The 115,343-nt window shown below is 64.2% G+C and carries 88 protein-coding genes, 2 tRNA genes, 1 other RNA gene, 4 pseudogenes and 1 riboswitch (2 of these 96 only partly in view); of the genes and pseudogenes, 29 read left to right on the forward strand and 66 right to left on the reverse strand.

Annotated features, from left to right (window positions below; genetic code table 11):
* The 14 genes and pseudogenes from rnc to LKE50_07470 form a co-directional block, all read right to left on the reverse strand.
* On the reverse strand, positions 1-648 hold the 5' portion of the coding sequence (gene rnc, locus LKE50_07405) for a ribonuclease III (protein MCH3968421.1). The gene continues 120 nt to the left of window position 1, outside the view; 648 of the gene's 768 nt are visible here — the first part of the coding sequence; the start codon lies at positions 646-648; the stop codon falls past the left edge of the window.
* A gap of 78 nt (positions 649-726) precedes the next feature.
* A complete protein-coding gene (gene plsX, locus LKE50_07410; GenBank protein ID MCH3968422.1) occupies positions 727-1,707 on the reverse strand; it encodes a phosphate acyltransferase PlsX in 981 nt (326 codons plus the stop codon).
* A 75-nt stretch (positions 1,708-1,782) separates the two neighbouring features.
* Positions 1,783-1,962: a 50S ribosomal protein L32 gene (rpmF, locus tag LKE50_07415; GenBank protein ID MCH3968423.1), complete on the reverse strand. Its 180-nt coding sequence runs from the start codon at positions 1,960-1,962 to the stop codon at positions 1,783-1,785.
* A gap of 162 nt (positions 1,963-2,124) precedes the next feature.
* On the reverse strand, positions 2,125-2,697 hold the full coding sequence (locus LKE50_07420; GenBank protein MCH3968424.1) for a DUF177 domain-containing protein: 573 nt from the start codon (positions 2,695-2,697) through the stop codon (positions 2,125-2,127).
* A 5-nt stretch (positions 2,698-2,702) separates the two neighbouring features.
* Positions 2,703-3,200, reverse strand: a complete 498-nt coding sequence (locus tag LKE50_07425; protein MCH3968425.1) for an ATPase — start codon at positions 3,198-3,200, stop codon at positions 2,703-2,705.
* A gap of 177 nt (positions 3,201-3,377) precedes the next feature.
* Positions 3,378-3,890: a pantetheine-phosphate adenylyltransferase gene (gene coaD / locus LKE50_07430; GenBank protein MCH3968426.1), complete on the reverse strand. Its 513-nt coding sequence runs from the start codon at positions 3,888-3,890 to the stop codon at positions 3,378-3,380.
* Positions 3,887-4,465 (reverse strand): 16S rRNA (guanine(966)-N(2))-methyltransferase RsmD, encoded by a 579-nt coding sequence (gene rsmD, locus LKE50_07435; GenBank protein MCH3968427.1) that lies wholly within the window; start codon positions 4,463-4,465, stop codon positions 3,887-3,889. Before rsmD ends, coaD begins: the two co-directional genes overlap by 4 nt.
* Positions 4,462-6,627: an ATP-dependent DNA helicase RecG gene (gene recG, locus LKE50_07440; protein MCH3968428.1), complete on the reverse strand. Its 2,166-nt coding sequence runs from the start codon at positions 6,625-6,627 to the stop codon at positions 4,462-4,464. The genes rsmD and recG overlap by 4 nt, the downstream gene beginning before the upstream one ends.
* 8 nt (positions 6,628-6,635) lie before the next feature.
* A pseudogene (locus LKE50_07445) lies at positions 6,636-8,374 on the reverse strand (DAK2 domain-containing protein).
* Between the two features lie 51 nt (positions 8,375-8,425).
* Positions 8,426-8,770, reverse strand: a complete 345-nt coding sequence (locus LKE50_07450; GenBank protein ID MCH3968429.1) for an Asp23/Gls24 family envelope stress response protein — start codon at positions 8,768-8,770, stop codon at positions 8,426-8,428.
* Positions 8,771-8,914: 144 nt separating this feature from the next.
* A complete protein-coding gene (locus LKE50_07455; GenBank protein ID MCH3968430.1) occupies positions 8,915-12,043 on the reverse strand; it encodes a hypothetical protein in 3,129 nt (1,042 codons plus the stop codon).
* Between the two features lie 99 nt (positions 12,044-12,142).
* A complete protein-coding gene (locus LKE50_07460) occupies positions 12,143-13,981 on the reverse strand; it encodes an ABC transporter ATP-binding protein/permease (protein MCH3968431.1) in 1,839 nt (612 codons plus the stop codon).
* Complete coding sequence (locus LKE50_07465) at positions 13,981-16,272, reverse strand: ABC transporter ATP-binding protein/permease (protein MCH3968432.1); 2,292 nt, start codon at positions 16,270-16,272, stop codon at positions 13,981-13,983. The genes LKE50_07460 and LKE50_07465 overlap by 1 nt, the downstream gene beginning before the upstream one ends.
* Positions 16,269-16,859, reverse strand: coding sequence for a MarR family transcriptional regulator (locus LKE50_07470; protein ID MCH3968433.1), 591 nt, complete (start codon positions 16,857-16,859; stop codon positions 16,269-16,271). The genes LKE50_07465 and LKE50_07470 overlap by 4 nt, the downstream gene beginning before the upstream one ends.
* A 219-nt stretch (positions 16,860-17,078) precedes the next feature.
* On the opposite strand from LKE50_07470, the gene rpmB reads away from it, so the two are divergent.
* Positions 17,079-17,267, forward strand: a complete 189-nt coding sequence (gene rpmB, locus LKE50_07475) for a 50S ribosomal protein L28 (protein ID MCH3968434.1) — start codon at positions 17,079-17,081, stop codon at positions 17,265-17,267.
* A gap of 87 nt (positions 17,268-17,354) precedes the next feature.
* Here rpmB and LKE50_07480 read toward each other — a convergent pair whose 3' ends face one another.
* Both LKE50_07480 and LKE50_07485 read right to left on the reverse strand, forming a co-directional pair.
* Positions 17,355-18,026: a thiamine diphosphokinase gene (locus LKE50_07480; protein MCH3968435.1), complete on the reverse strand. Its 672-nt coding sequence runs from the start codon at positions 18,024-18,026 to the stop codon at positions 17,355-17,357.
* Positions 18,026-18,700: an HAD family phosphatase gene (locus tag LKE50_07485; GenBank protein MCH3968436.1), complete on the reverse strand. Its 675-nt coding sequence runs from the start codon at positions 18,698-18,700 to the stop codon at positions 18,026-18,028. Before LKE50_07485 ends, LKE50_07480 begins: the two co-directional genes overlap by 1 nt.
* Before the next feature lie 178 nt (positions 18,701-18,878).
* Between LKE50_07485 and LKE50_07490 the strand changes: the two genes are divergently transcribed.
* The 3 genes from LKE50_07490 to LKE50_07500 all read left to right on the forward strand — a co-directional run bounded on the left by LKE50_07490 (position 18,879) and on the right by LKE50_07500 (position 21,094).
* Positions 18,879-19,121 (forward strand): zinc ribbon domain-containing protein, encoded by a 243-nt coding sequence (locus LKE50_07490; GenBank protein MCH3968437.1) that lies wholly within the window; start codon positions 18,879-18,881, stop codon positions 19,119-19,121.
* A gap of 155 nt (positions 19,122-19,276) precedes the next feature.
* Positions 19,277-19,819, forward strand: coding sequence for a 4-vinyl reductase (locus tag LKE50_07495; protein ID MCH3968438.1), 543 nt, complete (start codon positions 19,277-19,279; stop codon positions 19,817-19,819).
* Between the two features lie 15 nt (positions 19,820-19,834).
* Positions 19,835-21,094, forward strand: coding sequence for a diguanylate cyclase (locus tag LKE50_07500; GenBank protein ID MCH3968439.1), 1,260 nt, complete (start codon positions 19,835-19,837; stop codon positions 21,092-21,094).
* A 19-nt stretch (positions 21,095-21,113) separates the two neighbouring features.
* On the opposite strand, the gene LKE50_07505 is transcribed toward LKE50_07500, so the two are convergent.
* The 6 genes and pseudogenes from LKE50_07505 to LKE50_07530 form a co-directional block, all read right to left on the reverse strand.
* Entirely contained in the window at positions 21,114-22,331 is a 1,218-nt protein-coding gene (locus LKE50_07505; protein MCH3968440.1) for an RsmB/NOP family class I SAM-dependent RNA methyltransferase, read from the reverse strand.
* Between the two features lie 43 nt (positions 22,332-22,374).
* Positions 22,375-22,563 carry a hypothetical protein gene (locus LKE50_07510; protein MCH3968441.1) on the reverse strand — a complete coding sequence of 63 codons (189 nt, stop codon included), beginning with the start codon at positions 22,561-22,563 and terminating at the stop codon, positions 22,375-22,377.
* Positions 22,563-23,484, reverse strand: a pseudogene (locus LKE50_07515) (methionyl-tRNA formyltransferase). Before LKE50_07515 ends, LKE50_07510 begins: the two are co-directional and overlap by 1 nt.
* A 10-nt stretch (positions 23,485-23,494) precedes the next feature.
* On the reverse strand, positions 23,495-24,043 hold the full coding sequence (def, locus tag LKE50_07520) for a peptide deformylase (protein MCH3968442.1): 549 nt from the start codon (positions 24,041-24,043) through the stop codon (positions 23,495-23,497).
* A 193-nt stretch (positions 24,044-24,236) separates the two neighbouring features.
* Positions 24,237-26,540 carry a primosomal protein N' gene (gene priA, locus LKE50_07525; GenBank protein ID MCH3968443.1) on the reverse strand — a complete coding sequence of 768 codons (2,304 nt, stop codon included), beginning with the start codon at positions 26,538-26,540 and terminating at the stop codon, positions 24,237-24,239.
* Positions 26,541-26,627: 87 nt separating this feature from the next.
* Complete coding sequence (locus LKE50_07530) at positions 26,628-30,758, reverse strand: hypothetical protein (protein MCH3968444.1); 4,131 nt, start codon at positions 30,756-30,758, stop codon at positions 26,628-26,630.
* 124 nt (positions 30,759-30,882) lie between these two features.
* Between LKE50_07530 and LKE50_07535 the strand changes: the two genes are divergently transcribed.
* The gene (locus tag LKE50_07535) at positions 30,883-31,812 is read left to right on the forward strand and encodes an alpha/beta hydrolase (protein MCH3968445.1); all 930 of its coding nucleotides are present in this window, start codon (positions 30,883-30,885) and stop codon (positions 31,810-31,812) included.
* 95 nt (positions 31,813-31,907) lie between these two features.
* On the opposite strand, the gene metK is transcribed toward LKE50_07535, so the two are convergent.
* From metK to LKE50_07555, 4 genes are all read right to left on the reverse strand, one after another.
* Positions 31,908-33,167, reverse strand: coding sequence for a methionine adenosyltransferase (gene metK, locus LKE50_07540; GenBank protein ID MCH3968446.1), 1,260 nt, complete (start codon positions 33,165-33,167; stop codon positions 31,908-31,910).
* A gap of 102 nt (positions 33,168-33,269) precedes the next feature.
* Positions 33,270-33,402, reverse strand: a riboswitch (SAM riboswitch).
* Positions 33,403-33,499: 97 nt separating this feature from the next.
* Complete coding sequence (locus tag LKE50_07545) at positions 33,500-35,644, reverse strand: hypothetical protein (GenBank protein ID MCH3968447.1); 2,145 nt, start codon at positions 35,642-35,644, stop codon at positions 33,500-33,502.
* 56 nt (positions 35,645-35,700) lie between these two features.
* On the reverse strand, positions 35,701-36,471 hold the full coding sequence (locus tag LKE50_07550; protein ID MCH3968448.1) for a TetR/AcrR family transcriptional regulator: 771 nt from the start codon (positions 36,469-36,471) through the stop codon (positions 35,701-35,703).
* Positions 36,472-36,669: 198 nt separating this feature from the next.
* Positions 36,670-37,167, reverse strand: a complete 498-nt coding sequence (locus tag LKE50_07555; protein ID MCH3968449.1) for a TetR/AcrR family transcriptional regulator — start codon at positions 37,165-37,167, stop codon at positions 36,670-36,672.
* Positions 37,168-37,343: 176 nt separating this feature from the next.
* On the opposite strand from LKE50_07555, the gene LKE50_07560 reads away from it, so the two are divergent.
* The 6 genes from LKE50_07560 (at position 37,344) to LKE50_07585 (ending at position 48,938) form a co-directional block, all read left to right on the forward strand.
* Complete coding sequence (locus tag LKE50_07560; protein MCH3968450.1) at positions 37,344-39,515, forward strand: MMPL family transporter; 2,172 nt, start codon at positions 37,344-37,346, stop codon at positions 39,513-39,515.
* 2 nt (positions 39,516-39,517) lie between these two features.
* Entirely contained in the window at positions 39,518-42,337 is a 2,820-nt protein-coding gene (locus LKE50_07565; GenBank protein MCH3968451.1) for a hypothetical protein, read from the forward strand.
* A gap of 440 nt (positions 42,338-42,777) precedes the next feature.
* Entirely contained in the window at positions 42,778-43,830 is a 1,053-nt protein-coding gene (locus tag LKE50_07570; protein MCH3968452.1) for a hypothetical protein, read from the forward strand.
* Between the two features lie 411 nt (positions 43,831-44,241).
* Positions 44,242-45,729, forward strand: coding sequence for a glutamate--tRNA ligase (gene gltX / locus LKE50_07575; protein ID MCH3968453.1), 1,488 nt, complete (start codon positions 44,242-44,244; stop codon positions 45,727-45,729).
* Between the two features lie 20 nt (positions 45,730-45,749).
* Positions 45,750-47,324, forward strand: a complete 1,575-nt coding sequence (gene sdaAA / locus LKE50_07580; GenBank protein MCH3968454.1) for an L-serine ammonia-lyase, iron-sulfur-dependent, subunit alpha — start codon at positions 45,750-45,752, stop codon at positions 47,322-47,324.
* A 318-nt stretch (positions 47,325-47,642) separates the two neighbouring features.
* Positions 47,643-48,938 carry an O-acetylhomoserine aminocarboxypropyltransferase/cysteine synthase gene (locus LKE50_07585; protein ID MCH3968455.1) on the forward strand — a complete coding sequence of 432 codons (1,296 nt, stop codon included), beginning with the start codon at positions 47,643-47,645 and terminating at the stop codon, positions 48,936-48,938.
* A 40-nt stretch (positions 48,939-48,978) separates the two neighbouring features.
* Here the strand turns inward: LKE50_07585 and LKE50_07590 are convergent, their stop codons facing one another.
* Entirely contained in the window at positions 48,979-50,274 is a 1,296-nt protein-coding gene (locus tag LKE50_07590) for a flippase-like domain-containing protein (GenBank protein ID MCH3968456.1), read from the reverse strand.
* Positions 50,275-50,431: 157 nt separating this feature from the next.
* On the opposite strand from LKE50_07590, the gene LKE50_07595 reads away from it, so the two are divergent.
* A complete protein-coding gene (locus LKE50_07595; GenBank protein ID MCH3968457.1) occupies positions 50,432-51,796 on the forward strand; it encodes a glutamate-cysteine ligase family protein in 1,365 nt (454 codons plus the stop codon).
* Here the strand turns inward: LKE50_07595 and LKE50_07600 are convergent.
* A complete protein-coding gene (locus LKE50_07600; protein ID MCH3968458.1) occupies positions 51,793-52,500 on the reverse strand; it encodes a cytidylate kinase-like family protein in 708 nt (235 codons plus the stop codon). The genes LKE50_07595 and LKE50_07600 overlap by 4 nt on opposite strands.
* A 240-nt stretch (positions 52,501-52,740) precedes the next feature.
* Between LKE50_07600 and LKE50_07605 the strand changes: the two genes are divergently transcribed.
* The 3 genes from LKE50_07605 to LKE50_07615 all read left to right on the forward strand — a co-directional run bounded on the left by LKE50_07605 (position 52,741) and on the right by LKE50_07615 (position 54,196).
* A tRNA-Gln gene (locus tag LKE50_07605) sits at positions 52,741-52,814 on the forward strand.
* A 16-nt stretch (positions 52,815-52,830) separates the two neighbouring features.
* A tRNA-Glu gene (locus tag LKE50_07610) sits at positions 52,831-52,907 on the forward strand.
* 173 nt (positions 52,908-53,080) lie between these two features.
* Positions 53,081-54,196 carry an Ldh family oxidoreductase gene (locus LKE50_07615; protein ID MCH3968459.1) on the forward strand — a complete coding sequence of 372 codons (1,116 nt, stop codon included), beginning with the start codon at positions 53,081-53,083 and terminating at the stop codon, positions 54,194-54,196.
* Between the two features lie 113 nt (positions 54,197-54,309).
* Here LKE50_07615 and LKE50_07620 read toward each other — a convergent pair whose 3' ends face one another.
* Positions 54,310-55,989 (reverse strand): acetolactate synthase large subunit, encoded by a 1,680-nt coding sequence (locus LKE50_07620; GenBank protein MCH3968460.1) that lies wholly within the window; start codon positions 55,987-55,989, stop codon positions 54,310-54,312.
* A 268-nt stretch (positions 55,990-56,257) separates the two neighbouring features.
* Here LKE50_07620 and LKE50_07625 point away from each other — a divergent pair, with 268 nt between their 5' ends.
* The 6 genes from LKE50_07625 (at position 56,258) to pyrE (ending at position 60,878) form a co-directional block, all read left to right on the forward strand.
* Complete coding sequence (locus tag LKE50_07625; protein MCH3968461.1) at positions 56,258-56,980, forward strand: amino acid ABC transporter ATP-binding protein; 723 nt, start codon at positions 56,258-56,260, stop codon at positions 56,978-56,980.
* Positions 56,981-57,051: 71 nt separating this feature from the next.
* A complete protein-coding gene (locus tag LKE50_07630; GenBank protein MCH3968462.1) occupies positions 57,052-57,921 on the forward strand; it encodes a transporter substrate-binding domain-containing protein in 870 nt (289 codons plus the stop codon).
* Positions 57,922-58,002: 81 nt separating this feature from the next.
* On the forward strand, positions 58,003-58,743 hold the full coding sequence (locus tag LKE50_07635) for an amino acid ABC transporter permease (GenBank protein MCH3968463.1): 741 nt from the start codon (positions 58,003-58,005) through the stop codon (positions 58,741-58,743).
* Positions 58,744-58,748: 5 nt separating this feature from the next.
* The gene (locus LKE50_07640) at positions 58,749-59,396 is read left to right on the forward strand and encodes an amino acid ABC transporter permease (protein ID MCH3968464.1); all 648 of its coding nucleotides are present in this window, start codon (positions 58,749-58,751) and stop codon (positions 59,394-59,396) included.
* Positions 59,397-59,428: 32 nt separating this feature from the next.
* The gene (locus LKE50_07645) at positions 59,429-60,100 is read left to right on the forward strand and encodes a cytidylate kinase-like family protein (protein ID MCH3968465.1); all 672 of its coding nucleotides are present in this window, start codon (positions 59,429-59,431) and stop codon (positions 60,098-60,100) included.
* Between the two features lie 100 nt (positions 60,101-60,200).
* Positions 60,201-60,878 (forward strand): orotate phosphoribosyltransferase, encoded by a 678-nt coding sequence (gene pyrE / locus LKE50_07650; protein MCH3968466.1) that lies wholly within the window; start codon positions 60,201-60,203, stop codon positions 60,876-60,878.
* A 102-nt stretch (positions 60,879-60,980) separates the two neighbouring features.
* On the opposite strand, the gene LKE50_07655 is transcribed toward pyrE, so the two are convergent.
* The 3 genes from LKE50_07655 to LKE50_07665 form a co-directional block, all read right to left on the reverse strand.
* On the reverse strand, positions 60,981-67,124 hold the full coding sequence (locus LKE50_07655) for a hypothetical protein (GenBank protein MCH3968467.1): 6,144 nt from the start codon (positions 67,122-67,124) through the stop codon (positions 60,981-60,983).
* 305 nt (positions 67,125-67,429) lie between these two features.
* On the reverse strand, positions 67,430-67,897 hold the full coding sequence (locus LKE50_07660; protein MCH3968468.1) for a hypothetical protein: 468 nt from the start codon (positions 67,895-67,897) through the stop codon (positions 67,430-67,432).
* A gap of 7 nt (positions 67,898-67,904) precedes the next feature.
* A complete protein-coding gene (locus LKE50_07665) occupies positions 67,905-68,843 on the reverse strand; it encodes a CCA tRNA nucleotidyltransferase (GenBank protein MCH3968469.1) in 939 nt (312 codons plus the stop codon).
* Between the two features lie 139 nt (positions 68,844-68,982).
* Here LKE50_07665 and LKE50_07670 point away from each other — a divergent pair, with 139 nt between their 5' ends.
* Both LKE50_07670 and LKE50_07675 read left to right on the forward strand, forming a co-directional pair.
* Positions 68,983-70,341 carry a C1 family peptidase gene (locus LKE50_07670; protein MCH3968470.1) on the forward strand — a complete coding sequence of 453 codons (1,359 nt, stop codon included), beginning with the start codon at positions 68,983-68,985 and terminating at the stop codon, positions 70,339-70,341.
* A 10-nt stretch (positions 70,342-70,351) separates the two neighbouring features.
* The gene (locus tag LKE50_07675; protein ID MCH3968471.1) at positions 70,352-71,809 is read left to right on the forward strand and encodes a peptidase C1; all 1,458 of its coding nucleotides are present in this window, start codon (positions 70,352-70,354) and stop codon (positions 71,807-71,809) included.
* Between the two features lie 3 nt (positions 71,810-71,812).
* Here the strand turns inward: LKE50_07675 and LKE50_07680 are convergent, their stop codons facing one another.
* Positions 71,813-73,945 carry a hypothetical protein gene (locus LKE50_07680; protein ID MCH3968472.1) on the reverse strand — a complete coding sequence of 711 codons (2,133 nt, stop codon included), beginning with the start codon at positions 73,943-73,945 and terminating at the stop codon, positions 71,813-71,815.
* A gap of 106 nt (positions 73,946-74,051) precedes the next feature.
* Between LKE50_07680 and LKE50_07685 the strand changes: the two genes are divergently transcribed.
* A complete protein-coding gene (locus tag LKE50_07685; protein ID MCH3968473.1) occupies positions 74,052-74,681 on the forward strand; it encodes an HAD family phosphatase in 630 nt (209 codons plus the stop codon).
* Between the two features lie 36 nt (positions 74,682-74,717).
* On the opposite strand, the gene LKE50_07690 is transcribed toward LKE50_07685, so the two are convergent.
* The 3 genes from LKE50_07690 to LKE50_07700 all read right to left on the reverse strand — a co-directional run bounded on the left by LKE50_07690 (position 74,718) and on the right by LKE50_07700 (position 77,458).
* Positions 74,718-75,335, reverse strand: a complete 618-nt coding sequence (locus tag LKE50_07690) for a YigZ family protein (protein ID MCH3968474.1) — start codon at positions 75,333-75,335, stop codon at positions 74,718-74,720.
* A 19-nt stretch (positions 75,336-75,354) separates the two neighbouring features.
* Positions 75,355-75,873 (reverse strand): PTS glucose transporter subunit IIA, encoded by a 519-nt coding sequence (locus tag LKE50_07695; protein MCH3968475.1) that lies wholly within the window; start codon positions 75,871-75,873, stop codon positions 75,355-75,357.
* Between the two features lie 127 nt (positions 75,874-76,000).
* The gene (locus LKE50_07700; GenBank protein ID MCH3968476.1) at positions 76,001-77,458 is read right to left on the reverse strand and encodes a family 1 glycosylhydrolase; all 1,458 of its coding nucleotides are present in this window, start codon (positions 77,456-77,458) and stop codon (positions 76,001-76,003) included.
* Positions 77,459-77,574: 116 nt separating this feature from the next.
* Between LKE50_07700 and LKE50_07705 the strand changes: the two genes are divergently transcribed.
* The gene (locus LKE50_07705) at positions 77,575-77,988 is read left to right on the forward strand and encodes a hypothetical protein (protein MCH3968477.1); all 414 of its coding nucleotides are present in this window, start codon (positions 77,575-77,577) and stop codon (positions 77,986-77,988) included.
* Positions 77,989-78,093: 105 nt separating this feature from the next.
* Here LKE50_07705 and LKE50_07710 read toward each other — a convergent pair whose 3' ends face one another.
* The 19 genes and pseudogenes from LKE50_07710 to LKE50_07800 form a co-directional block, all read right to left on the reverse strand.
* Positions 78,094-78,612 (reverse strand): PTS glucose transporter subunit IIA, encoded by a 519-nt coding sequence (locus tag LKE50_07710; protein ID MCH3968478.1) that lies wholly within the window; start codon positions 78,610-78,612, stop codon positions 78,094-78,096.
* A 90-nt stretch (positions 78,613-78,702) separates the two neighbouring features.
* Entirely contained in the window at positions 78,703-79,242 is a 540-nt protein-coding gene (locus LKE50_07715; GenBank protein MCH3968479.1) for a DUF1097 family protein, read from the reverse strand.
* 73 nt (positions 79,243-79,315) lie between these two features.
* Entirely contained in the window at positions 79,316-80,767 is a 1,452-nt protein-coding gene (locus LKE50_07720) for an FAD-binding protein (GenBank protein ID MCH3968480.1), read from the reverse strand.
* A gap of 75 nt (positions 80,768-80,842) precedes the next feature.
* Positions 80,843-81,820, reverse strand: coding sequence for a 4Fe-4S binding protein (locus LKE50_07725; protein MCH3968481.1), 978 nt, complete (start codon positions 81,818-81,820; stop codon positions 80,843-80,845).
* Positions 81,821-82,030: 210 nt separating this feature from the next.
* Positions 82,031-83,236: pseudogene (locus LKE50_07730) on the reverse strand (FAD-dependent oxidoreductase).
* A 102-nt stretch (positions 83,237-83,338) separates the two neighbouring features.
* Positions 83,339-84,169, reverse strand: a pseudogene (locus tag LKE50_07735) (2Fe-2S iron-sulfur cluster-binding protein).
* Positions 84,170-84,201: 32 nt separating this feature from the next.
* Positions 84,202-86,235, reverse strand: coding sequence for an FAD-dependent oxidoreductase (locus tag LKE50_07740; protein MCH3968482.1), 2,034 nt, complete (start codon positions 86,233-86,235; stop codon positions 84,202-84,204).
* Positions 86,232-86,981 (reverse strand): TetR/AcrR family transcriptional regulator, encoded by a 750-nt coding sequence (locus tag LKE50_07745; GenBank protein ID MCH3968483.1) that lies wholly within the window; start codon positions 86,979-86,981, stop codon positions 86,232-86,234. The genes LKE50_07740 and LKE50_07745 overlap by 4 nt, the downstream gene beginning before the upstream one ends.
* A gap of 99 nt (positions 86,982-87,080) precedes the next feature.
* Positions 87,081-87,734, reverse strand: a complete 654-nt coding sequence (locus LKE50_07750) for a histidine phosphatase family protein (GenBank protein MCH3968484.1) — start codon at positions 87,732-87,734, stop codon at positions 87,081-87,083.
* Between the two features lie 143 nt (positions 87,735-87,877).
* Complete coding sequence (locus LKE50_07755; GenBank protein ID MCH3968485.1) at positions 87,878-88,855, reverse strand: sugar phosphate isomerase/epimerase; 978 nt, start codon at positions 88,853-88,855, stop codon at positions 87,878-87,880.
* Positions 88,848-89,297 (reverse strand): DUF6379 domain-containing protein, encoded by a 450-nt coding sequence (locus tag LKE50_07760; GenBank protein MCH3968486.1) that lies wholly within the window; start codon positions 89,295-89,297, stop codon positions 88,848-88,850. The genes LKE50_07755 and LKE50_07760 overlap by 8 nt, the downstream gene beginning before the upstream one ends.
* Positions 89,298-89,360: 63 nt before the next feature.
* On the reverse strand, positions 89,361-90,464 hold the full coding sequence (locus tag LKE50_07765; protein ID MCH3968487.1) for a Gfo/Idh/MocA family oxidoreductase: 1,104 nt from the start codon (positions 90,462-90,464) through the stop codon (positions 89,361-89,363).
* Between the two features lie 77 nt (positions 90,465-90,541).
* On the reverse strand, positions 90,542-91,585 hold the full coding sequence (locus LKE50_07770; protein ID MCH3968488.1) for a Gfo/Idh/MocA family oxidoreductase: 1,044 nt from the start codon (positions 91,583-91,585) through the stop codon (positions 90,542-90,544).
* A gap of 38 nt (positions 91,586-91,623) precedes the next feature.
* Positions 91,624-92,538, reverse strand: a complete 915-nt coding sequence (locus LKE50_07775) for a sugar phosphate isomerase/epimerase (GenBank protein ID MCH3968489.1) — start codon at positions 92,536-92,538, stop codon at positions 91,624-91,626.
* A 228-nt stretch (positions 92,539-92,766) separates the two neighbouring features.
* Complete coding sequence (locus LKE50_07780) at positions 92,767-95,199, reverse strand: helix-turn-helix domain-containing protein (protein MCH3968490.1); 2,433 nt, start codon at positions 95,197-95,199, stop codon at positions 92,767-92,769.
* 202 nt (positions 95,200-95,401) lie between these two features.
* A complete protein-coding gene (locus LKE50_07785; protein MCH3968491.1) occupies positions 95,402-97,135 on the reverse strand; it encodes a carboxylesterase family protein in 1,734 nt (577 codons plus the stop codon).
* 120 nt (positions 97,136-97,255) lie between these two features.
* Positions 97,256-98,668: a PTS transporter subunit EIIC gene (locus LKE50_07790; protein ID MCH3968492.1), complete on the reverse strand. Its 1,413-nt coding sequence runs from the start codon at positions 98,666-98,668 to the stop codon at positions 97,256-97,258.
* Between the two features lie 384 nt (positions 98,669-99,052).
* Positions 99,053-99,685: a TetR/AcrR family transcriptional regulator gene (locus LKE50_07795; protein MCH3968493.1), complete on the reverse strand. Its 633-nt coding sequence runs from the start codon at positions 99,683-99,685 to the stop codon at positions 99,053-99,055.
* Positions 99,686-99,764: 79 nt separating this feature from the next.
* Positions 99,765-100,337: a TetR/AcrR family transcriptional regulator gene (locus LKE50_07800; GenBank protein MCH3968494.1), complete on the reverse strand. Its 573-nt coding sequence runs from the start codon at positions 100,335-100,337 to the stop codon at positions 99,765-99,767.
* Between the two features lie 119 nt (positions 100,338-100,456).
* On the opposite strand from LKE50_07800, the gene LKE50_07805 reads away from it, so the two are divergent.
* Positions 100,457-101,287: a hypothetical protein gene (locus tag LKE50_07805; protein ID MCH3968495.1), complete on the forward strand. Its 831-nt coding sequence runs from the start codon at positions 100,457-100,459 to the stop codon at positions 101,285-101,287.
* A 109-nt stretch (positions 101,288-101,396) separates the two neighbouring features.
* On the opposite strand, the gene LKE50_07810 is transcribed toward LKE50_07805, so the two are convergent.
* Complete coding sequence (locus LKE50_07810; GenBank protein MCH3968496.1) at positions 101,397-102,755, reverse strand: hypothetical protein; 1,359 nt, start codon at positions 102,753-102,755, stop codon at positions 101,397-101,399.
* 137 nt (positions 102,756-102,892) lie between these two features.
* On the opposite strand from LKE50_07810, the gene rnpB reads away from it, so the two are divergent.
* Positions 102,893-103,247, forward strand: an RNA gene (gene rnpB, locus LKE50_07815) — RNase P RNA component class A.
* A gap of 37 nt (positions 103,248-103,284) precedes the next feature.
* On the opposite strand, the gene LKE50_07820 is transcribed toward rnpB, so the two are convergent.
* Positions 103,285-105,180, reverse strand: coding sequence for a DUF6020 family protein (locus LKE50_07820; GenBank protein ID MCH3968497.1), 1,896 nt, complete (start codon positions 105,178-105,180; stop codon positions 103,285-103,287).
* A gap of 195 nt (positions 105,181-105,375) precedes the next feature.
* Here LKE50_07820 and LKE50_07825 point away from each other — a divergent pair, with 195 nt between their 5' ends.
* Both LKE50_07825 and LKE50_07830 read left to right on the forward strand, forming a co-directional pair.
* On the forward strand, positions 105,376-106,707 hold the full coding sequence (locus LKE50_07825) for a putative DNA modification/repair radical SAM protein (GenBank protein MCH3968498.1): 1,332 nt from the start codon (positions 105,376-105,378) through the stop codon (positions 106,705-106,707).
* A gap of 52 nt (positions 106,708-106,759) precedes the next feature.
* Positions 106,760-107,746 carry a TIGR03915 family putative DNA repair protein gene (locus LKE50_07830; GenBank protein ID MCH3968499.1) on the forward strand — a complete coding sequence of 329 codons (987 nt, stop codon included), beginning with the start codon at positions 106,760-106,762 and terminating at the stop codon, positions 107,744-107,746.
* A gap of 96 nt (positions 107,747-107,842) precedes the next feature.
* Here LKE50_07830 and LKE50_07835 read toward each other — a convergent pair whose 3' ends face one another.
* The 9 genes from LKE50_07835 to LKE50_07875 form a co-directional block, all read right to left on the reverse strand.
* Positions 107,843-108,547 carry a DivIVA domain-containing protein gene (locus LKE50_07835; GenBank protein ID MCH3968500.1) on the reverse strand — a complete coding sequence of 235 codons (705 nt, stop codon included), beginning with the start codon at positions 108,545-108,547 and terminating at the stop codon, positions 107,843-107,845.
* Positions 108,548-108,608: 61 nt separating this feature from the next.
* A complete protein-coding gene (locus tag LKE50_07840) occupies positions 108,609-108,872 on the reverse strand; it encodes a YggT family protein (GenBank protein ID MCH3968501.1) in 264 nt (87 codons plus the stop codon).
* Between the two features lie 73 nt (positions 108,873-108,945).
* Positions 108,946-109,752, reverse strand: coding sequence for a pyrroline-5-carboxylate reductase (proC, locus tag LKE50_07845; GenBank protein MCH3968502.1), 807 nt, complete (start codon positions 109,750-109,752; stop codon positions 108,946-108,948).
* Between the two features lie 4 nt (positions 109,753-109,756).
* Positions 109,757-110,398 carry a cell division protein SepF gene (locus tag LKE50_07850; protein ID MCH3968503.1) on the reverse strand — a complete coding sequence of 214 codons (642 nt, stop codon included), beginning with the start codon at positions 110,396-110,398 and terminating at the stop codon, positions 109,757-109,759.
* A 41-nt stretch (positions 110,399-110,439) separates the two neighbouring features.
* Entirely contained in the window at positions 110,440-111,180 is a 741-nt protein-coding gene (locus LKE50_07855; GenBank protein ID MCH3968504.1) for a YggS family pyridoxal phosphate-dependent enzyme, read from the reverse strand.
* Positions 111,164-112,117 (reverse strand): phosphate uptake regulator PhoU, encoded by a 954-nt coding sequence (locus LKE50_07860; protein ID MCH3968505.1) that lies wholly within the window; start codon positions 112,115-112,117, stop codon positions 111,164-111,166. The genes LKE50_07855 and LKE50_07860 overlap by 17 nt, the downstream gene beginning before the upstream one ends.
* 24 nt (positions 112,118-112,141) lie before the next feature.
* A complete protein-coding gene (gene pstB, locus LKE50_07865; GenBank protein MCH3968506.1) occupies positions 112,142-112,945 on the reverse strand; it encodes a phosphate ABC transporter ATP-binding protein PstB in 804 nt (267 codons plus the stop codon).
* A 4-nt stretch (positions 112,946-112,949) separates the two neighbouring features.
* Positions 112,950-114,920, reverse strand: coding sequence for a phosphate ABC transporter permease subunit PstC (gene pstC / locus LKE50_07870; protein ID MCH3968507.1), 1,971 nt, complete (start codon positions 114,918-114,920; stop codon positions 112,950-112,952).
* Positions 114,917-115,343 carry the 3' portion of a phosphate ABC transporter substrate-binding protein gene (locus tag LKE50_07875; GenBank protein MCH3968508.1) on the reverse strand. It continues 467 nt past the right edge of the window, so only the last 427 of its 894 coding nucleotides appear in the window; the start codon falls outside the window, past its right edge; the stop codon is at positions 114,917-114,919. Before LKE50_07875 ends, pstC begins: the two co-directional genes overlap by 4 nt.

Below are 115,343 nucleotides of genomic sequence, written 5' to 3' on the forward strand. Positions count from 1 at the left end.
CTTGGATGAGCCGACCCCACGCCCCATGCGGCAGCCGTCGAGAAGGACCACCGAGGTGAAGGTCGGCGCATGCGCCGGCCCCTCCTCGCCCACGAGCTTGTAGACGGGGGCGCAACGCAGGTCCCGCTGCGTGATCTCCTGCAGGCGGGACTTCGCGTTCAACGCATGCGAGGCGACGTCAGCCGAGATGTGCGGCCCCAAGGTGCGTGTCACGAAGGCGTCGGTGACCTCATAGCCGCCATCGAGGTAGAGCGCCCCGACCACGGACTCGTAGACGTTCTCGAGGGCGGAGTGCAGTCCGCGCGCGCCGGTCCCCAACTCGGACTCACCGAAGACGATGCACTCCCCTATGCCAAGCTCGCCGGCGACCTCAGAGAGCATCCCGCCCGAGACCAGGCTGATCTTGAGACGCGTGAGCTTGCCCTCGTCCATGTCGGGGAAGCGCTCGAACAGGCGCGTGGCGACGATGGCTCCCAGGATGGAGTCACCGAGGAACTCGAGGCGCTCATAGCACGCCGAGATGTGCTCTCCCTCAGCTGCGGACGGGTGCGTGAGCGCGGAGGTGATGAGACGACGGCTGGCGAAGTTGTGATCACAGATGCGCTCGACACGAGCGATCTTCTCGTCTGTGGTCGTTGGTGCTGACAAGTTGGCTCCCTTGGGCGACGCATGACGCCGCATGACGTTATCTGTTGCGATACGTACTGATTGTACCTGCCACGCGCCCTAGGCGCAGGCCTCGGTGAGCTTTCCCACGAGGTCGCCGCGGACGGCGGTCGCAGCGGCCAACGTGCCGTTCCTGATGGCCTCCACGCTCGTGGCGCCGTGGCCCACGAGGACGGGGGCCTTGAGACCGAGGAGGTTGGCCCCGCCGTAGACGTCGCCTGACAGCGACGCCGCGACGCCCTTGATGGCGGGCTTCACGAGCATGCCGCCCAGGCCCACCTTGACGCTGGCATGCGCCGCCACCTTGAGCTCATGAGATATGTACTTCGCGCAGCCCTCGATGGCCTTGATGGCGCAGTTGACCGTGAAGCCGTCACCCACGATGACGTCGAAGGAGCCCAGGAGCAGATCACTCCCCTCTGCGTTGCCCACGAAGGAGGGAAGCTTGGCCGCGAGCGCCTCGTGGTAGCCAAGCGTCGCGGCATTACCCTTCGTTTCTTCGCTCCCGTTGGAGAGCAGGCCGACCTTGGGCGCGTCGCATCCGAGCGCGAGGGTCGCATAGGCAGCGCCCATGCGCGCGAACTGCACGATCTGCTCGGGAGTGCAGTCGGCGTTGGCCCCGATGTCGGTGACGACCGTCTCGTGGCCGTCCAGGCCTGGGAGCGCCGTCGCCAGGGCAGGCCTCCCGATTCCCTTGATACGTCCGATGCCAAGGGTGCCAGCGGCAAGGATGGCGCCCGTCGAGCCAGCCGAGAAGAACGCCTCGGCCGCACCCTCACGGACGGCCTTGCAGCCGCGGACGATGGACGAGTCGCGCTTGGAGCGCACGGCCTGGGTCGGGTGCTCGCCCATGCCGATGACCTCCGTGCAGGTGAGGGCCTGCGCGCGGTCGTTCCTCTCGCAGAACGGGGTGACGACCTCGTCGGTGCCAGCCACCAGCACCGTGAGGTCATCATCGGCGGCGAGGGCGGAGGCGATGCCCTGGCATACGACACCGGGCTCCTCGTCGCCGCCCATGGCATCAACGCAGATGGTGGTCATGATCCTCTCCCGTCATAGAAAGGAGGCCGACCCCCGGATGAGGGCCGGCCTCCCGACCGATCAAGCACATGAGGGCTACTCGGTAACGATGACCTCGCGGTCCTTGTAGTAGCCACAGTTCGGGCACACGTGGTGCGGCAGCTTGACGGCACCACACTGCGGGCACGTGGAACGTGCGGGAGCGTCGAGCTTGCTGTTGGCGGAACGGCGGGTATGCGTGGCGCCGCGGCCCTTCTTCTGTTTAGGTACTGCCATGTTGATTCTCCTAGCGCTCTTCACGGACGCCCCGGTGGGGCGGACTAACCGATTCACACGAGATGGAATGGTACCACAAGACCTGGTGGACGCACAGGGGGAAGTGCCACATCCGTCATTGATTCACGAGCAGGACACGAGTGGATGCATCAGACCGAGGGCCTACTCGCCCGCAGGTGGGACGTCATCGGTGACATCGAAGTCCTTGAGGACGGCAAAGGGACTTGCCGGGTCAGGCTCTGCCGCCGCCTTGGCAGCGCACCCACAATCCCCCTCGTTGAGGTTGGCCCCACAGGTGGGACACAGGCCCTTGCAGTCGGGGGTGCAGAGGACGACGAAGGGGGTCTCCATGAGAAGCGCGCTCGTGAGCGCGTCCGTGAGGTCGATCGTATCGTCATCGAGGACGAGCGAGAAGTCCACATCGTCCTCGTCGTCGCCCTGGTCCTCCTCGGCAGGGGCCTCGTACAGGTAGTACTCGTCGACCTCGCCGGCCACGTCGAAGCACGCAGCCTCGAGGCAGCGGTCGCAGGTGCCCTCCACGTGGGCCGTGAGCAGGCCCGTGACCAGGATCCCCTCACCGGCGTTGGTGAGCATGAGGTCATAGTCGACGCCGGAGGGGAGGGAGAAGTCATGCTCCCCCAGCGAGTAGCCCTCCTGGGCGATGTGTCCCTTGCACGGGACGGTGTCGCCAGCGTTGGCAAGGCGATCGTCTATGTGGACGATGATGGGATCCATGTGTCCTACCAGGCCGCCGCGCTCGTGTCGGCAGAGGAGGAGGAGTTCTCTACCAGGGTCTGACGGCAGCGTGAGACGGAGCCCGTGATGGACTTGAGGTTCTCCTCGAGCTGCCCCAGCACGTTCTCGGCGTACTCCTCGGCATTGTAGCGGGTGTCGCGCTCGTACTGCTGGGCCTGGTCACGGATGTCGTCGGCCTGCTGCTGGGCAAGGCGCACGACCTCCTGGTCGGAGGCGAGGATCATGGCCTGCTGCTGGGCGTCGGCGATGATGGAGTCAGCCTGCTGCTGCGCATGGGCGAGAAGCTCCTCCTGCTCCTTCATGACTCGACGCGCGTCCTGGAACTCCTGCGGGAAGACGCGGCGAATCTCGTCGAGGTACTCATAGACGTCCTGGGCATCGACGATCTTCTTCTGGCCACCACCCGTGAGCGGCGACTTGGCATCGGTGATCATCTGCTCGAGGTCGTCGACGATGGCCTCTATCTCCTCACCTGGCTGCATGTAAGGCTCCTTTCATGGTGCGGACATAGACATGACGACCCGCAGTCACCGCGTACGGGCACACCCCGTACGCACAATTTCTCGAAATATCCTACCAGATTCTCGGTGTAGCTGCGCGGATGGTCCCTTGCTGACAAGGAACGGCCACGCGGGCCCCGCAAACAGGCGCCGCCCATCTCAGGACGCGAAGTGCGCCGTGAGGTGACGCGCCACGCAGGGTGGCACCAGCAGGCTCACGTCGGACCCGAACCCGGCGAGCTCGCGGACGATCGACGACGAGACATAGCCGTACTCCGGTGCGCTCATGACGAAGATGCTCTCGATGTCCGGCGCCATGCGGCTGTTGAGATCCGCCTGCTGGAGCTCGTACTCGAAGTCGGTGGTGGCTCGAAGGCCCTTGACCACCGCAGACGCCTCCACCTCGCGGCAGAAGTCGACGAGGAGCCCCGTGAAGGGAATCACGTCCACGCCATCGACCACGCCCTCTGCAGCAAGGGCCTGACGCGCCATCTCGACACGCTCCTCGAGCGGGAACGCAGGCCCGCTCCCATGCTTGGCAAGCGAGGCTGCCACCCCCACGGTGACCTTGGGACAGAAGCGGCGGGCCCTGCGGACCACGTCGATGTGGCCATAGGTGATGGGGTCGAACGTCCCCGGGACCACCACGTGCTCGATGTCGCAGCCTGTCATGCTCGCTCCCCGATCCTCAAGAGGTCCACTGCCGTCTGACCATAGCGCTTCTGCTTGAGCAGCCGCCCGACATCCGAATCGAGCGATGGCGCCGATGATGCCCGCTCGTAGCCCACGACCGCCCCAGGCGCCAGGGAGCCGCTCCCGTGGAGGCTCCTCACCAGATCGCTCACCACCCCCGCGTCCGTAGCATAGGGGGGGTCGAGAAGCACGACGTCGAAGGGGGCGCCGGGCAGCCTGCCCTGTGCCAGCCTCATCACGTCGCCCGCCACGACCGAGACCTGGCTGGACGCTGCCCCCATGGACGCGACGTTTCGACGAACGCGCGCCTGGGCACCGCGGTCCTGGTCGCAGAAGGTGGCATGGGCGGCCCCCCTGCTCAGGAGCTCGAGGCCGAGGGCGCCCGAGCCGGCGAAGGCATCGAGGACCGAGGCGCCGGCCAGGTCCAGGTCCATGGCCGAGAGCACCATGGAGGCGAGGGCCTCGCGAACACGGTCCGTGGTCGGGCGCGTCACACCGCGCCCGTCAGGAGCCTCGAGGGGACGCCCCCTCCAGATGCCGCCGACAATCCTCATGCGCCTCTGACCTCCTCGAAGTAGGCTCCGAACCTGTCACGTGCCTCGAGCGCCATGCAGCGATGCCCGGCATCCTTGAGCTCAGGGTCATGACCCAGGACCTCAGCGGCATCGGAATGCGCCGCCTCCACGAGGTCGACGTCGGCCGCAAGGTCCACGAGCATGAGCGTCACCCCACCCGACTGGCGATATCCCAGCACCTCTCCCTCGCGCCTCAGCTTGAGGTCGAGCTCGGCGAGCTCGAGGCCGTCCGAGGTGGCCTCGAGGGCCGAGAGGCGCGAGCGCGCCGGCGACCCCTTGCGGGCGGCGCTCGCAAGGAAGACCCGACCCGAGACGTCGCCGCGACCCACACGGCCCCTGAGCTGGTGGAGCGTCGCCAGGCCGAAGCGGTCGGCGTCCCATATGAGCATGACCGTGGCGTTCGGCACGTCAACGCCCACCTCTATCACCGTGGTGCACACGAGGACGTCGATCGTGCCGGCATGGAAGCGTCCCATGACGTCGTCCTTCTCGGCGGCGGACATGCGCCCGTGGAGGAGCTCGACGGTGAGGTCGGGGAACACACGGGTGAGCTTCTCGGCGGTCGCCACCGCCGAGCGGGGATGCCCTCCCGTGACCACGTCCGCCTCGGGCACGTCGTCGAGGTCGTCGCCTGTGTCCGTGTCATCGACCAGCGGACAGACCACGTAGGCCTGATGCCCTGCCTCGGCAGCGGCACGGATGGCCGAGTAGGCGAGGTCAACGTTCTCGGGGGTGACCACGGAGGTCGAGATGCCAGCACCGGCGCGTGGTCTGTGCCTGATCCTCGAGCAGTCAAGGTCCCCATAGACCGAGAGGGCCAGCGTCCGCGGGATGGGCGTCGCCGTCATCGTGAGCATGTCAGCACCAGCGCCCTTCTCGCGCAGGGCCGCTCGCTGGTCGACGCCGAAGCGATGCTGCTCGTCCACGACCACGAGCGTGAGATGCTTGAACGCGACGTCACCAGAGAGGAGCGCCGTGGTGCCGAAGGTGACGCTCACCTCCCCGGAGGCGATCCCGGCCGTCGAGGCCGCGCGCTCGTCCGCAGGCGTGGCCCCGGTGATGAGCGCCCAACGGATGCCGGCAGCATCGAGGAGCGGCCCGACCTTCTGGGCATACTGGCGCGCCAGCACCGAGGTCGGTGCCATCACGGCCGCCTGCGTCGCGGTGTCCGCGACGGCGGCGCAGGCGATGGCGGCGACGGCGGTCTTGCCGGTGCCGACGTCGCCCAGGAGGATGCGGTTCATCACGCGGCGAGCCGCCATGTCGGCAAGGACCTCATCGGTGGCCTGCTGCTGCTCCTCCGTGAGCGACCATGGGAGCGACGAGACGAGCGCCCGCAGGCAGGGGCCATCCGTGACGTGGGCCGTGGGGACCACACCCGCAAGGTCGAGGTCACGGCGGGAGAGGAGTGTCAGCTGGAGCGAGAGGAGCTCGTCGTAGGCGAGGCGCCTGCGGGCCTGCTCCGCCTCGTCGAGGCTTGCCGGGAAGTGGATCTGCCTCAGGGCGCGAGCGCGCGTCATGAGCGAGTGGCGGCACACGAGCGCAGACGGGAGCCAGTCACAGACGTCGCCCTCGTCCGCCAGCGCTGCCGACACGATCCTCCGCATCCAGGCGCAGGTGATTCCCTCCCCCACCGCATGCACGGGAAGGACCCTCTGGTAGGAGCTCGCATCGTCCGCAGAGCCGAGCACCTCATAGAACGGGGCCTTCATCTGCTTGAAGCCATACCCGAAGGTGACCTTGCCCGAGAGGGCCACCATGTCACCGACATGGACCTGGTCAGCGATCCAGGGCTGCTTGAAGAACGTCGCCTGCAGTACCCCCGTCTCGTCGATCACGTAGAGCTCGACGATCTGCATGCGGGGACGTGGGCGTTTGACGGTGACCTTGTCCACGCGGGCCACCACGGTCGCGTCCTGTCCCACGGCGGCCAGCTCGACGGGACTCGTGCTCGTGAAGTCGAGGTAGCGCCTCGGGACATGCAGGAGCAGGTCACGCACGGTGCGGATGCCCAGGCGGGCAAGTGCCGCCTCGCGGGCGGCCGACACATAGCGCAGCCGCCCCACGCCGTCGGCAAGCGATGCCGTTCGCCCGGGGCGGTCTGCGGCCGCACCTATCGTGGGAAGATGGCCTTGTGCCACGACTCCCCCTACTCGATGGAGAAGACCACGGGATAGAGGGGCTGCTCGCCACGATGCGAGTCGATCTCGAGGTCAGGCTCGGCCTCCTGGATGGCGTCACAGAGGGCCTTGAAGGCACCGTCATCGAGGTCCGACCCGGCGAGGATCGTGAGGGTATCGCCCTCCTCCTGCTCCTGCATGCCATGGATGACGTCAAGCGTCACCTGCTGCACGTCACTGCCTACCACGGTGATCTTGCCGCCTTCGATGCCCATGACGTCGCCGTCGTGGATGGGGGTACCATCCGCCGCCGCCGAGTCACGGACGGCCGTGGTCACCTCTCCGTCGCGGATCTCACCGATGGCATCGCACATCTCGGCGACGTTCTCGTCGAGGGAGGCATCGGCGTCCACCACGAACATGGCCGCGAAGGCCTGCGGCACCGTCTTGGTGGGGACGACCGCGACCTCGCGCCCGTCACAGGCGTTCGCGGCCGCCTCGGCCGCCATGCGGATGTTGCCGTTGTCGGGCAGGACGATGACGCGCTCGGCGTTGACCTTCTCGATGGCGGCAAGGATGTCGGCCGTGGAGGGGTTCATGGTCTGTCCGCCGGACACGACGTAGTCGACCCCCAGGGAGCGGAGGATGTCGGCCTCGCCGGCACCTGCAGCGACAGCCACGAAACCCAGAGGCTTGGGCGGCTCGGACGAGACCTGCGGGGCAGCAGGCTCAGCCGTATCGGAGGCGTTGGGATCATCGGCCTTGGCAGCCTGGTCGGCCGCGATGCCAGCCGTGCGGTCCGCCGCCTCGAGGTCCATGTTATGGATGAAGACCTCGAAGATCTGGCCGAGCTCGAGCATGTGGTGCAGTACCTCGTCGGGCTCGTTTGAGTGGACGTGGATCTTGTAGTCGGGGTTGGTGCCCACCAGCAGCTCGCAGTCGCCCATGGACGAGAGGAACGAGAGGGCAGCCTCCTCGTCGAAGTCGGCGGAGTCGGCGTGGAAGAGGAACTCGGTGCAATAGCGATACTCGGAGCCCGCCCAGTCCTCGTTGAGCTCGATGGCGACCTTGCTCTCGGCACCGGCCTTGGCAGCTTCGTTCGAGGTCACGGCAGGCTCGTCTATGGTGGTCTTGAACTCGGTCATCTCTCCCTCGTGTCCCAGGTACGCGTTCACGAAGGCCTCGAGGAACGTCGCGATGCCGTAGGCGCCGGAGTCCACGACGCCGTTCTCCTTCAGGACGGGAAGCAGGTCAGGGCGTGCGGGCGACGGACTCGTAGGCCTCCACGACGAGCGCCTCGAGGCACTCGGGAACCTCCATGTGCTCGGCCTCACAGGCATCGGCACAGGTGGAGACGTCGCGGAGCACCTGTGAGGATGGTCCCCTCGACGGGCTTGCGGACCGCCTTGAACGCGACCTTGACGCCGCGGCGCAACGCATGGGCGACATCCGCGGTGGTGGCATGCTCCCCCTTGGCGTCGACCAGCCCCTCGGCCACGCCACGCAGTATCTGGCTCGTGATGACACCGGAGTTGCCGCGGGCACCCATGAGCGAGCCGTGGGTGATGGCGGCGGCGACGTCTGACATGGAGGCGCCGGTGGGGAGCGCCTCGACCTCCTTCACCACGGTGCCCAGGGTGAGCGACATGTTGGTGCCGGTGTCGCCGTCAGGGACCGGGAAGACGTTCAGCTTGTTGATGTCTGAGGCCTTGTCCGCGACGGCCTTGGCGGCCACGGGGAAGCAGGTGCGAATGGTGTTGGAAATCATGGATGGAATCTCCGATTTCAGGTGATGGCCGAAGGTGGGGTACCGCGCTGCCTAGCGGGTCCTGAGTCCCTCGATATGGACGATGACGTCGCAATCGCCGAGCTCGGCGATCTCCTTGAGCGTGAAGCGGACGGCGCTCTTGAGGTTGTCGCAGACGGACGCCATGTTGACGCCCTGCTCCACCACGACGTGGAGGTCCACCGTGAGGTGACCGTCGTCGTTCACGACCTTGATGCCCTTACGGAGGCTGGCAAGCGTGAGCAGGCGCGTGATGCCGTCCTGCGCGTCGGTGACGGCCATACCGACGACGCCATAGCACTCGAGAGCCGCATAGCCGGCGAGGTCGGCGATGCACTCGTTAGACACCTTGAGGGTTCCGGGAATGGCCTTTGACATCTGGTCTCCTCTCGCCGGGCGAGCACACCCGGCGCCATAGATGAGCTAATAGCCTATGAAGTATAACGCAGCCCCGAGACGATGGCATGGGGACCACGCAAAGCGCGGCGGGTCGCGGCCGGGGCCGGTACCACAGACAACGGGCTATGCGCGCCTGGAGAGCCTTCGCGCCAGCAGGAGGGCGGCCGCCCCACCCACGGCGATGCCGCCAAGGAGCAGCCATGGGGAGGTCGCACCGACATTCACACCGGTGACCGGGACGGATGCCCTCGTGTTGGTGACAGCCACCGTGGTCATGCCGGCAGGCGCCGTACTCGTGACCGACAGCTTGTTCTCGATGTCCGACACCGGCGTACCGGTACCTTTGCCGCCTACCACAGCCGTCGACGTGTAAGTGGTCCCCGAACCATCGTACGAGGCCGCAGGGTCATAGCACGTGACGGAATACTGGGCCCCGGCAGCCATTCCATCAATGATCACGTACTGGCCACCCGAAAGCTTAAACTGCGAAGCGCCCCTCTCGTCGAACGAGAGCATCGCACCCGTCGGGATCCCACCGGCATCATAGATGGTACCTGTGTAGGTGCCCGTAGGAAGGGACACCTCATACTCGAATGCCTTCGTGAGGTCCGCATAGTCGCCGACCGTCGTGTTGGAGATGGTGAGCCCACCGTCAGAGCGATTGTTCGGGAGCGTAATCGTGCCGTCAGCGGCGACGTTGAAGTCAGGCGTGGCTATGGCACCGTTCTTGATGGTGGTGAACGTGAACTTGCCAGGATCGGCCGCCGTCGAGTCGACCTTGACCTGCCATTGACCTGTCGGGCAGGCATAGTAGGTGGGAGCCGCTGTCTCCACGATGCGGAAGTAGCCGTCGGGCAGGTCCTCGGTCTTGACGACGCCGTCGGTGACGCTCGTGTAGCTATTCACAAGCTGCCAGCCGGTGGGTACCGTTCCCGAGAAGTCCACGTACGTGGATGTGTCAGGCGTTCCCGAGCCGATGTACTGATAGACGGAGAAGGTCGCACCCGAGAGCCCGTCCGTGGCATCATCGGCTGAGACCTTCGTGAACGAGAAGGCCGTGGGTGGCTCGAAGTAGAGGTAGGTGCTATGGCTCACGCTCGCCACGGTGGCATTGGCCCCGATCGTGAGCGAGGGGACGCGGTCGTCGGAGAACTGGCCCACGGCAGCCGTGGCCAGGGCCTCCGTCGAGGCCTTCGCGAAGTCGTGGAAGGCGACGTGCTCGGCAGCGGAGGACACCGTCACGCCGATGCTCGAGCTTGAGAGCATGTCGCCGATGCCCACGACGCCCGCAGCCGTGGCGATGAAGACGTTGTTGGGATTACCCGAGGCGTTGGTGTTGCCGGTGATGGAGACCGTCCCGTTGACCGTGAACTCGCCAGAGGCGACGTCGACCGCACCGGTCCCCGACGTGTTCACGCAACCCGAGACCGTCACGTTCTTGAGCGCAAGGCCGACCGTGGAGGTCACACAGGGCGCGGAGGAGCTCACCCCGCCGCCCGAGACGACGAGGTTGTCCACAGTGGTGCCGGCAGCATCCGTCTTGAGCAGCGCGGTAGTGGTGAGCGAGCTCGCACGCGCGACCGCGGCGGTCGTGGTCTCCCCCGTCGCCGGCACGAAGACATGGGCCCCCGTCGCCGTGGGCGTGCCCGTAGGTGCCGTCTTGATGGTGACGCCACTTGCCGAGGACGCGAGCGTGGCCGTGGAGTCGACGACATGGCTCTTATAGACCTCGATGGTATCCCCGGCCTCGGCCGCCGCACAGGCTTGGGCGAGGGTCGCATAGAACCCTTGGAGGGCGCCGCTGCGGATGATCTGGCAGGTGCCGTCACCCCACACGACGGCCGTACCGGTACCAGGGAGACCGACCAGACCTGTGGTGAGGTCGTTGGTGAGATGGTAGAGGCCAGACACGGTCGTGGCCGTGGCGGTCGAGGTCGCGAACTGCTCACCAGAGTCCTTCATAGCATCAGTACCGACATAGATGCCGACCTCGCCACCGGCGAGGTCCCCGGTCACCTTGACCTTCGACGTGTTGGCAGCATAGATGTTCATGGTGGTGGAGGAGGAGGTGTTCGAGTTCCCCGTCACCGTGGGCGAGCCAGAGAGCTGGACCGTGGCACCATAGGGATAGATCGCACCGCCTGCGTAGGCTGTCTCATAGTTCTTGTTACCCGTGATGCTCGCAGACCCGCTGATGATGATGGTGCAAGAAGAGGTATAGGCACCATGTATGAAGGAACCGTTCGCAGTCGTATAGTTGCCCGTTGCGCTGAAGGTACCCGTGAGGGTGGTGGTTATGTTAGATGTGCCCGAAGCAGGATCTTGCATGATGGCGCCACCGGACTGGAGATAGCTCGCCGTGTTCCCGTTATCATTCAGGGCGCCGCCTGTCGCAGTGAAGGATGATCCCGTCTTCTGGAACAAGAAGCCACCGTGACCAGTGGAGAGACAGTTCTGCCCCAACGAGCCATCGACCATGGTCATGGTCGACCGCGAATCCAGATAGACGGCCCCGCCCTGTGCAGTTGCATACGAGTTCTGCAACGTACAGCCTGAGCCCATGACAAATGTGGAGGCAGACGTGACGGAGACAAGACCGCCATTCGCACTCGAGGACCTCGCACTCCCCGAGAGCGTGCCAGCCCTGTCCCCGTCGACCGTCACGTTGGTCATGGTGAGGTTCGTGCCCGACGTGGTCGCGATGAGGCTGTTGCCGGAATAGTTTCGATAGAAGGTGCACACGGATCCCACGCTCGAGGCCGTGGTCAGGGTGACGGTCTTGGCGGGAACGGTGACCTGCGAGTCAACGGCATAGCTTGCGACCAGCATCTCGACGGTGTCGCCGTCCTGGACCGCGGCCATGGCCGCCGCAAGCGTGTCGTACGACGCATAGACGGCACCCGACCGCATGATCTGGCAGACGGCGGTCGCCATGGGCTGGATCTCCTCGTCGTCCTCGACGGACAACACCGACGCCTCGGCATCACCCGCCGTGGATGCCGTTGCCGCCGCAGTACTGGCAGCAGCGGTCGTCGATGACGTGGCATCCGTGGCAGCGCTCGTCGTTGGGGCGACCCCACCCGTGGAGGCTGACGACACCCCCGTGACCGATGCCGCCGCGTTCGTGAATGCCGAGGTGGCGGCCGACGTCTCCGCAGCGATGGCATCGACCGCACCAGGGACCAGCGACAGCGAAAGCAGACCGGCGAGGCCGACGACCATGAGGCACGCTATGAGGCGCAGTCGACGCATGATACCCCCTTCAGGAAGAGGGTATCATTTCACGCTCGTCGACGCGCCGACCAGCGGTTCTTCTCCGCTGAACGGTATTCGAAGACGCTCGGCCGCCCCCTAGTCGCAGTCCTCGAACTGCGAGTTGTAGAGCCCGGCATAGAACCCACCCGCCGCGAGCAGCTCCTCATGCGTGCCCGTCTCGACGACGTCGCCGTCGCGCAGCACCAGGATCTGGTCGGCGTCGCGGATGGTCGAGAGCCGGTGCGCGATCACGAAGCTCGTGCGTCCCTCCATGAGCCGGTCCATGGCGTGCTGGATGACCTCCTCGGTGCGGGTGTCCACGTTCGACGTGGCCTCGTCGAGGATGAGGATGGGCCGGTCCGCCAGGATGGCCCGGGCGATGGTCACGAGCTGGCGCTGGCCCTGGCTGAGGTTGGTGCCCTCCTCGTTGATCTGGAAGTCGTAGCCGCCCGCGAGCGTATGGATGAAGTGGTCGCAGTGGGCAGCCTTGGCAGCCGCCTCGACCTCCGCGTCCGTCGCCTCGAGCCTGCCATACCTGATGTTCTCACGGATGGTGCCACGGAAGAGCCAGGTGTCCTGCAGCACCATGGCGAAGTCGTCACGCAGGTCAGCACGATCCCAGTCGCGCACGTCATGGCCCTCGACCTCAAGGGTGCCGTCCGAGACGTCATAGAAGCGGAGCATGAGCTTCATGAGGGTGGTCTTGCCGGCGCCCGTGGGCCCCACGATGGCCACGGTGCGGCCCGGCTCCACATCGCACGTGAAGTCGTGGATGATGGTCTTGTCGGGAAGGTAGCCGAAGCGCACGTGGTCGAAGCTCACGGCACCATGCCGCCCGTCCATGGCCACCTCGACCGGGCTCTCCGGCTCTGACTCCTCGGGGGCGTCGAGGAACTGGAACACACGCTCGGCGGCCGCCGCCATCATCTGCAGCATGTTCGAGACGTTCGCGAGCTGCTGGATGGGCATCGTGAAGTTGCGAACGTACTGGATGAACGACTGGATGTCGCCGGGCTGGATCGAGCCCGCGATGGCGAGCTGCGCGCCTACGACCACGACGCCCACGTAGCCCATGTTGCCTACGAGCGTCATCAGCGGCTGCATGAGGCCCGAGAGGAACTGGCTCTTCCATGCGGAGTCGAAGAGCCTCCCGTTGGCGTCATCGAACTCCTCGACCGCCTTGTCGCCACGGTCGAACACCTGGATCACGTCCTGGCCGGCGAAGTCCTCCTCGATGCGTCCGTTTACCTCGCCCAGCACGGCCTGCTGCTCGCGGAAGAAGCGCTGCGAGAAGTGCACGACGCAACCCACGATGACGATGGAGACGGGTAGCGTGAGCAGGGTCACCCCCGTGAGAGGCAACGAGATCGAGAGCATCATGACGCACACGCCTATGACCTGCGTCACCGAGGTGATGAGCTGCGTCACGCTCTGGTTGAGCGACATCCCCAGCGTATCGACATCATTCGTGATGCGCGAGAGGACGTCGCCCTTGGAATGGTCCTCGAAGTAGCTCATGGGGACCACGCTGATCTTCTCGGCGATCTGCTTGCGCATGCGATAGCACACACGCTGGGTCACCCCCACCATGAGCCAGCCCTGCACGAACTGGCAGGCCGCGCTCGTGAGGTAGAGGCCGAGCAGGAACACGAGAATCTCGGCTATGCCGGCGAAGTCGACCTCGCCGGTGCCCTGGACGCGGGCGACGAGGCCCTCATAGAGCTTGGTCGTGGCCTGTCCCAGGACCTTGGGCCCCACGACGTTGAAGACCACGGACGCCACCGCGAAGGCTATCGCGAAGGCGAGCGCGACCTTGTGGCGGCCGATGTAGTGAAGGAGCTTGCCGATGGTTCCCTTGAAGTCCTTGGGACGCTCCGTGTACATGCGGATGCCGCCGCCCGAGACGGGCTTCCTGGCCTGCGTCTTGGTCGCCATCATGCCTCACCTCCTTCCAGACCGAGCTCGCATGCAGAGAGCTGGCTCGTCGCGATCTCGAGGTAGGTGGGACAGGTGCGCAGGAGATCCCTGTGGGTGCCACGGCCGACGACCACGCCCTCGTCGAGGACGAGGATCTCGTCGGCATGCATGATCGACGAGATGCGTTGCGCCACGACCACGACGGCGACGTCCGACGCCTCGGTGGCGAGGGCCTCGCGCAGATGGGCGTCGGTGGCATAGTCGAGGGCAGAGAACGAGTCGTCGAAGACGAGCACCTCAGGATGGACCGCGAGCGCGCGGGCGATGCAGAGCCTCTGACGCTGCCCACCCGAGACGTTGGCGCCGCGCTGTGAGATGTCCGCCTCGAGCCCACCGTCCATCTGCGAGACGAACTCGCTGGCCTGAGCCGTGTCGGCGGCAGCCCGCGCGTCCCTCTCGGTGATGTCGTCACGTCCGTAGCGGATGTTGGACCCCACCGTACCTGCGAAGAGCAGGCCCTGCTGGGGCACATAGCCGATGCGGCCGCGGAGGTCGGCGAGCGTCATCTTGCGCACATCGATGCCGTCCATGGTGACCGAACCCGCCGTGACATCGTAGAGACGAGGGATGAGCTGCACGAGCGTGGACTTTCCCGAGCCAGTCGATCCGATGATCGCCGTGGTCCTCCCGGGGGCCGTACGCAGCGAGACGTGCTCGATGACATCCGCATCGGCGTCAGGATAACGGAAGGAGACGTCATCGAAGACCACCTCGCCACGCGGCGCATCGGCACCTGGCGTAGAGGGCTGCACGGGGTCGGTGATCGAGAGCGGCTCGTCGAGCACCTCGCACACGCGGTCGGCCGCGACCGAGGCCCTCGGCAGCATGACGGCGACCATGGCCAGGATCATGAAGCTCATCACGATCTGCATCGTGTACGAGATGAAGGCCATCATGTCGCCCACCTGCATGACGCCGTCGTTCACGCCATGCGCACCGAACCAGACGATGAGGACCGTGATGCCGTTCATCACGAGCATCATGATCGGCATCGCGAGCGACATGGCGCGGTTGGTGAAGAGCTGCGTGTCCATGAGGTCGGTCGAGGCCGCGTCGAACTTGTCGAGCTCGGCCGACTGGCGGCCGAAGGAACGGATGGGCATGAGGCCGTCGAGCATCTCGCGGGCATTGAGGTTCACGCGGTCCACCAGACGCTGCATCATCTTGAACTTGGGCATCGTGAAGCCGAAGAGCAGGCCCATGGCGGCACACACCACGATCAGGGCGACCCCGATGGTCCACTCGAGGCCCGTATGGGTGGCGAGCACGCGGACCAAGGCGACGATGCCGGTGATCGGTGCGAGGATGACCATGCGCATGATCATGACCACGACGGTCTGGATCTGCTGGGCGTCGTTGGTGCAACGCGTGATGAGCGAGGCCTGGGAGTACTTCCCGACCTCGGCCGGCGAGAAGCGCATCACCTTGGCAAAGGTGGCATGGCGCACCTCACGGCCGATGGCCGCGCCCGTGCGGGCCGCCACGAGGCCCACGAGCACCGCTGCCACGAGGCTCGCGAGGCAATAGCCGAACATGACGGCAGCCGTCGACGAGAGGTAGCTCGTCTGCAGGGCGTCGAGGTCGATGCCCTGGGCCGTGTACTCCTGCTGCACGTACTGGACCGCACGCTGGCCCACGATCGACCCGCTCATGGAGCCCATGGAGTCGGCGAGCGAGGACGCGGCACTCGTGAGCTGGTCATTGGTGACAAGGCCGGCCTCAGCTGCCAGGCGGACATAGTCCATGTCCACCTTTCCGTCGTTGCTGTCGAGGATCTGCTGGAGCTGCGCGAGCGTGGCAGCCCCCTCCGGGGTCGCGGCAAGCGCGGCCACATTCGACTGGGCTTCCGACGAGGACGAGTCCCCGCCGAGCATCGACTGGTCGACGCCTTGCTCGAGCGAGAGAACGATCGTCTCGGGGAGGCCCATGGCGTCAGCGAGCGCGCTGTCCTTCTCGGCTTCGGCGGGGCTGCCCACGTATGCGCGGACGCCGTTGGCATCAGGCGCCCCGTAGGCGGCCTCGACGGTGCCGGCATCGTCCGCAGACATGAAGAGCTCGAGGTCGGAGAGGCTCTGGGCGCGGATGGTGTCAGGCACCGCCGAGGCGATGCCACCCTGTTGGATACCCACGTCGACGATGCCGCTCATGTAGCTGGGAAGCGCCAGGTCACAGTTCGCCTGGACTATCAGCAGGACCGTGGTCACGAGGACGGCCAGGACATGGCCCTTGAAGAAGCGGAGGAACCTCATGCGATCACGTCCTCTCCAGGCGTGCCGCAAAGGTCCGAGGGACGCCCCTGTTCGAGATGAGCATGCATGATCTGCGCCGAACGGGTCAGGAGGCGCACGAGGTCTGCGGAGTCCTTCTCGCCAAGCTCGGCCAGGAAGCCCGACATGCACGTGAGCATCCTTGCGTTCACCTCTTCGACGGCGGCACGTCCGGCCGCGGTGATGGCCACCTCGACCTGCCTGCGATCCTGGGAGGAATGCTCTCGCGTCACGAGCCCACGGCCCTCGAGGGTGGTCACCACACTCGTCACCCGCGCGCCGGTCACCTGCATGAGCCGTGCGATGTCCGTGGGCGTGAGGGGGTCAGGCGCCTCGGCAAGGAACCTGAGCGCCGCCATCGCACCGCGGCCTCCGTTCTGGAGGTCGGAGATGGTCATCCCCTTGAGAGGGGCCATGGCGCGGAGCAGGTCGACCGCCCGAACCGCATAGGGTCGGAGCGCCTCGTCCATGTCCGCCGCATAACCGTCGACCACCTCCGCTGACGAACGTCCCTCGAGGTGGAACGGGTCATATGCGCCCTCTGACGCAGCATCTCGGTCCTCGCTCATCCAAGCTCCATTCTTAACCCGGTTTAGTTTTAACGGGGTAAGACTAGAACGATGAGACCACCGATGCAACCCCACTTGGGGCATACTGGTTCACGGATCACACAACATCCTGCGGTCCAGGGGTTGCGTCTTCCGGAACCTGTGTTACAGTAAACCAGCTATGTGACTATGCGTCGCGCGCGTACGAGCGCTCCCGCGCAGCTTATGGAGGTATGTGTCATGTCGAAGGTTTGTGAGATCTGCGGAAAGCATGCCGTCGCCGGCCGTTCGGTCAGCCACTCGCACCGCACCGTCACCCGTAAGTTCCAGCCCAACATCCAGCGCATCAGCGTGGTCAAGGATGGTCATCGCCAGAAGATGAACGTCTGCACCACCTGCCTCAAGTCTGGCAAGGTCGCCCGCTCCTAAGGCGAGACTCATACGGGTCAAGGGGCCGTCCTCCGGGGCGGTCCCTTTTTGTATGTCGAGCGTTCAGTACCGAGATCCCAAGGTACCTTACGAGACCAGGAACGCGGCCAAGATGCCCTCATGGCAGGTGACCTGTGCCGCTTCGGAGCGGACCACGTTCGAGATGCCGAGGTCGTCCATCGCACGCATGCGCCGGTGGTCGAGCTCCCACTCGAACCCGCGCTCGCTCACGCACGCCTCCCCGAACAGAGGCACCACCGAGAAGGTCATGCCGCAAGCGTCCGCCCCGGGCGCCCATGCGGGAGTGCCCTCGGGCGAGAGCACATGGCACTCGAGGCCATCGTCCACGAGGACCGGGGAATCGGCCGCGAACCGGGCGAGCACGCCGAAGACGCCGAGCGCATGGTCGGACCTGCCGCCCGACGCACAGCAGACGGTGGTCGCGACATAGCTGCCTCGCTGGTAGGCGAGCTCCTCTGCCAGACGCATCCCGAGCGCGAGGTCAGTGTCATCCTTGTGGGACGGATACAGCCGTTCGCATGGCACGCGCGAGCGCACCCAGGCAAGCCCCTCCTCGCTGATGGAGTCGGCATCCCCGCAGAACGCGGTCGGTACGACCCCAGCCCGCCTCAGGGCGTCAGCGCCCCGGTCCACCGCCACGACGACGTCGCACGAAGCAGCCGTCGAGGCCACCAGCTCGGCGCTCGAAGGTTCGGGCGAGCCTGCCACCACGAGGGTTCGTACCAGCTCGTCGATCATCACGCATCATCCCCTACCCCACGGATGGCCGCTAGCGAGACGTCGGAGTACCCCTCCGAGAAGAGCGTCGAGGCCGCGCGCAGCGAGCCGGCGTCACGACCGTCATGGTCATTATGGATGCAGACCGTGTTGAAGCCCGCCGATCGTGCGACCTCGACCCCGAAGGGGGCATCCTCGAAGACCCAGGTGCTTCCCTTGGGAGTCCCGAGCTCTGACAATGCCGCGAGATAGACGTCGGGACGCTCCTTGCTGGCGCCCACGTCAGAGGTGCAGAAGACCCGCCGGAAGAATCCGTCGAGGCCGTTCGCCCGCAGCGCGACCCAGACGAGTGACTCGGTGGTCGAGGTCGCGACGTCCATGGGGATGCCCGCCTCGGCAAGCGTGGACAGGAAGGCCTGGCACCCATCGAAGGCACGCACGTCATGTGCGTAGTGCTCGCGCACCTGTTCATAGAGCTCGGCGAACAGGGTCTCGCCGCTCCTACCTATTCCCAGTCGCTCGTACAGCACGTCGCACTCGTCCTCGAGGTTGAGCGGCTCGAGCTCGGCCACGAGCTCGTCGGACATGGTCCCCCCATGTCTGGCGACCAGCTCAGGGAAGGCGTCGAACCACATCGGCATGGAGTCGACGAGGGTCCCGTCGCAGTCGAAGATCGCGCCGGTGATGTCTGCCATGAACGTCCTCCCATGAGTGGTCCCGGCAGGCACGAGAGCGCCCACCATTCTTTCACCATGGTATATGAATCGACGGGAGGCCCCCGCCCGCACATCCGGTCCGGTTTTTGGGTACAGTATGACCATGGCCGTGAGGCCATTCTTCTTGTTACGCACCGCATGCTGGAGGTTTTTCTCAATGGCTCGTTATGACTATCGCTGCCCCGACTGCAATGCCACCTTCGAGGTGGAGCACCCCATGTCGGCCCATCCCACGGTCACGTGCCCGAGCTGCGGAGCGAAGGCCGAGCGGGTCTTTGCTCCCTCGGGCATCTCGCTCACCGGATCCGGCTTCTACAACACCGACCAGAGGGGCAAGGGCTCGTCAGCCCACTCATGTGCCAGCTGCGGCTCCTCGTCGTGTGCGACCTGCGGGAAGTAGCAGCCGCCCCGCCACTTGTCTTTTATACCAATACCAGTGCCTCGTCACCGAAGCCCTCGTACGAACGGCCGGAAAGCGGGCATATACCTCATCAAGGTCGTCTGTTGACGGCACCAAGAGGTGATGTCCGAACCCGTGTTGACGAGGAGGCGGTCGTGAGCGTTTTCGATACCGAGTCACATAACCATTTCCGGTGGGACAAGCTGGGAAACATAGAGGAGGGACGGGGCACCCTCGGCACCGAGATGCCCGTCGTGGCATATCGCATGCTCGAGTATGCGATGAACGACATCCTCCACCAGCATTATGGCGACGAGGGAGCCAACGAGCTTTGGATCGAGGCTGGGGCCCTTGCAGGGTCAGAGTTCGCCAAGAACGAGCTCGATCTCACGCTCGACCTCGCCCCGTTCGTGGCTCAGCTGCAGGCCAAGCTCAAGGACCTCAAGATCGGCTTGCTCCGCATCGAGGAGTTCGATGAGTCCGACGGCGCGTTCGTGCTGACCGTCGGAGAGGATCTTGACTGCTCGGGGTTGCCTCCCACCAACGAGGTCGTCTGCACGTGGGACGAAGGGTTCCTGGCGGGCATACTCAAGGCCTACACCGGCAAGGACTACGTATTCAAGGAGGTCGACTGCTGGGCGAACGGCGACCGGGTCTGTCGATTCAAGGGCGGCATAACGGCCGTACCTTCCGAGTGAACACCAAGAGGCAACATGGATGAGAAGACCGAGTCGCTCCTCATGGAGTACCTCAGGAATGTGATCTATGACCCACAGAAGGCCGAGCTGGACCTCGCCGAGCTGCCCCCATCGCATAGGCGCCTCGGCGAGGCACTCGTCTTCCTTGGCCAATGCGCCAAGGAAGACCGCTCGTTTGCCAAGGAGATCATGGCGGGCAACATCGACGTCAGGCCTCCGAGCATAGAGAACGGGCTTGCCGCCCCCATGAAGGAGATGCAGGGGATGCTCCGACACCTCCGCTGGCAGACACGAGAGATCGCCAAGGGGGACTATGACCAGAAGATCGACTACATGGGCGACATCGGCGAGGCGTTCAACCTCATGAGCGTGCAGCTCAAGGAGCGCCAGGACAGGCTCGTCCATGAGCGCCAGGTCTTGGAGGAGCAGAACCGCGAGCTCGACAACATGCAGCTCATGATCACCAACCTTGCCCTCGACGAGGCTCGCTTCATCGTCATCACCGACGAGTCCATGACCAAGGTCATCTTCCGCACGAACACGGCTCGCCAGTTCCGCGACAAGAACCTTGACCTGAGCGCCATGCTCGACGGACACCTTGCGGATTGCCCCTCCTCGGTGCATGACCATATGGTGACCTGGGACATCGAAGAGCACACAGGCTCGGACGAGGACGCGAGGCACTTCCATTACTCGATCAGGTCGTATCGCCTCCATTGGGAGGACGGCCACGCCATCGCGCATATGATCGTCAACGACACCGACGAGTTCGAGCGGCAGGCGGAGATGGAGCACCTGGCCTTCTCGGATGCCCTAACCAACCTCCATAACAGGCGCTATGCCATGCAGCTCGCAGCCTCCCTGCGAGAGAAGGGTCAGGCCTTCGCGCTCGCCTTCATCGACATCGACTATCTCAAGTACTGCAACGACGAGTTCGGCCATGAGGAAGGTGACCGCTACCTCGTCGCCTTGGCCCTGCTCCTGAAGACGCTTCCCGGCAAGTGCTCCGTCTGTCGCATCGGCGGCGACGAGTTCATGGTCCTCATGGAGGACTGGACGGCATCCGAGCTCACGCACCAACTCGAGAAGCTCCGACTGAGCTTCATGCAGCAGCCGGTACCGACGGGATACCTGTTCAAGCGCTCCTTCAGCTATGGGGTCGTCGGGATACTGCCTGATGATGGCACCCCGCTCAGCGACTCGCTGGAGGAGGCCGACCAGCTCATGTATGCCTACAAGACCTCACACAAGAAGTTCCTCATACGAAGGCAGTGAGGGGAATGGCCGAGGCTGGCTAACACTCGCGCACCAGGCGTGCGCAGAAGTGGCCGTCGAACCCGCCCAGACGGGGATACGTCCTCAGGAAGCCCTCCGGGGAGAGGTTCGACTCGACGAGGCTCCTGACCGAGTGCTCGGACGCCTTGACGGCCGGAGCTTCCGACACGCTCGTGATGGTGAAGCCCTGGCCCTGCTCGCTCAGCAGGAAGGCCTCGATCACACGCTCGTCCTCCTCGCGGAGGATAGAGCAGGTCGCGTATGTGAGGGAGCCGCCAGGCCTGACCCTGGTCGCGGCAGACTCGAGCAGGCGCAGTTGCAAGCCGGTGATCGAGCCCTCGGCAGAGGGCATGAGGAGCCCCTCATCGAGCGACCAGGGGATCTCGGGATGACGTCGCATGGTCCCGGTGCCCGAGCAGGGAGCGTCAAGGAAGACCGCATCGAAGGTACGGTCGAGCTCGGACGGGACGGGCGATGATGCAGGACGGGCGACCTGCCCCACGAGCGACACGTCATAGCAGACCTCGTGGACATGCTCGGACCAGCCATGGGCCACACGCTCGGTCGCGACACGGACCTTGTACGGGACCGAGTCGACGCTCGTGAGCTCGGCCGGCCCCCCGAGCGCGCAGGCATCGTTCTGGAGCAGGATGGTCTTGCTTGCCCTACCCTGCCCGACCTCGAGCAGGGAGGTCCCAGGCATAGGAGCGGCCACGAGCGCCGTAAGCTGGGCACCGAGGTCCGACACGACCACATCAACCCCACCGACCAGGCCCGAGGTCGCAAGGCCTGCAGGGTGCGCGAGCGCGAATGAACCGGGAAGCGGCATGGCCTTGGGTCCAAGCCCGGCTTGCTCGAGAAGGTCAGCCGTCTCTGCGGCGGTATGGAGCGCGGTGTTGGAGGTCACGTAGGTAGGCGCAGGCTCGAGCTCGGCCGATGCGAGGTCACAGGCTCTCTCGAGGCCGCACGACCCAACGATGCGCGAGACCAGCCAGCTTGGAAGCCCGCCCGCTATGGCGAGGTCGCCCTCGGTAGCCTCACGAGTCCGCACCCGTGAGCGAGCGGCATCGACCTCGGGCCTATCGTTCGCGGCAAGCTTGCGGAGGATGGCATTGGCCATGCCTGCGGCGCGTGGCGCCACATGGCGTACGAGCTCGACCCCCTGGCTCACCGAGACGCGAGACGGCGTCGAGAGGTAGAGGACCTCGAAGGCCGAGATGCGGAAGGCGTCCGACACACGAGGCTCCAGGTGGGACGTCCGCCGCACATAGGCGAGGACCCTACGGTCGAGCTCGCCCGAGGCGGCAGGTGGCCCCGAGCACGAGCCTGGTGGCGAGCGCACGGTTGTGGGGACCCAAGGCATTCATCTCGGGACTCGTCCGGAGCAGGTCGCGCACGTGCGCGGACCTCCTCCGCTGATGCCCGAGCGAGGAGAGCGCCACCTTGCGAGAGGGGGATGCCTCAGCCATCAGACGCTCCTCCAACAACTCGGTGCCTCATGAAGGCCTGCCGCCCACGCCGAGACAGGCATCTCCCGCTTGCCGTCGGGTTTCACCGAAAGCACCTCGAGCACGCCGTCGGCACATCCCAGGCCGACACGGCCATGGGAAACCACGACCTCTCCATGAGGGGCCCTGAGGTCTTCGCAGACCGGTCGCGGTCATGGCCCTCATGCCATGGTCACCGATGCAGAGACGCGCAGGTGCGGCATCGCTGCTCGCCGCCACCCGTCGGCAGTTCACGGTCGCGGTCTGTGTGGGGTCGAGCCTGAGCTCGGGCTTCATCACCTTGGGAGCAAGCGTCACCAGGGGCTCGTACTGCTTGGTCCACGTCACCGTGCCATCCTGCATCTGGGCGAGCGCTGACACGAGCTCGGTCGCGCCGAGCTGGGCCAGCTCGGAGGTGAGCTGCGAGGCGTTCTTGTCGTGAGCGTCGATGGAGGCCTGACGGCAGTAGGCGCCCGCGTCGAGCTCGTGGGCGACCGCCATGATTGAGATGCCCTGCCGCTCGTCGCCAGCGAGGATGGCGCGCTGTATGGGAGCTGCCCCCCTCCAGCGCGGAAGCAGGCTCGCATGAACGTTGATGCAGCCCACGGTCGCCATCGCAATGAGGGCGTCGGGAAGGAGGCAGCCGAAGGCAGCCACGCAGATGACATCAGGTGCCGCCTCGGATACGGCATCGAGGGCGGCCGCATCCATACGCGAGGCCTCCAGCACCGGAATGCCCATCTCTTGCGCCGCCGCCTTGACCGCCGAGGGCTCGAGCCTCTTGCCCCTCGAGCGCACGGCATCGGGACGCGTCACCACGAGTGCCACCTCGTGCCCGGCTGCCACGAGTGCTGAGAGCGAGGGGACGGCGAAGCTCGGGGTGCCCATGAAGACGATGCGCATAGTGGGACTCCTACTCGTGGTCGATGTCACCGGGACGTACCCCGGCATCAAGGGCGGCCTGGTAGTCACGCAGCGCCTCGACGCGCTGGGTGGGCGTGAGATGGTCGAGCATGGTCACCCCGTTGACATGGTCTATCTCGTGTTGGAGACAGACGGTGAGCAGGTTGCCCTCGGCCTCGTACTCCATGAGGTCGCCGTCGAGGTTCTGGGCCTGGACCACCACATGCGACGGTCTCGACACGGGGACCGTGATGCCAGGGAACGACAGGCAGCCCTCCCCCGTCACGCGCTCGTCCCCAGAGGTCTCGACCACGACGGGGTTGATGAGCACGTAGGGGTTCCTGCGGCCTTCCTCGCCGGCATAGTCGACGTCGATGACCACGATCCTGCGAAGCTCGCCCACCTGGGGACCAGCCAGGCCACAGCCATCGGCTGCGTACATGTCGCGAAGCATGCGCTTCGCGAGCCGCTTGACGCCGCCATCTATGGTGTCGATGGGCTCGCACTGCTCACGCAGGCGAGGGTCGGGCGAGAGGACGATGTCATCGAGCGGTCCCATGGTTCTCCTTGTAGGTCATAGGCCGCCAGGCGACCAGAATTGATGAAACAGCGAGGGGATGCGGCACGTCCCGAGGGCATGGCCGCATCAGGCCCATGGTACCGCGCATGGACGCCCTTGCGCAGAACGACACGAGGAAACCAGGGGAAGCAGGCCCATGGCACCTCATGTCTGACACGGGGCGCGAGCTGCACTAGAGGAGGTCATAGGGGTCGACGTCGATCGCGAGCGAGACCCCGCGGGGCACGGGGCACCCGTCGACGCACCCCCCGAGGATCGGGCCGAGGTCGGCATCAGGCGGTGCCTTCACGAGGAAGTGCCGCCTGAAGCGATCCTTTGCCCGGGCCTTCACGCATTCGGCAGGGCCCACCACGCGCCATCCACGCTCCGCCTCGGCACGAGCACGTACCACGTCGGCAAGTGAGTCGAGGTAGCCCTCGACGATGTGGGAGTCACGTCCCCAGGCGAGCACGTTGGCAAGGCGAGAGAAGGGAGGGTAGTAGGCCTCCTCACGATCAGCCAGGTCAGCCGAGATGAAGAGGGAGCGGTCGTCCCGGGCCACCGAGGCGATGGCGGGGTGGTCCGGCCAATAGGTCTGGATCACGACCTCGCCGGGACGTTCCCCCCTACCGGCACGTCCCGCCACCTGCTCGAGCAGGTCATAGGTACGCTCCCCGGCACGGAAGTCCGGGAGCTTGAGCGTGGTGTCGGCGTTGATCACCCCGACGAGCGTCACCTCGGGAAAGTCGAGCCCCTTGGCGATCATCTGCGTGCCCACGAGCACCGCGCACTCGGCTGCGTCGAACTTCTCGAGCAGGCGCTGATGGGCGCCCTTCCCCGAGGTGGTGTCGGCATCCATGCGGATGACCTCGACCTCGGGGGGCAGGATCATAGAGAGCTCGTCCTCGACGCGTTGGGTCCCGATGCCCATCTGGGCCAGGTAGCGGCTCCCGCAGTTGGGGCAACGCGTGGTGGGGTCCGGATAGGCCCGTATGGGCCAGGCGCTCCCGCAGGTGTGGCAGACGAGCGAATGGGACCGCTCGTGATACGTGAGGGCGGTGGAGCAGTGGGGACACTCCGGGACGCATCCGCACTCACGGCACATGAGGAAGCTCGAGAAGCCACGACGGTTGAGCATGAGCACGGCCTTCTCGTGCGCCTCGCTCACACGGTCGAGGCCGTCCCGCAGGGGTTTCGAGAAGATCGAGCGGTTGCCGAGGGCGAACTCGCGCTTGAGGTCGACCACGGTGACACGGGGCAGCAGCGCACCTCCTGGACGCTCGGGCATCTCGACCCTCGTCCATGACGAGCCCCGCCAGTCCCCGACCTGGCAGCGTTCGAGGCTCTCGAGCGAGGGGGTGGCGCTACCGAGCACGAGTGCCGCGCCCCGCCTACGCGCGAGCTCTGCCGCGACATCGCGCGCATGGTAACGCGGGGCCGAGTCCTGCTTGTAGGAGGCCTCGTGCTCCTCGTCGACCACGATGAGGCCCACGTCCCGCATGGGCGCGAAGAGGGCCGATCGAGCGCCCACGACCACGCGGGCCTCGCCGGAACGGACGAGGTCCCATTGGTCGAAGCGCTCGCCCACGGAGAGGCGCGAATGCAGGATGGCGACGGCGCCCCCGAACCGGCTTCGGAACCTTCCCACAGTCTGGGCCGTGAGGGATATCTCGGGCACCAGCACGATGGCACCCCGACCAGCCTCCAGGCAGCGCTCGATGGCATCGAGGTAGACCTCCGTCTTCCCCGACCCAGTGACGCCATCCACCAGGACCACGTCGCCCTTGCCTGCAGACGTGGCACCATCGATCGTTGCCAGGGCCTTGACCTGCCCGTCGGTGAGACGCTCCGGGCGAGGCGCGGTCGCGCTCGAGAGGGTGGTCCCCTCGGCCCCACGCACGCGCCGCTTGTGGTCGATGTGGGCATAGCCTCGCTTCTGGAGCGCGCCCACGACCGTGGTCGCACCCGAGATGATGGCCGAGAGCTCGGCCATCCGTACCGGCCCGGCACCGAGGGCGGCGAGCACCTCCCGCTGGCGGCTCGCGTTCCTCCGAGGCTCGAAGGCACGACCCTCATCGGTGAGCGACACCCAACGGTCGTCGACCGGGGTGGCCTTCTCGCAGACGAGCTCCCACGGGTCGTTATCGCTCGAGCGACGCACGCGCATGGACTGCCCTGGCGCGAGGAAGAGCCTGAGCACCACGGGGAGCGGACAGGCATACTCAAGGCTCATCCACTCCGCGAGACCTGCGGAGACCTCATCGAAGCAGGAGGGGGCGAGCACCCGCTCCACGGGGAGCAGCTTCCTGGGATCGACTCCCGGGGACGGCTCGGGAGAGACGCTGACCACATAACCCACTGCCGCACGATGCGAGAAGGTCACGAGCACCGTGGTACCGACGACCGCCGTCTGCGCGAGCGACGTCGGAATCTCGTAGTCGAACGTGCCGGTGAGGGCACGCGTCGGTATGTCTATGACCACCCCGGCATACGCCACGGCGCCCTCCCCTCCTCGCGTTGAGACAATAGCCTCAAGCATAGCGGGTCGGGAGGACGAGAGGGACGAGCGACGACATATGGCCTGCTATCGCAGGTTCCCCTTACGGACGAGTCGGAGCGCGAGGGCGAGGCCAAGCAGGACGATACCAACCCCCAGCAAGGACAGGGACATCCCCGACGTGTGGTCACCCGTCGACGGCGTGCCACCCGCAGGGACGGCCGTGGCCGCTGCCCCTGAGTTCGTTGACGTGGTGGCAGCCGACGTGCTCGGCATGGTATCTGTGGTGGCGGCCGGAGTGTTGGGGGTGTTGGGGGTGTCGGGGGTGTCGGGGGTGTCGGGGGTGTCGGGGGTGTCGGGGGTGTCGGGGGTGTCGGGGGTGTCGGGGGTGTCGGGGGTGTCGGGGGTGTCGGGGGTGTCGGGGGTCGTCGGCGCGACGTAAGTATTCGAGAAGGTCGCCACCCCATCAGCGACGATCGCCCCCGTCGAGTCCGTGAGCGTGCTGCTCACGAGAACGACGGAGCCGCCGGTCTCGCCCACGACGACGGTCCAGGTGTAGGACGCCGTGTCATATGTGTAGCCGGACGAGCTTCCCGCCGTCTCCGAGACCTTGAAGACATAGGTCCCCGGCTTCGTGAACGTGGCGGTCCCGAACGCGTTCTCGAGCGATCCGGCACCGGTCACCTGGGCGGTCGTGGCAAGCCCGGTCACGCCATCGGCAGGATTGCCCTTGTCGGCAGCCAACGCGAAGTCGAAGGTCTCGCTCGTGGTCGGCGAACCGGCAACGACCTTCTTCACGTCAGGCGAGGATGACGTCACCTTGGTCGCTCGGTAGACGTTCTCGAAGGTCGCGGTGTCGTTGGTGATGGCGTTGCCGTAGGAATCCTTCAGCGTGTTGCTCGTGACCGTCATCTGGCCATCTTTGTCTTCCACGACCACGGTCCACGTGTAGACCGTGTAGTCATCGATATAGCCCTCCTTGATGACCGAGCTCTCCCCGATGTAGTAGGTATACGTGCCCGCGCGGGAGAACGTGGCGGTGCCGAACGCCTTGGTAAGCGTCTCGTCGGCATGGATGGTCACCGCGGATTCATTCAGCCCGGTCTCGCCGCCTTTGGGATTGGCTTCATCGGGGAAGAGCGCGACCAGGAAGCTCGATGCCTCTGACGGCGTACCGTCGAGGATCTTCCTCACATCGGGAGAAACCTGCGTCGTGATATCGGGCTCATAGTCATTGGTGAACAGCATGGTGTCGGCTTCTGTGCCATCGGCAGTCGTCACCGTGCCCGTGGGCACCAGCTTGTTGCCAACGCTTGCTACCGTCACCCTCAGCGTATAGACGCTCTGGTCGTAGGAATACCCCGTGGTGCTCCCTAGCTCCTCGCTGATCTTGTAGACATAGATGCCCGGATTGACGTATTCAATCGACCCGAACGAGGCGGTACCGTTGCCAGTGACGGTGATGGTGGTGTCAGCTGGCAGGGGCGCACCAGCCGTGTCGGCCGCGATGGTGAACGTGAAGGTCCCGTCGCTGGGCGTCTCGCCCTCGACCACCTTCGTGACGCCCGGCACCAGGTAGGGGTTGCTCGGCGCGGCATAAGTGTTTTCGAAGACGGCGACGCCGTCGTCTATGGAGGTCTGACCCTGGACGAGCGTGTTGCTCTTCACCGTCAGTTGGCCGCCCACGTCCTCGATGACGACGGTCCAGGTATATGAGTCTCCGTCGTAGGTCCAGCCGTCGCTCATGCCCGCGTACTCGAAGCACGTGAACGTGTAGGTGCCGGCCTTCGTAAACGTAGCGGTACCGAATGCGTTCTCGAGCGAGCCCGCACCGGTGGTCTGCGCGGTCGTAGCGAGCCCGGTGACGCCATCGGTCGGATTGTCGCCCGAGGGGATGAGCGCGTAGGTGAAGGTCTCATCGGAAGTCGGCGAACCGAGGACAGTCTTCTTCACACCGATGCTCGCGGCATCCACCGATTCGGGGGTGTACGTGTTCAGGAACAGTATCTGGTTCACCGGCACCGCCGAGGAGTCGGGCGTGTCCATATCGGTCTTCACCGCGAGTGACGTTGATGTGACCTCGAGGGAGTTGGTCGCGGAGTCAAGCGCCGTGGTCACCGTGTAAACGAAGACGGATGTGTCATAGCCATAGCCCGTCTCGCCGGAATACTCCTCGGAGATGTAGAACGTGTATGTGCCCGCTGCAGTGAAGGTGATGTCACCGAACGGCGTCTTGTTGGTGCCGGTGTCCGTGATGGTCGCAGTGGCCGGAGTGGGCAGTATGGCACCTGCTGGGTTCGACGCGCTTGCAGTCAAGTCGAACGTGAACGTCTTGTCGCTAGGACGCTCGGTTGCGGTGAAGAAGCTCTTCGTGATGGGCGGTACCGCCTGGGTTACGGTCGTGGTATCGACCAGCTTGAAGTTGTATGTGCCGAGGCTGACCGAACGGTCGTAGTAGGCCCACACGTCGAGCGCCGTCTTATCGCCGACCATATTTGTGTACTTCAGCGCCGTGCCAGACGTTGAGACGACGCCGCTGGTGGCGTCCACCTTGTCGGCGACGGTCCAGTTCTTGTCGACCGTCCAAGGAGAAGTAGCATCGCCCGCATTCGAAGCGGAGTCGTTGTAGTAGACCGTTGCCTTCTGGTCGGTGGTGCCTTCACCATTCAAACGGTTGACGATGATGCCGTTCTGGTTGTTCTCCACGTCCAGCAGCGGGAAGTGGATCTCGCCGCCTTTCAGCTTGACGGTCACGTTGGATGTGTCATAGGTACCAGCGGACACCACGTTGCCCTTCGCATCCTTGCCATCCCAGGTGATTGAGTTCGTGGTGCCCTTTACCAGAGCATTGGAGAGCGTGACGGTGTTATCGGTACCGAAGTTCAGCTCTATCTGATAGGAGGTCGCGGAGGTGTCGGAGGACGCATCGAACGAGAACGTGCCCCCGTAGCCCACGTAGCCTTCGTTCTCAGTGGCATCACCACTGCCTGTGAACTCGAAGTTGCTGATAGACCCGACGCCCGACGTGGGGCTTGTGGGGATGCCGAGCGCGGTGAGCGCTTCGGCGTCGGGCTCGTTGTAGAAGATCCAATACGACTGGTCGAGCGAGCTCGTCGAGGTGCCGCTCAGGGCCACATAGTGATTGGCGAGATCCGAGAGCTGATTGTTATCGGACTCGACGGAATGGTAGAGCGATGTCCCAGCTGATGTGTACTGGGTATTGAGGAGTCCGCGGTTATTGCACGTGAAGCGGAGTCCATAGGGGTCCATCCCGTTGAAGTTGACCTCGTACTGATAGCCATCTTTAGTGACCGGGTAGACCTTCGCCTTGAGCATGTCGGTGCCGGTCTTGTTGGTCCCCATGTTAAGGAACAGCGCGTCGGTGAACACGCGGCCGGTCTTGAGGCTGCCGTCGGCAGCATAGACCGAGAGGTCCCAGGCGGCGATGGTGCTGTTCTTCTGGTCCCATGCCTCCGTCACCAGGGCAGGCACCGGATCGGTGGTGCCGTACTCCGTGCTGTAGAAGGCGATGGTGTAGATGCCTGACTGGCCGGCCGTGAAGGTGTTGCCTTCGTACTTCACGTCCGCCGCGACGCCCGCAGGCGAGGTGACGGCGCTCTCGGCAGCACAGGCATAGCCACCCGCCGCATGGTCCGCAGGACCTGCCGCCTCCTGAGCGTGGTCAGAGATATAGCCCGCGGTGGAGGCGGACGCCGAGTCCGGGATGTCGATGAAGGTGACGCTGGCATCTCGCTGGCCGTTCACATAGGGCTCGGCATCAGGGTTGTTCGACGCATCCCAGCCGGGGGCACAGATGCATATGTCTGCATCGTTCAGGAAGTTCAGCTGGTCGTCCGAGAAGGAGGTGCCCATGCTGGTGTTGTCGAACAGGAAGTCCCCACCAATGGTCTTTCTCAGCTGGGCCGTGGACACGCTCGAACCCAGATAGAGCGTCTCGCCCTCTTCCAGGTAGACCTTCATGACGGACTGTCTCTTCACGCCCGCCGTCTCGGCACCGTAGCGCTCGGTATAGGCGCGATAGCCGCCATTCTCCGTGAGGTCGGAGCTACCCTCGGCATATGCCTTGGGCACGAGCAGGAGACCTGCCACAAGGGCCAGCACGAGGGCCAGCACGAACGACGGTAGCCGCACGCCACGACGCTTGCGAACGGGATGATGGGCTTGCATCGGCATGACGTGACCGGGGTATGTACGCATCGCCGTACTCCTCACACTCGGCTCATTTGATTGAAGTATAGGATGTTTTAAGCAACGCCACGCCGACAGGCCTGCAAACGGCAGGACGGCTCGGCCATGGCGTGACGGAACCCAGGAGGCGCCCATGGGCCTGCTCTATGAGATCGCATCCACGCCAGCGGTCTATGCGATGCCTGCCTACTATGACCGGCACGAGCCGCGACGCGACCATGGACCCATACGGGTCGACTTCGGCCCCGACCGCCTGCAGCACAGCCTCATCTGGGAGCCCTCGCAGGTGACCCACGACACCGTGGTCATGTGGTTCCATGGGGGTGGCTATGTCGTGGGCACGGCCGAGAGCATGCAGGATGCCGCCAACGTGTACAACGCGATGGGGTACCGGTTCGTCTCGGTAGGGTTCCGCCTGGTTCCTGCCGACCGCGTCCCCGCACAGGTGGAGGACGCCTTCCTCGGCGTGAGCGCCGCCATGGGCTGGCTCAGCGACCATGGCCGGCCATGCGAGAGGATCGTGGTGGGCGGCAGCTCGGCGGGAGGGTTCAGCGCCGCCATCCTGGCATACAGCAAGGACCTCCAGGCACGCTATGGCCTCGATGCGGAGAAGCTCGCAGGATACGTCTCGTGCGCGGCGGTCCTCGACGCTGACGACTTCTTCGTGAACCCCTTCCCGTCGGGCGCCGTCGGGCTCGCCGCCACGAGGGCCTTCCTCGACATGGATGCGCTCGACCCCACACGGACGCTCTCGACGCACGAGGCCCTGCTCCCCTACTCGCCCGTCGCGCTTCTCGAGACGTGGGACATGGGGGACGGAAGGCACCCCGTACCGTACTATGGCGTCCACGGCACCCACGACACGGCGAGTCCCTATGCCACCGAGGCCACCTTCGCCCACGAGCTCGCACATGTCTCAGGCCGTGGCGCGGCGACGCTCTGCACCGTCGACAGGCCGAGCTGGCAGCACATGGTGACCACGGTCACGATGCACAAGCGACGCGTCGAGACAGACCCCGTGCTGCGGGGACTCTTTGCCTGGCTGCAGGCCATCGGCGACTAGGAACGGGACGAGCGTGAGGGAGCCCCTGGTGACAGATGAGGCGGGTGGCCCGCCTTCGCAGGTCACCCGCCTCGGGTCTCGCACGTCGTCGATCCTTATGCCTGCAGCTCAGCCACCGCAGCCTTGAGCTGGTCCACGCGGTCGACGTTCTCCCACGTGAAGTCAGGGTCGTTGCGGCCGAAGTGCCCATAGGCGGCCGTCTTCTCGTAGATTGGGCGACGCAGGTCGAGGTCGCGGATGATGGCACCGGGACGCAGGTCGAAGACCTTCTCGACCGCCTGCTCGATGAGGGTGTCAGGGACGCTGCCGGTGCCGTGCGTGTCCACCATGGTCGAGAGCGGGTGCGCCACGCCGATGGCATAGGCGAGCTCGACCTCGCAGCGATGCGCCAGACCCGCGGCCACGACGTTCTTGGCGACCCAACGCGCCGCATAGGCTGCCGAGCGGTCGACCTTGGTGCAGTCCTTGCCGCTGAAGCAGCCGCCACCGTGGCGGCCCATGCCACCGTAGGTGTCGACGATGATCTTGCGGCCGGTGAGGCCGGTGTCACCCATCGGGCCACCCACCACGAAGCGACCGGTGGGGTTCACGTAGACGTCGGCGTTGCGCCACTCGATGCCCACCTGGTCGAGGACCGGGGTGATGACACGGTTGACCATGTCCTTCTTGATGGTATCCATCGTGAGGATCGAGGGGTCGTGCTGCGTCGAGATGACGATGGCCGTGACCTCGACGGGGCGGCCGCCCTCATAGCGCACGGTCACCTGGGTCTTGCCGTCGGGACGGAGGTACCCCACGGAGCCGTTCTTGCGAACCTCCGCCAGCTTCTGGGCCAGACGCTGTGCCAGATAGATGGGCATGGGCATGAGGACGTCCGTCTCGTCCGAGGCGTAGCCGAACATCATGCCCTGGTCGCCCGCGCCGATGAGGTCGAGCGGATCGGTGGCGCCGCTCTGGGCGTCGAAGGACTCGTCGACGCCCTGGGCGATGTCGGGGCTCTGCTCATGGATCATGTTGATGACGCCGCAGGTGTCGCAGTCGAAGCCGTACTTGGCACGGTCGTAGCCGATGCGGCGGAGTGTCTCGCGGGCGATCTGGGCGACATCCACGTAGGCCTGGGTGCGGATCTCGCCTGCCACGATCACGGTGCCGGTGGTGACGAACGTCTCGCATGCGCAGCGGACCTCGTCGACCGATGCGGGGCGACCGTTGGGTGCGATGTAGCCGGCCTTCTCGAGCGCGCCCTCCTTGGTGAGAATGGCGTCCAGCACCGCGTCAGAGATCTGGTCGCAGATCTTGTCGGGGTGCCCCTCGGTCACGCTCTCCGAGGTGAAGTAGTAGCTCTCGTCTGCCATGGTTCCTGCGTCCTCCTTCTGCGCTTGCGCGCACTTTGCGGGGACCAAGCGAAAGGTCCCCTCGACTCATGCCAAGGGGACCCATGTGTGCGACACATCTCTCCCCCGTCTTCCAGGCCATATGTGGCCTGCCGAGAATTGGCACCGAGGCCGCGTCACCGCGGCGGGTTGCCGGAGCTTCATAGGGCTCGGTCCCTCAGCTCTGTGCGCCCTCACGAGCGCCTCTTGACGAGCAAGGACCATGGTAGCCATAACAGGTGAGGATGTAAATCGAACCGGAGTCAGTTTTTTCGAAACACGAAGACGGAGCGATGGAGCGCAGCGGCCGCATGTCACATAAGCAGGAACCAGCCCCTCACCGTGGCATAGAAGCCGGGGCTGACCGTGTCGAGCGAGTAGAACATCCCGTTCGCAAAGACGCTCATGGCGTAGAGCAGGACACAGATGGTGACGCAAGCAAGGACGACACCGACATAGATCCTCGTCCGACTGGCATCAGCATCCTGCATGAGCGTCGCGACCACGATGACGCTTGCGATGCCAAGTGCCCATCCGAAGTCAGACTGGTAGCGTTGCGTGATTCCCGACCCCTCCGTCACCACCACGATGCAGACCAAGGAGATTGCCACGAGCATCGCGCAAAGCCCGAGTACGCCGCTCTTCCGCAGGACGTCACGATGCCTCCAGCCCTGAACGGCGCCCACGACCATGAGGGGATTCAAAGCCAACATCCCTGCTATGTAAGGCTCTGACGAGGTGTAGCCGATATAATCGGCTCCTATGGACTTGGCAGATACCACCGTGAGGTATGGGAACTGCGGATCGATGCGAACAGGCTGGAACAGGTACTCGAAGAACCCGAGGGGAAGCCGACCGAGCTGGAACCCCCTGTTGGTCATGTCCCCGCCGGTAAGGTTATAGTTCGCGCCGAACTCCATGGGCGAGCCGAACCGCGCCATGTTATACGCACCGACGGCACCGACCACGAGCACAAGGGGCACCAGCACGCAGAGCGTATTGGCAGACCCGGCCCACGAGAAGAAGAGCCGGCCCCGTGTGATCTCATCCCAGAAGAGCGGAATCGCGAGAAAGAAGGAGAGGAAGAATGTCGGACGACATCCCAGAGTAAGTGAGACGCAGAGGGAACCCACGACAAGCCATACCAGGCTCGAGCGTCCGCCAATGCTCAAGGCAGACTTCGCCCTGAGCCACGCCCAGAGACCAAGGAACAGGAGCGCCAGCGCGGACGCATAGGGAATCGAGTAGGTGCTATGCACCATCATAAGCAGGTAGAGGAGCCCCGAGCAGAGGAAGACCGAGACGTACGAGAGAATGAGCAGGGCATATGAGCTGCGCGGCGCGTATCTCTTGAAGAGCTCATACAGGAAGAGCCCGAGCGCGACGACCGCAAGCACCATCCAGAAGGTCTGGAGGATTCCGACGGATGGCACGTGACCCGTCAGCGCGGCAAGGGGAAGCGAGAATAGCACCACAGGTACCACGCCGAAGTACGTGTAGTAGTGACCTTGATAATAGGCCACGTCAATGTAGTAGGGCTCACCGTCATCGCCCCGCGCCGCATCGCGGGCTGAAGGGTCGTAGGGATTGTCGAGCTCAGCCAACCAGTCTGGAACAGGAAGGTCGAGATCGACTCGCCCCTGCATGAGCGAGTCGGCAAGCTCGGTATATTGGCCGTGCAGCCAATAGCACCCCGATTCGGGGACCAGCACGGGCTTATCATCGCTCGCAGTCGCAAGCCCCAGCACCGCACAGACAGCGGAGACGACAAGGATGACCGTAGCCACCATGGCGATACCGAACCTGTCCTTCTCGCAGATGCGCTCCCTCCAGAGGCGTGACGTGGGCCTGAAGAGGAAGATGATGCCCGCAATCAGCAACATGCATACGACTCGAAGTGCCGAGACCTTGAAGGGACGGACCTCGTTGAGCCCAAGATGGCTGACGCTGACCTTGGTTCCCTGGGGGAGGTCGAAGCTCAGGTGCAGCGAATGGGTCACGCCAGAGGTATGCAACCTGAGATACGTGCTGTCAGAGGACGATGCCGTGATTGTGGCAGGATACTCGTGATATCCCTCATTCTCCCAAGCTGAGTCGGACCAGCCAACCGAGGCCTCGAGCGAGGCGGATGCGTCCGTCGATATGACGGCGTGGAGGTTGTTGACCTGAGAATCAATTCCCTCAAGCTCCACGACCTGATCATCTGTGCCTACGACGGTAAGCGTCCCATCGCCGTTGTCCACGAGACCGGCACCATAGGAGACCGAGGTCGGCGAGGCCTCGTGGAACGTGAGAGACTCCCAGAAGGGGAAGTTGAACAGGAAGGTCTCGAGCAGGCCCACAGCAACGAGGCACATGAGAAGTGACGGAAGGCGACCATGTCCCTCATGCCGATTCGTGGCAAGGTCGCTCGGCATGCTGGCCATAAGGAAGATGCCTCCACAGTTGAGGTTGCTCATCTCCTTAACGTTACCTGATTAGGAGCCGGTCGTCACCCGCGGGAGATGGGACCTTCCTATTGTGGGAGACTCGCTCGACCGGAAGACGAGCTGGAATCGGCCACGGGAGCGACGCCGACCCCGTTCATGACGATGCTCACGAGCTTGTCGGTGAGGTCGTCAGCATCGAGATTGTCCCTGTCGTGGGCCATGGCCTCGACCAGCGAGAAGAAGAAGGCGCCGCACACGCACGAGGCCGCCACAGAGCAGTCGAGGTCCTTGCGGACCACGCCCTCCTGCTTGGCACGCTCGAGCTGCACCTCGATGATGTGTCCGATGCGATAGAAGCGGTCCTCGATGGTGTCGAGCATGCTCGACCGGCCTTGGATGAGCTCGACGGCAATGGCCAGCGTGAGGGGTCCACCCTCGCGCACGCAGTCGGAGAAGGCCACGCAGAGGTCATGCAGCGCCTCGCTCGAGGAGCGCGCACCTGCCACAGCGCCTTCGAGGCTCGAGACGAAGTGGTCGATGGCCTCCGAGAAGATCTCCTGCACAATCTCCTCGCGGTCGGCGAAGTAGTAGTAGAGCGAGCCCTTGCTCATCTTGCAGCGGCGGGCCACCTCGGCCATCTGGAAGTCGACGGCCCCGCGCTCGTCGATGAGCTCACTGGCCGCAGCCAGGATGCGCTCGCGGGTCTCGGCGCTCTTGCGGGTCTTGGAGACCTTGCGGCCGACGACCTTCTCCTTGGCTATCTCGAGGAGCTCGGCCGCATCGGCAGAGACGTCCGCGTTGGCCGCGGGCATACCGAGCTCGGGCCTCTGACCACCCTGTGCTATGTCGCCCATCATCGTACCCACGGTCTGGTCACTACCCCTCTTGACAACCATTCGACAAAAACTGACCCGCGGTCAACATCCTACTACTTTGGCCGGAACGCAAGCAGGGGAACCGCAGAAGGCAGTGGTCATGCCTCCAACGCCATGGCCGTGGACCTCACGAGGCCGCTCAGATAACGGTTGACGTCATCGATGGTCGCATCGCCGTAGTCACCCGAGAGCCATGAGCGATAGGCCCCGAGCACGCCGCTGGTCAGGTACTCGGTAGCCGACGAGCACGAACCTCTCGTCCATGCTCGAACGCCTCGTGGCGAGCTGCTCGCGGATCTTCTCGCAGAACATCTCGCGGAGAGAGTTGATGAAGGGCTCCACGCTCGTGGACATGACAAGCTTCTTGAAGAGCTCCTGGTCGCTCCCCAGGTAGCCGCCGATGTGGCTTAGCACGGGCATGGGGTCCGCCGGGAAGTCCTCGTTGATGCACTGGTCGATGAGGTCGCTCACGCTCTCCGTGTAGTCCTGCATCGTAGAACGGAGCAGGTCGTCCATGTTGTTGAAGTGGGCGTAGAAGGTGCCGCGGTTGAGGTCGGCCGCGCGCGTGACGTCCGAGACCGAGATCTGGTCATATGGCTTCTCCACAAGGAGCTGCAAAAAGGCGTCCTTGAGCAACCGTATCGAGCGCCGCGCGTTCCGGTTGGGTGTGTCGCCCATGAGATCCTCCCTACTTTCGGACATGTTTGCCATGTTCTGTCTGGTTCCACACAGTCGCGCGTCTGTTTGGGGATTGACGTACGCCTGTCACTCACAATAATTGACTCCTGGTAGAAAACGACACCCGTATGAGTTTCGACAACTGTACATCAATGGGCAAGGGAGCATGCAACGCGATGGAACGTCTTTTCAGAAACGTCCTCAAGCACAGGAAGATCGTCGTCGCCGTCTTCGTGGCGCTCACATGCATCTGCGCCTTCCTCATCCCGCAGGTAGGGATCGACGCCGACATGAGCGACTACCTGCCGCCCTCGGCAAAGTCCTCGCAGGACCTCGATGCCATGAAGGAGGTCTACGGCAACGACATCACCAACGGACGTGTCTACGTGACAGGCATCTCGCAGGTCGATGCCGCGGACTTCGTCGACCAACTCAAGGGTCAGGGCGACGTGATCTCGGTGACCTGGCTGGGCGACGAGGTCGACCTGACGGAGCCGCTCGCCGTGCAGGACCAGGACACCATCGACGAGTGGTATGACGGCAAGGGATACCTCTTCCAGCTGGTGCTCTCGGACACCGTGGACCAGACCGAGATCGACAACATCCGCAGCATGGCCAAGGCGATACCCGGTGCCGAGACCGTGGCCATAGACGGCTCGGCGGCATCGACCGCCTCCTCCATGGCCTCCATCAACACGGACATGGTCAGGATCATGATCATCGCCGTCATCACGGTCTTCCTTATCGTCATGCTCTCGACCACGAGCTACCTGCACCCAGTGGTGATGCTGCTCACCATCGGCGTCGCCATCTGCCTCAACATGGGCACCAACATATTCAGAGGCACCATCTCTTCGATCACCGAGCTCGTGGCGAGCGTGCTGCAGCTGGCCGTGTCGATGGACTACTCAATCGTGCTGCTCACCAACTTCGGGCAGGCACGCGAGAAGTACGACGACCAGTTCGAGGCCATGGTGCACGCCATGGTGAAATCCTTCCCGGTCATCCTCTCCTCTGCTGCCGTCACGTTCTTCGGCTTCCTCTCGCTTGCGGCAATGCAGTTCCTCATCGGCCAGGACATGGGCATCGCCCTCGCCAAGGGCATCGTGTGCTCGTTCTTCTCGATCACCCTGCTCATGCCCTGCATCCTCTATGGAATGAGGAACGTGGTCGAGAGAACCACGCACAAGCCGTTCATCAAGTCGTTCAAGCGGTTCGCGCGGGGTTGCACCAAGGGAGCGGTGCCCGCCTTCGCCATCGCCTGCCTCATCGCCGTGCCGGCCCTCCTTGCCTCACAGTCCGTGAACTTCAGCTACGGGCAGTCGGCCAACCTCTCGTCGACAGACCAGGTGACGACCGACAGCGCACTCATCACCGACGCCTTCGGCGAGTCGCAGACATGGGCGATCATGGTGCCAGAGGGGCAATGGGCCAACGAGGAGGCCCTCGTGGCCGACCTCAAGGCCCTTCCCACCACGAAATCGGTGCTCTCGTACACCACCGTGGCCGGCACGAGCCTGCCCCACGAGCTTGCGAGCGAGGACGAGGTCTCCCAGCTCATCAATGGCGGATACAGCCGCATCGTCCTCACGAGCAACATCACCGAGGAGGGATCGGGGTCCTTCGACCTGGTCGAGCAGGTTCGCAACATGCTCAGCAGCTATTACGGTGACGACTGGCACCTTGCCGGCAACACCGTGAGCTACTACGACATCCGCTCGGTCACCTCGAGCGACCAGACCACCGTCAAGATCGTCTCGGTGGCTGCCATCAGCATCGTGCTGCTCATCATGTTCAAGTCGTTCTCGATCCCGCTCACGATGATCCTCGCCATCGAGGTCTCCATCTGGATCAACGAGGCGGTGCCCTACTTCATGGGAGACACGGTCAACTTCGTCGCCTTCCTGGTGATCGACGCCGTGCAGCTCGGCGCGGCCGTGGACTACTCGATCATCTATACCGAGGAGTACCTGCGCAGACGAAAGCTCATGCCAAAGGATCAGGCAGCCATCCAGTCCATCGGGGCCACGGCGCAGCCCATCATCACCTCGAGCTCCATCCTGATACTTGCGTGCCTGGGCATCTACGTCGCCGTCTCCTCGCCGATGATCCAGCAGGTCGGCCTGCTCATCGCCCGTGGCGCGCTCATCTCGGTGATCCTCATCTTCCTGGTGATGCCGCTCACCTTCAAGATCTTCGACGGCTTCATCCGGCGCACGAGCCTCCACGTGGACTTCTATGACGAGAAGGGTGGAACCGGAAAGGACGGGACCACGTCCGTCCCGACCCTCACGCCGCCCGCCTGCGCCACCTCAGACCAGTCAACAAACTCGAACGACGAGGAGTAACGATGCATACGAACAGGAATCGCAAGCAGGCCAACGAGACAGCCACACCGCAGCCGTCCGTCCTCGGGAGGAAGCTCCTCGCCTGCGCGGTGAGCTCGATCCTCGTGATCTCGACGCCGCTCGAGGGGGGCGTAGCCTATGCCGAGGACTCGGACACGAGCACGACCGGTGACGCCAGCACGGCCAGCGGGTCGAACTCGACCACGAGCGCGACCAAGGACGAGATCGTCTACGCCAAGGCCAACGCGAGCGGACAGAATCAAGGCATCTACGTCGTCAACTACTTCAACACGACCGACGCAGAGGATGTCGCCGACCCCGGCACCTATACCAAGCTGACCAACCTCTCGACCACGCAGGGCCTCACCGAGACGAACGGCTCCGTGGATCTGACCACCCTGGCCAACGAGCCCTTCTACTACCAGGGCGACCTCGACTCATCGACCACGTTGCCCTGGACCATCCAGCTCACATACACGCTCGATGGGCAGGTCGTGTCACCCGATGACCTCGCAGGCAAGGACGGCGACCTCGACATCGACCTCAAGATCACGCCGCTCGACGACAGCTCGTCCACGTCCGACTTCGCCAACAGCTTCATGCTGCAGGCGCAGGGCACCTTCGCCAACGCCAACTTCGACATCACCGACTCGACAGATGCCACGGCGACGGTCGTGGGCGACAACACGCTCCTCACCTACCTCGTGCTCCCCGGCGAGGGTGGCGAGTACCACATCAAGGGCAAGGCGAGTGACTTCACCTACTCCGGCTGGCAGATCAGCGCCATGCCCATCACCCTGAACGTGGACCTGAGCACCTACGACACCTCGGAGCTCACCGACCAGGTCTCGACCCTCACGGACGGCGTGGACCAGCTGGCCGACGGCGGCAACTCGCTCACGAGCGGCCTCGACACGCTGAACTCCGGAGCTGCGAGCGCGGCCTCCGGGTCGAACACGCTGGCCAGCGGGACCAGCAGCCTCGCGAGCGGAGCAAGCACGCTGGCAAGCGGTGCGAGCACGCTGGCCGCAGCCACGGATACGCTCAGCAGCGGCAGCACGCAGCTGGCCAACGGAGCTAGCACGCTCTCGTCCGGCGCCAACTCACTTGCCACGGGCACGTCCTCGCTCTCGACGGGCGCGACTCAGCTCGCAAGTGGCACCTCCTCGCTCTCGACAGGTGCCACCAGCGTGTCGAATGGGGCAGCGAAGCTCAAGGCTGCCCTCACCGTCGACGGCAAGGGCAGCAGCACGACCACGTTCTATGACGGCATGGACAATCTCACCGACGGGGCTGACCAGGTCAGCGACGGAGTGGACACTTTGGTGACGGAGCTCACGGCCATCTCGAACGAGATGACGGCCCTCGAGAGGCAGGCAGATAAAGACGGCACCCAGCTGAGCACGGACGCCCAGAAGACCAGCAAAGACGCTGAGGATCTCTCCGATGCGATGACGAAGGCATCGTCCGCCATCACCAATGCCGAGACAGCCTTGTCAGGCGAGAAGTCCGCGCTCGAGACGGCAGGCACCGCGCTCTCCGCGGACGAGTCCTCGCTGACCTCGGCTGGCACCGACCTCACGAGCACGGCGAGCGCGGCCTCCACGGCGGGATCAGACCTCTCGACGGCAGGCAAGGACTGCACGGCAGCGGGGACAGCCCTTGAGGGCATCGACACGACCGGCATGAGCGCCGCGCAGATTGATGCCGTTCAAAAGGCGGCAGCGGCCGTGAAGACGGCAGGGTCTGCCACCAGCACCGCCGGGACCAGCGTCACGAACGTCGGCACGAAGGCAGGCACTGCCGGCACGGCAGTACAGGACGCAGGTGCTGATGCCAAGACGGCAGGCGAAGACGTCACCGCGGCGGCAGCCACGCTCCAGACCACGAGCGATGCGCTCACGTCACTCAGCAGCCTGAGCAGTGGGCTGAGTACGCTCGGCACCGACCTCTCAAACGTCCAAACCGACCTCGATTCCGACCATATCGGCGGTATCCCCTCAAAGTCGAAGTCAATCATCAAGGAGTCCAGCGACCTGCTTAGCAGCATGCAGTCGACTATCGACACCCTCACGGGCAAGACCACCCAGGACCAGCTCGCCGCCCTCAAGAAGGGCTCCGCAGAAGTCGCGACCGGATCCGCCAAGTTGAAGGCCGAGCTCGAAGAGAATGGCGAAATCTATGAAGGTCTGTCCTCCCTAGCCAGCGGCGCCAGCAGCGTAGCCACAGGTGCCTCCTCGGTGAACAGCGGCGCAGCCTCCGTCGCCAGTGGCGCCAAGTCCGTGAACACGGGCGCGACCTCGGTCAAGACCGGTGCGGCCTCGCTGGCAAGCGCCTGCTTCACGGCCAGCACCGGCGTGGCTCAGCTCAGCACCGGCGCCTACACGCTTTCCTCCGGTGCCTCGACGCTCAGCAGCGGCGCCTCGCAGGTAGACTCCGGTGCCTCGACCCTCTCCGACGGCCTCGACACCCTCGCGTCCGGCACGAACTCCGCTCTCAGCGGCTCGACCGAGCTCTCTGACGGCCTCGACACCCTGCAGAGCTCCGTCGACGGCCTCGACCAGACCGTCCTCGACAAGGCCCAGGACTACATCGACCAGAAGCTCGGCAAGGACTACCAGCTCCACTCCTTCGTCGACGCCTCCAACACCAACGTCAACGAGGTCGAGTTCGTCTACGTGGTCGATGGCGTGACCGCTGACGACTCCTCCACGGACGACACCGCCACGACGACCACCGACGACACCACCGACACCTCGAACCAGAGCATCGTCGACCGCTTCCTCGCCCTCTTCACCGGGGACTCAAGCAAGCAGGACTAGTTCTTCTCGCCAGGAAGCGTTCACGGGAGGGCCCCGCACATACGTGATGCGGGGCCCTCCCGCGCTCTCGAGTACCGACGCAACGCTGTGCCAGCGAGCAACGCACATTCGTTCGATTCCGCGCGTGCCAAGGGAAGCTGAAAAGAGCCATCATGCTTCTGACCTGCAGCGACGTGGCACATCTTCTGATTGGCCCCGCGCGTTCGGTCGATTCCGCGCAGGAACCCGCTGAAACCGGCGCGGAATCGAACGAACGTGTATACGGAAGCGAGCCGCACCAAGATGCCGCTCGCCGATGGAGCACGCGACGCGCCAGGCAGCACATCCTCGACCACTCGCACGCGTCGCCACAGCTCCCATGCGTAACGAACCCCAAGAGTCCCCGTGCCATATGCCGACACCACGCCCGTCGCCCCGGATGCACCTGGTAGCCTTGGGCCATGACGATGCTCTTCGGATACCAGACCGCCCTCGAACTCTGGCGTCGACCCGAGGTCTATACGCATGCGAGCTTCTCGCAGACGATGACGCTCGAAGTCCCCAGTGAGGGACGCGCGACACCGTGGACGGTAGAGGGTACGGCCACCACCCTCTGGTCCGACACGCTCATGGACCTTGCCAGGCCGTGGGACCTCGTCTCCTCGACCTACGGCCATCACTTGTCAAAAGAGGGAATCCACTGGCACGCACGCACCACGGCGCTTCCCCCACACTCTGGGCTCCGCCTTGAGGGAGACGTCTTCCTCGTCTCACCCGAGCTCTGCCTCCTCCAGATGGCAGAGACGCTGCCGTTCCTGGAACTTATACAGCTCATGGACGAGTTCTGCGGGACTTACCGTCCCGAGGGCGATGGCCTCGAGTGCCGCCCAGCGCTCACATCGACGGCGCTCGTCTCCAGCTACCTCGACTCCTCGGAAGGTGTGAATGGCGTCAAGGCGGCCCGCCGGGCGCTTCGTCATGCCGTCGACGGCTCCGCCTCGCCCAAGGAGACGCAGGCCGAGCTGCTCTTCTCGCTGCCGGTGACGAGGGGAGGCAAGGGATTTCCCAAGCCCCAGATGAACCAGCGATTCGATGTACCGTCCGACCTCCGGCAGGCTGGCGATCCCGGCTACCTCGAGTGCGACCTCTGCTGGGAGTCGAAGGATGCCGAACTAGCGGCAGGTCAGCCCCACCATGCCGCCGTCGAGTACCAGTCGACCAGATGGCATGTGGGCGCCAAGAAGCTCGCGGCCGACTCGCGGCGGCGGAACCTCCTCGAGAGCATGGGAGTCCACGTGATCACGCTCACGGCCGCAGAGCTCTTCTCGGCGAAGGGGTTCGACAGAGTCGCCACGTTGATAGCCAATGAAATCGGAGCCCGGGTACGGACTCGCCTAAGCCCTGATGAGGTCACAAGGCGTACGAGCGAGCTCAGGGAGTCCCTGCTAGGAAAGGGCGACATCAGCGCTGACGGGGCACCCGACGAGAGTGACCTCCCGCCCGACCAGAGGTAAGCAGACCGCCAACCGCAGAGGTACACGTTCGTTCGATTCCGCGCGTGCCAAGAGGAGGCCAAGAAGAACTATCGTACTTCTCACCTGCGGCGATGCTGAGCTTGCTCCATAGTGCCCTTGCACGTTCGTTCGATTCCGCGCAGGAAACCACCGAAACCGGCGCGGAATCGAACGGCCGTGTGCGGCGAAAGCCACGAAAGCGGCTCCGCACAGGGTACCCCTACACTCCAAGACGAGCGGCTCTCCACGAAGCAGCGAGAAGCACATGCCGCCGCGACCGAATGGCCACATCCGCCCCGTCGTCGCCCGACGCAGGCCCCCGTCGTCCCGCACACGTTGGCTATACTGGTGGGCGCATATGAACCGACGCCCGACTGGCGCCATGTACCTCCACGACCCAAGGAGAGCCCCTTGTCCTCATCAACGCCCGTCCGCGTCCGCTTCGCTCCCTCACCCACCGGCAAGCTCCATGTGGGAGGGGCGCGCACCGCAATCTTCAACTGGGCCTTCGCCCGCGCCAACGGCGGCACCTTCATCCTGCGCATCGACGACACGGACCCCACCCGCTCCACCGAGGAGAACACCCAGGTCATCCTGCGCGCCATGCGCTGGCTCGGGCTCGACTGGGATGAGGGTCCCGACGTCGGTGGCCCGTGCGCCCCCTACAAGCAGACCGACCGCATGGACCTCTACCTCGAGGCCGCACGCAAGCTGGCAGCCTCGGGGAACGCCTACCCCTGCTTCTGCACGCCCGAGAGGCTCGCCGCAGACAAGAAGGCCGCCGAGGACCGCAAGGACCCCTTCCAGGGCTACCAGCGCACCTGCCGTGACCTCGACCCCGCGGCGGCGCAGGCGCGCATCGACGCCGGCGAGCCCCACGTCTGGCGCATCAAGGTGCCGCTCGACCGCGGCGACGTCGTGATCCACGACGCGGTCCACGGCGAGGTCACCTTCGATGCCAAGGAACTCGACGACTTCGTCATCATCCGCACCGACGGCACCCCCACCTACAACTTCGCCACGGTGGTCGACGACGCCGCCATGGGCATCACCCATGTCATCCGCGGTGACGACCACCTCTCCAACACCCCGCGCCAGGTCATGGTCTACGAGGCGTTGGACGCACCTGTCCCCACCTTCGCCCACATCTCGATGATCCTGGGCGCCGACGGCAAGAAGCTCTCGAAGCGCCACGGCGCCACGAGCGTCGAGGAGTACCGCGATGCCGGATACCTCTCGGACGCCTTCGTGAACTATCTCGCACTTCTCGGCTGGTCGCTCGACGGCGACACCACCATCGTGACACGTGACACGCTTGCCAAGGAGTTCTCGCTCGAGCACGTCTCAAAGAACCCGGCCACGTTCGACCCCAAGAAGCTCGACTGGGTGAACTCCCAGTACCTGCTCGCGATGAGTGACGCCGAGTTCTCCCAGGAGGTGCTCGTGCCGGAGCTCATAGCAGCCGACCTCGAGAAGGACGGCTGCTATGCCGGCCGCGAGCACTGGTTCGACCTGCTCTCGAGCGTCCTCAAGCCTCGCACCACGGTCTCGCCCGACGTGGTCGGGAAGGCCCGCTTCCTCTATGAGGGCGACCAGGTGACGATGGACGAGAAGTCCGTGGCCAAGAACCTCGCCAAGGAGGGCGTCGCCGACGTCCTCAGAGCCGTGGCCGAGCGCCTCGTCAACCTCGACGAGAGCTCCTGGGAGGCCGATGCCATCGATGCGGCCCTGGAGCCCATGCCCGAGCAGCTCGAGGTCTCGAAGCGCAAGCTCTTCCAGGCCGTGCGCGTGGCGGAGTGCGGCAACCAGGTCTCACCGCCGCTCGGGGCATCCATGGAGCTGCTCGGCCGCGACACGGCACTCGCCCGCCTCACGGCAGCCATCCCGCTCGCAGGCTAGCCATCCCGGAAGGAGCCGGCATGAGGACCTCCGCGTTCGAGATACTCGGCCCCGTCATGGTGGGCCCCTCGAGCTCGCACACGGCCGGCGCCCTGCGCATCGCCCTCGTCGCCCGACAGCTCGCCTGCGCGCCGATACGCTCGGTGCACTTCACGCTGCTCGGGTCGTTCGCACGGACCGCACGGGGTCACGGCACGGACAAGGCCCTGGTCGCCGGCATCCTGGGAATGGCCGCCGATGACGTGCGCATCCGCGACTCGTTCGAACGGGCACGTGAGGCCGGCCTCTCCTTCTCGTTCGACCTCGACGCCACCACGCAGGTCCCGCACCCCAACACGGCGATCGTCAACCTGGAGCTCTCGAACGGGACCTCGCTCCAGGTGACCGGCGAGTCGGTCGGGGGCGGGCGCGTGCGCGTGACGGCGATCGACGGTGTGGCCGTCGAGGTCACCGGTGAGCTCGAGACCCTCTTCGTGCGACATCGGGACCGCCCCGGCATCCTGGCCGCACTCACCGGGACGCTCTCGGGTTCAGGCATCAACATCGCGACCATGCGCACCTACCGCACCGCTCCTGGGGCCATGGCCTACTCCGTCTTCGAGGTCGACACGCACCTGGAACCGGACCTCGTACGACTGATCGCTCAGACCGACCAGGTGGTAGGGGCCTCCGTCGTCCGAATCCCTGGGGCGCTCCCCGCGACCTGCCCGTCCCAGGTGGCCCATGACTTCGACACGGCAGCCTCGCTGCTGTCGCTCTGCGAGAATGACCACCGATCGATCGGCGACATGATGCATCTTCGCGAGGAGGAGCTCACGGGGGACGCCGAGAAGGTCTCCGGCATGATGGGCCGCGTCCTCTCCGTGATGCGTGATGCTGTGTCCGCTCCCCTCGCTCGGCCCACCAGGTCGCTCGGAGGGCTTCTCTGCGGCCAGGCGGCCCAGGTGGCAGGAGTCCAAGACGAGCAGGCATATGCCCTCATGGGTGGCACGCTCACCAAGGCCACCGCCTACGCCATGGCCACGCTCGAGCGCTCGGCCTCCATGGGCGTCATCGTGGCGGCCCCCACGGCAGGCTCGGCCGGCGTCGTGCCCGGCGCCCTCATCGCCTGTGGCGAGACGACACGGGCGACCGATGCCCAAGTCGAGGACGCCCTCTGGTGCGCGGCCGCGATAGGCGCACTCGCCTCGTCGCTGGCCACGGTGTCGGGTGCCGAAGGCGGATGCCAGGCCGAGGTCGGCACGGCATCGGCGATGGCCGCTGCAGGCCTCACGCAGCTCCTCGGCGGCTCGCCCGAGACCTGCCTCCATGCGGCCTCGATAGCCCTCGGGAACCTGCTCGGCCTGGTCTGCGACCCCGTGGGCGGCCTGGTCGAGCACCCCTGCCAGGACCGCAACGCCCTCGGCGTTGCCTGCGCGATGAGCTCGGCCCAGCTCGCCCTCGCAGGTGTCACGAGCCCGCTGCCCTTCGACGAGGTGCTCCATGCCATGAAGGCAGTCGGGACGTCGCTCTCGCCCGCGCTCCGCGAGACCGCCCTCGGGGGCCTCGCCGCCGAGCCCTCTGCCGCGCGTTGCTTGGGCTGCGCGGGCAGGTAGTCCTCGGCCCACGAGGTTCTTCTCAATATTCCTATTGACTTGCTAGGTTTCTAGGCCCATACTCCTTCACCAAGGCATCGGGAGCCGATGCCACCAGCGACGAGGAGAGGGCCCATGAGCAGCTTCCATCATGGTGGGGCACACTGGCAGACCAAGCGAATGCCATGCTCCCGGATGCTGCCTCGCCACCACTCCCCCAAGATTCGATAGGTCGCTCGGGGGCCAGAACGCGTGCAGCACCTGGGAGTAGCGTCCATGCATGGGCGCGTCCCGCACCATTCCACTCATCAAAGAACTCACCGTCTTAAGGAGACCATCATGGCCCAGGCCACCGCACGCCCTTACCACTTCGAGACCCTCCAGCTGCACGTGGGACAGGAGAGCCCCGACCCCGCCACCGACTCCCGCGCCGTCCCCATCTACCAGACCACCAGCTATGTCTTCCATGACTGCCAGCATGCGGCCGACCGCTTCGGCCTCAAGGATGCCGGCAACATCTACGGCCGTCTCACCAACTCCACCGAGGACGTCTTCGAGCGTCGCATCGCCGCCCTCGAGGGAGGCGTCGCCGGTCTGGCCGTCGCCTCGGGCGCCGCGGCCATCACCTACACCATCCAGGGCCTTGCCGGCGAGGGCGACCACATCGTTGCCCAGAAGACCATCTATGGCGGCACCTACAACCTCCTCGCCCATACCCTCCCCCGCCTCGGCATCCAGACGACCTTCGTGGACGCCCATGACCTCGCGCAGCTCGAGGGGGCGATTAGGCCCGAGACCAAGGCCGTCTACCTTGAGACGCTTGGCAACCCCAACTCTGACATCCCTGACATCGACGCGATTGCCACGATCGCGCACGCCCATGGCCTGCCGCTCGTGGTGGACAACACCTTCGGCACCCCCTACCTCATCCGACCCATCGAGCACGGGGCCGACATCGTGGTGCACTCGGCCACGAAGTTCATAGGCGGGCACGGCACGACGCTCGGCGGCATCGTCGTCGACGGAGGCACGTTCGACTGGTCCAGCTCGGACCGCTTCCCCCAGCTCACCGAGGGCAATCCCAGCTACCACGGCATCTCGTTCGTGGAGGCGGCAGGCCCGGCGGCCTTCGCCACCTACCTGCGCGCCATCATCCTGCGCGACGAGGGGGCGACCATCTCTCCCTTCAACGCCTTCCTGCTCCTCCAGGGCACCGAGACCCTGTCACTGCGCATCGAGCGCCACGTCGAGAACGCCCTCAAGGTCGTCGACTACCTCCAAGGCCAGCCCAAGGTCGCGCATGTGAACCACCCGAGCCTGCCTGACCATCCGGACCATGAGCTCTACGAGCGCTACTTCCCCGACGGCGCCGGCTCGATCTTCACGTTCGAGATCGAGGGTGGCCAGGAGGCGGCCTTCCGCTTCATCGACCACCTCGAGCTCTTCTCGCTCCTGGCGAACGTGGCCGACGTGAAGAGCCTGGTCATCCATCCGGCGACCACGACCCATGCCGAGCTCTCACCCTCTGAGCTCGCCGAGCAGGGCATCACCCCCGGGACCATCCGGCTCTCGATCGGCACCGAGCACATCGACGACATCATCGCCGACCTCGACCGGGCGTTCGCGGCCGTCTGATCATACGGCGAGAGGAACCTCCACACGACAGGCGTCGTCCCTACCTGGGACGGCGCTTGTCCGCCCTCTTGGCCTGCCAGCGACGCTGACGGCTGTCCCGCTCGCCCCGCTTGATCTCGTGCTCGTCACGCGTGAAGTGGGCGACGTCGGCTGTGGTGGTCGTGACCGCCTTGACCACGCCCTTGGCCGAGCTGCCTGCGTTGCGCGCGGTGCGTGTGGCCGACCTGCCGACCGTGCGGACGCCCTGGGTGGCCTCGCGCCTGCGCCCGCTGTAGCGAACCTTGTTCCAACGCTGGTAGATGCTCTCGTCACGGTTCGACCGGATCGAGAGGAACAGCGCCGAGACGCCCGTGGGCAGGAAGTATGACAGCACACGCCACACCAGGAAGCCAGCCGTGGTGAGCCCTCCCATGAGCGGCCCGAAGAAGAGGGCGAATCCTCCTTCGGCGCCTCCCGTGCCGCCCGGGAGCGGTACCGCACTCGCGATGAGCTGCACCATGGACGTCGCGGCGAGGCACGAGAGGAAGTCAGCCTGGATCCCGAAGGCGTTGAGGACGAACCACGGGATGCTGTAGAGGAACGTCAGCTGTCCCAAGGTGATGAGACCGGTGTAGGCGATACGAGGTCCACGCCCGCTCACGCGCGCGAAGGCGTCCGAAACCTCCTTGACCTCGACGTTCACGAGGTCATAGGCCTTCGAGTAGTCGGCCTTCCTGAACCAGCCCCGCCGTGCCACCCAACCTATGGCCCAGTTGCCGAAGCGCATGACGAGCTTGGGCCTCATGCAGACGAAGAAGAGGGCCAGGAGCTGCAGCAGGTGGAGAAGGAAGATGAGCAGGCAGAGAAGCACGATGTCGCCGTAGGTCTCGAGGAAGAACGGGAGCTTGAGCAGGAGCATGAGCGCCGAGAAGGCCACCTCGCCTGCCTGGTAGATGGCGAAGCGCGTGATCTGGGTGACCGTGGCCTCGCCGACGTCGAGGCCGGCACGCGTGAGGCGGAAGATCTGGGCCGGGACGGACCCCGCCGCCAGCGGCGTGAGGTTACCGAAGAAGACACCGGAGGCCTCCACGCTCATGAGGTCGCGAATGCCGCACGGCGAGTCGGGGTCGAGCCAGACGGCCACCACATAGGCGCTCACCCCGCAGCAGAACGAGAGCGCGTACATCACGAAGGCCCCGATGACCCAGCCGAGGTCGACGCTGGCAAGGGCATCGACGAACTCGCCCATCTGCCCCGTGACGGCTAGGAACGCCACGTAGCCAGCTATGACCACGAGGATGAACTTCGCCCCGAACCTTACCTGCCCGCCGTCAGCGTCCTCGGTCGATCCCGCCATGCCGCTCCTCGCTCCTCAGGGCCGCTCGCCCGCGTACCGTCCCCACGATGATACCCCCACCAGCCCATGTGCCCGCATGCGACGCGGCGCTGTAACCATATAGGTAGCAGTTGTGAACTTGGGGTATAAGTGCTCGGACACGAGAGGGGACGATTCGATGGCATCCACGGTCGGAACGACCGAGAGCACCGTGAGCGACACGTTACTGGACGAGGCGACCTTGGCCCGCAACAGGGAGGCCCTGCTCGACCGCCTTCGCGGCTCCGGAAGGGCGGCCTCACCGAGGAGGTGCCGCATGCTCGGGCTCGAGCTCGAGCGCTTCGTGATCGACCGGGCGACAGGCCGCACCGTGGGCTACGAGGGGGAAGGCGAAGCCCCGGGGGTCCGTGACCTACTCGCCGCCTGGGCAGGTGACTTCGCGGTGGGCGAGGCAGTCGTGATAGACGGGTCGCTCATGGGCTACGCAGGCTCGGTCGACGTAGGACACCAGGCGGTGGGCATCTCGATCTCGCTTGAGCCGGCCGCACAGCTGGAGGCCTCCGTCGGGCCCTCGTCGAGCGTCTGCGACCTGCTTGGGGCCATCGAGGCCTTCGATGCGCGGTTCGACCAGATCACCTGCCAGATGGGCGTCTCGTGGGAGCTCGTGGCCCAGGGTGTGAACCCCACCGTGCTCGGCCCGCTCGACCTGCCGCTCATCCCCAAGCGTCGCTACGAGCTCATGGACGCATGGTTCGCGCATTCGGGCGCCTATGGGCGCGACATGATGCGCACGAGCGCCTCCACCCAGGTCTCGGTGGACTTCGCGGACGAGGCTGATGCCCTGCGCACCTTCAGGCTTGCGACCGCCTTGGGCCCGGTGGTCTCGTTCCTCTGTGACAACACCACGGCCTGGCGGGGAGCCCGAGGGTCGGACACGCCGCGCATGGTACGTTCGCGCATCTGGGCCGACGTCGACGGCGAGCGTTGCGGGACCGTGCCTGGGACCTTCGACAGGGACTTCTCGGTCGAGTCCTATGAGCGATGGCTCGAGGGCGTCCGCCCCATCCTCATGACCACCACGTCAGGCACGACCGCATCGACCAGAGGAGAGACGGAGCGCGACCTCATGGGACGACGCGACCTGGCTCCCTCCGAGCTGGCACACCTCATGTCGATGGTCTTCCCCGACGCACGGCTCAAGGGATTCTGCGAGATCCGACCGGCCGACTCCCTGGACCCCAGGCTGGCTGCCGGGCTCACCGCCTTCGTGAAGGGCCTCTTCTACGACGACCGCTCGCTGTTCTGTGCCGAGCAGACGCTGCGCATGGACGAGATGACCACGGCCCGCGTAGACCAGGCCTGGGCCCACCTCCAGGAACGGGGTTGGGATGCCTGCGTCTATGGCATCCCCATGGTCACCCTCACGCGTAGGCTTGCCTGCCTGGCCGAGACGGGCCTCATGGACGAGGCCGAGAGGGACCTCCTGAAGGGCCTCACCGACATATGGGCCAAGCGCATGGTCCCCAGGGACCTGCTGCGCTAGCCCTCGTGGTGTGACGGGTCCCCGGACGTTGCGGCATCGAGCGCTTCCGCGGCATCGGTCACCTTGAGCCGATAGGCACAGGCGATGAGCTCGCAGCATCCCTCGCGTCCGAAGGCGGAGCGATCCACCACGAGGTCCTTCCCGTCATGGAAGAGCCACTTGCCGTCCGAGTAGCGCCGATAGAACTCCTCGCGCGACTTCTGCATCTCCCTGACGAGCTTCTCGGCCTTCTTGCGGGAGATGTTGCGCTTGTCGCCCACGGTCCTCACCCGGTCGTCGAGCGGGGCCGTCACGAGGACGCTCAGCAAGTTGGGGTTGTCGCGCAGGATATAGTCCGAGAGCCGGCCTTCGATGATGCAGCTCCGGGTCGATCCGAGGTCCAATATGACCTGCCGAACCGCCTTGAAGAGGCGGTTCCCCGTCGTCCGCGCGTCCACGCGGTCCGGGAGGAACAGGCTCATCTCGGTGGAGAGACGTTCGTCATAGGCCGCGACCTCGTCCATGACCATGCCCTCGCGGTCGGCCACGCGCACGAGCAGCTCGTTGTCATAGAGGGGTATCCCGAGCTCGAGCGAGAGGAGCTTGCCGATCTCGTGGCCCTCGGCCCCGAAGTCGCGGGTGATGGTGATGACGACGGGCTGGTCTCCCGTGACGACCGTCTGTGATGCGTGCTCACCCTTCTTGCCGTGATGCTTGCCAGCCATGGTTCCTCCCCTATCCCGACGAATGAGCCTCACATGCATCCTACGCAGGAGCGACCAACCTCATACGGGCATCTCGGTGGACGGTCGCATCGGGTGGCATCGGGGGCGACGACACGCCGACGGAGGTCCCCCAGTCGCTTCGCCAGGATCTGATTTGAGAATATCGCGCTTGAGACTTGCCAAAGGGAGCGCTCTCGCGTAAAGTGTTTTCTCGCGCGCACGCGCAGGACTGCAACCCATTGGGATGTCGTCTAATGGCAGGACAGCGGATTCTGGTTCCGTCAATGGGGGTTCGACTCCCTCCATCCCAGCCAAGTCCTGCAGGCATACGGCCCGTTCGTCTAGCGGTTTAGGACGCCGCCCTCTCAAGGCGGAGATCACCAGTTCGAATCTGGTACGGGCTACCACATGATACGCGGACCTCGGGAGACCGGGGTCCGCTTTTTTGTCCCGAATGCAGGCCAGCCCAGATGGTGTCGTATGCCATCCACGGATGAGGGTCACCCAGCGCACATGCTCCCCCACAAACCGGGTAGAAACCCCATCGTTGTGATGGTGTACCCGACGCGAGGAGGAGCACATGGACGAGGAGACAAGGCCATACGTCAGCTGGGACCTGGTCGGCAGCTTCATGGTCGACGCGTTCAAGGCAGCAGGCATCCCCGAGGACGACGCAAAGATCTGCGCGGACGTCCTCATGGAGAGCGACCGCCGTGGCATCGAGAGCCACGGTACCAACCGCTTCAAGCCCATCTACATCGACCGCATCAACGCCGGCATCCTGAACCCCGTCACCGACTACGAGGTCCTGAAGGAGACGCCGACCACCCTGGTGGCCGATGCCCATGACGGCATGGGCATGGTCGCCTCCCACAAGGCCATGACGAGCGCCATCGAGAAGGCCAAGGAGTGCGGCCTCGCCATGGCGACCGTCACCAACTCGTCCCACTACGGCATCGCCGGCTACTGGGCCACGATGGCAAGCAAGCAGGGCCTCATCGGCTTCACGGGCACCAACGCCCGCTCCTCGATCGCCCCCACCTTCGGCGTCGAGAACATGATGGGCACCAACCCGCTCACCTTCGCGATGCCGACCGACGAGGACTTCCCCTTCTGCATCGACTGCGCCACCTCCATCGTCCAGCGCGGCCGCATCGAGTACTACGCACGCGAGGGCAAGCCGACCCCTGCCGGCACCGTGGTCTCGGAGGACGGCGAGGCCATGACCGACAGCGCCGAGATCCTGAAGGCCCTGACCGAGGGCCGCGCCGCGCTCGCTCCTGTGGGCGGCATCGGAGACGAGCTCGCCGGCTACAAGGGCTATGGCTGGGCCGCAGTGGTGGAGATCCTCTCGTCGGCACTCGCCGGCGGCCTCTTCATGAAGGACCTCACCAACAAGAACCCCGACGGCTCGTCCCGCCCCTACCACCTGGGCCACTTCTTCATGGCCATCGACCCCGAGGCCTTCATGGGACTCGACACCTTCAGGCACACGGCCGGAGAGATCTGCCGCGAGCTCCGCGCCTCCAAGAAGGCGCCCGGCCACGACCGCATCTGGACGGCCGGGGAGAAGGAATGGGACGTCTGGCAGGTCCGCAAGGACAAGGGTGTGCCCATGGGCGACGGCGTGCAGCAGGACTTCATCGCCGTGCGCGACATGTACGACCTGCCCTACACCTTCCCGTTCGAGGCATAGCCACAAGACCACGCGCATACATCGTCCTTACGTATGAGACGCCGAGAGGAACCGTTCCTCTCGGCGTCTCTTCCTTTCAGTCGGCGTGGGTCGACGTGGGCGTGCCAGCTCCCCTACTCATGATCCGAGTAGAAGGCAGCGAGCCGCTTCGAGAGGGCCATGTTCTCCGCGTAGTCGACCTCGACCACCACGACACTCGGCACCTCCTGGGAGAAGGCTGCCTCGAGCGTAGGCACAAGTTCGGCTGCCGCGCTCACGCGGTATCCCTTGCAGTGCATGGACTCCGCATAGGCCTTGAAGTCGGGGTTGGTGAACGCCACGCCGAAGGTGTCACCGAACTGCTCCTCTTCCTTCCACTTGATGAGCCCGTAGTGCTTGTCCTCCCAGATGAGGGTCACGAAGGGAACGTGCTCACGCACGGCGCACTCCAGCTCTTGCGAGTTCATCATGAACCCGCCATCCCCCGTGACGGCGAGCACCCGTCGCTCGGGATGTACGAGCTTGGCGGCGAAGGCCCCAGGCACGGCAAAGCCCATGGAGGCGAACCCGTTAGAGACGAGACAGGTCTTGGGCTCATAGCAGGGGTAGTCACGACCGACCCAGATCTTGTTGGCCCCGACGTCCGAGACGAGGATGTCATCCCTGCCCATGACGGAGCGAACGTCCTTGAGGATCCGCGCCGGTTTCATGGGGAAGGCATCGGAGTCCGCCAGATGGGTGAAGTCGTCGCGGACCCGCCGTGCGACCTCGAGAGCCGCCGTGGGCTCGTCGACGCGACGGGCAGCACGGAGGATCTGGTAGATGCTGTCCGAGATGTCACCGGTGACCTCGACATCAGGCTCGTAGTACTGATTGACGTCGGCCTGGACGTCGGCGATGTCGATGATGGTGAGGGGTGTCGTTCCCCACTTCTTAGGCGAGCACTCCACGATGTCGTAGCCGACGCCTATGACCAGGTCCGCATCATCGAAGGCCTGGATCACGTAGTCTCGCTGTGGGATGCCCACCGTGCCCATGCTGTAGGGGGACTCGCACGAGATGATGCCCTTGGCCATCATCGTGTTCACCACGGGGATGTGCAGGCGCTCGGCCATGGACGTGATGGCATCCGAGGCGTTCGCACGGACTGCACCCGCGCCCGCGAGGATGACAGGATAGCGCGCTTCCGAGATGAGCCTGGCCGCCGCAGCCACGCTTGCCGGGTCGGCGTAGACCGTCTGCGAGGGCTGCTTCAGCAGGGGCGTGGCGTCACACGGCATGTGCGCGATGTTGGTCGGAAGGTCGATGTGCGTCGAGCCGGGTCGGCCTCCCTCGGCATGCTTGAAGGCGATGCGCACGATCTCTGCCACGGTATCGGGGCGCATCACGATCTTCGAACGCTTGGTGATGGGGGCGAACATCGCCGTAAGGTCAAGGTACTGATGGCTCGTGAGCTGCATGCGCTCCGTCGAGACTTGCCCCGTGATGGCAACGAGCGGCACCCCGTCGAGGAACGCGTCGGCCACACCCGTCACGAGGTTCGTGGCTCCGGGCCCGAGGGTCGAGAGGCACACACCGGCATGTCCCGTGAGTCGACCGTAGACATCGGCCATGAAGGCCGCGCCCTGCTCGTGACGGGTCGCGATGAATCGGATGCCCGCGTCGCGGAGCGCGAACATGAGGTCGAGGTTCTCCTCCCCGGGGATGCCGAAGACCACATCCACCCCCTCCGCCTTCAGCGAGGCGACCATGACCTCGGCCGTCGACCGCCTCCGCACCATGATGTCAGAGCCTGTCGTCGTGACGTCTCCCATATGAGCGATGCCCTCCCTCTCCGCGTGTGCCACCTGAACGGTTATATGACAGGGACGGCAGGAGCACGCCGACAGGAAGCCTCCCTCCACACGAAGCGCCGCAAACCTGCACCAGCTCGTTTCGTACACGTGACGGGCTCCGAACCTCTCCGTTTACAGTCGGTTTGGTAACTCTCCTGAAAAGATTCCAACCATACAGTGTGCTCGTCCACAGAAGGTGCTGGCCATGCCAGGGCCACAGACGAGCAGAGGGGACACGATGGCGAACATGATCGAGATCGAAGGCCTCAACAAGTACTTCGGGGACGTCCACGTCCTGAAGGACATCAACCTCTCGGTCGCGCCCGGAGAGAAGCTCGTCATCATCGGGCCCTCGGGCTCGGGCAAGTCGACCCTCATCCGCTGCGTCGACTTCCTCGAGGAGCCCACGACAGGCACGGTCACAATCGATGGCAAGCTGGTGACCCACAAGAACCACCTCGAGATGGCACGCACCTACTCGTCCATGGTCTTCCAGCAGTTCAACCTCTACCCCAACATGACCGTCCTCGGCAACCTCACCCTGGCGCCCATCAAACTCCAGAGGAAGAGCAGGCAGGAAGCGACCGAGGTGGCGATGGCGAACCTCAGGCGCGTCGGCCTCGAGCAGAAGGCCGACGAGTACCCACAGAAGCTCTCCGGCGGCCAGCAGCAGCGCGTGGCCATAGCACGAGCCCTCTGCACCAAGCAGCCCATCATCTTGTTCGACGAGCCCACGAGCGCGCTGGACCCCGAGATGGTCCAGGAGGTCCTCGACGTCATGATCGAGCTCGCCCAGGAGAACATCACGATGATGTGCGTCACGCACGAGATGGGCTTCGCCCGTCAGGTGGCAGACCGCGTGATCTTCATGGACGACGGGCAGGTCCTTGAGCAGGGAACGCCGGAGCACTTCTTCGAGAACCCCGAGAACCCACGCTGCCAGGACTTCCTGAGCAAGATCCTCCACTAGGCACAGACACGGCATCACCTGGCCAAGAAGCGGCCAGTCCCATTCTGGGTAACCCGACGAAAGGATGCACTATGCATAGCTCACAGGACCTCTCGCGTCGCCAGTTCCTAGGGCTTGCCGGCATGGCCTCGGCCATGTTCGGGCTTGGGCTCGTAGGCTGCAGTTCGAGCGGAGACTCTACCACAGCAGCGGCGACCACCTCCACCGACTCGGTCCTGGACACCATCAAAAGTCGCGGCGTCTTGAACGTGGGCGTCAAGAAGGATGTGCCCGGCTATGGCTACCTCGACCCCGCCACCAACACCTACAAGGGCCTCGAGATTGACCTCTCCTACGAGGTTGCGGCCAAGGTCTTCGGCGGTACGGCCGACGAGGCCAAGGAGAAGGGCCTCTGCGCCTTCACCGACGTCACTCCCAAGACCCGTGGACCTCTCATCGACAATGGGCAGCTCGACATGATCGCCGCCACCTACACCATCACCGACGAGCGCAAGCAGTCCTGGGACTTCTCTGACCCCTACCGGGAGGACTCCATCGGCCTCCTCATCAAGAAGGGGTCCATGAGTCAGCTCTCCGACCTTGACGGCAAGATCATCGGCGTCTCGCAGGGATCGACCACCAAGGACGCCGTGACCAAGATGCTCACCGAACAGAGCATCTCTGCCACGCCGACCTTCCAGGAGTTCGCCGACTACACCTCCATCAAGTCAGCTCTCGACGCCGGAAACATCGACGTGTTCTCGGTCGACCGCTCCATCCTTGGCGGCTATATCGACGACACCACAGAGCTCCTCTGTCCCGACATCAAGTTCGGCACGCAGCAGTACGGCATCGCAACCAAGAAGGACTGCGACTTCTCCTCGACCGTGAACGAGGTCGTGGATGACCTCAAGAGCTCCGGCAAGCTCGACGAGATGATCTCGTCCTGGAACCTCCTGTAACCCGCTCGGCGCCCACGAGGTCAGGACACCTGGCCTCGTGGGGAGTCCATGCCCATCATGCCCGACAAGAAAGGATGCGCCATGCTCGACGGACTGCTTGACCCCCTGCGCTGGTCGGTGACCTTGGACAACCTCGATGATTTCTGGGCTGGCTTCGCCTTCACCGTGCAGGTCGTCCTCGCGGGGCTCGCGCTCTCGCTCCTGCTGGGGATGATGCTTGGCGTCTTCTCGACCACGCGCTCGCGCATCCTGCGGGGCATCAGCCGCGTGTACGTGGAGTTCTACCAGAACACACCACTTGTGGTGCAGGTGTTCTTCATGTACACCGTGGGACCGCAGGTGCTCCAGGCCCTGACCGCCTCGGCATCGCCCGTCCGCATCGCCCCCTTCGTCCTGGGATACCTCGGCGTCGGCCTCTATCACGCGGCCTACGTGTCCGAGGTCATCCGCACGGGCATCGAGTCGGTCCCCAAGGGGCAGCCGGAGGCCGCCGAGTCACAGGGGTTCTCACGCATACAGGCCTATGCCTATGTGATACTTCCCCAGACCATGAAGGTCATCCTACCTCCGCTCTGCAACCAGGCGCTGAACCTCGTCAAGAACACCTCCGTGCTGGCACTCATCGCTGGCGGCGATCTGATGTACCGGGCCGACAACTTCGTCTCGACCTACGGATACCTCCAGGGTTACATCGTCTGCTGTGGCATGTACTTCCTCATCTGCTTCCCGCTGGCGCTTCTCGTACAGTATCTCGAGAAGAAATCGAAGCGGCTCCCTCAGGCAAAGGCGGCACCCGTTGCCACGACCGCCGAGGAGGCCTGATCAAGATGAATCTCTTCACCAGCGCGAACGTCATGTTCATCCTGACCGGCTTCGGGAGGACCATCGTCATCTCGTTCTTCGCCGTCATCCTCTCCATCGTCTTCGGGTGCGTTCTGGCCTTGGCCAAGACCTACTGCACGGGTAGGCTCCGTTGGGTCTCGTGGTTGGTCTCGGCCTATATCGAGCTCTTCCGTTGCACGCCGAACCTCCTGTGGATACTCTTCATCTACTTCACGGTGAAGGGCAATGACATCGTGATTTCGGTGCTCGCCTTCACGATCTTCACCTCCGCCGTCATGGCCGAGATCATCCGAGGAGGCTTCAACTCCATCCCCACAAGCCAGTTCGAAGGTGCGCGCTCGCAGGGCTTCGGCTTCGCGAGCTCAATGCGCCTCATCATCCTGCCGCAGGCCTTCAGTGCCGTCGTCCCAGCCCTCTTCAGCCAGTGCACCACCGTGGTGAAGGACAGCTCCTTCCTCGCCGGCATCAACGTGGCCGAATGCATGTACAGCGCAAAGGTCGTCATGGCACAGTCGACCACCTTGGCACAGACCCTCTCCCTCTATGGGCTCGTGCTGGCACTGTACTTCGCTCTGAACTTCGGCATCTCGCTTGCCGTGCGAGCCTACCAGAAGCACCGCGTCGCGGCCTGACACGAACGAGAGCTCAGGAGGAGGACCCCCATATGCCCGACACCGCCACACACCACCTCAACCTCACCGACCCCGCCCTCGTGGGAGACCAGCCCGTCATCATCACCATCACCCGCGACTTCGGGGCCGAGGGCCACGAGATCGGCAAGCTCCTCTCGCTCGAGCTGGGTATCCCTCTGTATGACAACGAGCTGGTAGTACGCGCCGCTCGACGCGTCGGAATGACGGAAGGCCAGGTGGCAGCCTACGACGAGCAGTCCTCGGGGGAGATGGCGGCATTCCTTCCCGACCGCTATGACCCTCACACCACCTCTGACGAGCTCTTTGGCGCCATGAGGCAGATAATCCTTGATCTCGGTTCCACGCAGGCCTGCATCATCGAGGGTCGTCTCTCAGACTACATCCTGCGCGACAACCCCAACCTGCTGAACGTCCTCGTGACGGCGCCCTTCGACGAGCGCGTACGCATCGTGCGTGCCAAGCGGCATCTCTCGAAGAAGAAGGGCGCAAAGCTCGTTCGCCATATGCAGAGGTCGCGCGAGGAGTTCTACAAACGCTACTCTGCAGGGGCCTGGCACTATCACGATGGCAAACACCTCGTGGTGGACCGCTCGGCCTTCGGGCGCGAAGGCTGCGTCGCCATCATAGCCTGCGCCTTCCGGCAGAAAGTGGCATGTGCCAAGAGGCCTGGTACCACCTCCTAGGCCATGGCACGCCCCCCACACGCCGTCCCCCGACGGTCCCGTTGTGCCCGGCATCGTATAATCGAGCGCGATGTGCAGCTTCCGGCCCTAAGGAGACCCCGTGGAAGACTACAAGCAGGAGTTCATCGAGTTCATGGTCCAGAGCCACGTGCTCAAGTTCGGCGAGTTCACGCTCAAGAGCGGGCGCAGGTCCCCCTTCTTCATGAACGCCGGAGCCTACGTGACCGGAGACGAGCTCCACCGGCTTGGCCTCGCCTACGCCCGTGCAATCCACGACACCTTCGGGCTCGACTTCGACGTCGTCTTCGGCCCCGCCTACAAGGGCATCCCCCTCTCGGTCGTGACCTGCATGGGCTTGAACGAGCTCTACGGCAAGGAGGCGCGCTACTGCTCCAACCGCAAGGAGGCCAAGGACCACGGCGACAAGGGCATCCTGCTGGGAAGCCCGCTTGCCGACGGCGACCGCGTGGTCATGGTGGAGGACGTCACCACGAGCGGCAAGTCGATCGAGGAGACCTACCCCATCATCCAGGCCCAAGGCGACGTCACGGTCTGCGGCCTCATGGTCTCGCTCAACCGCCAGGAGCGCGGCCTCCACGGCGATGCCTGCGCCCTCGACGAGATCAACGAGCGCTACGGCTTCCCCACCGCGGCCATCGTGACCATGGACGAGGTACGTGCACGTCTCACCAACAGGGAGTGCGCCGGCGAGGTCGTCATCGACGACGCCCTGGACGCAGCCCTCGACGCCTACTACGAGCAGTACGGGGCCCGGTAACCACGGCACACGCGCGGCGTGTCGGCGCGCTAGGGCGCAGGCATTCGACAAGCCATTTCCAAGATGCCCCACCCGCGTATCGACGTGGGCAGGGGCATCTTCCTAGTGCGACCTCGTAGTACGGCGGAGGAGCCCCCAAGCGACGATGCATGACAGCCCGGCCATGACGACCAGGGCAATCGTCGTCATCGGAGTCGTGGCATCTGACGTCGCCACGACGGCATCACGAGAGGCGCTTCCGCTGGATCCGCCGACGACCTCCGTGGCCGGGACGGATGCCTCGGACGACTCAGGAGCCCCTACCGTCGTGGACGACGTCGGTAGCGTCGGCGTCACAGACGTCTCGGGTGACCCTGCCGTCATGGGAGACTCAGAGGTCGTGGGCGTGGTGGGCGTGGTGGGCGTGGTGGGCGTGGTGGGCGTGGTGGGCGTGGTGGGCGTCGTAGGCGTCGTAGGCGTCATAGGCGTGGTCGGCGTGGTCGGCGTGGTCGGCGTGGTCGGCGTGGTAGGCGTGGTGGGCGTGGTCGGCGTCGTAGGCGTGGTGGGCGTGGTGGGCGTGGTCGGCGTCGTAGGCGTGGTGGGCGTCGTAGGTGTCGTGGGTGTGGTGGGAGACTGCGCGTACACATCAGTGACGACGGCCGGCGTGATGGTGGCCAGGAGCGAGCCGTCCTGGGAGGTCACCTTGATGGTGACCGTCTTCTCGACGCTGTCGCACGTCCATGGCCCGGCAGACTCGGTCGTCTGGTGCACGATGTAGTAGAAGGTGCCCGTATGGGTGAAGGTGAGCGACCCGAAGCCGATGACCCCTGTGCCCGACGCGGAGGACGTGAACCGTGCCGAGTCCCCTGTGGTCAAGGGTGCGTCATCGACCGGCTCGATCGTGAAGTCGAAGGTCTTGGGCTCGAATCCCGAACCACTCACCTGCTGCCTCAGCAGTGCGGCATCCTCGGTTCCCGTGTCGAGCGTGAGGGGCGCGAGCTCCTTGGCCTTCACCGTGACGACCTCGAACACATCGAGCAGGTCCGGGTCGGTGGCCGTGACGTGGTCCGGAAGTACGAGCCGCCCCTGGAGCAGGATGATCTGCCCATCGGTACTCGTGGGGTCATATTCCGAGGAGTCGAGGTCCCAGACGACGTCTGCCTTGGTGGGTCCCGAGGGATCACAGGTAATATCCACCGTCGTCGGCAGGGAGAGACTCCCGAGGTCGACGCCGTTCTCCTGGTCGGTGATGTCATCGGGATCCGTGACATTCGTGAGGTCGTAGGACATGGCTTCGACCTCGAAGGCACAGGTCACATCCAACGGGACGTCGTGTGCGTTTCCCACGCCATCAGGCAGCGTGATGACCCCATGTGCGGTTCCCGTCTGCTCGTCTGCAGCAGACGGGTCATAGCCCTCCACGCTCTCCCATGTGACCTCTGCGACGGTCGTGCCCGCGGTCGTCTCGATGGCCACGAGCGAGGGCAGCTGCGCCATGACATCATCCGCACTCGTGCCACTGGCGATGCCACTCACCGCATCGGGATTCGTGACGCTCACGAGGTCGGGGTCAGCCGTCCTTGGGAAGACATAGGTGAGCTTGAGGTTCCCATCTGTATCTTGGGTGACCGAACCCGAGGAGAGGGTCGTCCCGTTCAGCGTCAGCTTTGCATCGTTGGCAAGCACGAACTTGGAGCCATACTGCTCAAGCCCGGTCTCGCTCAGTCCGACCGTCGCGGTATAGGTCGAGTCATAGTCGGTCGACTGGTCTGCCGGCGACCAGGAAAGCGACAGACTCCTCGGGTCGATCTGATGGTCGCCCGACACCTTGGCCGTGCAGCTCGTGACTGCCGTGGCCAGGCCCTGGCCAGGCACGGGTGCGTCGACGGTCAGGTCGATCTCGCTCACGACCGGGATGAAGTCAGCCGTGAGCTCGACGTCCGTGTCTGGCATCGTGAGCTCGATCGTGGAATCGGAGGCGTTCCCATCGGTGACGTATGTTCCGTCCGCCTTCCACTTGACGAAGGATTCGTCAACGAACGAGGGGGCGGTGAGACTCACCGCAGCGCCAGCGGCATAGGTGAACGTATGCGTCTCGGTAGCATCCGGCGTGAGCATGTCCTGGCACGTGACCGTGATGACATGGGTGGTCGGAGGCGTCACGGGGTCGGTGACGTCGAAGGTCTTCGTGATGGTCAGGCTTCCATCCGAATTGGGGACGACCGTGGCGGCGCCCTTGGTATCCTTGTTGATGGTGACTCTCACGCCCGCCGGGTCGAAGACGAGGAAGGGTGGCAGATCCTTCGAGAAGTGCTCGGATGGGTCGGGGAAGAACGTCAAGCTTGCCGTATAGGGGGTGCTTGTGCCGTCACTGGCCCCCTTCGTCCACGTGACCGGCACGGCGTCCCCATCCGTATACTGGAAGAGGCCCTCTTCCATCGGGGCCACGGACCAGTTGGCGCTCATGTAACCGTCCGAGCCGGACAGGGCCCACTCCGCCGTCGAAGGCAGCTCCACCTTGTCGTCGACGACCTTGGGGGCCTCGATCGCCACCTCCGCCAAGGCGACGTCCCTCACGTACTGAGCTTTGAGAGTGACGTCGTAGTCAGGCATGCTGAAGGTCGCAAAGGCCTGGGATGCCTGGGCACCAAGAAGCTCCTCGGTCACGTCGACCCAGGAGCCATCGACCCACCGCTGCGCCTTCCAGCCAACGCAGAGCGCACCAACGAGCGTCTTGGGATCGAGCGTCACCGTCTCAGCCTCACGTACCCGCGTATCGATGATCTGCGTATACCTGAAGTCGAGCTCCCTGGCGACCACGCACGTCAGCGTCCTCTTGCCAAGCGTATAGGTGAACGACGCCGTCGGGCTCCTCTTGCCATAGGCCATGGCATAGGTCTCGACCGTATAGGTCGTGTCCCGTGAGCCATACATCGGAAGAGGGATCGGGTCGCGATAGAGCTTCCACTCGCTCGTGACGTCATGGCCCGCGGCCTGCATGCGGACCCGGTAGTAGATGGAGCCACCGACGTTGGTAGAACCCAGCGCCAGCGGATCGTCGCCCGTGATGGGACCCTCAGCCAGGCTGGCGGTGGGGGCGGTGACCGTGACGCCCGACGTGTCGACCGTGACCGCCGTAGTGTCATCGGCATAGAAGTCGTCGTAGCTCCTCAGCCACGAGAGGTTCACCTCATAGTTGTGACCCTGCGTGATGGTGGTCGAGTTATAGAGCAGCGAGCCCAGGTATACCTGGCCGCGACCCGTGCCGAGGGCGTCTCCGCACTCGTAGTCCTCTGAGACGAACGTGAGGAGCCAGTCGGCGATGACCGGCCAGTCCCTCTTGAGGCACGTCAGCTCGTAGTCCGTGAGGTAGTCGGAAACCGAGGGGATGTACGACCCGTTCTTCCTGCTGCTCTCGTCCGTCGGCTGTATGAAGATGGCCCAGAGGTCGTTGATCCACTTCTCCTTCTCGCCCACCGATAACTTCTGCCATTTCCCGACGACGTCGAAGTAGAGCTTCGTCTCTTCGACGTTGACCATGGCACAGCTCATGGCGGTCCCGATGCCAGAGACCTGCGAGGGGGACAGCGAGAAGTACAGCGCCGCCAGGTGGCTGACCGCGGTCTGCAGGGTCTCGTCGCTCCCACACAGGGTGCACTTCCTGGTCGCATAGGTGTTCCGATACGACGTCGCATCCCCGCCGAAGCTCCAGGCCTGCAGCCTCTCCATGAGGCTTTCCTCATAGTCCTCGGTCAGGCCGGTCTTGCCGCTGATCGCGGTGACCATGTCCCAGACGTGGAAGGTAGACCCGAGGTAGTTGATCGTCGCATAGTTGAAGTAGTCATCGAACTGGAAGCCGTGGTCGACGGCCGTGAGCTGTGCGAGCATCTTTGGGCGTTGCGTCAGGTACGCGGACCCACCGACATAGCTGACCTTCGCCGCCGTGTTGTCAAAGGTGTTGCCTGCGTATGTGCCGGTGGCTGACCCCGCCGCATCACCTGGGACGTAGTGGTCCACGCCATAGCGCTTGAAGCCCATCTGGCTCATGGCCACCAGCGGTACGATGTCGCTCTTGTTGATGAGGTTATGAATGCAGCTGTAATCGTAGCCGGGGACCTCGGCAGAGGAGACGCCGCCCTGTGGGTCCTCGAAGCAGTAGCCATAGACCTGGTTGCCCGTATAGACCTCATCCGCATCGTCATAGATGTGGATGCCATCGACCAGACGCTTCGAGGTGAGGTTGGCCGTCGCGCCCGCCCTGGAATAGCCGACCACCCAGAACTTCACCTTCCCGCTCCTGGCTCGCTCGAGAAGCGCCGGGTCACCCTTGATATAGGCCTCCACCTGGTCTGTGACCTGGTCTGCCGCACTCGCGAAGCCCGCCTCCTCGCCCGACGTCCCGACGGTCACGTTGCTGGCCCACTCGCTCTCGTAGTTGGCACCACGGATGGCGATGGGCACCAAGGTGTAGTCTCCGCCATTGACCGAGATCTGCTTCTGGGAGATGGCCACGCCGATGGTGTCGGTCGTAGGCTTGGTGGTGTAGGTGTCACTGATGTAGGTCTTGGCATCATCGCACCCGATATCGGCGAGCAGCTGCCTCACATGGGTGAACCTGTTGGAATAGTCACCCGTGTCGTTTCCGGCGTTCGTGCCGAACGCACTCATGGCGAGGTCCATGGACATGGTGGCAAGATGGACGTCATAGGTCTTGGCATCAGCGGCAAAGAGGCCATCGGAGTAATAGAACACCGAGCTCAGATCAGTGACGCTGTCGGAGTTTGACGGGAACGAGAACGTACCCTTGACAAGGGGTGATCCGTTGTAGTCCTTGCCCGTCTGGGAGATGGCCGGGCTCACCGTGATGGTGCCAGGCTCACCCGAAGCCGGGCCCTTCTTCCAGAGGAGCTCCCTGCTGCCTCCGGCGGCGGCATCCACCCAGTCGACGTACCAACCATCCACATCCGAGAAGAACGCCCTCGTATAGTGCGTGCCTTCCTTGCTGAGGACGCCCCCGTCCCCGAGGGTGGAATAGATTCCGATGTGTGAGGTGACATCAGGCACGGAGCTGATGTAGGCCCGCTGTGCGTTGGCACCCAGATGGAGGTCGTTGGCATGCTTGTCACCCGCCGCGGTGTTCCCGCTCACCTCCATCTTGCCCGAGATCGAGATGTTGTCCACGGACGAGACATACACACCACCCCCGTAGTCATCGGAGGCATGGTTGCCTGTGATCGTGCAGCCGCTGAGGGTGTTGCCCGTCCCGTTGTCATAGATGCCACCGCCTTGCGAGGCGGAGTTGCCCGTGATGCCACAGGCATCCACCGTCGCACCGCCGCCGGCATCGATGAAGATTCCACCGCCGTAGGCACCCGAGGTGTTCCGAGCGATGGTCGTTCCGGTCACACAGGTCTGCTTATGGTTGACATAGATGCCGCCGCCGTCGGACGTGGAGGAGTTGTCACAGACGGAACCGCCCTTGAGGACGATGCTGGAAGCATCGGAATAGACCCCGCCCCCGCAGCCAGCCGCATGGTTGTGGTCGATCGAGGAGGTATCGTCCATGGAGACCTCTGCACCTGACTTGTTGAGGTAGAGGCCGCCACCATCCAGGTCGGCATAGTTATAGGAGATGTGGCTGGAGACGAGCTTCAACCTCCCGGAGGCCCCATCGACCTCGATACCACCTCCGTACCCGCCCGAGGGCCAGTAGTCATCGCTCATGTTCCCGCAGACGGTGACGCCATTGAGCTCGACGCTCGCAGCCTTCCCCATCTGGATGCCGCCTGCCCCGTTAGAGCGGTAGCCACCCGCTATGAGACCACCGGAGATGGTCACGGGATTCGAGGCGATGCCTGGGTGCCAGACGCCGTTGCCCATGAGGTATCCCGCATGGGGAGACGTCGCATCGCCGCCATTGACCTTGAGCGTGGCACCATCACCCACGGATATGACGCCACCGGACCTCGAACTCGCCGAGGAGCTCATGCCGGCCAGACCTCGGTCGATCATATGCCCATCGAGCTCGATGGTGACCTCGGAACCGCCAGGGACCTCAAGGCAGCCAGCGGTGTCCCAGTCAGCCAGGAGCTCGACCGTGCCACCTGAGGATACGGCAGCCCACGCATCCTTGTAGCTCGAGTAGGTGGTGCCGCCCACACGCGCGACATCGATTGCCTTGGCCTCACATGGGCACGCCAGCACCAAGGCAAGCCCCAGGACGAACATGGCCAGTGCAGGGACATGGGCAAACGGGACTCGTCGCATGGCAAGCTCCAGACCTCTGGGTCCGACGTGGCCACGGAACGATCAACGTCGCGAAGCGGTCGGAACGTCTCCTTCAGGCTCTTTGAATGATACTTTACTCTTCTTGAATGCCAACATTGACGTGTGTTTTCGCCACCAATCGACCCTATCCCCCAAACCACAAGGGAGAGCTGGCATAGGAATATCGCCCTGCTATGAGTAACGCGAGGTCAGACGTTCAAACGTCTTGGGACGTAGGATTCCAAAGAGCATATCAGTACCGACGGCTGCTCACCGTATGCCGCATGGGGCAGGGAAGATGGACGTCACCGCGAGACGTCGGCTCCGTCGTCCTTCTCGCAGAGGAAGGCCAGGAGCGCCTCGCGCTCGTTCTCGACCTTGCCCTCGATGACGGCATCCAGCAGGTCATGCAGGGACTCCCCCACCTTGGGGCCAGGGACGATGTCGAGCGCTGCCATGACGTCGGAACCGTCGATGGCCAGGTCGCCCACGCGATAGCAGGCACCCTCGGCAAGCGTCTCGTCGAGCCTCTGCGCCACGGCCTCGAGCTCGAAGGCATACCCGCGGTACGGCGCCGCCTTCGCCAGGGCGTCCGCGCGCTTGATGATGATGAGCTCGTGTGCCAGCTGCGGGGCTTGTCCGGGCACACGGCGTTCGAGGTCGGCGAGCATCTTGAGGCAGGACGTGCGCGTGGCCCTCATGGGTCGGTCGTGCAGGCGCACGAGCGCCACCGCAGGACGCGTGACCTCGAGGGGAATCGCGAGGTCACGCATGATGGCGTCAGGCCATGCGGGCCCCCTTGGCAGGGTGGCCGAAGAAGTGGCCCTGGCCGTTCGACCCCACCGAGAAGCACCTCGGCTTGCCGATGTCATGGAGCATGGCAGCCCAGCGCAGCCGCTTCGAGGCCGCACCGCAGGTGAGCGCCTCGGTCGCGTCCATCACGTGAGCCGTATGCACGAGGACGTCGTAGCAGTGGTAGGGGCTCCGTTGGTCGAAGCCCGCCAGGGCCCCCAGCGCCGGGATGGCAGCCGCCATGACGTCCGTCTCACGCGTGAGGGCCCATCCCCCACGACCCGAGGAGAGGAGCCCGTCGAGCTCCGCGCCCACCCGCTCACGCGCCACATGCGCGAGCTCGGGAGCGGCAATCTCGAGCGCCGCCTGGGTGGCAGGCTCGACGTCGAACTCGAGGCGGCAGGCGAAGCGCACCGCTCGCAGCACCCTCAGGGCATCCTCGGCCAGCCGCTCGCCCGGGTCGCCCACCGCGCGCACGAGCCGACGCTCGATGTCCTCCCGCCCGCCGAAGGGGTCGAGAAGGCCTCGCTCGGGGTGGAAGGCCATCGCGTTGATCGTGAGGTCACGACGGGCCAGGTCCTCGCGCACGTCGCTCACGAAGGTGACCGAGTCGGGGTGGCGCAGGTCAGAGTAGGACCCCTCCACACGATAGGTCGTGACCTCGACGGGACGACCCCCCACGACGGCAGTCACGGTCCCATGGGCCGTGCCCGTCTCGTGGACCTCGATGCCTGCGCCCTCGAGCACCGACTCCGTGTCCTGCCAATGGGCCGAGGTGCACACGTCCACGTCATGCGATGGCCTGCCCATGAGGGCGTCGCGCACCCAGCCCCCCACGACCCAGGCCTCGAAACCCGCGGACTCCAGGGCACCGAGCACGACCAGGCCGTAGTCGGGCACGACGAGCTCTGTTGCGACCTGCGCCATGGGACCCCTCGCGACGTGACCTATATGATTCATCAACCTCCCGAAGTATACCGCGGGCGTGCTATCGTCTCCTACGGATAAGGACGAGGGGCCGCCCTGCGGCCATGACCCGGGACGGACGTCCCACGAGGAGCATCACATGAACGAGAACCACGCAATCACACCCGACGACCTTGCGGCGGCACGCGCCGACTTCGCCGACGACCGTGCCAACGCCATCGCCAGGAATGCCGTGACGGCCCAGGGGCTGCGCGCCGTGAGCCGCGTGCCCGAGGCCGTGGGTGCCAACGCGCTCGGCTTCGACGTCGAGGTGCATCAGGGCGACCGCTGCGACCAGGAGCGCTCGGGCCGCTGTTGGATGTTCGCGAGCCTGAACACCATGCGCTTCCGCGTCATCGACCGTCTCGGCCTCAAGACCTTCGAGCTCTCGCAGGCCTACCCCCTCTTCTGGGACAAGCTCGAGAAGTCCAACTGGTTCCTCGGCAACGCCATCGACACCGTGGACGAGCCGCTCGACGGACGTCTCGTCTCGTACCTGCTCGAGAGCCCCGTCGGAGATGGCGGCCAGTGGGACATGTTCCGTGCGCTCGTCAAGAAGTACGGCGTGGTGCCCAAGGAGGCCATGCCCGAGTCGGCCTGCTCGAGGAACACCGCCGACCTCGACCGTTACCTCACCCGCTACCTGCGCGGATGCGCGCGCAGGCTCCGCGAGGCACACGAGGCGGACGGGGATGACGCGGACCTGGAAGGCATGCGCCAGGAGATGATGGGTGACGTCTACCACCTGCTCGCGACCTGCCTGGGCGAGCCGCCCGAGTCCTTCTCGGTCCGCATTCGCGACAAGGACGGCAAGCTCGCCCTCACCGGCACCTACACGCCTCAGCGCTTCTTCGACGAGGTCGTCGACATGGACGTCGACGACTATGTGAGCCTCATCTCGGCCCCCACGTCGGACAAGCCCTTCGGCCACACCTACACCGTGGACCGCCTGGGCAACGTCGTCGAGGCTGGCGGCGTACGTTATCTCAACCTCGAGGTCGCGAAGCTCAAGCGCGCGGCCATCGCCCAGCTCCAGAGCGGTCTGCCCGTCTGGTTCGGCTGCGACGTCTCGCAGAGCTACCTCAAGGACGAGGGCATCATGGACACGGCGGCACTCGACGTGGACGGGCTCATGGGCTTCCCCGTGGAGGGCTGCCTCACCCGCGCGGAGCGCCTCGACTACGGCGAGTCAGCGATGACGCACGCCATGGTGCTCGAGGGCGTGGACCTCGACGAGGCAGGCGAGCCGACCCTCTGGAAGGTCGAGAACAGCTGGGGCAAGGACCACGGTCGCAACGGGTTCGACACGCTCTCGGATGCCTGGTTCGACGAGTACGTCTACCAGGTCGTGGTGGACCGCAGGTTCCTCACTGACGACGAGCGCCGCACCTACGATACCGAGGAGCCTCGCGTCCTCGCGCCCTGGGACCCCATGGGCTCGCTCGCCGGGCTCCGTTAGGAGGCGGGCCATGGATACCTCGACCGACCGGCAGGGCGCCCTCGGCACCGCCTGGGCGCACCAGCTCGACGCGTCGTTTGCCGACGAGCGTGCCAACCGAGTCGCCCGCAATGCCGTGACCTCCATGGACGTCGCCGCGGCGGCGCGCGACCCACGTGTCCTGCGCTCGTATCACGACACCTACGGGGTCTCGCTCAAGACCGCCTCGACCGTCACCAACCAGCGCCAGTCGGGCCGGTGCTGGATGTTCGCGACGCTCAACGTGGCCCGCGCAGCCGCCATGAGGAGGCTCGACGTCGAGGACCTCGAGTTCTCGCAGGCCTACGGCATGTTCTATGACAAGCTCGAGAAGGCCAACTCGTTCCTGGCGAACGTGATCGACACGGCGGGCCTTCCCGCCGACGACCGCACGGTGTCGCTCATCATGGACGAGCCTGCCCCCGATGGCGGCCTCTTCCGCTTCGCGGCCAACCTCATCGCCAAGTGGGGCTTGGTCCCCAAGGACGTCATGCCCGAGACCGCCTGCTCCAGGAACTCCCGCGAGATGAACCTCCAGCTGGACCGTCTGCTCAGGCGCGACGCCGCAGACCTGCGCAGCAAGGCCGCAGACGGTGCCAGCACAGACGAGCTCGACGCCGCGCGCCGGTCGATGATGGGCGACGTGCACCGGATGCTCTGCATCTGCCTGGGGGAGCCGCCCGTGACGTTTGACCTCGAATGTGCGGTCGGCCCCCATGCCGACGTGCCCGAGGGGCTCGTCACGGACATACTGCCCGCGCCGGACGCCGACGACAAGGACGCGAAGCCTCGCCACGTGCTTCGCGATGCCGGGATCACGCCCCGACAGTACCGCGAGCGCTACGTGGGCTTCGACCCGGACGACTACGTGGTCCTCGTCTCGGTGCCCGGCCAGGACCGTCCCTTCGGCCACGCCTTCGGCATCCGCTATGAGGACACGGTCGTGGGAGGTGCGCCGCTCCGCATGCTCAACCAACCCATGGACGTCCTCGAGGGAGCGGCCGTGGCCTCGCTCGAGGCAGGAGTTCCCTGTTACATGGCCTGCGATGTTGGCAAGAACCTGGGACGTTCCCTCGAGGACTACCCGGGGACGCTCGCCTTGGACGGCATGGACCTCGAGGGCCTCTTCGGGGTGCCCCTCGACATGGAGAAGGCCACGATGTACGACCTCCACGAGAGCTGCATGACCCACGCCATGACCTTCCAGGGCGTCGAGCTTGCCTCCGACGGGAGGCCCCATGCCTGGCGCGTCGAGAACAGCTGGGGCAAGGACTCCTGCAAGGACGGCTACCTCGTGATGGCCGCCGACTGGTACCGCCTCTATGGCGGAGGTGTCGTCGTGGAGCGCAGGTTCGTCCCCGATGACGTCCTCGAGGCCTGGGACAAGGCACCACTCGAGCTCCAGGACCCCTGGAGCGTGCTGGCGCTCGCCATGGGACTGCGCTCGTAACCCTTACACGAACCAGGACCGCACGGTGAAGTAGAAGTACTGCTGATTCCAATAGAGGTTCTGCGAGAGGCTGGGATCGAACTGGACCAGGAGGTTCAGGGCCACCCCCACCAGGGCCGCAGCGGCCACGGCGGTCCTCAGCGCGACCAAGAGCCCCCCAGGGAGCCCTGGTCGCGCCTCTGCCTCAGCCAGGAGCGCCCATGCCACGAGCACGGAGGCCAGCAGGAGGAGCCAGGCGAAGTCGGACTCGTAGCGCTGGATGATGCCACCCATCTCGGTGTCGAGCGCCACGAAGGCAAGCCCCAGCACCACCATGAGGGCCACGAGGCCATGGCAGCCCGCCGCCTTGAGGCGCCCGCGTATGCCACGACAGGCCACCAGTGCCCAGAGCAGTGGGTTCAACCAGAGAAGACCACCATAGGTCGTCTCCGTCGGGACGTATCCCACATAGTCGGCGAGGTTCGACGCGGGGTGCACGTACGGGAACACCCCATCCATGGAGATGGGTTGGAAGAGGTAGCTGAAGAAGCCGAAGGGAAGCCGTGCCAGGTCCGTACCCCTCGTGGTGAGGTCATTGTTGGTGAGGTTGTAGGTGGAGCCGAAGTCGAGCGGTGACGAGAAGCGCGCCGCGTTGTACCACAGCACCGGAACCGCGAGCACGACGAAGGGCAGGAGCACGCACGCGGTGTTGGCGACCGCAAGCCCGGTCGCGGCGAAGAAGCTCCGGTCATGGGCGATCTCGTCCCAGAAGATGGGAAGTGCCAGCAGGCAGGCCAGGACGAACGTGTAACGGCACCCCAGGTTCGCAGCCATCAGGACCGAACCGGTCACGAGCCACCCCCGGCTGGGCCCGGTCGGGCGCGGGGTCCGCTTGGCCCTGAGCCAAGCCGCGAGGGCGAACATCGTGAGGTCGAGCGAGGCAAGGATGGGGACCGAGTAGGTGGTCGTGGTGAACGCGAGGAAGAGCAGGCCGCTGCCCCCTGCCAACGCAAGGAATCCCGCCACGAGGGCGGCCGCCGACAGTTCCTTGAAGTAGGTGCGCGCCAGGCCCAGGAGCAGGCGCATGAGCGCGACGCAGAACACGAGGGCAAGCGCCAACACGGCATATCGGGTCGGCAGGTCGGATCCGGTCAGGACCTTGAAGGGCACGAAGAGGGCCAAGGCCGGGAGCGGCCCGAAGTATGAGTAGACATGCCCGTCATACCAGGCATAGTCCGGAATCAGGTCCTCGCCCGTCTGGGACGCGAGGTCGGAGCGCGTCTCCTGGTCGAACGGATTGGCCATGGACGAGAGGAACTCTGGTTCGGAGACATCGGCATCGAGGTCGAGCCGGCCGTCCAGGAACGCACGGGCAAGGTAGTCGTATTGGTTGTCGTCGAAGGTCCAGGCCGGGTTACCGGCGCTTCTCGAGTAGAGGTCAAGCGAGAGGGGCAGGGGGCGCGCGAGGGCGCAGACGAGGACCATGGCGCCTCCGACGCACAGGGCCTCGACCACATGGCGAAGACGCCGTTCCTCGAGGACGCGTGCGCTCCAGAGGGACGAGTGGGGTCGCAGGCACCAGCAGAGGGCGGCGATGCCCAGCATGGCCGCGATGCGCGCCCATGAGATGTCGAGCGGGTAGGTCACATTGACCCGCATCTGCCCCATGTCGAGGCAGATTCCCCTGTCCTGGTCATCGGACAGGTCGAACGTGACCTGGGTGGCCCCAGCGTAGGGACTCATGGTCACATACTTCGAATTCTCCACCCCCGGGAAGACCTCTATGGGGGCATCGGTGAGGTCGCCCGACCCGTCATCCACCGAGACGTCCATGATGAGGGGGGCCGTGGAGGTTCCCTCGACATAGTCCATATCGAGATAGACGTTCTGGACGTCAGCCGTGAACCCAGAGAGCGTGATGGTGGCCGTACCGATGTTGGTGACCTCGTAGGAGCCGTCCTCCTGCTGCTGGAGACCGGGACCGTAGGTCACCTGAACGTCATCGACCTCATCGAGCCCGAGCGTGGTCCAGTGACGGAGGTTGAAGACGCCCACCTCGAGCACGAGCACGCAGAGGAGCGCGACGGCGAGGAAGCGGCCGAACCCCTGGGGACCCTTCCCATGTGCCGTACCGTCGTGCAGGAACCTGAGCCCCATGCCGCCCCCTTGCATCACCCTCGTGGTAACGGCGCCCCCGCCGCATCAGATGGAACCCATTGTAGGCGTTGGGGTAGACTCGGGACAAAGCAACCAGGAGGTTCATATGGCACCGTCTCCCACCAGCATCGCAAACGTGGTCTTCGACATGGGCAACGTCCTGCTCAGATGGGAGCCTGCGTACTTCTCGCACCTCTTCGCGGACTCGGACGCCGATGCGGAGCTCATCCGCACGTCCCTGTTCGAGTCACCGGAGTGGCCCCTGCTCGATGCCGGCGCCATCTCGGAGGACACCATGGGACGAATCGCAGAGCTTCGCCTCCCCGAGGCCGACCGAGCGAGGCTCCGCCCCGTCCTCCATAGGACCTTCGAGGAATGGGACCTCCATCAGCGCCAGATTCCCCAGACCAACGACCTGGTGCGGCGCCTGCATGACGAGGGCATGGGAACCTACCTGCTCACCAACGCAGGCACGCGCTTCGCGCGTCAGCGCGGCAACATCCCGAGCGCAGACGTCATGGACGGCATCCTGGTCTCGGCGCACGAGCATCTCATGAAGCCGGACCCGGCCATCTACCAGCTCCTGTGCACGCGCTTTGGGCTCCGTCCCGAGACCTGCCTCTTCGTCGATGACAACCCCATGAACGTCGATGGTGCCGAGCGCGCAGGCATGGCCGGCTTCGTCTTCACAGGAGACGTCGAGGCGCTCGAGAGGACCGTGCGGCAGCAGGCCTAGGAACCGACGGCGGCAGGTCCCCCAGCCCATCCACACCTACAGCTCGGCGAAGGCGGGCTCGTGCACCACGCACACGTCCTCGCCCGCCATGAGCTCTCGCACACCGTCCAGGAACGCCCGCTCCTCGCCGGCATGGAACGCGACGGTGAGTTGCACGTCCTCGGCAAAGACCGAGTCGCCCACCTTTCCGCGGGCATCCGTCGCAAGGCGCAGCACGCGGTCGTAGGCCGCATAGGGAATGCAGCAGGTCACGCGTGTGACCAGGCACATCTCGACGAGCGTGCCCTCCTCGTGCGCATGGTCCAGCGCGGCCTGGGTCGCAGCCGCATACGCACGCACGAGACCGCCAGGGCCCAGGAGGGTTCCCCCGAAGTAACGGGTCACCACGCAGCACACGTCAGCGAGGCCTGCCCCACGCAGCACCTCGAGGACCGGCAGCCCGGCCGTCCGCTGCGGCTCACCGTCGTCAGAGCACCGCTCCCGCCCGTCAGCCAGGACCCACGCCGGCACGTTATGCCGGGCGTCGTGGTGGCGGCCGCGCACCTCGTCCACGAACGCCTCCGCTTCCTCTTCGGAGGAGGCATGGCCGAGGCATGCGATGAAGCGGCTGCGACGGTCCTGGACCTCGCCTGAGGCCGTGGCACCCACGCGCATCGTCTGGTATGAGTCCACGTTAGCTACGCGAGACCCTGATGATGCGGTCGCCCGCGCGCACGGTGCCCTCGGCGCAGGGCTCCACCGAGGCAAGCTCGGCCGTGTTCGATATCACGCAGATCACGACGTCGTCATGACCCGCGGCCTTGATCTTGTCGCGATCGAAGGTGACGAGCGCCACACCCGCCACCACATGGTCGTCCTTCTCGACCAGGCGCTTGAAGCCGTCGCCCTGCATGTCGACCGTGTCCACGCCGATGTGGATGAGCACCTCGACGCCCTCGTCGCTGGTGAGGCCGATGGCATGGTTGGTGGCCGTGGTCGCCGTGATGGTACCGGACACCGGCGCGTAGCAGATGTCCCCATCAGGCTTGATGCCCAGGCCCTGCCCCAGGATGCCGCCCGAGAAGACCGGGTCGGACACCTCGGCGAGCGGGACCACCTGACCACCCACCGGGGCAGCGGCCTCCCCGCCGGCCACGTGCACGGTGATCGGGTCAGGCTCGGGTGCCTTCTTGAACTTGTCGAACAGGCCCATGGCAGGGCTCCTCTCGTCGGTGGCATCGCGATGCCCTGCCCGACGGTACCAGGCAGGGCATCGGAGGTACAGGGGACACGATAGCCCACTGTCGTTTCTGCCAGGTCAACAAAGGCAGAAGGCGAGGTCAGTCGAGATCGGCCCCGTTGCTGGCGATGACCTTCTTGTACCAGTAGAAGCTGTCCTTGCGACGGCGTGCCAAGGTGCCGTTGCCCTCGTTGTCCTTGTCCACGTAGATGAAGCCGTAGCGCTTCTTCATCTCCCCCGTGCTCGCAGAGACCAGGTCGATGCAGCCCCACATGGTGTAGCCCATGAGGTCGACACCATCATGGATGGCCGCCTCCATCGCCTTGATGTGACGACGCAGATAGTCGATGCGGTAGGGATCGTGGATGGAGCCATCGGCCTCGACCACGTCGTTGGCACCGAGGCCGTTCTCCACGACCATGAGCGGGATCTGGTAGCGGTCGTAGACCTCCTCGAGGTAGTACGTGAGGCCATCGGGGTCGATGGCCCAGCCCCAGTCCGACTCCTCGAGATAGGGGTTCCTGGCACCACCGAAGACGTTGCCCTTCGCCACCTTGGCCGGGTCGGTCGAGGTCGTGGCGCTCATGTAGTAGCTGAACGAGTAGAAGTCGACCGTACCGGCTGCGAGCGTGGCAGCGTCCTCGTCGCTCACGTCGATATGGGCGCCGAACTGCTCCCAGAGCGACGGGGCCCAAGCCGGGTATGCGCCGCGCACCTGGACGTCCCCACAGTAGAAGTTGGCCGTACGCTGCATCCTCTGGGCTGCCAGCACGTCCTTGGGGTTGCAGGAGTAGGGATAGTCGGCCGCGCCCGCGATCATGCAGCCGACCTTGTTTGCCGGGTCGATCCCGTGCGCGAGCCGCACGCAGCGTGCGCTCGCCAGGAACTGATGATGAAGAGCCTCGAGCCGGAGCTGGGGGTCGTCCCAGTCGCAGGCGGCGCCCAGGTCGGCGGCCACATCCTTGCCTGGAGGCAGGATCCCTGCTCCCATGACATTGCCGAATGCACCCATGAGCAGGCAGTTGATCTCGTTGAAGGTGAGCCAGTAGTGCACGAGCCCCTTGTAGGCGGTCATGACGGTCTCGGCATAGTGCAGGTAGAAGTCGATGAGTCTGGGGCTGGCCCAGCCGTTGTAGTCCTTCGCGAGGCCATACGGCAGCTCGTAGTGCGAGAGCGTCACCAGGGGCTCGATGCCCTCGGCACGGCAGGCCTCGAACACCTTCCGGTAGAACTCGATGCCTGCCTGGTTGGGCTCGGCCTCGTCGCCATGGGGGAAGATCCGGCTCCAGTTGATGGAGAGCCGATAGCACTTGAAGCCCATCTCGCCGAAGAGCTTGATGTCATCGAGGTAGTGGTGGTACATGTCGATGGCGTCGTGGCTCGGATAGTTGTATCCGGGAAGGACCCCATCAGTGACATGGCGCGGCTCGCTCACGCTCCCCGCCGTGATGACGTCGGGGACCGAGAGGCCCTTGCCGTCGACGTCATAGGCGCCCTCGCACTGGTTGGCGGCCGTCGCCCCGCCCCACAGGAACCCCTCCGGGAATACACTGTCCATAAGCTCCTCCTTGGGTCATGACCATCGGATATCTGGGATACTACCCAAGTAGGGACAAGAATGGATGAGGCATCCATAAGCGGCAGGATGGATGCAGGATATCGGGAGGAACCCACATGGCCACCACATCACAGTCGAAGACGTTCCACACACTCGGGATACTCGGCATCATCTTTGGCATCATCATGGCCGCCATAGCTCTGCTGGTCATCGTCACCGAGATAGGCATCGACCTTGGGGACACCGACCTCGAGAAGGGCACCGTCCTCATCAAGATGACCACGATGGGCGTGAACGGCGTGCTCTTGGTCCCGCTGGGAATCCTCGCCGTCCGCAGGATGACCAGGACCTGCAGGACCTTCTCGATCATCCTCATGGTGGTCGCGGGCATAGGGGTCGTCATCGCGATCCTCGCGGTCCTCGCCAGCATGGGCAACTTCAGCTCCGTGCTCACGGCCGTGGTGGACCTGGTCATCCCCTATCTCTTCTTCGACCAGTGCAACAAGGTCCTCGCCGAGAAGGACGAGTAGGCCACGGGAGGTTCGCAGAGCCAAGACGGCGCCCACGGCAGCGGACCTGCCGTGGGCGCCGTTGTCTCGAGAAGGGGGCGACGATGGCCCGCTCTCGGTCACGAGCTACTTGCGAGTGACCTTTATTGCCACCTCGCCTGCCTTGACGGGACCCGCCGCACGGGGGTCCACCGAGGCGAACTCAGGCGTGTTCGAGATGACACAGATCACGATGTCATCATGGCCGGCCGCCTTGATCTTCTCGCGGTCGAAGGTGATGAGGGGCGTGCCGGCATCCACATGCTCATCGGTCTCGACCATGCGCCTGAAACCGTCGCCCTTCATATCGACCGTGTCGACGCCGATGTGGATGAGGACCTCGATGCCATCGTCAGTGGTGAGGCCGATGGCATGGTTCGTGCCCGTGGTGGCAGTGATGGTACCGCTCACCGGTGCGTAGCAGACGCCGTCCTCAGGCCAGATGCCGAGGCCCTGACCGAGGATGCCTCCCGAGAACACGGGATCGGGTACCTCCGCGAGCCCGACGGCACGACCGCTCGCTGGAGCAGCCGCCTCGTCAGCAGCGATGTGGACCACGACGGGATCGGGCGTCGATTCCTTCTTGAACCTATCGAATAGACCCATGATCAATACTCCTCACATAGAAGTGACGTGCTGCTGGCAGGTTCTACCCACGTACGGCCACGTTGTGGTCGATGAAGCCATCCGATTGCCCTACTTGCCGCAGGGGCTCGAGACCTCGGAGGAGAGTTCCTCCCTTTGCCTGGCCCTGCCTCGGAGGATCCTCTTGCAGAGCGCGTCGAGACCCCATCCGACATACCAGACCCCGACGAGCATGGCGACCCCGATCTGGAGCGGAAGCGTCCCGAGGTTCGCGAACCCGATGGAACCCATGATGGCAAGGCCGATCGCCCAGCCGCACAGCGTGCTCGGCAGATTGACCCATCGCCCAAGTGACGTCACGACGACCACCGTCACGAACCCGAGCACGGCCAAGGTCAGGAACGTCGAGAGGTCCGAGGGAAGGGGCAGGACGCCCATAAGCCAGATCGCAAGGACCGACACGGCATCCCCGAGCACGAACCCCAGGGACATCCTGGGAGCATCCTGCGCCTTGTTGCCATTGGCCACATAGACACCGGCGCAGATGAGCGCCACGGCCCCGGTCGTGATTCCCACGTGCCCTGCGAACACCGCCCAGGCGGGAGGGAGGATGGCAATTCCAAGTGCGGTTATGAGTGTTTCCTTCTTCACGTACGACCTCTCTCTCGGTTCCCTTATCGGTCATCCCCCACAAGCGGGGGACGGTCCCATGTCGATTCCGCCATCAGGCGCCAGCGACCTCGACCGCCCTCTCTCCGGCCATGCGTCCGGAGTTGATGGCGAAGCCCATGGTGTTCCCAGGCAGCGTGAAGTTATAGGAGTCCCCATAGATCGTGTTGGCGTCGGAGCCGGCGCTCAGCAGGCCTGGAATGGGTTCCTGGGCCTCGTCGAGCACCTCGCAGTACTTGTTGATGCGCACGCCGCCGACGGTCCCATAGGCACCGAGGTAGAACTTCCCTGCGAGGTACTTGCCCTTGCCTGTGATGGGATGCAGGAACTTCTGAGGCTTATGGAAACGCTCGTCCACCCCGAAGTCGCAGTAGTCGTTGTACTCGTCGATGGTGTCCTGCAGCTTGTCGGCATCGATGCCGAGCTTATCTGCAAGCTCGGAGATGGTATCAGCCTCGAAGTAGGCGGAGTAGCCCTGCTCCACAGCCTGCTTGGCCTGGTCGTCGAAGGAGAGGAACGCGTCTGCCGGATGGACGATATCGAAGATGTCAGGGCCATTCTTCTTATAGCTCCGGAGGATCCTCTCGTCCATGATCGCGTAGGCATAATGACCTGGTTGCATGCCGATGGCATTGCCCGTGAAGGTGGTGTTGCCCATGTCGCCCTCATTCATGAAGCGCTCCCCCTTCTGGTTGATGAGGAGGTTGGGCTGGCGGAGCACCGCATCGAGCACAAACCAGTTGAGGTTGTCGGGAAGCTGGTAGATGACCTCGATGTTGGGATTGAACTTGACGGCACCTGCCTTCCACATCATGTTGAGGCCATCGCCCTCGATGCCTGGCACCATGAACGGGAAGTAGTCCTCGGCAAGGTTGAGACCGAACTCGTCCTTGATCATCTGCTTGTTGTTGCCAAAGCCGCCTGTGGCTACGATGACCGACTTCGCACGGGCCTCGATCTCGTCCCCTGCGGCGTTGGTCGCATGAACCCCGACGACCGCACCGTCCTCCACGACGAGTTCGGAGACGGGGGTCTCGAGGTTGATCTGGACACCCAGTTCCTCAGCCCTCTTCGTCATGGCCTTGATCATGGGGCCGGCGACGCGCGGACCGATGACGCCGTTCTCTGGCTTCACGATGTGCCAGGTGGCCTCAGAGTCACGGAAGTAGCGGAAGGCACCGGCAAACTCCACGCCCATGTCCTCCAACCAGGAGATGGTGTCGGCCGACTTGTTGAAGTAGGTCTGGACCAGGTCCTCGTCCACGCGGTAGTGGGTATAGCGCATGTGGAGGTCGAGAGCCTCCTCGACAGTGATGTCGTTGAACGCCTTCTTCTGCACGTCAGTATCGATGCCCAGGGGACCCATGCCCATGTTGGCAGTGCCTCCCGTACCGTTCTCCTTCTCGAACACGAGGGCCTTGAGGCCGCCTTCCCCTGCCGCGATTGCCGCAGCAAGGCCAGCCGGACCAGCCGCCACGATGATGACGTCCGCGCTCATTTGCTTCATGTCATGCTCCTTCTCTTGTGTCACGCGATCTGATGGACAACTACGGGGCGCGTCGAGCGCGTCAGTGCCATCGCCCTACCGCCTTCTGAACCTTCCCACCCTCGTAAGCCGTTCGGGCAGTGGTGGCGTCCGCCCCTCCACACGCTTGATGGCTCCCTCGGGACACGCTTCCAGGCATGCCCCACACGAGTCACAGCCGAACTCATCGATCATCGAGATGAACCCATCACGACCATCGATGCATCCCTGGGGACAGGCATCGATGCAGTCACCACAGCCTTCGCAGAGCGAGGGGTCAACGTAGTATTTGAGGAAGGCCTTGCAAGCACCCGACGGGCACGTCTTCTTGCGAAGGTGGGCCTCGACCTCGTCGGCAAACATGTCGAGCGCGCTCTGGGCGGGATGGCACGCGACCTGCCCGAGCGAGCAGAGCGTCGAGTGCGGCATCGCCTCGCAGAGCTCGCGGGCGACATCAAGGTCGGAGGCCTTGCCCCGCGCAAGCGTGACCGCCTTGAAGGTGGTCTCGAGCTGATAGAGGCCCTCGCGGCAGAACGTGCACGTTCCACAGCTCTTCTCGCGGAGAACTCCCACCTGCTCGCATACGGCCTGCACGACGCAGTCATCCTCGCCATAGGCACGGATGGTGCCGTCGCCGAGGGCCAGCGTCGCGGGAAGGGGCTCATCGAGGATCGTGGCCGGGTAGAGCGTGTGGTTGACACACAGGAAGCGAGCGTCAGCGGCAGGGACCACGTCTCGCAGCGACGTGCCGAAGGGGACGCAGGCCAGACCATCTGCCGTGACGACGACCGCCTGGGGACCTGACCCCACGAGCGCGTCAGCCATGGCGGCGAGGGTCACGAGGTGGACCTTCACGTCTCTCTCATGAGCGTGTGCGCTCACCATGTTGTTGACCTCGACCGTGACCTCGAACCCCGCCTTGCCGACAGCCTCGACGATGGGTGAGGAGACCTCCTGGCCTGCATCGGAGGGAAGGACGAGCAGGACCGAACCGGCCCCGCAGACCTTGCAGACAGCGATGATGCCAGCGGCCACACCATGGGGATTGAGGACTCGCGACCTCGGCGAGCCCTCCAGAGCAATCGGCATTATCGAGCGCAGCGACCACGACGTCCGCTTGGAACAGGTCGTCGGTGACCGGATGCGCGCTCGAACCTGCACAGAAGACACCGGATACACGCTCACGCACGTCTGATGCCGACATCTCGCTTACGACCGCTGGTGCCTTGACATTGTCCTCAAGCATCACTCGCTCGCCTCCCCTGCGGAAACGCTCGTTTGCGGATAGTCGTTCCAGAGACGTGGGGGGTCTATCTGGAAGCGCAGCTCGCACTGGAGGCAACGACCCGCCTCGCATGCAGCGGTGGCCGGATCGAACACCTTCGACACAGCATCGAAGGAACGCACCCGCTCCCCTGCCGGAACCATCTGTTCGCTCTTTCTCTCCTGCGTAGCAAACCCCTCGATGCGACCGATACAGGGATTGGGCTCCTCGGCGTCCACGAGCGCCTCTGAGATGTCGCCATCCCCTCCCAAGAAACGGTCGATCTGCGTCGCCGCCTCACGACCCGATGCGAGCGCGTCAATGACGAAGCTGATCCCTCGCACGGCATCGCCAGCCGCGAACAGGTTGTCGAAGCCCTTGACCTTGAGGGAGCTGGATTGGTCGGTAAGGGCGATGGTGTTCGAGCGGCCGTGCTCGATCCCGGCAGCCTCATCGAAGTCCTCGCCTCGCTGCCCGACAGCGAACACCACCATGTCGACATCGAAGGTCCGCTCGGAGTCCTCCACCTCATCAAGCTCGAGACCCTGGGGGCCAAACGAGAAGCCGTTGATTCCCACGGTCCGGATGCCCGAGACATGACCATCCGTCGTAAGGACCTCGATGAAGCTCTTGGATGGGTGCACCTCGACACCCTCCTCCTTTGCTTCCTCGATCTCATCGGGGGTGGCCTTCATCTGCTCGGCGCTCTCGAGGCAGGAGAGCACGACCGTCTCCGCTCCCATGCGCAGGAGGGTGCGCGCCGTGTCGAAGCCCACCGACCCACCTCCGATGACGAAGGCGTGCCTTCCGGTCGGGAGGGGATCGCCCTTGTTGACGCTCTCCATGTACTCGATGGCAGTGCAGGTACCCGTGGCGTCGTTCCCAGGCATGCGCAGGCGCGTCCCCAGCGAGACCCCCGTGGAGACGAGCGCCGCATCATAGCGGGAGGCCAGCTCGGCCGGATTCGTGATCGGGCTGTCACAGTGGAGCTCCACGCCCGTCTCGAGGATGTCCGCGACCTCGGACTGGACGACGTCCTTGGGAAGCCTGAACGCAGGAATCCCGTACTGCATATAGCCGCCAGCCTTGGGCTGGGCCTCGAAGACGTCGACGTGATGGCCCTTCTCGGCCAGGTAATAGGCTGCCGTCATACCAGCAGGCCCCGCCCCTACGATGGCGACGCGCTTGTCGGTGGGAGGATCGTTACGCCGACGTCCCTTCCAGGCGGCCTCGTCGTCGGCCGAGGCCACATAGCGCTTGACCTTACAGATCGATATCGGCTCGTTCACCCTGCCACGCCGGCAGTCACCCTCGCACCGGTGGTTGCAGACATGCCCGAGCACCCCTGGAAACGTGAGCTTCTCGCGGATGACCGCATCGGCCTGTGCGGGCTTGCCCTCTGCCACGAGATGCACATAGCGAGGGATGTCGGTATGAGCGGGACAGGCATGCTGGCACGGGATGAGGGTGTCTCGCTTCTCCACCGCGTTATAGGTCTCTATGTCGCGGATGGACCCCGTGGGACAGACCTCGGCACAAGCACCGCAGAAACGGCAGTCGGCATCGCAGAGCAGCTTGTCATGGAGCGTCCCCACGTAGACTTCCATGTCCTCGCGCTTGTTGTACTCGAGGACGCCTACTCCGCGGAGGTCCGCGCAAGCCCTCACGCATCGACCGCAGAGGACGCAGCGGCTCATGTCATGCAGGAAGAGGTTCTGCTCCTTGACGGGGATGTTCTTCTGGCGCTCATGCATGCGCGTCGCTGAGACGCCCATGAGCTGGATGAGCGTCTGGAACTCACAGCTCCCATACTTGGGACAGACGGAGCAGTCGGCGGGATGGGCCGCGAGGAGGAGCTCCATGGCAAGGCGGCGGAGGTGGTTGACACGGTCGGTCGAGGTGCTGACCACCATGCCGTCCTTCGCCTCGAGCCTGCATGAGGGGACGGGGCCATCCCCTCCCTCATATTCCACGATACAGAGCCGGCACGAGCCTAGGTCGGGAAGGTCACGATGATGGCAGAGGTGCGGGATGTAGATTCCGTTCTGAAGGGCAGCCTCGAGCACGCTGGTCCCTTCGCGCACATCGACCTTCGTGCCGTCGATGGATATGGAGGCCATGGTCTCTCCTTTCGGGTTACGTCGAGCTTCCATCAGATGATTGCCATGGCAGCCTGATAGCCGCCATGGACCGCATCGGCCACCATGCCCGCCCTCGAGGAGTTGCCGACGTTCCACGTCTTGGCACCGCAGCGCTCGGCGGCAGCGACAAGGGTCGCGGCCTCCTTCGAGTTGGGCTCCATGCCGAAGGAGTAGAGGCAGGTATCCGCTTTGACGGTCACGCGCTCGCCATCGCGGTCGCAGAGGATGCCACCGGAGACGAACCCAATCGGCGTCGTCGAGAGGTCTTGGACGATGCCTCTCTTGTCCATCTCGTCGAGAAGCGCGTTGCGGTAGTAGCCGAAGGTCTCGCGAGCGATCCGGGGCTTACGGACCACCATCGTGACCTCATGGCCGTGGCGCGCGAGATGGAGGCCGACCTCGCACGCGGTGAGCCCACCGCCCGCGATCGCGACCGTATGACCGATCTCGTCCATGTGGTAATAGACATCGGAGGCGTTGAGCACGCCATCTATCCCGGGCATGTCAGGTATCCTGTTGTGCGCGCCGACCGCGACTATCACGGCATCTGGGGCCATGCCCTTGATGAGGTCCTCGTCGGCCACGGTGTCGAGCATGACCTTTGCGCCGCTCCTGCCAAGGTCGGCGACGATGACTTCCATGGCCGCGTGGAGGTCGACCTTGTCCTCGTCATGCTCGGTGAACAGGAGCTCTCCCCCGAGCCTGGGACCGGCCTCAACGAGCGTCACGTCATGGCCGCGCTCACAAGCCGTGATGGCAGCCTGCATGCCACCGACGCCCCCACCGATCACGAGGACCTTCCGACGTCCCTCGGGAACGGGGAGGCGGTCGGGATAGAACCCGAAGCCGGTCTTGGGATTGATCGAGCAGCTCCCCATGGCCGCAGGGCTATAGACCTCGCCGGCAGCCTCGGGACCGATCTGGTCCCAGAGCGGGATGTCGGTGGGATGCTCGCAGAAGCCGGGATAGCAGTGGAAGCATCTCACGCACCGGCGAATCTCGTCCTCATGCCCCTCGAGCGTCTTGTTGGGGAGGTCGGGGTCGGCGAAGCACTGGCGTGCGAACTCGACGAAGTCGGCCTTGCCCTCGGCGATGACCTTCTCGGCAAGCTCGGGGCCGTTGAACCCACCGATGGTGGCCACGTAGGACTTGCTCACGGCAGCCTTGACCTTCGCGGCATACTCCACGTTGAGGCCATGGGGCTTGAAGAGGTCGGAGAAGGTCTTGGTCTGGTTCCCGAGCCATTTGAGGCCGTTGGACACCTGGATGATGTCGACCATGCCGTCGATCTGCTTGCAGAAGCCCACCGTGTCATCGATGGTCATACCTCCAGGCACGCCGTCCTCCGCCGAGAAGCGCAGCTCGATGACACCGTCGTCTCCGATGCCTGCACGGCAGGCCTCGATGACCATCTTGGGGAACCGACTCCGGTTCTCGATGGAACCGCCGAACTCGTCACTGCGATGGTTGGTCCAGGGTGACACATACTGTTGGAGGAGGAAGCCATGGCCGCCGTGGAGCAGGACGCCGTCGAATCCGCACTCCTTCGCGAAGCGCGATGCCGTATAGAAGTCCTTGCAGACCTTCTCCATCATCTGACGGTCCATGGCATAGACCTTCTGGCCATCCTCGCGCACGACATCACAGGGCCCCCAGGGAGCAGGGGATTCCTCCGCGCGCGAGCCCTCGTGCGAGAACTCGAAGTACGCCAAGGCACCACCAGCCTTGATGCGGTCCGCATACTCCTTGCAGACGTCGAAGTCGCTGCCATAGAAATGGGTCATGTCGATGGCTCGCTCCTGGAAGAGCGTACGCCCCTCGTCGAAGTTGAGCGGCATCTCACCCGTCGACACGCAAGCGAAGCCACCCTTGGCACGGCCCTCCACCATGCGATAGATGTTCTCCTTGATCTCGGGGATGAAGTAGCTCGCGTGCACGAACATCGTCGGTGCAGCGATCAGGCGGTTCTTGTAGACCTTTCCCCTGATGGTGATTGGGCTGAAGAGGTTGGGATACCTGATCTCGCCTGGCTTCTTCTCGGTCAAAGCGATTCCTTTCGTGTGAACGGCTCGACATGGTCTTTTCTGATGGACGCTGTGCACGTTCGACTGGCGGGGTGGGTCGCGCGGGGTGCCCTCGCACGGGCCCTCCCCTCCCTTGCCTTCCCGACGCACGGGGAGCGATGGCCGGCCGGAGCGGCCGCCTCGCCTAGGAAGAAGGGCGCGTAGTAGAGACGGTTGAGAGCAGCCGCCACCACGCGGGGCTCTATGTCCGGCCTCTCGGCGAGCCAGAACTGGATGAGGCTGTGGTGGCCGGCGAGCATGAAGGCCAGGTAGAGGTCCCGCTCGTCGCCAGGCCCGAGCACCTCGCCCAGGCGGTCGGAGAAGTAGTCGCGCATGAAGGCCGTCGCCTTGTGCCGGAACGTGGGGTCCCCATGGGGCCCGTTCAGGGCGATGACCTGCTCCCTGTGGGACATGAGCACGTCCATGCGCGCGACCATGGAGGCCGTGGGCTCGAGCTCTGACTCCGAGAAGCGCGCCTTCAGGGCGACGTCGTTGATGGCGCGCATGTTGTCGAGGAGGTCGTCCTCGAAGGTCTTCACCACGTCGTCGACGTTGTCGAAGTGCCGGTAGAACGTGGAGCGCGACACCTTGGCCTGACGAAGCACATCGGCCACCCTGATCCTCGGGATGTCGTCCGTCCGCATGAGCTCGAACACGGCATCGGTGACCCGGGCGTCGACGGGGTCGCCTGGCTCGAAGTCGCCCATCCTCCTACCACCGTCCGCCATAGGAATCCCCCAAGCATGTAGAGGTTTATACCTAAGAACAGCCCAACACGCAGGGAACCGGGCACCAGGCGCCGCCGAAGCCCCTCCTGGCCCTGGCAGCTATTCGTTGAACGTTCTCACGCTGAACGTCCCGTCCTCGTATCCCAGCGAGGTGACGCCTGCGTTGTTGATCTCCTGGAAGACGTTGATCGTCGGATCGATGGTGTGGACGATATGGCGAATCGTGTTCCCATGGGTGACGATGAGCAGGTTTGCCTGATCGGGAAGGGACTCGTCGTTCACCACGCTCGTGAGGCCGCCCTCGACACGGTCCCAGAACTCCTGGTAGCTCTCCGCGTCGCCCGTGGGGTCCGTGTGCTTGAAGGCATCCGTCATCTCCTCGAGCGTCAGGCTCTTGAACAGCTCCGACGCCGGGATACCCACGGTCTTGGCAACCGCCTCGTAGGCGACGTCGTTCACGGTCCCCTCGAAGCTCCCGAAGAAGGTCTCCCGGAACTCCTTGCGAGGCAGGACCTGCATGCCCTCCCCGTAGTCGTTCCCGGCGAGGATGATCTCGGCCGTGCGGATGGTCCTGCCGAGGTCGCTGGCATAGACCTTGTCGAACCTGACGCCAGACAGACGCTGAGCCGCCTCACGGGCGACGGCCTCGCCATCCTCGGTGAGGGGTGCGTCGCACCATCCCTGCATCTTCTGATACTTGTTCAGGATCGTCTTCCCGTGCCTCATCAGATAGATCGTCACGCTGGTACCCATGGCACCTCCGTTTGCTCCGGTTTGCCCTTGATGGTATCGGACTCAGGCGACACGGCCTTGCACCTGCGGGGCTACCAGGAGGCGCCCCGCAGGTGACGGACTTGGCCCTGCCGCTCTCACGACGACGTACGTAGGACCTTGTCCTACTTGTTCAGGTACTTCCGCATCATGGCGAGGTGACGACGGACCTGCTCGACCGTATCCGGGGCGGTGTGGTTCTCGCACTCGGAGACGATGTAGCCCTCGTAGTCAGAGTCTGCGACGACCGGCAGGATCTGCTCATAGGGAATCGAGGCCTCGTGGAGGTCCTCATACATGTAATGGAACTTGCCGTGCATGTGGAAGCAGTAGGGCATGATCTCCTTGAGGCCCTCGAGCTCCTTGTTGCAGTCCTTGCGGAACTGCACGAAGCCATACATCCCCTGGAGTGCGGAGAGGCAGGCGGCATTCGCACCCTCCTTGACGAGGCGATCGTTCGCCTCCTCGAGGGAAACGCCGTCGAGGCGCATCTGCTTGGCCTCCTCGAGCTGCTCCACGGGGGTACCCGCTGCGAGCGCCTCGTCCCATGCCGGCTTGTTGGGCTTGGTCGCGAAGAGACCGAAGTCGGGCACGAACCCGATGTAGTGGGAGCCTGACTTCTCGATCGCCTCACGATAGGCAAGGATGGCGGGCGTGTAGGGGGTCTCGGGGTTATGGATCTCGATGCCCACCTTGACGTTGTACTCCTCCGCATAGGGAGCGAGCCTGGCGAGGGCGTCGGCACTCAGGAGGTACTGCTCGCGCATGACCTTGCAGCCCATCTTGTTGGCCTGGATGACGTCGTTGATGGCCATGGCGAGCATCTCGTCCTCGGTGAGGTTCCTGTCGCCACGAAGCCCACGGTCCATGTTCGCCGAGTAGCACACAGGCTCGATGTCGTAGTGACGGCACATGGCGGTGATCTCACCGAGGAACTTGTCGCTCACGTAGGGATAGGACGGAATCATCTGGGTGGCGACGATCTCGAAGCCCTCGGCGCCAGCCTCCTTGGCATGACGGATGCAGTCCTCGAGGTCGAACTCGCCCGTGCACCACTGCCTCGTGTAGCAAAAGAGGGTTATTCCAAGCTTGATGTTACTCATTTGTCACCGTCTCCTCATGCTCCATGACGAGCGTCTTCTTGTCGCAGCCATCGACGGGCATATAGTCCGTGTCACTGATGGGCATGTACGGGGAATGGAACATCAGCTTGAGGTCGAACTCATGCTCGCCATCACTGATGCTGCCGGGCTGGATGACCTTGATGGTCGCAGGGTCCGTGACGCACCAGAACTCGCTCACGAGGTCATGGAGCTGGCTGATGCCGAACTCCTTGCCGTTGAGGCAGAACATGATCCTCTCGTTGTCGACCACCTTGCCGTCGACCTTGAGCTCGAACTCGTCGATGACGGAGAGGAAGTGACCACGGTAATAGCTCAGGCGGATGTCGAACTGGTACCCCGCCTTCTTGCCGTCCAGGTAGAAGTGCCTCAGGGTGCCATCACGGAGGACATCCGTGAAGTTGATCCTCATTGCATATGCCATACGTTGCCCCTTTCTTGGGTAAGCTGGCCTAGGCCCGGTTCTCCGGACCTAGGCCAGGTGCCATTAGAACTTGATCTCCTTGTTCTCGCGCGCAGACTGGTAGATCGCATCCAGGATCTGCGTGACCGCGAGGGCCTCCTCCGGCTTGACCAGAGGCTCGGTGTCATTGGCAACGGCCTCGAGCCACTGGCGACAGTCGATGCATCCCTCGTCACCACTGCCGCCACCAAAGTAGGCGACGCCACCGACCGGGGAGAGCTTCTCCTCCATGAGCTGGCCGTTGCGACCACGGTTATAGATGAGCTCGTTCTTGTCGTAGCTCATGCCCGAATGGATCTCCGCACCCGCAGCCGTGCCGCAGAGCGTCGTCGAGGCCTCGCGGGACTCGAGGATGTTGAGCGCCCAGCTGGCCTCCAGGCCGATCGTGGCACCGTTCTTCATCTTGATGAAGCCCATGGCGGAGTCCTCGACCTCGTAGGTCTTGGGATCCCAGGGCCCGAAGAGGTTGCCCTCGGTCGCCTGCTGGAGGCCGCCGAGCTTGTAGAACACGGAACCCGTCACGGAGTCGATGTCATAGTTGCCCATGCACCAGAGGGTGATGTCGAGCGCGTGGGTACCGATGTCGATGAGGGGGCCACCGCCCTGCTGGGCCTTGTCCATGAAGACGCCCCAGGTAGGAACTCCCCTACGACGCACGGCATGGGCCTTGGCATAGTAGATGTCACCGAGGTCGCCCGCCACGCAGGAGGCGTGGAGGTTCTGCACCTCCGGACGGAAGCGGTTCTGGTACCCGATGGTGAACTGCTTGCCTGACTTCTTCCAGGCGTCCACCATCTTCTGCGCCTCGACGGGGCTGTTGGACATCGGCTTCTCGCAGTACACGTCCTTGGCCGCCTCGAAGGCAGCGATCGTGATCTCGCTGTGGGCCACGTTGGGGGTGCAGACGTGTACCACGTCGATCGAGGGGTCGCTCAGCAGCTCGTGATAGTCCGTGTAGACCTTCGCGCCGGCGGTGCCGAAGTCCTCTGCCGCCTTCTTGGCACGCTCCTCCACGATGTCGCAGAACGCGACCACCTCGCAGAGGTCCTCGTTCTTCTGGAGGGCGGGAAGATGCTTCGAGTTGGCGATTCCACCACAACCGATGATTCCGACCTTGATCTTAGCCATTCTTTGACGCTCCTTTCACCTGTCTCGTTGACGTGTCCGAGGAGGCCATCACCTTGACGACCTCCGAGCAACCTGACCTAGAAGAGGATCGCCTTGCCCGTAGCGGCAGACTCACGCGCCGCCTCCATGACAGAGAGCACCCTTCTGACCTCGGGTATCTTGATAAGGGACTCTTCCTTGCCGTTGAGCACCCCGTTGACGTTGCGATAGAAGTCGAGCCAGTCCGTCTCCACGAAGGGGAGTGGCTCGGTGACGATTCCTCCGGGAGGGACCGGGGCGAACTGACGCGTGGGACCGGCCTCGGTCTCGGTGATCTGGGGAGGGAGCTTCTCGAGGAGCTTCCCCGTGCGGTAGATCGAGCCGTCGCAGGCGAAGTTGTCGATGACCATGGTCCCCTTGTCACCGCCCACGAGCCACCTCGGCTGATACTTGAGGATGTAGGTCGACAGCTCGATATGGGCCGTGACGCCGTTGTCCATCTTGAGCAGGATCTTGAAGTAGTCATCCACCTCCTCATGCAGGACGTTCTTGATGTCTGCATAGAGCGAGGTGATCTTGGCGTCGGGCATCATGAACAGGATCTGGTCGATGAGGTGGACACCCCAGTCGTAGATCATGCCGCCACCGTACTTCTTATAGAGGTGCCACTCGTGCATGTAGCCGTTGCCAGAGTGGAGCTTGGACTCGATGGTGAAGATGTTGCCGAGGAGATGCTCGTCATAGGCCTTCTTGACGATCAGCATGTCCTTGTCCCAGCGACGGTTCTGGTGCGAGGTGAAGAAGACGCCGGCCTTCTCGCAGGCCGCGCTCATCTCGTCGAGCTCCGCGACGCTCATGGCGGCGGGCTTCTCGGTGATGACGTTCTTGCCAGCAGCGGCGGCCTTCAGGCACATGGGGCAGTGCAGGTAGTTGGGAACGGTCAGGATGACGGTGTTGACCTCGGGATCGGCAAGGAGCTCGTCGGCCGTCTCGTACACCTTGATGCCTGCCTCGGTGGCCTCGTGGCGACGCTCCTCGTTGATGTCGCACGCCGCCGTGATGATGACACCGGCGCGGGGCGCGTTCTCGGCGTGCCACTTTCCCATGCCGCCGTATCCGATGATGCCTAGTTTGATATCCATGCTCCGACCCTTCTCCTATTAGCCGATAACGTGGTGTCCTAGCGGACGAAGTTCCTGAGGTAGGCAGTGCTCTGCACGACTGCACGCTTGGCGCTCTCGAGGCTGCCCTCGAAGGCCTTGTCCTCGACCTCGATGCAGGTGTAGCCGTCGTAGCGGATGTCCGTGAGGGCCGAGACGAACTTGCCCCAGTCGACGTCGCCAAGGCCGGGGATCTTCGGCGACATGAACTCGAGCGGCGTGGCCATGATGCCGACGTCCTCGAGCGCGGCCTGGGAGACCTTGATGTCCTTGAAGTGGACCTGGAAGATCTTGTCCTTGAACTCGTACAGGGGCTTGATGTAGTCGATCTGCTGCCACACGAAGTGGGAGGGGTCGTAGTTGATGCCGAGGTTGTCATAGGGAAGGGCCTCGAACACACGACGCCAGTTGGCAGGGGACGTCATGAGGTTCTGGCCACCGGGCCACTCGTCCTCCGTGAAGAGCATCGGGCAGTTCTCGATGGCGACACGGACGCCCTTGCTCTTGGCATAGTCGAGGATGGGAGGCCATACCTCCTTGACGACCTCGAGGTTCTCCGAGACGGTCTCATCCGGGATGCGCCCGATGAACGTCGTGATCATGTTGACGTCGAGAAGCGCGGCCGCATCGATCAGCTTGTAGAGATGAGCGATGTATGATGCACGCTTCTCGAGGTCAGGGTCAAGGGTGTTGGGATAGTACGCGAGCGCAGAGATCTCGACGCCCCTCGCCTTGCAGTAGGCCGTGATCTCCCGTGCCCGGTCCCTCGTGAGGTTCCCGACGTCGATGTGGCTGACGCCGGCGTAGCGACGCGCGGCACCTCCCTGCGGCCAGCACGCGACCTCGAGGCACTCGAGACCCGTCTCGGAGGCGAAGTCGACGACCTCCTTGAAGTCCATCCCGTCGCAGATCGATGTGATCAATCCCAGCTTCATGTCGTCCTCCAAATCGCAGCCGTCCTTGCTTTGCGATTTAGAGATTACCGGGCACCGCCCTGCCGCACATCACGGCCCACGACGACTTTGATAGCTAATAATGACTGGATTAGCAGGGGCAGAAAGGGATTGTCATTATTCGTCTGACGTTTTTTGATCTCCTTGCGCCAACGCCCCGGAACGGCCAGAGACACCTTCCCGAGCACGGGGAGGATCCCGGCAGAGCGGTCAGTCGTCAGGCAGCAGGCTCACGAAGGCGATCTCGTTCGCCGCAAGCTCCACGTCGAGGACGAGCTCGCCTTGGGTGGCCTCGATGCTTCTGACCGTCAGCCTTGGCTCGCAACGATTGCTCAGGCTTTGGATGTCCTCACGCGAGATGGCAGTGCCATACTCCATGCCCTGCCACATGTCGAGGATCGAACCGTCCTGCTGGCTGATGCCATAGACCTTGGCCTTGTAGGATGTGCTCCGCATGCCTTGGAGACGAATCGTGACATGACAGGGCGTCTCCTCAGAGAAGTAGCGCCCCAGGGAACCTCGGTCCAGCTCGTCCTCCTCGACGGAGAAGTAGTTGTAGCCGAGTGACATGCAGTTCTGGCACACGATGCCAAAACGGTCCTTCCCGTCGGTAGTGGCCAGCCAGTGCTCCCCCCTGCCGACGTACCGGGAGAGGAGTCTGTGGAGGAAGACGAAGGCGTAGGCGGCGGGCTTCAGTATCCCGTCCTTCGTGAGGAGCCCACATCCGCCGAAGAGGATGTCGGAGGCATCGTAGGACTCCGAGATGAGGTCGGTGGCCGAGAAGTGGGCGACCGCATCGGCCATGCCATAGGTATCGATGTAGTTCTTGATAATGTACGCGCCATCGAAGCAGGTGTCGTTGAGCACGTTCCTGTCCGAGATCGTGATGTTCCATTCCGTGACATAGATCGGGACATCCTCGAGGCCCAAGGCCTCGAGGCTACGTCTCATGTTGGCAAGCCCGAGGCGGAGGAAGTCGAGGCTCGTGTCCCTCCTCGTCAGCCAACGGCCATCGACGAGGACGGCGTCATAACCGTAGCTGTAGACGGAGATGAAGTCGGGGAAGACCCCACCCGAACCCCTCTCCTCCGAGAACTCCCGGAGGAACGTCAGCGCCACCGTCGAGCTCGGGTCAGCAGCAGACGAGGATGTGTGCAGGCCGCACCCGCCCAGCATGACACCGGGGACATGCTTCTTGATGATTCGGTACGTCGAGGAGAAGAGCTTGCGATAGGCACTACGACAGGCGGGGTCATCGAAGCTGTTGTCATCGAACCAGAGCTCGAACTTCCACTGCTCGACCTCGTCAGGCTGATAGCGATGGCAGAGGTGGCGCATGAAGGCATCGATGACCTGCTCCCAGGTCTCGAGGTCCTGGGAGATTCCCGAGTCATCGAAGACGAGTGGGTCGTCGATGCCCCTCAAGATCCGTCGGGGCTTCGACGAGAGGTCTATGAAGGGCTTGGCCCCGATCTTGAGCAGGAAGTCGAGGACGTTGTCGAGGCGCGAGAAGTTGAAGGATTCTCCCGGGCGGCCGAGGTCAAGCAGCATCTCACGTGAGAATGGCGTCCAGAGGCGCACGTACTTGAATCCGACCTTCTCCTTGAGCACCGCGACATGACGCTGCACCTCGGAACTCAGGAGGTCCTCTGCGGAGCCCACATTGATGACCTCGCTCCAGGGCGTCCGGAGCGGTTCCGTCGTCGTGACGTCCACGGCGGCCTCCTCGAGGGACGCTCCTGCGGAGGCGACGTCACCAGGGACGTCGTGGTAGGCATATCGTTCGAGACGGCTTTCCATGCGGCTCTCGTCCGCAGCGACGTCCCTCTCCCTCTTGCTCGAGGCCTTTCTCTGCATCTCGGACGGGGTCTCGTGGTACTCCTCCTTGAAGGACTTGTTGAAGGAGGTCGTACTCGAGAAGCCGTTGTCATGGGCGACCCTCGTGATGGGCTCTGAGGTGCTGAGGAGGTCGTCGACCGCATGGAGGAGCCGCACCTTGGTCAGATATGAGTTGAAGGTCATGCCATAGTGCCGCTTGAACACGCGCGAGAGATACCCTACCGAGAGGCCCAAAGTCCCAGCTGCCTCCTTGAGGCTGATGGGTTGGTCGAAGTTCGACATGATGTAGCCGTCGATCGCCTTGATGCGATCGTCGCGCTTGCCGGTCGAGGCGTCATGGTCGAGGTCCTTGGAGCGGAAGAGGTAGTTCGCGCAGAGGTAGTCGGCGATGTGGTAGCAGAGCGAGAGGGACATGAGGCTCTCGGCATGGCAATGCCCACTGAGGTATTGGGCCAGAAGGGACTTGAGCAGGGACCGAAGCCCCTCATATGACGGGTCGTCCACCTCGGTGGAATCACAGATGAAGAGGAGGTCATAGTCATTGAAGACGTCGCGTACGATCTCATAGCCAATGGTCAGCCTCACGTAGAGCGCATCATCGGCCGCGACCAGCTCGTGGGGCTTGTTGACGTTGACGAGGAAGACATCCTGCGGGCACAGCTTGGTCTCCTGCCCATTGACGGTGACCTCGACGGTGCCCTCAAGGACATACATGAGCTCGAGGGCCCGGTGGAAGTGAAGCGCCTCCCTGCCATCGCCGAGGACCTCCAGGACGAACCCGTCCTTACCCAAACTGAGAGACATGCCCACCTCCTGATGCCCTTCTCGGCCGGCCGCACAAGACCAGCGACCGGACGACCATGTTGCTCATCATGATACCCGTCTCGTTCCCCGCTCCTGCAAACGGAAGCGGGGCCGGATCCCCGGCCCCGCTCGAGTAGCACCTAGTTCAGGATGACCCATCTGACGCGACGGAAGCGTTTTGCCAGCAGGTGCCCTGGCAACCTCAGCCTGCAGTTACATTCTGGGAATGGGCGTTCATAATCTCGTAGAGACGGTCATCGTGGCCCGTCCGTGTTTCGGACTTGGTATCAAACACCATGGTCACATGGTTGTCGGATGTGTACGGGTCCCACGCCAACCCATCAATTGACGGATTCCCAGTAGTAGCGAATGCGGCGAGAGCCGATGACTCCGTGGCAGCAATTGTCCGAGCATTGTCCTCGTCGCCCCTGATTAAATACTGGGCAGCATCAACCGAATTGAACATGTAGGGCACGTCACTTGTGTGCCCCATCGTGATACCGCCAAAAGCCGGCATACGATACGCATTCACATAGTTATAGACGGACAAGCCCGCCTTGTTCATGAGCGTAATGAAACCAGAGTCTGGCTTGACGGCCTGATAGCGTGAAACTATGGTGCCACATCCCGATATCCACAATGATTCAGCTAGCTGGTGGTCCGGATACGCCTTCTGATACTCGGTGACGAACTCATCCGCATCGTCACCATAGAGTTCGTTCAGTGCAGACCTTGCATCATCATCGGATACGTCAGGAAGGTATGAGTTCGGGACCGTTTGGGGTGAGGAGCGGCAATAGGCAGACATGTTACCGTTGAACTCGGAGAACGTATTGCCGATGAGCCAGATACGTTGGGCGGCATACTGATTGACAGCACCGGTTTTGACATCGACGAGGGGAGATTCGAAGGTCCCGGTACCATAATGGGTCTCCCATGAGCAACCCGCCGCAGTCGCTGCAGACAGAAGCTGCTCATACGGCATCTCCACAAGCGAGTCTGCCACCTTATCGGACGAAAGATGCAGATAGTCAACAAGGAGTTGCGTGTTTGCCAGGGCATCGTCCTTGGGCGCGGCCGAGTAGTAGCCACTCATCATGACGACCTTGTCAAACAAGCCGGTCGTATCTGACATGCTAGCCAGCGTTGTAACCTTACAGCCTCCACCCGATTGTCCGACAAGCGTCACATTCTGTGGATCCCCTCCAAATTGGGCGATGTTGTCTTGCACCCACTGGAGGGCCACCACTGCATCTCGCATCCCCGCTATGCCAGAGTTTTCGTATTGTGTTCCGTATGCCGACATATCAAGGAACCCGAGCACATTCAAGCGCGTGTTCACCGACACGAAAACGACGTCCCGCGCATGAACGAGATATTGTCCTTCATAGAAGGAGAGCTCGGTCGAAGCCCCATTGGTCAACTCCCCGCCATGGAAGAAGACGATGACAGGCTTTGCAGCCGTCAAATCATCAGACCAGACGTTGAGATACTGGCACTGCTCATTGCCGACCATATCGGCAGTCCCGTTTGACGGCGAGAAGAACTCGTAGGAATTGACACTAGCCGTCGAGCTAAGAGTACGATCCTGCGGAGCAACCTCACCATAGACGAGAGCATTGTGCCAGGCATTATCATAGGACGTAACGGGAACAGGATCTTGGAACCGCTCGGCCGTAGCATAGGGAATGCCACGAAATGTGTACACACCTTCGTCACGAAAACCAAGGAGCGTGCCAGCACCAAGCTTCACGGTCTGGGTTGTAATCGACTCATTCGCAGAATCGGACGTCGTATCCGCATCAGTTGACGACTGAGCTGACGAGGAGGAAGCGGTGTTACAGCCAGTAAGCGACAGCAAACCAGCCACACCAGCAAAGCCCGCAAGGGCGCCAACCGTATGGACACACTCGCGCCGAGTTATCGTTCTTGTCATACTCAAAGCCTCCCATACGCATAGATTCGTTCCGCCATTCGTGCATTATCCCGAAAGCCATAGAGCACAGTAAAAGGAGGGCAAATGAGCATTCGTTGCCCATCTGCCCTCCTTACGACGCTACATCTTCAAGGCGTCCTCGGACTCCTTGGACCAGCCGAAGAACCAGGTCGCAGCGAAGGCTATCGCGAATGCGACGACCATCCCGAGCAGCCCGCCATAGAAGCTCATGTCGACCCCCTCAGGCCCAAGCAGCGAGCCGATTCCGATGAGCCCGGCGCCGAAGGAGTACCCCTTCGCTCCGAAGAGGGCGGCGACCAGACCACCGGCAGCACCACCGATGAGACCGAACACATAGGGCTTCCTCGCAGGGATGTTGATACCGAACATGGCAGGCTCCGTGATTCCGAAGCATCCCGATATTGCAGATGCGACACCGACCTGCCTGATCTTCTCGTTCTTGCTCCTCGCGCAGTAAGCGAGCACAGAGCCGACCTGAGCCAGGACCGACGCGAAGAAGACGACGGCAATCAGGGCCGAGTAGCCGTTCGTCGCAAGGTCAGAGGTGAACAGCGGGATGAAGGCCTTGCTGATACCGAACAGGACGAGGATCTGCCAGATTCCGCCTGCGACGGCGCCCGTGACGACCGGGCTGAAGTCATAGAGCATCGTGATGCCAGTGGTGACCAGGTTCATGAGCCACGTCGTGACGGGCCCGATGACGAGAAGGGCGATAGGCACCGTGATCAGGAACACGATAAGAGGAACGAAGATCATCTTGATGGCATCGGGGATGATCTTACGTGCGACCTTCTCGATCTTGCAGGCAAGATAGCTCGAGAGGATGGCCGGGAAGACCGACTTCGAGTAGTTCATGAGCACAAGCGGGATTCCTAGGAACGAGTAGGTGTCCCCAGAGCTCGCAGCCGTGGTGATGTTCGGGTGAATCAGAACGAATGCGATGATCATCGAGTAGAAGGGCCTACCACCGAACTTCTTCGCAGTCGCATAGGCGAGGAACACGGGGAAGTAGTAGAAGACGGAGTCAGCGATCGTGGACAGCACCAGATAGGTGCCGCTCGTCGTGCTCATGAGGTTGAACGTCGTCAGAAGGGACAGGAAGCCCTGCAGGGTGCCGCAAGCAGCAAGCAGGCTGATGCTCGGGAGGAAGATCGCCGACGCGAGGTCGGTCACCTTGTCCATGAACTTCATCTTCTGCTTGGGAGTCCCGTCTGCGCTCTCCTCGGCCTCGACGTCGCCGTCGGCGCTGATGTTGAAGATCTTGACGAGCGTGTCGTAATACGTCGTCACGTTGTTGCCGATCACGACCTGAATCTGGCCGCCGGCCTCCATGACGCCCATGACGCCATCTGCCGCGGTCAGCTTGTCCTTGTCGACCACACCCTCATCCTTGAGGATGAACCTGAGCCGCGTGAAGCAATGACCGACGCTCTTGACGTTCTCTGGCCCACCGACCAGGGACACGATATTCCTGACATTGTCTTCCGTGCTCGCCGTGTCCTTATCTGCCATGCTCGATGCACTTCCTCTCTTGTTCGCGCTCTTGAAGTGTCTTCGTCGCCGAGTAGACTCCCGCGCCGACAAGTCCAGCGCCAGCGGAGGCATACGGCACAAGCCGAGGACAGGAAGCGCCACGGACTTGGACCCCATGTATGAACTCGTGACTTGCTGCAATGGTTCGAAGCTTCGCCAATAATGCTAGGCGCGTGGCACAATGGCCCCCGTAGACGAACTACCAGCTGCTGTCTCATGGCATGAGACTCTTACGATGCATCTGTTCCTCGTCGCTGTTAGACGCATCGCCGAGAAGGACGCTCGCGCAGCGAGAAGGAGGAACCTGAACATCACCAGGAACCGCTCGCCCGCCAGGACGAGCCGCTCACGGAAAGAGACAGCTCAATCACAATGGTCGGGGCGGGCCGAAAGGGCAGCGCCGTCATCGGTCGTCAGGAAGAAGGGCGCGTAGTAGAGGCGGTTGAGCGTCGCCGCCACCACGCGGGGCTCTATGTCCGGCCTCTCGGCGAGCCAGAACTGGATGAGGCTGTGGTGGCCGGCGAGCATGAAGGCCAGGTAGAGGTCCCGCTCGTCGCCAGGCCCGAGCACCTCGCCCAGGCGGTCGGAGAAGTAGTCGCGCATGAAGGCCGTCGCCTTGTGCCGGAACGTGGGGTCCCCATGGGGCCCGTTCAGGGCGATGACCTGCTCCCTGCGGGACATGAGCACGTCCATGCGCGCGACCATGGAGGCCGTGGGCTCGAGCTCTGACTCCGAGAAGCGCGCCTTCAGGGCGACGTCGTTGATGGCGCGCATGTTGTCGAGGAGGTCGTCCTCGAAGGTCTTCACCACGTCGTCGACGTTGTCGAAGTGCCGGTAGAACGTGGAGCGCGACACCTTGGCCTGACGAAGCACGTCGGCCACCCTGATCCTCGGGATGTCGTCCGTCCGCATGAGCTCGAACACGGCATCGGTGATCCGGGCGTCGACGGGGTCGCCTGGCTCGAAGTCGCCCATCCTCCTACCACCGTCCGCCATACGACCTCCCTCGACCTAGCCATCTCGTCATCTAGAGGGATGCTACCCGCAAACGGCGCAATCAGAAGAGGGGGATGTCCTATTCCTCCCCCGTCAGCGCATACATCCTGGCGATGGTCCCGAACCCGGTCCGGACCCGTTCATAGAGTTCCTCAGGGCCCTCTACCTTGCCGCCATCGACCCATGTCTGCCAGAAGGAGCACATCGACGCGCTGAGGATTCCGACCGTGTAGGGGAGCTGGTCATCAGGGACGCCCTCCCCCGCCGGGATGAAGGAGGCCAGCTCATCCTTGTACCTGAGATGCGTGGCCAGCAGGATGTCGTACCGCCCGTTGCGTATCATGGCCTCGACCAGGTCGTCCTCCTGCATGATGCTCCTGAAGAAGCCGACGATCATGTCGTGTTGGGAGGCGCCCTCGAGGGAAGCGTTGCGCGACAGCATCCTTGCGAACATCATGTCGCTACGGTATGCGAGAACGTCCGACACGGTATCGAACAACCGATAGAAGGTGGCGCGGCTCACGCCACAGGCACGGTGGACGTCAGTGATCGTCACGGCATCGAGGGACTTCTCGCCAAGGCACGTGAGGAGGCCGTCGCCTATGAGCCCCGCAGACCTCAGGGCCCGCTTGTCCTTTGGTATGTGATACATCTAGGCTCCTTTGTGTACAACCTTTTGTGCGACCATTGTATTGTATCGGTCCATTACCATACATTGCTCTCATAACTTCCATCGCACATGGTAATTTCCATACCAAAAGAAGGAGACCGATGCATCGCGTCAAGCTCTATGAGGGTGCACAGGAGAAGAGTTATTACAAGTACTTCGACGCTCCGCTCGAGCCGATCGGCAAACAGGAGGAGTACGACCTCACCCATCTTGTGGGCGACCCGGACCGAGCCGTCGAGTTCTCCGACAGGGCGGTCATACAGACCCCCGGATATGACCCGGAGCCCGACGGTTGCTACTTTCTCGCGTCCGGCGGCCTCCTCATCACAAGCGTCGTAGAGACACCTGGCATCACCGCCGACAGCGCCAACTGGTGGTTCAGCTGGCATCAGCTGGATCCCCTGCGGTATTCCCTCTGGAACCCAGAGGACCACTATGACATCACCATCTCGGACAAGACCCGCAGGCGCATCCTCGATCAGAGCATCCCGCTCGATCGCCGGAGCTGGGGCACCAGCGACCTCGTCCTCGAGTCCATGAACGGTGAGGAGCCGAGCGAGATCGGGATCAACTTCTGCGCCCCCGGCGAGCTTGGCTTCGACCTGGCAGCCATCGGGACGGACAGCTGTATGGCCATGGTCTGCTCGAACGACCATCAGCAGATGGGACCCTTCGACGACATGCCCGTCTTCATGGCCGAGGGCCTGCGCAAGGACGGGAAGGGAAGGGTCGTCTGGGTCGCTCACTGGTGGATAGGCTGCGGCGTAGACGGTAACGGCGAGGACACGTGCGTGGAGATCCCCGACCCCATCCGTGAGAAGATGGCCCCGACTGCCGCCATGCTGCTCGTCCATAGCCGCAAGGAGATGCGCCACCTCAGCACGATCATGCCTGACCTCTATGCAGAGAACAAGGACAACTGGCTGGAATAGTACGGTTGGGTCTCGATAGGTCGCGCGCGGAGAGAGATGGGGAGGGGTACGGGCTGAGCCCGCACCCCTCCCCATTGCATGGGACCAGGTCCTACCGTCCCATGCGCGCCTAGGCGAACACCGCGCCCAGAGGCAGCACGATGTTGCCCAGGATGGCCAGCACCATGACCACCACGAACATCACCCTGCCGAAGAAACGCGCGAAGGGTTCGTCCTTTCGTCCGTGCTCGGAACGGATGTTCTCGATCTGGATGATGGCCAACGCCGCGGCGATGATGGTCATGATGCCCCAGACGTTGACGTACTCGAGGAGCCCCAGCGACAGGGCGTCAGGCACGAGGGCCGCGCCGACCATGATGTTGGACACCGTGCCGAAGAGGGCGCCGGGGATCATGCCAACGGTGTCCACGCGGTGGTTGCCGCAGATGTAGATCATGATGAGCACCCAGGCCGAAGTCCCGTACATGGCCAGGAAGCACTTGAAGTAGAGCCCATAGCCATCTCGCGTCACCATGAACGACGTCACGAACTCCGAGGTGACCGGTGCCTCGGTCACGGCCGGGTCGCCCTGCGTCGAGTTGTAGACGTGGGCGTTCTGGGCCCATGAGACGTCACGGACCGTGAAGCCGCTCACGCTGATGGAGCTGTTCACGGCAGAGTCCTCGAGGTCCGGGTCGAGGATGACGTCCTGCGCCTTGTACTCGCTCTCGAGGTAGATGTTGCACTGCTGCGACGAGAGCGGGAAGCGTGCCGTGTCGAAGTTCTTGGTGATGACCACCTTGACGCGTGCCAGCTGGTAGGTCTCGTCGCCGTTGACCTCCTCGCTCAGCACGTCGATGCTGTCGATGGTCCCCTTGAAGATGTTGAAGTGATGAACCATGTCGAGGTCAGGGCTGCCATTCCACTTGAACCAGACGAGGAACGTGGTGGTGAACTCAGAGTTCTTGAGGTCGATCGTCGAGACGTTCTCGAGATAGGTCCCCGTGAGGACGTGCGTGGCATTGCCCGAGGCTGCCAGGTCGTTGGCCGCCGAGATCTCGGACTGGGTCGACGCAGAGTCGGGATCGAAGTAGTGGGCGCGCGAGTTCTCAGCCGACATGTGCATGCTCATGCAGGCCAGCGCCATGAAGGCGACACCCACCACCGTGAAGACGATCGCCCACTTGATGGTGAGGTAGCGCTTCCACGGCTCGAGCTTGCGGAAGTCACGCACGCGCACGCGGCGGCGTTCGGCGTTCTTCTTCTTCGCATACTTATGGACGTCGATGAACGCACGGGGACCGGCCTTCGCGGCGGCGTTCGGGTCGAGGGCGACCTTCTCGTAGCGAGGGAGCGGCTTCTCCTCCCCCGCTACGGTCCCATCGGAGGTGGCGCCCCCCTTACCCGCAGGGGGTTCCGAGGTGGTGGGCTCACCCTTCGAAGCGGCGTCCTTGTCCTTCTCGGTATGACCGTCCCTGCTGGCTGCCATGGAGCGTTCCCTTCAGCTGATACCTGTCTGTTGACACGATACTAGCGAAAGTCGACCACGCACATGCACCAGGACGACGAGCGGCAGGAATCCCCGCGATGGGTCGCACGCCTCATGCGTGCTACACTAACCCCTGCGAAGTGGGCCAGACGACCGCTCCACGGGCTTGCCCGTGGTGAGGAAAGTCCGGGCTCCATAGGGCAGGATGCCGGCCAACGGCCGGGCGGGGTGACCCGACGGATAGCGCCGCAGAAAAGAAGACTCCCACCGACCCTTCGGGGCCAAGGGAAAAGCTGAAACGGTGGTGTAAGAGACCACCAGCGTCACGGCGACGTGGCGGCTTGGCAAGCCCCATCCGGAGCAAGCGCAAATAGGAGTGCCACGGGCTGGCCCGGCCTGCACTCGGGTTGCGCGCTAGAGGGCAGCGGCAACGCTGTCAGCAGATAAATGGTCGTCCAACGACAGAACCCGGCTTATCGGCCCACTTCGCGCCCTTAGGGGCACCCCTCGACGCGACCCGGGGCGTCCCTTAGCGAGACCGCCTCAGGCGTGCCACGCTCGCATCCATCCCCGCACCTGACATGATGCCCTGCTCTCCCGTACGGTTCACGGGGAGGATGATGAGGCACACGAGGAAGGGAATCGCCAGCAGCAGGCTCAGGCCATAGCGCAGGGCGAACGAGAAGGGCGACGAGACCATGAGGGAAGCCCACAGCAGGATCGAGGGCCAGTAGGGCAGCAGCCCCCGGGACAGGGTGCCCTCCTTGTTGCAGGCGAGCGTCGCGAGCACGAGCACGATGGCAAAGAGCGTTCCCGTGCAGGGACAAGTCACGAGCGGCTCCCAGAAGGCCTTGAACGACGCCGTGACCTCTGTCGGAAGCAGCGACCTTGTGCGGATGCCATACTCATCGACCTTCTGCTGGTACCACGCCCCCGTGCCCGCCTCGAAGTTGTTGACCTGCCTGAAGAAGAACGACTGCCCCGTGCTGCAGGGCGCCGTGAGGCTCCAGTTGCCGTACGACCCCGAGAGCCAGGCCCTGACGTAGATGTCGAAGTTGGCCGGGCTCGCCGTCCCGATTTCAATCCAGGTCTGGATGACCTCCGACTGGTGCTCGTTGATCCAGTCGTTGTTCATGTGGCCCTGGTACTTGATACCATCCGTGAAGGCGGGCCAATAGTCCGTCGAGAGGTAGTCGAGGCCGATGCAGCCGTTGATGACCTCCCGTTGGGCATCGGTGGTATGGCCCTCGCTGCTCGAGTAGACGGCACACATCTGCTGGAGGGGTGTGCCAAGGGCCTCCGAGGCGCGATAGTCGGCGCCCATGAGCTTGGTGAGACCCGATGGCACGAGCATGAGGACGAGGGCCAGGAGGGACGTCGTCACGATCTGCCTCATGCCGGTATGGCCGATGCTCGCAATCACGACGCCGAGCATGAGCAGCGGTGCCACGACGAGGCCGTTGTTGCGCGTGATGCCGGTGATCACGCAGAGCACGAGGTAGTAATGGCGCTCTGCCGGGTCGTAGAAGATGGCGCCGCGCCGTCGCAGGAACTGGTCGAAGAAGGGTATCCAGAGCAGCATCACGAAGTTGAAGAGGGTGTCCTTGATCGAGCAGATCGCATTGTCGGCCACCACGGGCACGAAGGCGAAGAGCAGGGCCACGATGATGACCATGGGCATCTTGGCGGCACGCCACCTGAGCCAGCAGCACATCGCGGCCACGATGGCGGCGCATGCCAGCATCTGGATGAGCGTATAGGCGGCAAACCCGATCGCACCGTCACCAAACAGGGCGATCGAACCCTTCACGAAGCCCGACAGGAGGAGGCAGTACAGCAACGGATGACCCGTCGAGGAGTAGAGCGGGTCGTTGATGATGCCGATCTGGTCGTTCATCGAGGTGCCAGGGTAGTACATGACCCAGACCGAGAACCAGGCCAGGAACACCAGGCACGTTATGCCCCAGAAGAGCCCGGCATGCCGGTGGTAGTAGTCGATCAGATGGTGCCCAGCGAGGTCGCCCGTGAGCTCGGAGGGATCCACGGACATGGCGGGGACCGATGCGTTCCGCTCGACCTCATAGCCATCAGCGAGCGACCGGGAGAAAGAGCTCGACCCGCGCCTCTGGCGGGCCGCCTGCCCCCGGGAGGCGACCAGGCGACCAAGCAGGAAGAGCACCACGAAGATGACGGCAGCAAGACCCAGCCACGGGAGGAGGTCGGCGGGTTGGAGGGCCGTGAGGAAGTTGCTCGGATAGGCATCCATATAGTCGCCGGTGTAGTCAAGGTGACCATCCAAGACGACCGACCCCGAGAGATAGGCCGCGACAAGGGCGGTGAAGATGACCACAGGCACCGAGGGACGACCCCCCAGGGCCCGGAGTGAGCGTCGTGCTTTGGTGGTGGCGTACGAGACGGTGTCCATGTGCTCCATATGGGTGAGACGAGGGACCGAGGCCCCTCGTCGAACGTAGCGTGGTTCCAGTGTAACCGCGTGGGAAGGCGTGTCCCCCCACACGACGGCATGACCACATGTCCAAAGACAAGGACGTCGAGACGAACATCTGTTCCTCTCTCTGCTATGCTGTGGGGGAACACCCGTTCGACCTAAGAGGCATCCATGGACACCCTCTCGAAGCTCGGCATCCTGGCAGAGGCAGCCAAGTACGACGCCGCCTGCACCAGCTCCGGCGTCACCCGTGAGGCCAAGCCAGGCTCGCTTGGAATCGCGTCGAATGCGGGCTGCTGCCACACGTTCACCGCAGACGGCAGATGCGTCACCCTCCTCAAGGTGCTCATGAGCAACGCCTGCAGCTATGACTGTGCCTATTGCGTCAACCGCCGGTCGAACACGGTCCCCAGGGCCACCTTCTCCCCTCGTGAGCTCGCCGAGCTCACGGTGGACTTCTACAAGCGCAACTACATCGAGGGGCTGTTCCTCTCGTCGGGCGTGCTGGGAGACGCCGACGCGACCACCGAGCGCATGGTGGCCTGCCTCAGGGTCCTGCGCCAGGAGCTCCACTTCAACGGATACATCCATGCCAAGGCGATACCGGGCACCTCGCCCGACCTCATAGACCAGCTGGGGCATCTGGCAGACCGCCTCTCCGTCAATGTCGAGCTCCCCAGTGCGACGAGCCTCTCACGCCTCTGCCCCGACAAGTCGCCCAAGGCGATCGGCGCCCCCATGGCACAGATTGCGACCAGCATCACGACCACCGCCGGCCTCGCTCGCACACATGGCAGGGCGCCCTCCCCCACTACCACGGACAGCCTTGCCCCAAGGGGCTCGTCCACACTCGCGCGCCCCCGCCGCACGGGCGGCTTCGCGCCGGCCGGGCAGGCCACGCAGCTCATCATCGGTGCCTCGCCCGAGAACGACAACCAGGTGCTCAAGCTCTCGAGCTCGCTCTATGCGCGCTATGGCCTCAAGCGCGTCTTCTATTCCGCCTACATGCCCGTGATCGACGACCCGGCGCTCCCTGCCCAGGACGTGCCCGTGCCCCTTCGTCGGGAGCACCGTCTCTACCAGGCTGACTGGCTCATGCGCTTCTATGACTTCTCGGCAGACGAGCTCGTGGGCCCAGACACCCCCTGGCTCGACCTCGACGTCGACCCGAAGCTTGCCTGGGCGCTCACGCACATGGACCTCTTCCCCATAGAGGTCAACGATGCCCCGCTCGCGTCGCTCCTTCGCGTGCCGGGCATCGGTCCGAAGGGCGCCCGCAGGATCGTCTCGGCGCGCAGGGGGTCACCCCTCGGGTTCGAGGACCTCAGGCGCCTCCGCGTCACGCTCAAGCGGGCCAGGCACTTCCTCACGTGCTCGGGCGTACGTGACCCCACGAGCCCGCTGGACGCCGAGCTCATTCGTCAGAGGGTGATAAGCGATGCGCGGAACAGCAGGTACAACAAGGCCCAACGTCAGGAGGGGCTGCAGCTCTCCCTCTTCTGAGCTGCTCGGACCATCCACATCGGCCCGAGTGGCACCTCGGGACGTCTCCCCCATGCCTTCGGCTTCCGAACGTCAGCTCCTCGCCCTGATCACCCGCGGGATGGGAGACGGCGGCGTGCTCCTCGCTTGCGATGCCACCCTCGAGGGGGTCCTCACCGCCACCGGGATGGGATACCTCGCGCATGCCGACCCATCCACGCTACGCCTTGCACCGCACGAGGGAGCACAGCCCCGCCTCGGCGAGGCGCTCGTCGACGTCGAGACCGACTACGAGCTCGCCTCGCGGGTCTGGAGGGGGTTCCAGGCACATGTGTCGCGCGGGTGTCGACGCCCCTCCTCGCAGGCGGCATGTCCCGAAGGGTGTGCCGGTGGGTGTGGCCGTCATGCGGCGCTCATGGCGGCGAGTGACGACCCGGCGATGCCGGAGATTCTCCACCGCTACCTCAGGGCCGGCTTCGACCTGGGGGCAGCCCTCCGCCTCCATGCGGCGGACCCCGATGTGGCGCAGGCACTCGATCTCGCACGGTCCGTCTCGGCGGAATGTGAGCGCATGAGGCAGTTCGCGCGCTTCTCGCACATGGCGGATGGCCTCTTCCTCGCGACCATCCGTCCCGCGGCAGACGTCCTACCCTTCGTCGCAAGCTACTTCACGGCACGGCTCGGCACCGAGCGGTTCTGCGTGATCGACCCAGGCCATCGCGTCGCCGCGCTCCACGAGGCAGGCGGCATGACCACGCTCGTGGCGCTGAGGCCGTCAGATGCCGAGGAGCTCGCATCGCGCGATGACCTCGCCTCGGACGAGCACTACGTGCGCGCCATGTGGAAGCGGCTCTACGACGGCCTCGCACTTCCTGGACGAGACCGGACCCACCGGGGCTATGACCTGCGCCAGCAGTACCTGCCGCAGCGCCTCTGGACGCTACTGCCAGAGCTCGACCCGAGGAACGACCGCCCAGGTCCCTATGTCCCAGCCCGCTACGCGGGAGGTGCCCGTCAGGAGGCCTCCCACCCTTCGGAGACCTTGCCCCCTGACACATGACGCGCCTTGTCAGAGGAGGCATATGAAAACGTCGGGGCCCCACAAAAGTGAGGCCCCGACGATCATCACAGTTAAATGGCCACCTAAGGACAGACGCTAGTCGAGGTCGTCGATGCCAAGCCCGTCCCCGGCAGGAGCCTGGATGGGAGCCTGGCTCACGGGAGCCGCGTAGGCCTGGGCCATGGTCTGGGACGTACCGGCGATGTCGTGATGCGTGCCCGTCGAGCCCGTGGGCGTGGACGAGAGGATCTGGTTGGGGAACGCCGCCTCGGCATCGTCCATGAAGTGCTGGAGCAGGCCCTTGTACTCGGTGCGGAAGTCCTCGCGGGACTGCTTGAGACGGTCGATCTCGTCGAGCTCGTTCTGCTTCTCGGCCAGGGCCTGACGGATGACCTCGCGAGCCTTCTGGTCAGCCTCCTCGCGGATGTGGTCGGAGCTCTCCTTGGCCTCGGCGACGATGCGGTCGGCGCTCTGCTGGGCCACGATGAGAGCCTGGGAGATCTGGTGCTCGGACGCGCTGGAGACACCGGACATCGGCTCGGCGACCGGCGCGATGGTGGTACCGCTGGTGGATGAGGCGTTGCTGGCAAGCTCCTGCTGGAGCGAGGTGACCTGCGCCTGCGCGGCAGCAAGCTGTGACTCCGAGGTCGTGAGGCGACCCTTGAGGTCGGCAATCTTCTGAAGCATCCCGTCGACCTCGCCGGCGCACTGCTCGAGGAAGGAATCGACCTCCTCGGTGTCATAGCCATGCTTGGAGGGAGAGAAGGTGAGCTGTTCGATGTCTGCGGGTGTGATTGCCATCTGTATCCCTTTCATCGGTGGGCGTACCGGCGTGCCGGGGACCCTGCCACGTTATACGTGCTTATAGAAGTATAGACACAAGAAGGCCCCTGGCACAGTCGAGTAAGAATATCGCCACAACCGGAGAGAGGTCGATGCCGCCCAGAGGCGGGATGAACCGTTGGAAGATGTGCATGAACGGGCCTACGATCCGGTCGATCACCTGTCGCACGTCCGTGATGAGGCTCCCGGACCCCATGGGGAACCAGGACAGGACGCACCACACCACCACGAGTATCTCGTAGAAGCGGATGAGGGCGTTCACGACGGTGGCGATGCTTGCCATGTCTCTCCAGATGGTAGGCGTTGACTGATAGAGGTCTCACAAGGGCAGGTGAGGGACTTGGACGGCTGTGCACTCAGTCGCCGGCGAGCTCCCTCGTCCTGGCGAGTGCCGCATCGATCGCATCGTAGGAGGCTTGCATGACGGCAGGCTCGAGCTTGGTGAGGGCAGCCGCGGTGGTGCCACCGGGGCTCGTGACCCCCTCCAGGTAACAGCGAGGATGGTCCCCGGAGGCGAGCAGGGACTCGGCCGTGCCAGCCATCGTGGCCTCGAGCATCTCGCGAGCAGCCGCCGCAGGGAGCCCGGCCCTGATGCCAGCCCGCGTGAGGGTGTCCACCAGGAGCGCGAAGTACGCTGGCGCGCAGCCCACCACGGCCCCCTCGGCATCGAGCTGGTCCTCGCGCATCACATGGGCGGAACCTAGGGCCGAGAAGAGCGTGGTCACAAGCTCGACATCCGCTGACGTGGCACGTGAGCCAGCCGTGATCGCCGAGGCGCCAGAGCGGACGGACACCGGCAGGTTCGGCATGACACGGACCACACGCGAGTCAGGAAGGGCGGTCTCGAGCGTGGCAAGGCTCACGCCTGCCGCGATCGAGACCACGAGACGGTCGTGGCAGCAGCTTGCAAGCGAGGCTATTGCACCATTGAGCACCTGAGGCTTAACGGCAAGCAGAATGACGTCTGGCGCCGCCGCAACCAATGCCGCCGCATCGGGACATGCGACGACCCCGTGCTCGTCCGCAAGCGCCTGGAGCGTGTCGTGGTGATGGTCGCACACGAAGACGGAGGGACCCGAGCAGGTGCCTGACGAGACGAGCCCTCGGGCGATGGAGGCACCCATCGAACCGGCGCCCATGATACCGACAGTGGCTGAGATCATCCGTCTACCTCCCGAGGGTGCCGTCTTGGGCAAGCTTGTCGAGGTCGGCCTGAGAGAGCGTGATTCCTGCGGGGAGCACCACGAAGACGCGGTCTCCGAGCTCTTGGACCGACCCGTCTATGCCGCACGAGAAGCCGAGGCAGAAGTCGAGCACCCGCGTGGCGACCTCTATCTGGAGGCCCTTGAACGAGAGCACGACGGGTTGGTTGGTACGGACGCGCCGCACCACGGTCTGCACGTCGTCATAGGCCGTCGGCGCGAGGACATAGGGCGGGAGCTGGCCCGAGGGAACGCGGACCGGCTGCTGCGGGGCGACCGAGGGGTCGGCATACCCGCGCGCGTCGGGGGCATCGTCATAGTCGCGCTCCGACGGGAGCGTCTGCCACGAGGTCGTGGTCGCCGCAGGGGCCGAGTAGGAAGGTGCCCCTGTGACGGGTCGGCCGCTCCTCGTGTAGACCGAGACGCTGTCGGCCTCGGGGCGTGAGGTGTTGCCGAGCACGCCATCATTGCTGGCCTGGCCATAGGCACCGCCCGAGGGGTCTTGGTCGTCGTAGTACTGGTCATAGCCGTCCTGGGCATCGTCATAGTAGCCGTCATCGTCTGACCCGGAACGGAGCTTGTCACGAAGGTTGTTGAGGAAACCCATGTCATGCCCTCTCATGGATGCGCCACCTTGCTGTGGACGCCTTAGCGATCTGCATCGAACGTATAGTCCTCGGAGAATACTACCCTACCTAGCCTAACGAGGGTTGAACCCTCCTCGATGGCAATCTGGAAATCATCACTCATTCCGCAGGAGAGCACGGGAAGCGCGAGCCCACTGCGGCCTCTCAGGTCCTCGACGAGGCCACGGAGGCCCGAGAAGGTACGACGGGCCTCGTCGGGCTCGTCCCTCGGCGCCATGGTCATGAGTCCCTGAAGGGAGAGGCCCGGAAGCGCAAGGACCTCATCGAGTGATGCGACCGCCTGGTCACACGACATCCCAGACTTGGACTCCTCCCCGCTCACATTGATCTCGAGCAGGATGGGCTCGACGAGGCCGTGGGCGACCGCACGCTTCGAGACCGCCTGCGCGAGATGGAGCGACGAGACTGAGTGGATGAGGCCCACGTGACCGAGCACCTGGTTGATCTTGTTGGTCTGGAGGTTGCCGATCATGTCGAACCTCACGGGCTGGGCCTCGGGAACGGAGGCGAGCCCTGCAAGCTTCCGGGTGAGCTCCTGCGGGCGGTTCTCGCCGAAGGTGTCATAGCCGACGTGGACCGCATCGACCACGGCAGGTACGTCGACCGTCTTCGAGACGGCCTCCACGAGCACGTCGCCCGTCGCACGTCCCGAACGGCGCGCGGCTCCTGCGACCCGCTCCATGATCCGCGCGCGCCTCTCCCCTAGGAATGCCTCGTATGCAGACTCACTCTGCTCCGCCATCCGACACGGCCCCCTCATCCTTGCTCTCCACTATGTGCGCAGTCCCTTTCGTAGCCGCCTCGTCCGGAGGCGGTACCGCCGCGGCGGCATCGCCGGCTTCGGCCGGCACGGCCGGCGGCTGGGGCTCCTCGACCCTGAGGACCCTGCTAGGACGCCCTGGATGAAGGGACGTGATGCTCACCTCGGGAATCTGGCGAGCGAGGTCCGCATCCGTGTCGATGTCGAAGGAGAGGCCCTCGCCACGCGCCACGTACAGGGCCTTGAGCTGGTCCTCGGAGAGTGCCGCAAGGTCGACCAGCGCCTGCCTGCGACCCGTCAGAAGGAAGACCAGACGACTCCCGATCTCGAGCGAGTTGTCACAGATGCGCTCGAGGAGGCGCGCGACAACCATGATGCGCATGACGGCGTCCCTGTCGGTGTCTTGGGGAAGCTGGACGAACGAGCGGAAGAACTGCTTGTAGATGGTCTCGACAGGCGCCGCAAGGGCAGGAAGGGACGCGGCAAGGCCAAGGTCGGACTCGACGATGGCCTCGGCGGTGGTCCCGAGGACGCGGTACACCAGGTGCGCCTCGCTGGCCAGCAGGTCGAGCAGCTGGCCTGGGACCTCATGACCATGGCAGCGCTTGACGGTCTTGGCGATCTCGCGGGCATGCTTCGACATGCGGGCGAGGTTGAAGTCGCTATAGATGATGAACTGCAGCAGCCTCAGGTCGCTCGCGACGGGCTGCTGGAGCACGATCAGGTTATAGGCCTGGTCCTCGAGGTCGGCACAGCGCGCGTCGATGCCCTTCGTGGCCTTCTTCGTGCGCTTGGCCAAGGCCTTGTCGTCCTGGATGAGGGCGTCGACGGAACCGTGGATCTCGAGGTCGACGTCGGCGAGGATGCTCACGAGCTCCTGACGGAGCGCCGAGAGCTGACGGTTGAACTGCTCACGCATGGATGCCTCCTTCTTCCTGTTCGATCAGCCGAAGCGGCCGGTGATGTAGTCCTCCGTGCGCTTGTCACGAGGGGACGAGAAGATCTCCTTGGTGGCACCATACTCGATGAGGCTGGCGGGCTCCCCCGCCTGCTCCTGCAGGAAGAATGCCATGTAGTCGGAGACACGGCCGGCCTGCTGCATGTTGTGCGTCACGATAATGATGGTCATCTCGGGAGCGAGCTCGACCATGAGGTCCTCGACCTTCTGGACGCTCGTGGGGTCGATGGCGCTGCAAGGCTCGTCCATGAGGAGCACGTCCGGCTGGACGGCCAGGACACGCGCGATGCAGAGGCGCTGCTGCTGTCCGCCCGAGAGCGCGAGGCCGTTCTTGTCGAGCTGGCTCGAGACCTCACGCCAGAGGTTTGCCCGCTTGAGCGACTCCTCCACGATGCCGTCGAGGTCCGACTTTGAGGTCACCCCCTGGAGGCGCGGCCCGAACGCGACGTTCTCGTAGATGGACTTGGGGAACGGGTTGGGTTGCTGGAAGATCATGCCGATGCGCCGCCTGAGGTCGACAGGGTCGACCCCCTCCGCATAGATGTCGGCACCGTCAAGCTCCATGGTGCCCGTGCAGCGCGTGCCCTCGATGAGGTCGTTCATCCGGTTGAGACACCGCAGGAAGGTGGACTTCCCGCAGCCCGAGGGGCCTATGAACGAGGTGACCTTACAGGGGGCGATGTCCATCCCGACGCCCGCGAGCGCGTGGAAGTCGCCATACCAGAAGTCGAAGTCGGCGACATGGATGCCGCTTCCCTCGACGTGCGGAGCGTGTCGGTACTCGGTCATGCGACTACTTCCTTCCAGACTTGGACGCACTCTTGCGCGAGAGGTAGCGGGCGAAGAGGTTGAATGCCAGGATCATGACCATGAGCAGGAGCGCCGTGCCATAGGCGGCGTTCATGTTGATGCCGTCGTTGGCGAGCAGGTACAGGTGGATGGTCATGGGCCGGCCAGAGTCGAGCGGCGAGACGGGCAGGTTGATGGCCTGGCCCATGGTATAGAGCACCACGGCCGTCTCGCCGATGGCGCGCCCGATGCCGAGGACGATGCCCGTGGCGATGCGTGGGAAGGCCGACGGCAGCACGATCCTGCTCACGACCTGCCACTTGGTGGCACCCAGGCCATAGGCGCCCCAGCGGATGTAGCGCGGGACCGCCCGGATGGCCTCCTCCGTGGTGCGCATGACGATGGGGAGCATCATGAGGGCCAGCGCCAGCGCAGCCGAGATCATCGAGAGTCCCAAGCCCATGGCCTCGACGAACATCGCATAGCCGAAGAGCCCCAGCACGATCGAGGGCACCGACGAGAGCGTGTCGGCGGCATACCTGATGAACGTGACGAGACGGCCCTGCTTGGCATATTCGGCGAGGTAGACCGCCGCAAGCACGGCGATGGGCGTGCAGATGACCATGGCGAGCGCCGTCACGTAGAGGGTCGAGACGATGGTAGGCCAGATGCCGCCCTCGGCGTTGACGCCCTCGGGCCACCCGAAGATGAAGTCGAGCGACATGACCGGCAGGCCGTTCACCGTGACGAAGGCGATGATGAGGACCAGGACGGCCGTTGCAAGCCCTGCCGCCACACGGAAGACCCAGAGCATGGTCTTGTTGGTCGCATCCTTGGACACCCTGGGGTTGGCGCCATGCGCGAGCAGGCGCTTGATTCGTACCGCTGACGGCTCGGCGTCCTTCTCGATGGGGACGGCTTGCGCCGGAGCCATGGGAACGGCGCCTGCCGGGGTGGCCGCCGGCGCGGCGACCTGGACCTTGCGGGAACGCTTGGGCCTGCCGTCCTTCGCGGACCGGTCTCGGGATATGAGGCGGACGATGCCCACGAGGCAGGCCGAGATGACGAAGAGCACGACGCCCATGCCGAACAGGGCGCTTCGATGCAGGCCGCTCGCATAGCCCATGTCGAGCGCGATCTGGCTCGTGAGGGTCGAGAGTGGGCTCGTGATGGAATCAGGGAGGACGGGGGCGTTGCCCACGACCATGAGCACGGCCATGGTCTCACCGATGGCACGCCCCATGCCGAGCACCACGGCGTTCACGATGCCGTTCTTCGCCGCGGGCAGGACGACCTTGTAGATGGTCTGCCACTTGGTGGCGCCCATCGAGTAGCTCGCCTCGCGGATGCCCATGGGAACCGAGCGCAGCGCATCCATGGTGAGCGTCGTGATGGTAGGCACGATCATGATGGCGAGCACGAGCCAGGCCGTGAGCGCACCGAAGCCCAACCCTCCGGAGAGCTGGGCGATGAGCGGGCGCAGCATGACCATGCCGAAGAAGCCATAGATGACCGACGGGATGCCGGCAAGCAGGTCCACGGCCGTGGACACGATGCCCGTGACGCGCTTGTTCGCGATCTCGGTCAGGTAGACCGCACAGCCTATGGCCAGGGGCACGCCAAGCGCGAGGGCGCCCACCGTGACGAGGCCCGAGCCGGCGAGCAGGCTCATGATGCCGTAGCTGCCCTCGGAAGGGGCCCACACGAAGCCGAAGAAGTTCGAGAGCCCGATGTCCGTGAAGACAGGCCAGCTCTTCCAGGTGGTGAAGACGAAGATCAGGCACACGCCGACCACGGCCACGCAGGCACAGGCGAGGAACAGGTACTGGAGCGAGCGCTCCTTCACGTAGGTCGCGTGGCTGACGAGCTTGAGCTCATGGGACGTCGCGGAGAGGGCACTACCCTTGTTGGGTTCGATGTCCTCGAGATGGGGTGGCTTCTTGAGGTTATGGACCGGCTGGTCCTGCTCGCTCACGAGGCGTCACCTCCCTGGGATGAGGTCTGGTCAAGGTCCGTATAGGCGGGGATGTAGCCGGCATCACGGATCGTCTGGGCCATGTCATCGGAGAGGACGTACTGGATGTAGTCGTACGCCTCGCCGGTGGGGTCACCGTTGGTGAAGAAGTAGAGTTCGCGAGAGATGGGGTAGGCGCCGCTCTCGACGTTGGCCTCGGTGGCGTCCACGCCGTCGATGGGGACGGACCTCACCTGGGTGGTGGCGTTGGCCGACTCGACGAACCCGATGGAGATGTAGCCGATGGCCCCGGGCGTGCGGCTCACGACGTCACGGACCTGCCCCGTGCCGGGAAGCACCGCTGCGGAGCGGTCGAAGGACGTGTCCCCCATCACGATGGAGCGGAAGGCCTCGCGCGTCCCCGATGCCTCGTCGCGGTTGACG

It is taken from the genome of Atopobiaceae bacterium (genome assembly GCA_022483015.1).
GTDB lineage: Bacteria > Actinomycetota > Coriobacteriia > Coriobacteriales > Atopobiaceae > JALCUE01.

Coding starts and splice junctions, on each gene's coding strand:
- def (MCH3968442.1), bottom strand. CDS start 24,043: ATGGGACCGCTCGATGACATCGTCCTCTCGCCCGACCCTCGCCTGCGT.
- LKE50_07635 (MCH3968463.1), top strand. CDS start 58,003: ATGCTCGACGGACTGCTTGACCCCCTGCGCTGGTCGGTGACCTTGGAC.
- LKE50_07645 (MCH3968465.1), top strand. CDS start 59,429: ATGCCCGACACCGCCACACACCACCTCAACCTCACCGACCCCGCCCTC.
- LKE50_07670 (MCH3968470.1), top strand. CDS start 68,983: ATGAACGAGAACCACGCAATCACACCCGACGACCTTGCGGCGGCACGC.
- LKE50_07685 (MCH3968473.1), top strand. CDS start 74,052: ATGGCACCGTCTCCCACCAGCATCGCAAACGTGGTCTTCGACATGGGC.
- LKE50_07585 (MCH3968455.1), top strand. CDS start 47,643: ATGGCCCAGGCCACCGCACGCCCTTACCACTTCGAGACCCTCCAGCTG.
- LKE50_07455 (MCH3968430.1), bottom strand. CDS start 12,043: ATGCGTCGACTGCGCCTCATAGCGTGCCTCATGGTCGTCGGCCTCGCC.
- LKE50_07760 (MCH3968486.1), bottom strand. CDS start 89,297: ATGGCATATGCAATGAGGATCAACTTCACGGATGTCCTCCGTGATGGC.
- LKE50_07595 (MCH3968457.1), top strand. CDS start 50,432: ATGGCATCCACGGTCGGAACGACCGAGAGCACCGTGAGCGACACGTTA.
- LKE50_07805 (MCH3968495.1), top strand. CDS start 100,457: ATGCATCGCGTCAAGCTCTATGAGGGTGCACAGGAGAAGAGTTATTAC.
- LKE50_07765 (MCH3968487.1), bottom strand. CDS start 90,464: ATGGCTAAGATCAAGGTCGGAATCATCGGTTGTGGTGGAATCGCCAAC.
- LKE50_07625 (MCH3968461.1), top strand. CDS start 56,258: ATGATCGAGATCGAAGGCCTCAACAAGTACTTCGGGGACGTCCACGTC.
- LKE50_07480 (MCH3968435.1), bottom strand. CDS start 18,026: ATGATCGACGAGCTGGTACGAACCCTCGTGGTGGCAGGCTCGCCCGAA.
- LKE50_07555 (MCH3968449.1), bottom strand. CDS start 37,167: ATGGGCGACACACCCAACCGGAACGCGCGGCGCTCGATACGGTTGCTC.
- LKE50_07465 (MCH3968432.1), bottom strand. CDS start 16,272: ATGAGGTTCCTCCGCTTCTTCAAGGGCCATGTCCTGGCCGTCCTCGTG.
- LKE50_07450 (MCH3968429.1), bottom strand. CDS start 8,770: ATGTCAAAGGCCATTCCCGGAACCCTCAAGGTGTCTAACGAGTGCATC.
- LKE50_07690 (MCH3968474.1), bottom strand. CDS start 75,335: ATGCGCGTGGGTGCCACGGCCTCAGGCGAGGTCCAGGACCGTCGCAGC.
- rpmF (MCH3968423.1), bottom strand. CDS start 1,962: ATGGCAGTACCTAAACAGAAGAAGGGCCGCGGCGCCACGCATACCCGC.
- LKE50_07785 (MCH3968491.1), bottom strand. CDS start 97,135: ATGACAAGAACGATAACTCGGCGCGAGTGTGTCCATACGGTTGGCGCC.
- LKE50_07535 (MCH3968445.1), top strand. CDS start 30,883: ATGGGCCTGCTCTATGAGATCGCATCCACGCCAGCGGTCTATGCGATG.
- LKE50_07545 (MCH3968447.1), bottom strand. CDS start 35,644: ATGAGCAACCTCAACTGTGGAGGCATCTTCCTTATGGCCAGCATGCCG.
- LKE50_07830 (MCH3968499.1), top strand. CDS start 106,760: ATGCCTTCGGCTTCCGAACGTCAGCTCCTCGCCCTGATCACCCGCGGG.
- LKE50_07460 (MCH3968431.1), bottom strand. CDS start 13,981: ATGGCGACCAAGACGCAGGCCAGGAAGCCCGTCTCGGGCGGCGGCATC.
- LKE50_07560 (MCH3968450.1), top strand. CDS start 37,344: ATGGAACGTCTTTTCAGAAACGTCCTCAAGCACAGGAAGATCGTCGTC.
- LKE50_07470 (MCH3968433.1), bottom strand. CDS start 16,859: ATGAGCGAGGACCGAGATGCTGCGTCAGAGGGCGCATATGACCCGTTC.
- LKE50_07600 (MCH3968458.1), bottom strand. CDS start 52,500: ATGGCTGGCAAGCATCACGGCAAGAAGGGTGAGCACGCATCACAGACG.
- LKE50_07860 (MCH3968505.1), bottom strand. CDS start 112,117: ATGCGTGAGCAGTTCAACCGTCAGCTCTCGGCGCTCCGTCAGGAGCTC.
- LKE50_07810 (MCH3968496.1), bottom strand. CDS start 102,755: ATGGCAGCCAGCAGGGACGGTCATACCGAGAAGGACAAGGACGCCGCT.
- LKE50_07840 (MCH3968501.1), bottom strand. CDS start 108,872: ATGGCAAGCATCGCCACCGTCGTGAACGCCCTCATCCGCTTCTACGAG.
- LKE50_07850 (MCH3968503.1), bottom strand. CDS start 110,398: ATGGGTTTCCTCAACAACCTTCGTGACAAGCTCCGTTCCGGGTCAGAC.
- LKE50_07570 (MCH3968452.1), top strand. CDS start 42,778: ATGACGATGCTCTTCGGATACCAGACCGCCCTCGAACTCTGGCGTCGA.
- LKE50_07620 (MCH3968460.1), bottom strand. CDS start 55,989: ATGGGAGACGTCACGACGACAGGCTCTGACATCATGGTGCGGAGGCGG.
- LKE50_07640 (MCH3968464.1), top strand. CDS start 58,749: ATGAATCTCTTCACCAGCGCGAACGTCATGTTCATCCTGACCGGCTTC.
- LKE50_07675 (MCH3968471.1), top strand. CDS start 70,352: ATGGATACCTCGACCGACCGGCAGGGCGCCCTCGGCACCGCCTGGGCG.
- LKE50_07745 (MCH3968483.1), bottom strand. CDS start 86,981: ATGGCGGACGGTGGTAGGAGGATGGGCGACTTCGAGCCAGGCGACCCC.
- LKE50_07655 (MCH3968467.1), bottom strand. CDS start 67,124: ATGCGACGAGTCCCGTTTGCCCATGTCCCTGCACTGGCCATGTTCGTC.
- LKE50_07705 (MCH3968477.1), top strand. CDS start 77,575: ATGGCCACCACATCACAGTCGAAGACGTTCCACACACTCGGGATACTC.
- pstB (MCH3968506.1), bottom strand. CDS start 112,945: ATGACCGAGTACCGACACGCTCCGCACGTCGAGGGAAGCGGCATCCAT.
- LKE50_07720 (MCH3968480.1), bottom strand. CDS start 80,767: ATGAAGCAAATGAGCGCGGACGTCATCATCGTGGCGGCTGGTCCGGCT.
- LKE50_07800 (MCH3968494.1), bottom strand. CDS start 100,337: ATGTATCACATACCAAAGGACAAGCGGGCCCTGAGGTCTGCGGGGCTC.
- LKE50_07615 (MCH3968459.1), top strand. CDS start 53,081: ATGGACGAGGAGACAAGGCCATACGTCAGCTGGGACCTGGTCGGCAGC.
- LKE50_07825 (MCH3968498.1), top strand. CDS start 105,376: ATGGACACCCTCTCGAAGCTCGGCATCCTGGCAGAGGCAGCCAAGTAC.
- proC (MCH3968502.1), bottom strand. CDS start 109,752: ATGATCTCAGCCACTGTCGGTATCATGGGCGCCGGTTCGATGGGTGCC.
- LKE50_07510 (MCH3968441.1), bottom strand. CDS start 22,563: ATGGCTGAGGCATCCCCCTCTCGCAAGGTGGCGCTCTCCTCGCTCGGG.
- LKE50_07790 (MCH3968492.1), bottom strand. CDS start 98,668: ATGGCAGATAAGGACACGGCGAGCACGGAAGACAATGTCAGGAATATC.
- LKE50_07490 (MCH3968437.1), top strand. CDS start 18,879: ATGGCTCGTTATGACTATCGCTGCCCCGACTGCAATGCCACCTTCGAG.
- LKE50_07710 (MCH3968478.1), bottom strand. CDS start 78,612: ATGGGTCTATTCGATAGGTTCAAGAAGGAATCGACGCCCGATCCCGTC.
- LKE50_07855 (MCH3968504.1), bottom strand. CDS start 111,180: ATGGCGGAGCAGAGTGAGTCTGCATACGAGGCATTCCTAGGGGAGAGG.
- LKE50_07565 (MCH3968451.1), top strand. CDS start 39,518: ATGCATACGAACAGGAATCGCAAGCAGGCCAACGAGACAGCCACACCG.
- LKE50_07665 (MCH3968469.1), bottom strand. CDS start 68,843: ATGGCGCAGGTCGCAACAGAGCTCGTCGTGCCCGACTACGGCCTGGTC.
- LKE50_07820 (MCH3968497.1), bottom strand. CDS start 105,180: ATGGACACCGTCTCGTACGCCACCACCAAAGCACGACGCTCACTCCGG.
- LKE50_07700 (MCH3968476.1), bottom strand. CDS start 77,458: ATGGACAGTGTATTCCCGGAGGGGTTCCTGTGGGGCGGGGCGACGGCC.
- LKE50_07500 (MCH3968439.1), top strand. CDS start 19,835: ATGGATGAGAAGACCGAGTCGCTCCTCATGGAGTACCTCAGGAATGTG.
- rsmD (MCH3968427.1), bottom strand. CDS start 4,465: ATGAGGATTGTCGGCGGCATCTGGAGGGGGCGTCCCCTCGAGGCTCCT.
- LKE50_07775 (MCH3968489.1), bottom strand. CDS start 92,538: ATGAAGCTGGGATTGATCACATCGATCTGCGACGGGATGGACTTCAAG.
- LKE50_07835 (MCH3968500.1), bottom strand. CDS start 108,547: ATGGCAATCACACCCGCAGACATCGAACAGCTCACCTTCTCTCCCTCC.
- rpmB (MCH3968434.1), top strand. CDS start 17,079: ATGTCGAAGGTTTGTGAGATCTGCGGAAAGCATGCCGTCGCCGGCCGT.
- LKE50_07550 (MCH3968448.1), bottom strand. CDS start 36,471: ATGATGGGCGACATAGCACAGGGTGGTCAGAGGCCCGAGCTCGGTATG.
- LKE50_07795 (MCH3968493.1), bottom strand. CDS start 99,685: ATGGCGGACGGTGGTAGGAGGATGGGCGACTTCGAGCCAGGCGACCCC.
- LKE50_07420 (MCH3968424.1), bottom strand. CDS start 2,697: ATGGATCCCATCATCGTCCACATAGACGATCGCCTTGCCAACGCTGGC.
- LKE50_07425 (MCH3968425.1), bottom strand. CDS start 3,200: ATGCAGCCAGGTGAGGAGATAGAGGCCATCGTCGACGACCTCGAGCAG.
- LKE50_07750 (MCH3968484.1), bottom strand. CDS start 87,734: ATGGGTACCAGCGTGACGATCTATCTGATGAGGCACGGGAAGACGATC.
- LKE50_07695 (MCH3968475.1), bottom strand. CDS start 75,873: ATGGGCCTGTTCGACAAGTTCAAGAAGGCACCCGAGCCTGACCCGATC.
- LKE50_07755 (MCH3968485.1), bottom strand. CDS start 88,855: ATGAGTAACATCAAGCTTGGAATAACCCTCTTTTGCTACACGAGGCAG.
- LKE50_07780 (MCH3968490.1), bottom strand. CDS start 95,199: ATGTCTCTCAGTTTGGGTAAGGACGGGTTCGTCCTGGAGGTCCTCGGC.
- LKE50_07630 (MCH3968462.1), top strand. CDS start 57,052: ATGCATAGCTCACAGGACCTCTCGCGTCGCCAGTTCCTAGGGCTTGCC.
- sdaAA (MCH3968454.1), top strand. CDS start 45,750: ATGAGGACCTCCGCGTTCGAGATACTCGGCCCCGTCATGGTGGGCCCC.
- plsX (MCH3968422.1), bottom strand. CDS start 1,707: ATGACCACCATCTGCGTTGATGCCATGGGCGGCGACGAGGAGCCCGGT.
- LKE50_07660 (MCH3968468.1), bottom strand. CDS start 67,897: ATGCGTGACCTCGCGATTCCCCTCGAGGTCACGCGTCCTGCGGTGGCG.
- LKE50_07680 (MCH3968472.1), bottom strand. CDS start 73,945: ATGGGGCTCAGGTTCCTGCACGACGGTACGGCACATGGGAAGGGTCCC.
- LKE50_07770 (MCH3968488.1), bottom strand. CDS start 91,585: ATGGATATCAAACTAGGCATCATCGGATACGGCGGCATGGGAAAGTGG.
- LKE50_07485 (MCH3968436.1), bottom strand. CDS start 18,700: ATGGCAGACATCACCGGCGCGATCTTCGACTGCGACGGGACCCTCGTC.
- metK (MCH3968446.1), bottom strand. CDS start 33,167: ATGGCAGACGAGAGCTACTACTTCACCTCGGAGAGCGTGACCGAGGGG.
- LKE50_07590 (MCH3968456.1), bottom strand. CDS start 50,274: ATGGCGGGATCGACCGAGGACGCTGACGGCGGGCAGGTAAGGTTCGGG.
- LKE50_07530 (MCH3968444.1), bottom strand. CDS start 30,758: ATGCGTACATACCCCGGTCACGTCATGCCGATGCAAGCCCATCATCCC.
- coaD (MCH3968426.1), bottom strand. CDS start 3,890: ATGACAGGCTGCGACATCGAGCACGTGGTGGTCCCGGGGACGTTCGAC.